The sequence below is a fragment of the Pseudomonas koreensis genome (genome assembly GCF_025447595.1).
Classification (GTDB): domain Bacteria; phylum Pseudomonadota; class Gammaproteobacteria; order Pseudomonadales; family Pseudomonadaceae; genus Aquipseudomonas; species Aquipseudomonas koreensis_H.
Map to the genome: position 1 here is coordinate 57672 of NZ_JAOEJU010000005.1, position 114556 is coordinate 172227.

Genomic DNA, 114556 nt, shown 5'->3' on the forward strand with positions numbered 1-114556 from the left:
GTTGCGTCTGAAAGTCGAGCATCTGGCGCTGGCCATCGGCGTGATCTGCACCCTGATCGCCCTGCTCGCGCCGTTGGCGCAGTACCAGAACTTCCTGCTGTTGATCGGCTCGGTATTTGCGCCGCTATTCGGCGTGGTGCTGGTGGATCACTTCATCCTGCGCAAGCGCAGTGCCCAGGTGGCGTCGGCCGCGTTGCGCTGGCCGGCACTCTTGGCCTGGCTGGGTGGCATCAGCACCTATCACTTGCTGGCCAATCTGTATCCGGATGTCGGCGCGACCCTGCCGGCGCTGGTGCTGGCAGGGCTGCTGCAACTCGTGCTCGGCCGGGCTTTCAGTTACGGCCGGGAAACAGCTCGGGCTTGAGAATGCCGTTCAGGCGCGGGTAAGGGATTTTCAGTTCGACGTGGCCCAACGCGTAAGGCGCGATGGTGGTCACGTCGTACTTGAGGATCACGCCACCGTAGGTCAGCGCCACGTTCGGGGTTTTGACGAACGGCCAGCTCTTCACGAATTCCGGTTCCTGATCGAGCTTGGTGCTGATCAGCCAGCTGTTGTGCGCCACTTGCGCGGCTTTCCAGAACGCCTCTTCCTGACCCGGCAGCAACATGTCCGCCAGGGTCAGCACCTTGTGCTGCTGACGCGAATAGTTGATGAAACCGCGTCCCGGCGTACCGTGGGCGCCGCCGGTGTCCAGGTAGCTCGACGTTTCGATGATCACCAGACCGTCATGCTGCTCGCGTACTTTCGCCTGCAAATAGCTGCTGTTGCGCGGGCCGGCGTTGGCCAGGAATTGCTCGCGATACGCTGCCAGCGTTGGTGCTACCGGCGCGTTCGGTGCGGTGCGGGTCATTTGCAGCAGGCGTTTTTCGATGATGCCGTCCAAGGCAGGCTCTGCCGGGAAGCGCAAGGTATCGATATTGACCAATGGGCAATCCGGGTTGGAACAACCGGGTTTCAGCGTTTCCGAGGCGTCGCGGGTGGTTTCCAGCGGCGTGCGGTAGTTGGGCTGGAACAGGCTGGCGCAAGCGCCCAGGGTCAGGGCGATGGCGGCCACGGAGGCAATTTTGAAAAGCGACATGGGCGTCCTTTCTGAAGCAGGGGAAGGCAAAAAGTTACCGCTTCGACTCTCAACGAAGCGGTCAGTTCGCCACTAAGCTAATTAGAGTGGGTTTCGCCTTCACCGTCCATCCCGGCGACGGTAAAGGGGCTGCATCAAACGGCGCGGGCGCGTTAGGATGGCGCGAAGTCGAGGTTGCAGGTAGCAGAAATGAACCTCGTATTGGATTTGCAGTAAACGAGGATGCTCATGACCGATTTCCCCAAAGCCATTCCGTCCGCCATCGACATCGTACGACGCGAGCAATGCTACAAGGGCTTCTACAAGCTCGACCGTGTGCATTTGCGCCACGAACTGTTCGCCGGTGGAATGAGCCGCGAGATCAATCGTGAAGTGTTCGTGCGCCACGACGCCGTGTGCCTGTTGCCCTACGATCCGCAACGCGACGAAGTGGTGCTGATCGAGCAGTTTCGCGTCGGCGCCATGGGCAAGACCGCCAACCCGTGGCTGGTGGAACTGGTCGCCGGTCTGATCGACAAGGAAGAAGTGCCGGAAGAAGTTGCTCGCCGCGAAGCGCAGGAGGAAGCTGGTCTGGACATCAAGGCCCTGTGGCCAATGATGCAATATTTCCCGTCGCCGGGCGGCAGCAACGAATTCGTGCATTTGTACCTGGGGCGTTGCAGCACCGAAGGCGCGGGCGGCCTGCATGGGCTGGAGGAAGAGGCTGAAGATATTCGCGTCACGGTCTGGGCGTTCGAAGATGCCCTGCAGGCCGTACGCGACGGACGGATTGCCAACGCGGCGAGCATCATCGCCTTGCAGTGGCTGGCGCTCAATCGCGCCGAAGTGAGGGGGCTATGGTCGTAAACAAGTTGCGCGATCGCTACCGCGTCGACCTCGTGGGCCTGCAAGCCGCCTGCGAGGCCAATTACGCGCGCCTCATGCGACTGTTGCCGGACATGCGCAGCGACCCTGAGGCACGGCGCATTGCCGTGACCCAGGGCGACCAGATGCTCGGTGTGCTGGCTCTGGAAGTGCTGCAGACCTGTCCGTACACCACGACTCTGCAAGTACGTCAGGAACACAGTCTGCCGTGGCTGCCGGTGCCGCAACTGGAAGTGCAGGTCTATCACGATGCGCGCATGGCCGAGGTGATCAGCGCCGAGCATGCGCGACGTTTTCGCGGTGTCTATCCTTACCCGAATGCGGCCATGCATCAGCCGGACGAAAAAGCCCAGCTCAATCTGTTCCTGGGCGAATGGCTGAGTCACTGCCTGGCGTGCGGACACGAATACGCGGCGGTCCGATAAGCACTGCAAGTTGTGAACTGCGTCTGGTTCGCCGGTTTCTCTTTGCGTTGTCCCCCCGCATAATTGCCGCACCTATCCAGTCCCGCGATCCCGGGGGAGAACGCATTGCCGAGCGTATCGACTTTGACCACCGCCGACACGGCGTTGCTGGTGCAACTCTCTGACAGTCATCTGTTCGCCGAGGCGGAAGGAACGCTGCTGGGCATGAACACCCGCGAGAGTCTGCAAAAAGTCATCGAGCTGGTGCTCGAACAGCAACCGCGGATCGACCTGATCGTTGCCAGCGGCGACCTGTCCCAGGACGGCACGCTGGAGTCCTATCAGCAATTCCGGCAGATGACGGCGCAGATCGATGCGCCGGCCCGCTGGATTCCCGGCAACCATGACGAACCGCAGATCATGGCTCAGGCGACTGTGCAGAGTGCGCTGCTGGAGTCGGTGGTGGATGTCGGCAACTGGCGCGTGACCCTGCTCGATTCGGCGGTGCCCGGATCGGTGCCGGGGTATTTGCAGGATGACCAGCTGCAATTGCTCGCCCGCTCCTTGAGCGAAGCGCCGGATCGCCATCATCTGGTGTGCTTTCACCATCATCCGGTGTCGATCGGTTGCGCATGGATGGAGCCGATCGGCTTGCGCAATCCGGAAGCGTTTTTCGACGTGCTCGACCGTTTCCCGCAGGCCCGAGCCGTGCTGTGGGGGCATGTGCATCAGGAAATCGACCGCGAACGCAACGGCGTAAGGCTGATCGCCTCGCCATCGACCTGCATTCAGTTCGAGCCGGGCAGTGTCGACTTCAAGGTCGGCGAGCAGGCGCCGGGATATCGCTGGTTGCGGTTGCTGCCGGACGGGCGGATCGAGACCGGTGTGGAGCGTGTCACCGATTTCCGGTTCACCGTTGATTACGGCTCCGACGGTTACTGAAAACCGGGTCTCGCCCTCGCGAGCAAGCTCGCTCCCACAATGTATTTGCGAACGGCACAGATCCCTTGTGGGAGCGAGCTTGCTCGCGAAGGCGTCCTTACAAACACCCACGATCCCCCTGACTCCCTGTAAACTCCGCTTTCTTCAGCCGACGCCCAGGGAGCTCAAATGTCCGGTTCGATTCTCTATATCCATGGTTTCAACAGTGCGCCGGCCTCGAAGAAGGCCTGTCAGCTGGTCGAGGTGATGAAACGGCTGGGTTTGAGCGATCAACTGCGTGTCCCGGCGCTGCATCACCACCCGCGCGAAGCCATCGGTCAGCTGGAGCAGGCAATCGCTGAACTCGGCCAGCCGTTGCTGGTGGGAAGCTCGCTCGGCGGCTACTATGCGACTCACCTGGCCGAGCGCCATGGCCTGAAAGCCTTGCTGGTCAACCCGGCCGTCAGTCCGCACCGGATGTTCGACGGATACCTGGGGACGCAGAAAAACCTGTACACCGACGAAACCTGGGAGCTGACCCACGACCACGTGACGGCCCTGGCCGAGCTGGAAGTGCTGGCGCCGCAGGATCCACAGCGTTATCAGGTATGGTTGCAGACCGGGGATGAAACGCTGGATTATCGCCTTGCCCAGCAGTATTACCGGGCCTGTGCCTTGCGCATTCAGGCCGGCGGCGACCACAGTTTCCAAGGATTTGTTACACAATTGCCGGCATTGCTCAGCTTTGCCGGGATTGGCGCCGATACCTATCAGGCAATCGATTTCACCGCACTGTGAAATCTTGCCCCATTTTCATTGAATCACTGACGACGAGACCCTATGGCCACTCCCAGCGCTAGCTCCTATAACGCCGACGCCATCGAAGTCCTCTCGGGCCTCGACCCGGTGCGCAAGCGCCCCGGCATGTACACCGACACCAGTCGGCCGAACCATCTTGCCCAGGAAGTCATCGACAACAGTGTCGACGAAGCCCTGGCCGGCCACGCCAAATCGATCCAGGTCATCCTCCACGCCGACCACTCGCTGGAAGTCTGCGACGACGGCCGTGGCATGCCGGTCGACATCCACCCGGAAGAGGGTGTTTCGGGCGTTGAACTGATCCTCACCAAGCTCCATGCGGGCGGCAAGTTTTCCAACAAGAACTACCAGTTCTCCGGCGGTCTGCACGGGGTGGGTATTTCCGTGGTCAACGCCTTGTCGACTCAGGTTCGGGTGCGGGTCAAGCGTGACGGCAACGAATATGAAATGACCTTCGCCGACGGCTTCAAGGCCACCGATCTGCAAGTGATCGGCACCGTCGGCAAACGCAATACCGGGACCAGCGTGTATTTTGCGCCGGACCCGAAATACTTCGATTCGCCAAAATTCTCCATCAGCCGCCTCAAACACGTGCTCAAGGCCAAGGCCGTTCTGTGCCCGGGGCTGCTGATCAGCTTCGAAGACAAAGGCACCGGCGAAAAGGTCGAGTGGCATTACGAGGATGGCCTGCGCTCCTATCTGGTAGACGCGGTCAGCGAATTCGAGCGTCTGCCGGACGCGCCGTTCTGCGGCAACCTGGCGGGCACCAAGGAAGCGGTCGAGTGGGCCCTGCTGTGGCTGCCTGAGGGCGGCACCTCGGTCACTGAAAGCTACGTCAACCTGATCCCGACGGAGCAGGGCGGCACCCACGTCAACGGCCTGCGTCAGGGCCTGCTCGATGCGATGCGCGAGTTCTGCGAATTCCGCAGCCTGCTGCCGCGCGGCGTGAAGCTGGCGCCGGAAGACGTCTGGGAGCGCATCGCTTTCGTCCTGTCGATGAAGATGCAGGAACCGCAATTCTCCGGCCAGACCAAGGAGCGCCTGTCTTCCCGTGAAGCAGCGGCGTTTGTCTCCGGCGTGGTCAAGGACGCGTTCAGCCTGTGGCTCAACGCCAACCCGGAAACCGGTCTGGCGCTGGCGGAACTGGCGATCAGCAACGCCGGTCGTCGCCTGAAGGCCAGCAAGAAAGTCGAGCGCAAGCGCATCACCCAGGGGCCGGCATTGCCGGGCAAACTGGCCGATTGCGCCGGGCAGGACCCGATGCGTTCCGAGCTGTTCCTGGTGGAAGGTGATTCCGCCGGCGGTTCGGCCAAGCAGGCACGGGACAAGGAGTTCCAGGCGATCCTGCCGTTGCGCGGCAAGATCCTCAACACCTGGGAAGTCGACGGCAGTGAAGTGCTGGCCAGTCAGGAAGTGCACAACATCGCGGTGGCCATCGGTGTCGATCCGGGCGCCGAGGACATGAGCCAGCTGCGCTACGGCAAGATCTGTATCCTCGCCGACGCCGACTCCGATGGTCTGCACATTGCGACCTTGTTATGCGCCCTGTTCGTCCAGCATTTCCGCCCGCTGGTGGATGCCGGTCACGTCTACGTGGCGATGCCGCCGCTGTACCGCATCGACCTGGGCAAAGAGATCTACTACGCGCTCGACGAAGCCGAGCGCGACGGGATCCTCGACCGTCTGGTGGCCGAGAAGAAACGCGGCAAGCCGCAGGTCACCCGATTCAAAGGTCTGGGTGAAATGAACCCGCCGCAACTGCGTGAAACCACCATGGACCCTAACACCCGGCGACTGGTGCAGTTGACCCTCGGGGAAGACTTCGCCCAGACCTCGGAAATGATGGACATGCTGCTGGCGAAGAAACGCGCCGGCGACCGCAAGAGCTGGCTCGAATCCAAGGGCAACCTTGCCGAGGTTCTGGCCTGATGCGGTTTGGCTGGGCCTTGGCGGGTGCGTTGTTGCTGGGTTCGATGACGGTTTCGGCAGAGCCTGTGCAGGAGCTGCGGGTGCTCGCCGAACACCCGGTCGAAGGCATGCGCGGCGGCAACCTGTCGGGGCTGGCCTTGTGCGGCAATGATCTGTGGACCGTTTCGGATCGCGACGATGATCAGATCTACCGTCTCGATACCCGCGACCCGGTGTGGCAGGCCACGGCCGTGCGCATCGATCCGCCGAAAGTGCCGGACAGCGGTTTGCCGTGGGGCATCAGTTCGCGCACTTGGGCGGCGTCCTTCGTTCGTGGTGGGGATCTGGATTTCGAGGGCATCACCTGCGATAGCGCCGGCAACCGCTACATTGTCAGCGAAGCGCACGCGGCCGTGCTGCAAGTGCCGCCGCAAGGACCGTCGTCGTGGCTGAAAATCTCGCCGATGATGGTTCGCGAAGCGCGGGCCAGCGGGATGTTGCTGCAATTCAACGCGATCTTCGAAGGTCTGGCGATCAACCCGGCGGGCGATCAGATGTGGCTGGCTGCCGAGCGGCAAAGCCGTGGTCTGTTGCTGATCAAGCGTCAGCAGACGGTGTGGGATTGTGACGGTCGCTGCGTGCTGCTCAGCGAGGGCGGGATGGAAATGCAACCGCCGCAGTTTCCCAAAGCCCGTCCGGTCAACCGGGATTTTTCCGACGTGTCCCTGTTTAACGGCAAGCTGTTTACCCTTGAACGCAACGCATATCAGATCTGTCGCCGTGATGCGCAGACGGCCAAGGTCGAGCTCTGCTGGTCGTATGCGGCCGAGTTGTTGCAGGCCAATCGTCGTTACGAGCAGAACTTCGGACTGGAAGAGGCGCTGGTGGTCGATGCTCAGGGTGCCTGGATCGGCGTCGACAACAATTTCGGCCCGCGCGCCGATGGCGAGGTCCGCCCGATCATCTGGCGCTTCGCCGCGCCTGAGGGCGGCTGGAGCGCCAAGCCATGAGCCAGCAACCGCCGGGCAAACGTGCCGGTCGGGTGCTGATGATTCTGGCCTGGTGCGCAGCGCTGTTTCTGGCCACACGTTTTTTCGGCCAGTGGGAAGAGCGCCAGCAGAACCCGAATGTGGTGGTCAGCTCGGAGCAGGGCGATGGTTTTATTGAAGTGAAACTGGCAAGTAATGCCCAAGGGCATTTTGTCGTCAGTGGCCAGATCAACGGACAGCCGGTGGAGTTCATGCTCGACACCGGCGCGACCGACGTGGCAATCCCGGCCGAGGTGGCGAAAAACCTCCGGCTGGAAGAAGGTTTCGGTGTGACCCTGAGCACGGCCAATGGCCTGAGCCAGGGCTATCGCACCCGTATCGACCGCCTGCAACTGGGCGACATCGTGCTGCGGGACGTCCGCGCACTGGTGGCGCCGGGGCTGCATGGCGATCAGGTGCTGCTCGGCATGAGCGCCCTGAACAAACTTGAATTTACTCAGCGCGGCGGCACCATGCTGCTGCGCCAGACAACGAACCGATGAGGCCCGCATGAGCGATAACCTTGCAGACAGCTTAGATGGCGTAGAACGCCGGTCGCTGGCTGACTTCACCGAAAATGCCTACCTCAACTACTCCATGTACGTGATCATGGACCGTGCCCTGCCGCATATCGGCGACGGTCTGAAACCGGTACAGCGGCGTATCGTCTACGCCATGAGCGAGCTGGGGCTGGATGCCGATTCCAAACACAAGAAGTCGGCGCGTACCGTCGGCGACGTGCTCGGCAAGTTCCACCCGCACGGCGACTCGGCGTGCTACGAAGCGATGGTGCTGATGGCCCAGCCGTTCAGCTATCGCTACACGCTGGTGGACGGCCAGGGCAACTGGGGGGCGCCGGACGATCCCAAGTCCTTCGCCGCCATGCGTTACACCGAAGCGCGGCTGTCGCGTTATTCCGAAGTGCTGCTCAGCGAACTGGGCCAGGGCACCGCAGACTGGGGCCCGAACTTCGACGGTACGCTGCAGGAACCTTTGGTGTTGCCGGCACGTTTGCCGAACATCCTGCTCAACGGCACCACCGGTATCGCCGTGGGTATGGCCACCGACGTGCCGCCGCACAACCTGCGCGAAGTCGCCACCGCCTGCGTGCGCCTGCTCGATGAGCCGAAAGCCACGGTCGAACAGCTCTGCGAACATATTCAGGGCCCGGATTACCCGACCGAAGCGGAAATCATCACGCCGCGCGCCGACCTGCTGAAAATGTACGAAACCGGCAAGGGCTCGGTGCGCATGCGCGCCGTGTACCACGTCGAGGACGGCGACATCATCGTCACCGCGTTGCCGCACCAGGTCTCCGGGGCCAAGGTGCTGGAACAGATCGCCGCCCTGATGCAGGCCAAACCGTCGAAAGCGCCACAGATCGCCGATCTTCGCGACGAATCCGACCACGAAAACCCGTGCCGCATCGTGATCATTCCGGTCAACAGCCGTGTCGATCACGAAGCGCTGATGCAGCATCTGTTCGCCAGCACCGAGCTGGAGTCGACCTACCGGGTCAACGTCAACATCATCGGTCTGGACGGCAAGCCGCAGCTGAAAAACCTGCGAGCGTTGCTGGTGGAGTGGCTGGAGTTCCGCGTGCTGACCGTGCGTCGCCGCCTGCAATTCCGTCTCGACAAAGTCGAGCGTCGCCTGCACCTGTTGGACGGTTTGCTGATTGCCTACCTCAACCTGGATGAAGTGATTCATATCATCCGTACGGAGGAGCATCCGAAGGCCAAGCTGATCGAGCGTTTTGCTCTGAGCGAAATCCAGGCCGACTACATCCTCGACACCCGTCTGCGTCAGTTGGCGCGACTGGAAGAGATGAAGTTGCGCGACGAGCAGGACGAACTGCTCAAGGAGCAGGCCAAGCTGCAAGCCCTGCTGGGCAGCGAAGCCAAGCTGAAGAAGCTGGTGCGCAGCGAACTGCTGAAAGATGCCGAAACCTATGGCGATGACCGTCGGTCGCCAATCGTCGAGCGTGCTGAAGCCAAGGCTTTGACCGAACACGATCTGCTGCCGAACGAGAAAGTGACAGTCGTGCTGTCGGAAAAAGGCTGGATCCGTTCGGCCAAGGGCCACGAGATCGACGCCACCGGTCTGTCGTACAAGGCTGGCGATGGCTTCAAGACGTCGGCGGCGGGGCGTTCGAACCAGTCCGCCGTGGTCATCGACTCCACAGGCCGCAGTTACTCGCTGGCCACCCACACCCTGCCATCGGCACGGGGCCAGGGCGAGCCGTTGACCGGCCGTCTGACGCCGCCACCGGGTGCAACGTTTGAATGTGTGCTGATGCCGGAAGATGACGGGTTGTACGTGATCGCTTCCGACGCCGGTTACGGTTTCGTGGTAAAGGGTGAGGACCTGCAAGCCAAGAACAAGGCCGGCAAGGCCCTGCTGAGTCTGCCGAACAACGCCAAGGTGATTGCGCCACGTCCGGTGGCCGACCGTGAACAGAACTGGCTGGCATCGGTGACGACCGAGGGTCGCCTGCTGATCTTCAAGATCAGCGATCTGCCACAATTAGGTAAGGGCAAAGGCAACAAGATCATCGGTATTTCCGGTGAGCGTGTGGCCAGTCGCGAAGAATATGTCACGGACATCGCGGTTCTACCGGAAGGCGCGACCTTGGTGCTGCAGGCCGGAAAACGAACCTTGTCGCTCAAGGCTGACGACCTCGAACACTACAAGGGTGAACGTGGTCGTCGTGGCAATAAACTGCCACGGGGCTTCCAGCGAGTGGATGCGCTGCTCGTCGAAAACCTCAATTAAGCGGCCAATGGGGGATTCGCACTCCTTTCTCTGGTGGAGAAAATGAGTGAGAACGCCTCTCTAGAGCGTCCGATCTACGATTTAACCCGTAGATCGACGCTTTGGCGCTGGAGTCGGAACGCATATTCACGGATGATATGGCCTTTCCAAGCGCCGGCGTGGCCGAGCGTTCTTCATATTTATTGAGTATTTTCACTGTGGTCAGCCTTGTGGCGACCACCTGGACGGGATGATGACTTCTCTGCGCCCCCTTATTTTCCTGCTCGCCGGCGTTCTTGGCCTGGCGGGTTGCAGCGTTCACCAGCCGGTGTCGCTGTATCAGCTGGACAGCGGAAGTCCGGCTCAGCCTGCGCAAAGCTCAGGCATGGCAGTTTTGCTGGGACCTGTGGTAGTTGCCGACTATCTGCAACGTGAAACCCTGTTGCAGCGCCAACCGGACGGTAGTCTGCAAGCCTCGATCGATGGTCGCTGGGCCGGCAGTCTGTCGTCGGACATCGATCAGTTGCTGTTGCGTCAGGTTGCCGGGCATCTGGACAGTCAGCGGGTCGTTCTGTCACCGGCCACCACGGGGTTCACCCCGGATGTGCAAGTGCTGTTGACCATCACCCGCCTCGATTCGGGTGAAAAACAGCCGGCAATTCTCGATGCACAATGGCGTCTGATCGACCGTCGTGGCCAGGTGCGGGACAACCGGATCGTCCATCTGCAAGAATTGCACAGTGGCGGGACGGCTTCGCAGGTTCAGGCCCAGGGCATCTTGCTGCAACGCCTGGCCGAACAACTCTCGGTCGCGCTCAAACCGCTGGCCAACCAGCCACCGGTCGCCGAGGCACCGCGCAAACCGGCACCGAAACCAGCCGCGCCGGCGGCTGAAGCCGAGAAGCAGCCGAAGATCCCGATGGCTTCACCGATTCGTACGGATATGGAAGTGTTTCGCTTCTGAGTCTGGCTTGAGTCAAGACAAAGCCCGCCTTGTGCGGGCTTTGTTGTGTCTGGTGGCGGGATCTCTACGGTATGGCAGCTGGCCTCTTCGCGAGCAGGCTCGCTCCCACAGGAAGTGTGGGAGCTGGCCTGCTCGCGAAGGGGCTGGCACAGGCAACAAAAAGCCCGCAGACAATCGCGTGTCTGCGGGCTTCATCGTTTCTGGGCTAACGCTTATACCCGGCGTTCATGCATACGCGCCAGTTGCCGCTCGAGCATCGACGGATAAGGCTCCATCAACCGCTCCACACAGCAGGCACCCTCAGGGCTGGCGATCGGACGGATCCGCGCGCGCTGGCGGATCAGCGTGTCGTCACCGATCTTGCGCTCGACCAGCAGCAGGTTGCGGCTGTGTTGCGACAGCGCCAGGGCATCCTGGGCGGAGTCGGTCAGCAGCAGATCTATCTGGCTCAGGCCGAACAGCTCGTCGCCGAGGGTCAGGCCCAGCTGCAATTGCAGGGTGATGCCGCTGTCGGCGACTTCGATCTGCAACTGGTGGCCCAGCGCCCGCAACAGCTCGCCGCAGCAGATGGCATTGGTCAGGTAATCGTCGCCGCTGTCTTCGGTGTGGAACAACATCAGCGTGCTGCCGTCGTTCAGGGTCTCGATTTCGCCCTGATACAGCGACGCGGCCTGCTCCAGGCAGTCGCGATAGCGATCCTGCAACTCTTCCAGACGTGCACGCGGCAAACGGCGCAGTTGTTCTTGCGAGCCCAGTTGTACCGCCAGCACCGCCGTGTGTTGCGGCACGCTTGGAGTTGGTCGGCGCACCGCCGGTTGTGCGGTTTCGTCCAGCGACTCGTCACGCAGATCGGCGAACGGGTCTTCGTCATCGTCGTCTTCAACGGTGCTGACCACATGGCGTGGCGCAGGCTTCTGCGCGGCCATCGGGCGGCTTTCGTCGAAACTCGGATCACGCAGGTTACGCACTTCGAATTCCGGCTCGTCGTCTTCGAACTCGGGTTCTGGCTCGGGCTCCGGTTCGGCCGGCTCCGGGGCGTAGTTGGCGTGCAACTGGCGGGCAAGATCGCCGATCTCGTCCTGACGCTCGATCCCCGGCGTGTATTCGTCGATCCGGCGCAGCCACACGCGCAGTTGCAGCAGCGGCGTGGAAATGTGCCGGCCCAGACGCAGGCTCAGGGCCAGGGACAGTGCCAGCAGGATCGCACTCAGAATGCCCATGCTTTGCAGGCTGATGGTCATCGGCTGCTGGAACTGATCCATGTCCAGGCTGATGCGCAGTTGCCCGGCGGTCACGTCCTGGAAGGTGATCTTGCTCTCGTACATGCCCTCGGCTTCGCCCAGCAGGCCGTGCTTGGGCCGCTGACCGGACTCGGCGAGGATGCGGTTGTCCACGCTGTAGATGGCGGCGTGAGCCACCAGCTTGTTCTTGGTCAGGTTATTGAGCAGCACGTTGAGGCTGAGGATGTCGTTGGACACCAGCAACTCGGTGGCGGAGGTGGCTGTCTGCGTGGTCAGGCTTTCGCCCAGCGCATCGGCCTGCTCGTGCATGGCCTGCTTGAACTGCAGGCCCATCACGCAGGCATAGATCACCAGGGCCAGGGCGACCAGGATCACGTTATGGCTGGCAATGCGCAATGCAATCGGTACACGGCGGTGGCGCAGTGCACGGAAGATCAGCAGAAAGAAGTTATCGGTTTTAACTGGCGTGGGCCGGTTCACTGAGCTCGGCTCTTTTGTCCGTGAAGTTGACGCGCAGTATAGCGACAGGCCCTAGACCGGCAAAGCGCTGGCGGTGCCCGATGGTCACTGAAAGTGGGTAGAATGCGGTTTTTTTCCAGTTGCGGGGGTGCGCGTTGCGCGAAATCGTCCTGATTAACATCACGGGAGTCGACCGTCCGGGTCTGACGGCAGCCATTACCGGTGTTCTGGCCCAGGGTGGTGTGAATATCCTCGACATCGGTCAGGCGGTGATTCACGACATGCTGTCGTTCGGCATCCTCGTGGAAATTCCCGACTCCGAGCAAGGCAAGTCGGTGCTCAAGGACATCCTGTTCAAGGGCTATGAGCTCGACCAGCAGGTGCGCTTCACCCCGGTGTCCGAAGAGGATTACCAGCAATGGGTGGGCAATCAGGGCAAGAAACGCCACATCGTTACCCTGCTGACCCGCAAGGTCACCGCCGGCCAGTTGCAGGCTGTGAGCTCGATCACCGCCAAATACGGCCTGAACATCGACCACATCGACCGTCTGTCGGGTCGTATGCCACTGGACACGCCGGCCGACAAGGGCAAGGGCTGCATCGAATTCTCCGTGCGTGGCGAAGCCGACGATCCGCAGGCCTTGCGCGCCGAATTCCTCAGCGTTGCTCAGGAACTGAACGTCGACATCGCTTTTCAGGAAGATTCGCTGTTCCGTCGCAACCGTCGTCTGGCCGTGTTCGACATGGACTCGACCCTGATCGAAGCCGAAGTCATCGATGAACTGGCCAAAGCCGCAGGTGTCGGCGACCAGGTTTCGCAAATCACCGAGCGGGCAATGGCCGGCGAGCTGGACTTTCGCGCCAGCTTCAAGGAGCGTCTGGCGCTGCTCAAGGGCCTCGATGTCAGCGTACTTGATTCGATCGGCGCCTCGCTGCGCCTGACCGAAGGCGCTGAAACCCTGTTCGCCGAACTCAAGCGCCTGGGCTACAAGACCGCGATCCTGTCGGGCGGCTTCACCTACTTCGCCAAGCAGTTGCAGGCCAAACTCGGCATCGATTACGTGTTCGCCAACGAACTGGAAGTGGTCGACGGCAAATGCACCGGCGTGGCGATCGAGCCGATCGTCGATGCCCAGCGCAAGGCCGATCTGCTGAAGCAGCTGGCTGAAAAAGAAGGTTTGCGTCTGGAACAGACCATCGCCGTGGGCGATGGCGCCAACGACCTGCCGATGCTGGCGATTGCCGGTCTGGGCGTGGCGTTCCGCGCCAAGCCGTTGGTCAAGCAGTCGGCGAAACAAGCGATTTCCACCCTCGGGCTGGATGGCGTGCTTTATCTGCTGGGCTTCCGGGATCGCGACGGGCAGCTCTGAAAGCTCTGCCGCCAGAGCTGCCCCCTTCGCGAGCAAGCTCGCTCCCACATTGGAATGCATTTCAAATGTGGGAGCGAGCTTGCTCGCGAAGGGGGCGCCCCGGATTATCCGACTCCACTCAAAGTGATTTCCACAACGAGTCGAAATCCTCCTCGCTTCCGCCATTTTGTGCGGCTTCCAGCGAACGATAGGCAAACTGATTGAAACTGTGTGTGCTTGCCACCCGCCGATCCAGCCCGGCGCGGTGTTCTTCGCCCTGGGTGTTGATCAGCACTTTATTGCCTTCCTGAAACGGCAGTCGTGGCGCCAATAGCGTCGCGGGCAAGTCGATGGCGCTGATCTCCGGCAACAGCAAGCCTCGCAAGTAATGACTGTGATCATCCCGCGTGCGCACCAGTTGCAAGCCGCAGGGCTGGGCGTGTGGCGCCACCAGCTCGATGCCCATTTGGGTCCCGGCACCACGCACTTGGCGGATCCAGCGCACCACGGCAATGCTCCAGCCCTGGTTGAGGCTGTCCTGAATCCCGACCATTTCCCCCGCCTGCAATTCGGCCGGCACGTCCTTTGGCCAGGCCAGGCAATAACCGCCGGGGCTGTGGTTAATCACCGGCAAGGCATAGGTCGGGTAATGCGGCGGGCTGTCGGCGTCGCCTTCATCGTCGATCAGCGGTTCGTAACGAATTTCCTCGTAGGGCAAAAGCTCATCGGATGTGCTCTGCGGTGCGGCGTCAAATGCCTGGCTCCAGCTGTCCTTTTCGCCCTGAACCACCGCGCGGCTAAAATTCGCCGCACGGGCGCCGGGGTGCTTGAGCAGTTCGCTGAAGGTGCGTTCGCCACCGAGGTAAAAGTGCAGGGCGCTCATGCCGACGCACACGGTCAGGTTGCCCTGGCCGACGGTGCGCTGGAAGCTGCGTTCGGCGGCTTCGCCCCAGGTGGCGTGCAGGTGTTGCAGGGTGTCGAGGGTCAGGCCGGACGGCACGGGCAGCGGGGTAGTCGCATCCTGATGCAGCAGGTGGGCCTCGATGGCATTCACCAGCGGTTGTGGATCGAAACCGAGCAGGCTGGCCTGTTGCTCGCTGCGAAATTGGGAGCGATAGCGCGGGCCGGCGTCGATGTCTGCCGAGACCGCGAACAACCCCTCGCCCGGGTTGGCGGGATGCAGCTTCAGCCATGCGCTCCAGGGCTCCACCACTTGGGTCAGACGCGCGATCTGATTTTGCCGCAACTGATTGCAGCGGGCGCTGCCCAGCAGCAGGGCGGCGAGGTAGGTCTGTTCGACGCTCAACTCGCCGGTCAGGCTGGCAAGGTCGTCGCGCAGCCGGCGATGTTGCAGTTGCAGCTCGCAGGCGCAGCGAAACAACTGATGCAATTCAAACCACAGGTGTTCCGGTGCAGGGCTGTAGAGCTGAGTGGCGCGAACCAGTTGCCCGTTCATGGCGTGAGTTGCCCGTTGCAACGCTTCGCTCACCAGTGATGCGCGATCCTTGCTGTACTTCGGCACTATGCGCAGGACGATCTGTTTGTAACCGAAAGCCAGATGGCTTTGCAGTGCCTGGCACAGGTTGCTGATCTTGCGTGAACGCTCATCGAGCATGATCGCCTGATGCAGAAAATGTCGTTCCAGGTGTTGGCAGACGAAGTAAACCTCCGGGCGCAGCAGCTCCAGCAGATGCAGGCGGTTGTCGCTAGGGGTCAGCAGTTGATTGAGTTCACCGAGGCCTTGATACAGCAGGCGCGCGGTTTCGCCGATGTTGGCCTTGGGCAGGCCGGCGATCCAGCGCTTGAGGTCGCGCGGGGTGGCTTCACAGAAGGATAGGCGCAACTGCGTAGGTGTCGGGGCGCTCAGTTTCGGTCGGGATCGTGGCTCACTCATGCCGTGACAAGCTCCGGCGGCGAATAGGGCAATGCCAAAAACTCTAGCAGTTGTGGTCTTTTTCGCAGGCGATTGTCAGGCTTTTTTACCGTTGGTCTGCTGGCCTGGTGCCATTTCGGCAGGCGCTACTAGGCTCTCAGGCGTGCCATCGGAAACGCACGGTTGCACGGCCTGCCGCAACGTCGGGCAGGTCTCTGAAAAACTTCAAGGAGATGAGGTTCATGTCTAAATACGCAGTGGCAAATCAATGGGGCGGTAGTTCGGCACCTTGGCATCCGGGTGGAACCTGGGTGCTGGGCGCGCGGGACAACCAGAACGTCGTCGCGATCGAGATCAAGTCCGGCGACGGTGGCAAAAGCTTCACCGGCACCATGACTTACGCCGGCGAAGGCTCTATTGGCTTCAAGGCTCAGCGCACTGGCCAGAACCAGTACAACGTCGAAAACCAGTGGGGTGGCAACGATGCCCCTTGGCATCCAGGTGGCAAATGGGTGATCGGCGGGCGGGATAACCAGAACGTTATCGCGCTGAGCGTCACGTCCAATGACGGAGGGAAAAACCTCAGCGGCACCAATACCTACGCCAACGAAGGGCCGATCGGCTTCCGTGGGCAGATAGAGTAACGGCGCCACTCAGGTCGTGTCCGCCCCTTCGCAGACGTGCGAAAGGGCGGATCAACAGGTTCAGGCGTTCGACTGTGCGAGGGCTTGCCCCATCTGTACCGGCGAGCCGGCTTTCAGTTCTTCAACCCACTTCACCTGATCCGGCCCGAACAGCACGATCGCGGTCGAACCCAGCTTGAAGCGACCCAGTTCCGCACCTTTTTCCAGGTGAATCGGGGCACGGGCGGCTTCGTCGTAACGGAAGGTTTTCAGCTCACGCTTCGGTGGCGTGACCAGACCGGCCCACACGGTTTCGATCGATGCCACGATCATCGCGCCCACCAGTACCACGGCCATCGGACCGCGCTCGGTGTCGAAGATGCACGCCACGCGCTCGTTGCGGGCGAACAGTTCCGGAACGTTTTCCGCAGTGGTCTGGTTGACCGAGAAGATCCGGCCCGGGATGTAGACCATTTCGCGCAAGGTGCCGGCCAGCGGCATGTGTACGCGGTGGTAATCCTTCGGCGACAGGTAAACAGTCGCGAATTCACCGCCCATGAACGGCGCCGCATTGGCCGCATCGCCGCCCAGCAGTTCCAGCACGCTGAAGCTGTGGCCCTTGGCCTGGAAGATACGGCCGTGCTCGATCGGGCCGAGCTGGCTGATCGCACCGTCGGCCGGGCTGAGGATCGCGCCCGGGGTCTGGTCCAGCGGACGTGCGCCGTCTTTCAGTGCGCGGGTGAAGAAGGCGTTGAAGTGCTCGTAGGCGGTGACGTCTTCAACCAGTGCCTGCGACATGTCCACTTGATAACGCTTGGCGAACCAGGTGGTGAAGGCATTCTTGAACCAGCGCACGCGGCATTCGGCGACGCAGCCGGCAAGGCGCGACAGCAAGTGATGCGGCAGCAGGTATTGGCTGATGATAAACAAACGCTCTTTCATGACTGTCCTTAAAAATCCTTAAAGCTCGACGGGGGTGTCGGGGTGGTTGCCCCATTCGCCCCAGGAACCGGCGTAGCCCTTGACCCGCGGATAACCGAGAGCCTTGGCCACCAGATAAGTGAAACCGGACCGGTGATGGGTCTGGCAGTGGGTAATGATTTCTTTGTCCTGGGTGATCCCGAGGTTTTCGAGGATCTGCGGCATGTCGGTGCGGATGCGCAGCTGACGCGCCTGATCCATGCCTGCCGTCCATTCGAAATTGACCGCGCCGGGGATGTGCCCGCCCTTGGCCGCCAGGACTTTCTCGCCGGAATACTCCAGTGGCCCGCGAGCGTCCCAGATCGCCAGGTCAGCGGCGCCGAGACGGCTTTGCAGGTATTCACGGGTGGCGGTCGGTTCCTCGTGCAGGGTCAGGGCAACCGGGCCGCCCATCGCCGGAGGAATCTGGATCGACATCGGCGAACCTTCCGCCAGCCACGCCGGCAGACCGCCGTCGAGGTAGTGGTATTTGTCGTGACCGATCACGTCGAGCAGCCAGATGAAACGCCCGGCCCAGCCACCGCCTTCGTCGTCATAGACCACGTAGACCGCGTCCTTGCGGTGGCCCAGTTCACCGAACAGTTCTTCGAGTTTTTCTTTGCTCGGCAACAGGCCCGGAGCCGGCGCCTGACCCAGCTGGGTGCGTTTCGGATCGACAAAACGTGCGCCGGGAATGTGTCCCTCGGCGTAGCGGGCGGCACTGGTCAGATCCACCAGAATCAGATCGCGGGATTCGAGGCGCGGCAGCAGGTCGCTCGGCTCGATCACCAGGGCCAGGCCAGAGAAATCAGACATGTGAGGTCTCCAGAGCACAAAGGGGAAGGATTGTAGCTGTCATTGGTCGCGCTGGCTAAAACTGTGCAGGGCTTTCTCGATGCACTGCGCGGTTTTGCCGAACGCTTGCACGGTGATGTCGGCGAACGGCCCTCCACCCTGGTCGGCGACCACGATCATGATCACCCGGCCGTTGTTCACCAGCGAGCGCAGGAACAGGTGTTCGCCACGAAACAGCGTGCGCAGCGAGGGCGGCAGCAGGGCGGAAAACTGAGCATTGTTGTCCGGGGTGATCCGCACCTGCGCCTGCTGCGCGAGCAAGCGTTGCAGCACCGAACTCTGGCTGACGACGAAATTGAGCGCGGCGGCCTCCTTCGGCAACCCCGAGGTTTGATGGACGCGCAGATTGGCGTGGCTGCGGTCGGCCATCAGGATCATCACCCGGCGCATGCCGCTGGCGATCAGCGCGTCGCGGGCAGCGACGGTCAGGCTCATGGCATTGGTAAAGCGGCTTGGCACGGCCAGCAGCTCGGCACATTGCCGGCGCCACTGGGTCAGATCTTCAGCAGACGGCGCCGCAGCCGGCAGCATTCCGGCGGGCAGGCGACGGGTGCCCCACGGCCACAGCAGCGAAACCGCCGGGTGCCACAGGTCCGGCATGGAATGATGGCGAGCGCTGACGGCGGCCTGTTGGTGCAACTGCTGTTGCACCTCCTCCATCGAGATCTGCAGGTAGAGGCTGGTCAGGTATTGCCAGCGCTCGCTGTGTGGACTGTCCCAGGCCTGTTGCGCCGAGAGTGCCAGGCCGTTGGCCAGCAACACGGTGTTGGCCGGTTGATTGAGCCAGCGGCGCAGGGTCGGATCGTCATCGAGGCGATTCTGCTGGCGCAGCGGATGATCGACGTCGCGGGCAATGCGCAGGACTTTGACCAGTTCGCGCTGCTCGGTCAGCAGCAGCCGGTAACCTTGTTGCACCCAGATCGGCAGACGCCAGGCTTCCACCAGCGCTTCGCCGATTTTCAGCAGGCGCACGCCGAACAGTTGCTTCTCCACGTCGCGAGCCGATTCGCCCTTGTGGATAACCCGCACTTCCCACTCTTCAAGCAGTTTGGGAAAGGTCAGCGCCAACGGCCATAGCGGCGACAGAAACAGCAGGCTGCCCCAGTGAATGTCCTGCCACAGGCGCGCGAGGCGGCTGGCAAAGAAACCGTTGGCCTGTTGCGTTGCGTGCTGGCTGATCATCTGCAACTGGCGAAGGGCCTGGGGGATCTGTGCGGCGGGTTCGGCAGGCAGGCGAGCGAGCAGCTCTTCAGTGCGGGCAAGGCCGAGGCGATTGATCGCCACTTCGAGGTTTTCCGCCGGCGCGGTCATGTTGCCGTGGGTGTGGCGGTTGGCTTCGCGGATGATGCTCAGGGCCAGCGCCGGGCTGTCCTGCATCAGGTCGGCGATGTCGCGCAGCGAGCTGCGGTCATCGCGAATCGCCCGGCAGACCCGGTCATGGGCGTCTTGCGGCACCGGCAGGCGAACGCTGTCGAGCAGCTTCACCCAGCCATCGAGTGTGGTCGGTTTTACGTGTGGGACGTTCGTTTCATTAGCCATGTCTGGACGAGATCTTCACTGACGGTAGACGCGCCCGGCATGGGCTAAATTGGCTTTTCGCCTGAACTGGCTATAGTCTGGCGCAGTTTTGCCGATAAGTAGAAGAAGAGATTTTTTAACTTCCGAATATGACCTTGAACCCGACTTAAATAAGTACTTTCTACCTATGGCTAAAATTATCGGCATCATCGTCGTATTCGCGAGCGTGCTCGGCGGATACGTGCTCTCCCACGGCAAGATTGCCGCCCTGATCCAGCCCTTCGAGGTGATGATCATCGGTGGTGCTGCACTCGGTGCATTCCTGCAGGCCAACCCCGGCTACATGACGATGCACGTGCTCAAGAAATCCCTGAGCATGTTCAGTTCGCGTTTCAGCCACACGTTCTATCTGGAAGTGCTGGGCCTGATCTACGAGATCCTCAACAAGAGCCGCCGCGAAGGCATGATGGCCATCGAAGGCGACATCGAAGATGCCGCTGCGAGCCCGATCTTCGCCAAGTACCCGGCGGTACTGAAAGACGAGCGCATGACTGCGTTCATCTGTGACTACCTGCGCATCATGTCGTCCGGCAACATGGCTCCCCACGAGCTGGAAGGCCTGTTCGACATGGAGCTGTATAGCCTGAAGGAAGAACTGGAACATCCTTCGCACGCCGTCAACGGCATTGCCGACGGCATGCCCGGCTTCGGTATCGTCGCGGCGGTACTGGGTATCGTGGTGACCATGGCTTCGCTGGGTGACGGTGATCAGAAGTCCATCGGCCTGCACGTGGGTGCGGCACTGGTAGGTACCTTCTTCGGTATTCTCGCGGCATACGGTTTCTTCGGCCCGCTGGCGCACTCCCTGGCGCACGATGCCAAGGAAGAGCTGAACGTCTACGAAGCCATCAAGGCCTCGCTGGTGGCTTCGGCTTCCGGCATGCCGCCGTCGCTGGCTGTCGAGTTCGGTCGCAAGGTTCTGTACCCGGCTCACCGTCCAAGCTTTGCCGAGCTGGAACAAGCCGTTCGCGGTCGTTAAGTCATGGAAAATAACCAGCCAATAATCGTCAAGCGCGTCAAACGCATTGCCGGCGGGCATCACGGCGGGGCGTGGAAGATCGCCTTCGCCGACTTCGCGACGGCGATGATGGCGTTCTTCCTGGTGTTGTGGCTGCTGTCCACCGCGACCCCGGAGCAGAAGATCGCCATCGCCGGTTACTTCAAGGACCCGGTCGGTTTCTCCGAGAGCGGCACGCCGTACATCATTGACCTGGGCGGCACGCCGACCCTGGCGCCGGAAAACACCCTCAATCCTGAAGTGAAGTCGCAGCCGCAACCGGACAAGGTCACGGTCGACACCGAGCAGGTTGAAGGCATGGCCGAGCAGGTCGAGAAGGAACGTCTGGAACTGTTGCTGCAGGAACTGCAGAACAAGGTCGACGAGAACCCGCAACTGCAGAAATTCAAGGACCAGATCCTGTTCGAGATCACGCCGAACGGCTTGCGCATCCAGATCATGGACGCCGAGAACCGGCCGATGTTCGACTCCGGTTCTGCACGCCTGAAGCCGTACTTCGAAGACATCCTGCTGGCCATGGCCGACACCATCAAAGCGGTGCCGAACAAGATCAGCATCAGCGGTCACACCGATGCCAAGCCTTACGTGGGCAACGGCGACTTCGGCAACTGGGAGCTTTCGGCCAACCGTGCCAACGCCGCCCGGCGTGCGCTGGTGGCAGGCAGTTATCCGGACGCTCAAGTGGCTCGCGTGGTGGGTTACGCCTCGTCGGCACTGTTCGACAAGGAGAACCCGTTCAACCCGGTCAACCGTCGTATCGACATCGTGGTGCTGACCAAGAAGGCCCAGGCGGCCATCGAAGGTGCGCAAGGTGCCGACCCGTCGAAACCGGCGGATCAAGGCCAGAACGGTGCGGCACCGGCCACACCGGTCGACCCGAACGCCTTGCCGGCGGATCAGCAGCCAGTGCCTGCGCACGAACTGCGCGAGCGGTTGAACCTGTTCGACGACCCGCTGCCGAAACCAACCGAGCCGGGCGCAGCGGCACCAGCCCCAGCGCCTGCTGCACCAGCCACTGCTCCGGCTCCCGCGCCGAAACAGTGACCTACAAAAAAGCCGACAGTGATGTCGGCTTTTTTGTGTCTGGCTACTTAAAGGTTTAGTAACCGTTTTCCGGCAAGCTGGCGATGATCGAGCGGTAGCTGTTCATTCGCTGCTGCTGCACGCGGCCGTCTTCCAGGGCCTTGAGCAGTGCGCATCCCGGTTCGCGATCGTGCTTGCAGTCGCGGAAGCGGCAGGTGCCGAGCAGGTCGTTGAACTCGATGAAGCCGGCTTCGACGTCGGCGCGGCTGACGTGGCCGAGGCCGAATTCACGGATGCCCGGGGAGTCGATCAGTTCACCGCCACCCGGGAAGTGGAACAGTCGTGCGGTGGTCGTCGTATGCTGACCCTGACCGGACCACTCGGACAACGGGCCGACGCGGGTTTCGACGTCCGGCAACAGGCTGTTGACCAGCGACGATTTGCCCACACCTGACTGGCCGACGAACACGCTGATGCGTCCGTCGAGCTGTTTCTGCAATTGCTCCATGCCGTTGCCGTGGTGCGCCGAGACTTCCAGTACCGGATAACCCAGCGTGCGATAGACCGCGAGCAAAGCATTGAGCGCCGGAGCGTTCTGCTCGTCGATAAGGTCGAACTTGTTCAGCAGCAGCAACGGGCGGATGCCGGCGTGCTCGGCGGCGACCAGATAACGGTCGATCAGGTTCGCATGGGGCTCGGGCAGCGGGGCGAAAACGATGACGATCATGTCGACGTTGGCGGCCACCGGTTTGAGCTGGCCACGGCTGTCCGGACGGCACAGTTCGGTGGTGCGCGGCAGTTGCGCAACGATCACGCCGATGCCCTGGTTGCCGGCGCGCCAGACCACCTGGTCGCCCGTCACCAGCGCCGGCAGGTTGGCGCGCAAGTGGCAGCGGAAGACCTGGCCGGCCAGTTCGCCGTCAACGGCCTCGACCTCGACCTGCACACCGAAGTGGGCGATCACCAGGCCGTGCTGTTCCGGGCCCAGATCGCCGCCTTCGAGCGCCTCGACAGCCGAGGACTCGCGTTTGGCGGCGCGGGCGGCGCGTTCGCCCTGAATCTTTTCGATGCGCCAGTTTTGACGACGATTGAGTTGGCGTTTGGCCATGGGTGTTCCGTCTGAAGAATGCAGCGATTAGGTAAAACGGCCGCGAGTTTAGCACGCCCGGCAGGCTGCCTAGGCTAAACTGCGCAGCATTGCTCAGGAGCCGAAATATGCAAAACCCGCAGAATCTGATCTGGATCGACCTCGAAATGACCGGTCTGGATCCGGAAAACGACGTCATCATCGAAATGGCCACCATCGTCACCGACAGTGACCTGAACACCTTGGCCGAAGGCCCGGTGATCGCCATCCACCACAGCGACGAAGTCCTCGCCCGCATGGACGAGTGGAACACCCGCACTCACGGCAATTCGGGCCTGACCCAGCGCGTGCGCGACAGCCGCGTGAGCATGGCCGAGGCTGAAGCCGAAACCATCGCCTTCCTCGAAAAGTGGGTGCCGAAGGGCAAGTCGCCGATTTGTGGCAACAGCATCTGCCAGGATCGCCGCTTCCTTTATACCCACATGAAGTCGCTGGAAAGCTACTTCCACTACCGCAACCTCGACGTTTCCACGCTCAAGGAACTGGCCGCGCGCTGGGCGCCGGATGTGCGTGACAGCTTCAAGAAGGGCAGCACTCACCTGGCGCTGGACGACATCCGTGAGTCCATCGCCGAGCTGCAGCACTACCGCAAGCATTTCATCAAGTTCTGAGATCGGCACCCGCGCCGGGGTGCCCTCTTTTGGTGCCTCTGCGAAGTGAGTAGACTGCGCGCCTTCCTGCCAGGATCGCCACCATGTTGCTGATGCTCTACCTCGTCGCCATTACTGCCGAAGCCATGACCGGCGCCCTGTCTGCGGGCCGTCGTGGCATGGACTGGTTCGGCGTGGTGCTGATCGCCTGTGTTACGGCATTGGGCGGCGGTTCGGTGCGCGACGTGCTGCTCGGGCATTACCCGCTGACCTGGGTCAAACACCCGGAATACCTGGTGCTGACGACCATTGCGGCGATGATCACCGTGTTCACCGCACGCTGGATGCGTCATCTGCGCTCGCTGTTTCTGGTGCTCGACGCGGTCGGTCTGGTGGCGTTCACCCTGATCGGCTGCATGACCGCCCTGGAAATGGGGCACGGCATGCTGGTGGCTTCGGTCAGCGGCGTGATCACCGGGGTATTCGGGGGCATCCTGCGCGACATCTTCTGCAACGACATTCCCCTGATCTTCCGTCGCGAACTCTACGCCAGCGTTTCGTTCGCTGCGGCGTGGTGCTACATGCTCTGTCTGTTCCTGAATGTGCCGAGCGAGCAGGCGATTCTGATCACGTTGTTCGGTGGCTTTCTACTGCGGTTGTTGGCGATTCGCTTCCACTGGGAAATGCCGAAGTTCGTCTATAACGACGCGCCCTGACGATTGACGTGCTGTTTCAGCGCCCATTCCACATGTTCACGTACCAGTTCTGACGGGTATTCGCGCCGTGCCTTGAGTGCTTCCAGCACTGGAATGCTTGACGGTGCATTTCCCAGTCCCACCGCCAGATTTCGCAGCCAACGCTCGTAACCCGCGCGGCGCAACGGCGAACCCTCGGTGCTGCTGAGGAATTTGTCTTCATCCCACAAGAACAGCTCGGCCAGCTCGGCGTTGTCCAGATTGTGCCGTGGCTTGAAATCGCTTTCGCCAGACGGGCGGGCGAAGCGGTTCCACGGGCAGCAGATCTGGCAATCGTCGCAGCCGAACACCCGGTTGCCGATCAGCGGTCGCAGGTCTTCGGGGATGGCGTTCTTCAGTTCGATGGTCAGGTAGGAAATGCAGCGTCGCGCGTCCAGCACATAGGGGCCGACGAAGGCGTTGGTCGGGCAGATGTCGAGGCACGCGGTGCAGCGCCCGCAATGTTCGGTGCTGTGGGGTTCATCCACTGGCAGCGGCAGGTCGACGAACAGTTCGCTGAGAAAGAAGTAACTGCCAGCCTTGCGGTTCAGCACCAGGGTGTTTTTGCCGATCCAGCCCAGCCCGGCCTGTTCGGCGATGGCTTTTTCCAGCACCGGTGCGCTGTCGACGAAGGCGCGAAAACCGAACGGGCCGATCTCGGATTGAATCTTGTCCGCCAGTTGTTGAACGCGTTTACGGATCAACTTGTGATAATCGCGGCCCAAGGCATAACGCGAGATGTAGGCTTTTTCCGGTTTGGCCAGCAATTGCGCCATTTGTGTGTCGCCCGGCAAGTAGTCCATGCGCAGCGACACCACGCGCAAGGTGCCCGGCACCAGCTCTTCGGGGTGCGAGCGTTTGCTGCCGTGAGCGCCCATGTACTCCATCTCGCCGTGGTAGCCGGCCTCGAGCCAGCGTTGCAGGTGCTGTTCGTGCTCGGCCAGGTCCAGACCGCTGATGCCGACTTGCTGGAAGCCCAGCTCGCGGCCCCAGTCCTTGATGGATTGGGCGAGGGCAGGCAGATCTGTGGTGATGGCGGACATGAGGCGAGAGAAACCGGAGCTGAGGTGCGTATAATTCTGCCAGACATCGGAGCCCGAAGACGCATGCCGCACACTAAAGATCAATTACCCGACGCGCTGTACCGAGCCGCGCAGGTGCGTGAACTCGACGCACGGCTGATCGCCGCCGGCACGCCGGGCTTCGAATTGATGCAGCGTGCCGCCCATGCCACGTGGCGCGCGCTGGTACGCCAATGGCCCGCCGCGAATGAAATGACGGTGCTGGCCGGACATGGCAACAACGCCGGCGATGGTTATCTGGTGGCGGCGCTGGCCCACCGGGCGGGTTGGCAGGTTCAGGTGCTGGCTGTCGGCGACCCGCAGCGCTTGAAGGGCGATGCCGCCGTGGCGCACGCCGAAGCCGTGGCCGATGGCGTCTCGATTGCAGCATGGGACTTGTCCTGCGAGTTGCGCGGTATCGTGGTTGACGCGTTGCTCGGTACTGGTCTGAGCGGCGAGGTGCGTGAGCTCTATGTCGCTGCGATCGCTGCGATCAACGCCAGCGGATTGCCGGTGGTGGCGGTCGATATCCCTTCCGGGTTGTGCGCTGACACTGGTCATGCGCTGGGTGATGCAGTGCACGCTGATCTCACCGTGACCTTCATCGGCTTGAAGCTCGGACTGTTCACGGGCGCGGCAGCGGATCATGTCGGCGAACTGCTGTTTAACGATCTGCAGGCCTCGGCCGAAAACTTCAGTGACATTCCTGCCGCCGCTCAACGTCTCAACGCGGTTAACCTGCCGCGTCTGGCGGCCCGCGCGCCGGCGGCGCACAAGGGGCGTTTCGGCCATGTGCTGCTGATCGGCGGCGATCACGGCTTTGGCGGGGCGATCCTGCTGAGCACCGAAAGCGCGTTGCGCAGCGGGGCCGGGATGGTGTCGCTGGCGACCCGCCCGGAACATGTGCCAGCGGCGTTGAGCCGGGTGCCGGAAGCCATGGCGCTGGGCACTTCTTCGGCCAATCAATTGATGGGGCTGCTGGAAAAGGTGTCCGTGCTGGTGGTCGGGCCGGGGCTTGGGCAGGCCGGTTGGGGCAGGGCGCTGTTGTCGGCCGCCGCCAATGCCTCGCTGCCGCAGGTGTGGGATGCCGATGCGCTGAACCTGCTGGCCTGCGGTTTTGTCAGTCTGCCCAAGGATTGCGTGATCACGCCGCATCCGGGTGAGGCGGCGCGGCTGCTGGGGATCAGCGCCGCCGACGTGCAGGCCGATCGTCCGGCGGCGGCGCTGGCGTTGAGCAAAAAATATACAGCGGTGGTGGTGCTCAAGGGCGCGGGCAGTTTGATTGCTCATCCCGATGGTCGTCTGGCGCTGTGTCATCAAGGCCATCCGGCCATGGCCACGGCCGGGCTCGGCGATGTGCTGGCCGGTCTGATCGGCGCGCTGCTGGCCCAGGGCATGAATGCGTTCGACGCGGCTTGTCTGGCAGTCTGGCTGCACGCCAACGCCGGGGCGCAACAAGGTAAATTCGGCCGTGGGCTGGCGGCCAGTGATCTGATTCCAGCCATTCGTCAGTTGTTGGAGGAGCATGCACCGTGTCTGAAGTAACCCTGTACCTGGCCGATGAGCAGGCCATGAGCGACTTTGGCGCACGCATCGCCCGTATCACCCAGGGCCATGGCCTGATCTTTCTCGAAGGCAATCTCGGGATGGGTAAAACCACGCTGTCGCGGGGCATCATTCGCGGTCTGGGGCACGTGGGGGCGGTGAAAAGTCCGACCTTCACGTTGGTCGAGCCCTACGAGATCGGTGACGTCCGGGCCTTTCACTTCGACCTGTATCGCCTTGTCGATCCGGAGGAACTGGAGTTTCTCGGGATTCGCGACTATTTCGAAGACGACGCCCTGTGCCTGATCGAATGGCCCGATAAAGGTGCAGGCTTTTTGCCAAAGCCTGACCTGACCATTACCATTAGCCCGCAAGACAGCGGACGTTCGCTGACCATTTTGTCCCAGGGCTCGCGCGGCGAGGCCTGGTGTGCCGCTTTGGCATTGGAAACCAATTGAATGATGGGGTTAGGTATGCGCTTTCGCGCGTTGGTGGCTGCCGCTGGACTGATGTTGATGGCAGTAACCGTCAACGCTGTGGCCGAGACGAAGGTCAACAGCGTGCGCCTGTGGCGGGCGCCGGACAACACGCGACTGGTGTTCGACCTGACAGGCCCGGTGCAGCACAGCGTCTTCACGCTGACCGCGCCGGATCGTCTGGTGATCGACATCAACGGCGCCACCCTCGGCGCGCCGCTGAATGTGCAGACCGCCAACACGCCGATCACCGCCATGCGTTCGGCTCAGCGCACACCGACCGACCTGCGGGTGGTCATCGACCTGAAGAAAGCCGTCACCCCGAAAAGCTTCTCGCTGGCGCCGAATGCGCAATATGGCAACCGTCTGGTGGTCGACCTGTTCGACAACCCGGCTGACGCCGCACCAGCGCCTACGCCTGCGCCGACCCCAACGGTTGCGACCGTTCCTGCGGTACCGGTCACCCCTGCCGAACCTGCGATCAAGTTGCCACCGGCCCCGGCCGGCAAGCGCGACATCATCGTGGTGATCGACGCCGGTCACGGTGGCGAAGACCCGGGTGCATCGGGCTCGCGCGGTCAGCGCGAGAAAGATGTGGTACTGCAGATCGCCCGTGAATTGCAGCGTCAGGTCAACGGCATGAAAGGCTTCCGCGCTGAACTGACCCGTACCGGCGACTACTTCATCCCGCTGCGCGGCCGTACCGAGATTGCCCGCAAGAAGGGCGCGGACCTTTTCGTCTCGATCCACGCCGACGCCGCGCCGTCTGCGGCGGCGCTCGGCGCGTCGGTGTTTGCCCTGTCCGACCGTGGCGCCACTTCGGAAACTGCCCGTTGGCTGGCCGACAGCGAAAACCGTTCCGACCTGATCGGCGGTGCCGGCAACGTCAGCCTCGACGACAAGGACCGCATGCTGGCCGGCGTTCTGCTCGACCTGTCGATGACCGCCTCGCTGACCTCCAGCCTCAACGTCGGCCAGAAAGTCCTGACCAACATTGGTCGGGTCACTCCACTGCACAAACAGCGGGTGGAACAGGCCGGGTTCATGGTGCTGAAGTCGCCGGACATTCCGTCGATCCTGGTGGAAACCGGCTTCATCTCCAACGCCAACGAGGCGAACAAGCTTTCGGCAGCGAGCCATCAGCAGGCGCTGGCGCGCTCGATCAGCAGCGGCGTACGCCAGTTCTTCCAGCAGAATCCGCCACCGGGCACTTACATCGCCTGGCTGCGTGATTCGGGCAAGATCGCTCAGGGGCCACGTGATCACCGGGTAGGCCCGGGTGAAACCGTGGCGATGATTGCCGTGCGGTATCAGATCTCGCCGGCCACGCTGCGCAGTGCCAACAATTTGAAAAGCGATGATCTGAAAGTCGGTCAGCACCTGACCATTCCCGGCACCGAACTGGCGTCCAAAGAATGAACCAGGTCCTGAACGCTGCCCGCATCGAACTGCTCAGCCCGCGGTTGGCGAACCAGATCGCCGCCGGTGAGGTGGTCGAACGCCCGGCCTCGGTGATCAAGGAGTTGCTGGAAAACAGCCTCGACTCCGGCGCCAAACGTATCGACGTCGATGTCGAGCAGGGCGGCGTCAAGTTGCTGAGGGTCCGCGACGATGGCAGCGGCATTTCCGCCGATGACCTGCCGCTGGCCCTGGCCCGTCATGCCACCAGCAAGATCCGCAACCTGGAGGACCTCGAGCAGGTGATGAGCCTGGGTTTTCGGGGCGAGGCGCTGGCGTCGATCAGCTCCGTGGCACGCCTGACCCTGACCTCGCGCACCCGCGATGCCGACCAGGCCTGGCAGGTCGAGACCGAAGGCCGCGACATGGCGCCCCGCGTGCAGCCGGCGGCGCACCCGGTCGGCACCTCGGTGGAAGTCCGTGACCTGTTCTTCAACACCCCGGCGCGACGCAAATTCCTCAAGACCGAAAAAACCGAATTCGATCACCTGCAAGAAGTGATTAAGCGTCTGGCGCTGGCGCGTTTCGACGTGGCCTTCCATTTGCGCCACAACGGCAAGACCATCCTCAGCCTGCACGAAGCCCACGATGATGCAGCTCGCGCCCGGCGTGTGGCGGCGATCTGCGGTTCGGGTTTCCTCGAGCAGGCATTGCCGATTGAAATCGAGCGCAATGGCCTGCATTTGTGGGGATGGGTCGGTCTGCCGACCTTCAACCGCAGTCAGGCGGACTTGCAGTATTTCTTCGTCAACGGCCGTGCCGTGCGGGACAAACTGGTGGCTCACGCAGTGCGTCAGGCTTATCGCGATGTGCTGTTCAATGGCCGGCATCCGACGTTCGCACTGTTTTTCGAGGTCGATCCGGCAGCGGTCGACGTCAACGTGCACCCGACCAAGCACGAAGTGCGCTTCCGCGACGGGCGCATGGTGCATGACTTCCTGTATGGCACCTTGCACCGTGCCCTTGGCGACGTGCGGCCGGAAGATCAGCTTACCGGTTCGGTCACCACCGCAATCGTCCGGCCAACCGGCCTTGAAGCCGGTGAGTTCGGACCGCAGGGCGAAATGCGTCTGGCGGCCAATGCGTTGCTGGAACAGCCGCAGGCGCAACCGGCGTTCAATACCTCGTCGGGCGCCAGCGCTGGCGGCGCTTATCAGTATCAATACACGCCGCGCCCGCAATCGACCGTGCCGGTTGCCGAGGCGCAGGCCGCGTACCGCGAGTTTTTTGCGCCGCTGCCCGAGGCGAATGCCAACGCGCTGCCAGCCGGTCAGGAAGACATTCCGCCACTTGGCTATGCGCTGGCCCAGCTCAAGGGCATTTATATTCTGTCCGAGAACGCCCAGGGCCTGGTTTTGGTGGACATGCACGCCGCTCACGAGCGGATCATGTACGAGCGTCTGAAAATTGCCATGGCCAGCGAGGGCCTGAGCGGCCAGCCGCTGCTGGTGCCGGAATCGCTGGCGGTCAGTCAGCGCGAGGCCGATTGCGCTGAAGAGCATGCGGCATGGTTCCAGCGCCTCGGTTTTGAATTGCAGCGCCTTGGCCCGGAAACCCTGGCCATCCGGCAGATCCCGGCCTTGCTCAAGCAGGCCGAAGCCAACCGACTGGTGGGCGATGTCCTGTCGGACTTGATGGAATACGGCACAAGTGACCGGATCCAGGCGCATCTGAATGAACTGCTCGGCACCATGGCCTGCCACGGCGCAATCCGCGCCAACCGCCGCCTGGCCCTGCCGGAAATGAACGGACTGCTGCGTGACATGGAAAACACCGAGCGCAGCGGTCAATGCAACCATGGCCGACCGACCTGGACCCAACTGGGCCTGGACGATCTGGACAAACTGTTCCTGCGCGGTCGTTGATGAGCCAGCTTCCTCCAGCGATTTTCCTGATGGGCCCGACCGCTGCGGGCAAGACCGACCTGGCCATCGAGCTGACCAAGGTGCTGCCGTGCGAGCTGATCAGCGTCGATTCGGCGCTGGTCTATCGCGACATGGACATCGGCACCGCCAAGCCTTCCAAAGAGCTGTTGGCCGAATTTCCCCACCGACTGATCGACATTCTCGACCCGGCCGAAGCCTATTCGGCAGCTGATTTCCGTCGCGATGCGCTGGAGGCCATGGCCGAGATCACCGCACGTGGAAAAATTCCACTGCTGGTGGGCGGCACGATGCTCTATTACAAGGCTTTGGTCGAAGGTCTGGCGGATATGCCGGCGGCCGATCCCGAAGTCCGCGCGCAGATCGAAGAAGAGGCTGCACGCCTTGGCTGGCAAGCCCTGCACGATCAACTGGCGGTCATCGATCCGGAGTCTGCGGCACGCATCCATCCGAACGATCCGCAACGGCTGAGTCGTGCGCTGGAAGTTTACCGGGTCAGCGGTCAGAGCATGACTGAACTGCGCTTGAAACAATCTGTACAAAGTACCGAAGCCGCCGCATCGGGACTGCAACAATTGCCCTATACTGTCGCGAACCTGGCGATTGCTCCAACTAATCGCCAGGTACTGCACGAGCGCATTAAACAAAGATTCACAAATATGCTGGAACAGGGATTCATCGACGAGGTCGTAGCCCTGCGTAATAGAAGTGACCTGCATGCCGGGTTGCCGTCTATACGTGCGGTGGGCTATCGCCAAGTCTGGGATTATCTGGATGGCAAGCTGACGCAGGCTGAAATGCAGGAGCGTGGAATCATCGCCACGCGCCAATTGGCCAAACGCCAGTTCACCTGGCTGCGCAGCTGGAAAGATTTACACTGGCTCGACAGTCTGGATTGCGACAATCTGCCACGCGCCTTGAAATACCTTGGGACGATCTCCATATTGAGCTGAGTCCTTGCAATTGCCGTCTATCCTTGGGGGTGTGGCGGCAAAAGCCATCTGTTTACCTATTTTTTATATTGAATCCTTAAAGGAGTGCGGCACATGTCAAAAGGGCATTCGCTACAAGACCCTTACTTGAATACTTTACGTAAAGAGAAAGTGGGGGTTTCCATCTACCTGGTCAACGGGATCAAGCTGCAAGGCACGATCGAGTCGTTTGACCAGTTCGTTATCCTGCTGAAGAACACCGTCAGCCAGATGGTTTACAAACACGCTATCTCTACAGTCGTGCCGGTTCGTCCAATTCGTCTGCCAAGTGCAACCGAATCCGAAGCAGGTGACGCTGAGCCAGGTAACGCCTGATAGGAGTCTCCTTTGTTCTTTGAGCGCCACGGTGGTGGTGAGCGAGTCATCCTCGTTCACTTGGATGGACAGGACCCTGAGGCGCGCGAAGATCCGCAGGAGTTTCAGGAACTGGCAAATTCGGCTGGCGCCGAGACCGTTGCGTTTTTTAACGTGCCGCGTCATCGGCCAACCGCCAAATACCTGATTGGCAGCGGCAAGGTCGAGGAACTGCGCGACCTGGTCAAGGCTGAAGAAGCCGATCTTGTGATCTTCAATCACGTCCTCACGCCCAGTCAGGAACGTAACCTCGAACGTGTTTTCGAGTGTCGCGTGATCGACCGTACCGGTCTGATTCTCGATATTTTCGCCCAACGCGCCCGTACCCATGAGGGCAAGCTCCAGGTAGAACTGGCCCAGCTTGACCATATGAGCACCCGGCTGGTTCGCGGCTGGACTCACCTTGAGCGTCAAGGTGGTGGTATCGGCATGCGTGGCCCGGGTGAAACCCAGCTCGAAACCGACCGGCGACTGCTGCGGGTTCGCCTGCGCCAGATCAAGGGCCGGCTGGAAAAAGTGCGCAGCCAGCGCGAACAGTCCCGTCGTGGCCGCTCGCGTGCGGATATCCCGACCGTGTCTCTGGTGGGATACACCAACGCCGGCAAGTCCACGCTGTTCAATAACGTGACCAAGTCCGAGGTGTACGCGGCTGACCAGTTGTTCGCCACGCTCGACCCGACCCTGCGCCGTCTGGATCTGGACGACCTGGGGCCGATTGTCCTGGCCGACACGGTGGGATTCATCCGGCACTTGCCACACAAACTGGTCGAGGCATTTCGGTCTACGCTCGAAGAGTCGAGCAACTCCGACCTGCTGTTGCACGTGATCGATGCGGCCGAACCGGATCGCATGTTGCAGATCGAGCAGGTGATGGTGGTGCTGGGCGAGATCGGTGCCCAGGACTTGCCGATCCTCGAGGTCTATAACAAACTCGATTTGCTTGAAGGCGTTGAGCCACAAATCCAGCGCGATGAAAACGGCAAGCCCCAGCGGGTCTGGCTGTCGGCGCGTGATGGCACCGGTCTGGAATTGCTCGAGCAGGCGATTGCCGAGTTGTTGGGCAGTGACCTGTTCGTGGGAACCTTGCGCCTGCCTCAGCGGTTCGCGCGCCTGCGTGCGCAGTTCTTTGAGCTGGGCGCGGTACAGAAAGAAGAACACGACGAAGAAGGGGTCAGCTTGCTGGCCGTTCGATTGCCACGCTCGGAGCTCAATCGACTGGTCAGTCGTGAAGGCGTTGTGCCGACGGAGTTCATCGAGCAACACACTTTGCAATAAAAGCCTGGCAAAGCGGTTGTGCCGCAACGGCAGGCATTCTGTAGCATTGGTCGGCGCGCCGTGGGTGCGTCTTTGCTTTATCAGATGGAGAGCGCTATGGCTTGGAATGAGCCGGGTGGCAACTCGAACAATCAGGATCCTTGGGGTGGCAAGCGTCGCAACAACGGCGACCGCAAGGGGCCGCCGGATCTCGACGAGGCCTTCCGAAAGCTGCAGGAAAGCCTGAACGGGTTGTTCGGTGGTGGAAAAAAACGCGGTGATGACGGTGGTGGTTCGGGCAAGAGCGGCGGCTTCGGCGGCCTGCTCGGCATCGGCCTTGTCGTGCTGGCGGCCGTCTGGCTGTACAGTGCGGTGTACGTCGTGGACGAGCAGGAGCAGGCCGTGGTGCTGCGCTTCGGCAAGTACTACGAGACTGTCGGTCCCGGCCTGAACATCTACTTCCCGCCGATCGACAAGAAGTACATGGAGAACGTCACGCGTGAGCGTGCCTACACCAAGCAGGGCCAGATGCTGACCGAAGACGAGAACATCGTCGAAGTGCCGCTGACCGTGCAGTACAAGATCAGCAACCTGCAGGACTTCGTGCTGAACGTCGACCAGCCGGAAATCAGCCTGCAACATGCGACCGACAGTGCGCTGCGCCATGTGGTGGGTTCCACCGCGATGGACCAGGTGCTGACCGAAGGTCGTGAACTGATGGCCAGCGAGATCAAGGAGCGTCTGCAACGTTTCCTCGATACCTATCGCACCGGTATCACCGTCACCCAGGTCAACGTACAGAGCGCAGCGGCACCGCGTGAAGTGCAGGAAGCCTTCGATGACGTGATCCGCGCCCGTGAAGACGAGCAGCGTTCGCGCAACCAGGCTGAAACCTACGCCAATGGCGTGGTGCCGGAAGCCCGTGGTCAAGCCCAGCGTATCCTTGAAGATGCCAACGGTTACCGTGATGAAACGGTCTCGCGCGCCAAGGGTGAGGCAGATCGCTTCACCAAACTGGTCGCCGAGTATCGCAAGGCGCCCGAGGTCACTCGTCAGCGTCTATATCTGGACACCATGCAGGAAGTCTTCAGCAGCACCAGCAAGGTACTCGTGACCGGCAACAAGAACGGCCAGAGCAACCTGCTTTACCTGCCGTTGGACAAAATGATTCAGAACAGTTCGGGCAGCAATGCACCGGTCACCGGTTCGGCTGCCGCCAGCAACAACACGGACGTCACGCCGCATGTCACTGACGTGCCGCAGTCGCGCACAAGGGAGACCCGCTGATGAGCAATAAATCGCTGATCGCCCTGATCGTTGGCGTTGTTGTGGTACTGGTTGGCTGGAACTGCTTCTACATCGTCGCTCAGACCGAGCGCGCGGTGTTGCTGCAATTCGGTCGCGTGGTTCAGGCTGACGTTCAGCCGGGTCTGCATGTGAAGGTTCCTTACGTTAACCAGGTGCGTAAATTCGACGCACGTCTGATGACGCTGGATGCACCGACACAACGCTTCCTGACGCTGGAAAAGAAAGCCGTGATGGTCGATGCCTACGCCAAGTGGCGCGTGAAAGATGCCGAGCGCTTCTACACCGCAACGTCCGGCCTCAAGCAGATTGCCGACGAGCGTCTGTCCCGTCGTCTGGAATCGGGCCTGCGTGACCAGTTCGGTAAGCGCACCCTGCACGAGGTAGTGTCCGGTGAGCGTGATGCGCTGATGGCTGACATCACCGCGTCGCTGAACAAGATGGCGGAAAAAGAGCTGGGTATCGAAGTGGTCGATGTCCGGGTCAAGGCCATCGATCTGCCGAAAGAAGTGAACCGCAGTGTGTTCGAACGTATGAGCACCGAGCGTGAGCGTGAAGCTCGCGAGCACCGCGCCAAGGGTAACGAGCTGGCCGAAGGCATCCGTGCCGACGCTGATCGTCAACGCCGCGTGCTGCTGGCTGAAGCCTATCGTGAATCCGAAGAGGTTCGCGGTGATGGCGATGCCCAGGCCGCTGCGATCTACTCCAAGGCCTACGGCCAGGATCAGGATTTCTACGCGTTCTACCGTAGCCTGCGTGCCTACCGTGAAAGCTTCGCGAACAAATCCGACGTCATGGTCCTCGACCCAAGCAGCGACTTCTTCAAGTATCTGGAGAAGGCCAAGCCTTGATACGACGTTGACCTGAATCAGTCCGCCCGGCGGCTAAAACCTCGGGCGGGGTGATCCTTTGGGAAAACGTGTGTATGATGCGGCAGCCGGGAAATTCCCGGCTTTTTTGCGTCTGCACGTTTGATTGCTGTTTTTGTTGCAGAAGATCGGGTTGAATGGCCCGACAGTTTTTCGAGGAAAGTGATGGGCGAAGCCGGTAACAGGCCTTTCGCCGCGTCGTTCATGCGCGTGCGTTTTGAACGGGCCGGTCATTTTCTGCTTCACTCAAGGCTCGCCCTCGGGCTGGCCGCCCGGATCTAAGGGGAATGGCGTAATGGCAACGGTAGACCGCTGGCTGCTGCCAGATGGCATCGAAGAAGTACTGCCACCGGAAGCGGCGCGCATTGAAGTCGCGCGTCGTCAGGTGTTGGATCTGTTCCAGAGCTGGGGTTACGAGTTTGTCGTGACTCCCCATATCGAGTACCTGGAATCCCTGCTGACCGGCGCGGGCCAGGACCTGGATCTGCGTACCTTCAAGGTCATCGACCCGCAATCGGGCCGGCAGATGGGTTTCCGTGCCGACATCACGCCGCAAGTGGCGCGCATCGATGCGCACACCCTGCGTCGCGAAGGCCCGAGCCGTCTGTGCTACGCCGGCAGCGTGCTGCATGCCCAGCCGCGTGCCTTGTCGTCCTCGCGCAGCCCGATCCAGTTGGGCGCCGAGTTGTACGGCGATGCCAGCCCGAGCAGCGACGTCGAAGTCATCAGCCTGATGTTGGCCATGCTGCAACTGGCCGATGTGCCGGATGTGCACATGGACCTCGGTCATGTCGGCATCTACCGCGGTCTGGCCCAGGCGGCCGGTCTGTCGGGTGAGGTTGAGCAACAACTGTTCGATGCGTTGCAACGCAAAGCCATCGATGAGGTCATTACCTTGACCGAAGGCCTGCCGGCCGATCTGTCTGGCATGTTGCGCGCGCTGGTCGGCCTGTGCGGCGGCCGTGAAGTACTGACCGCTGCCCGCGAGCGTCTGGCCAATGCGCCGGCGCCGGTACTGGCGGCGCTGGAAGATTTGCTGGCGATCGCCGAGCGTCTGTCGGTGCGCTTCCCGGAGCTGCCGCTGTACTTCGATCTAGGCGAGTTGCGCGGCTACCACTACCACACCGGTGTGGTGTTCGCGGTGTTCGTGCCGGGTGTTGGCCAGTCCATTGCCCAGGGCGGTCGCTACGACGACATCGGCGCCGACTTCGGTCGCGCCCGTCCGGCCACCGGCTTCTCCACCGATTTGAAAACCCTGGTGACCCTGGGGCGTGCTGAGATCGAGCTACCGTCTGGCGGTATCTGGATGCCTGACAGTACGGATGCGGCACTCTGGCAGCAGGTTTGCCAGTTGCGCAGTGAGGGTCAGCGTGTCGTTCAGGCATTGCCTGGACAACCTTTGGCCGCCGCCCGTGATGCGGACTGCGACCGGCAATTGATCCAGCAGAACGGGCTTTGGCAAGTATCGCCACTGGCTTCTTGAGTTTTCCTGCCGGCTGACGCCGGCACCAAGTTTGCGCGAATGAGGACAAGTGTTATGGGTAAGAATGTCGTAGTCCTGGGCACCCAATGGGGTGATGAGGGCAAAGGCAAGATCGTTGATCTGCTGACCGAACATGCTGCCGCCGTAGTGCGCTACCAGGGTGGCCACAACGCCGGTCACACTCTGGTGATCGACGGTGAAAAAACCGTCTTGCACCTGATCCCGTCGGGCGTGCTGCGCGAAGGCGTGCAGTGCCTGATCGGCAACGGCGTGGTGGTTGCACCTGACGCCCTGCTGCGCGAGATCACCAAGCTGGAAGAGAAAGGCGTACCGGTGCGCGAGCGCCTGCGCATCAGCCCTTCCTGCCCGCTGATCCTGTCCTTCCACGTGGCGCTGGACCAGGCCCGTGAAAAGGCCCGCGGCGAGCTGAAGATCGGTACGACCGGTCGCGGCATCGGCCCGGCTTACGAAGACAAAGTTGCACGTCGCGGTCTGCGTGTTGGCGATCTGCTCAACATGCCGCGCTTTGAAGACAAGCTGCGTGAACTGGTGGACTACCACAACTTCATGCTGGTCGGTTACTACAAAGAGCCTGCCATCGAGTTCGAAAAGACTCTGGCCGAGTGCAAGGAATACGCCGAGCTGCTCAAGCCGCTGATGCTGGATGTGACTGCCGAGCTGCACGACCTGCGTCGCGCCGGCAAAGACATCATGTTTGAAGGCGCCCAGGGTTCGTTGCTCGACATCGACCACGGCACCTACCCGTACGTGACCAGCTCCAACACCACTGCTGGTGGCGTGGCGACCGGTTCGGGCGTTGGCCCGATGTTCCTGGACTACATCCTGGGCATCACCAAGGCTTACACCACTCGCGTAGGTTCGGGTCCATTCCCGACCGAGCTGTTCGACGAAGTCGGTGCGCACCTGGCCAAGCAAGGTCACGAGTTCGGTGCTACCACCGGCCGTGCCCGTCGTTGCGGCTGGTTCGACGCCGTTATCCTGCGTCGCGCTATCGATGTGAACAGCATCTCCGGCATCTGCCTGACCAAGCTGGACGTACTCGACGGCCTGGAAACCATCAACATCTGCGTCGGCTACAAAGATGCGCAAGGCAACGCCGTTGCTCCAACTGACGCTGACAGCTACGTGGGCCTTCAGCCTGTGTACGAAGAAGTGCCGGGCTGGACCGAATCGACCGTGGGCGCCAAAACCCTGGAAGAGCTGCCGGCCAACGCTCGTGCCTACATCAAACGCGTTGAAGAGTTGATCGGCGCGCCGATCGACATTATTTCGACGGGTCCGGATCGCAACGAAACCATCGTTCTGCGTCATCCGTTCGCTTGATAAGTCGTTGATGTAAAAACACAAAGGCCCCTTCATCGGGGCCTTTGTCGTTTATGCCTGTTGGACGGCATGACCTTTGCTGTGATTCTGTCTACAAGAGTGCCATCAAATTAATGGCGTCAGAAGTAGAGGGATTCAAAGTGTCAGCCGTTCTCTCACTGTTACAAAGCCGTTTGTTGCGGCCTGTGTTCGTTACCCTTGGTATCGCCCTTTTGGTGCAAGTGCTGGTGGCCGTCGCCCTGACGCGGAGCACCGTCACTGCGCTGGAAGCCGATCTCGGCACTCGCCTGGGCGCCGACAGCCAGAAGTTGTCCGGTGAGCTGGGGCAGGCCGGGCGTGAAGTCACGTCGAGCCTCGACAATCTCTCCTCAAGTACCCGTCAGCGTCTTACCGCCGGTCTTTCCTCGCGTCTGAAGGAAGAGCAGGCGCAGCTGCGTGCGACTCTGGAAAAAGACCTGAAGGATTCGGCCAATGACATGGCCCAGTTGCTGGCCTCGGTGGCGCCTCGCGCCATGTGGGACAGCGACGTGCCGACCCTGTCCGAATTCGCCCGCCGGGCCCAGCGCAATCCCAACGTGCTGTTCGTGGTGTATGACGACGCCACAGGCCAGCATCTGACCCGCTACCTCAATCGCGAAAACCCGATCAATAAGGCCCTTTTGGAAAAAGGCCAGGGCGAGCGGGCGCTGGATAAAGTGCTGGATGCGGCGAAGAACGATCCGTCGGTCTACTACCTCGAAGCCTCGATCAATCCCAATGGCGTGGAAATCGGCAAGGTGCTGATGGGCGTTTCCACCGCTTCGGTTGAAACCGATCTCGCGGCGCTCGATCAGCGCTTCGCGGCGTTGATTGCCAGCAGTGATCAATTGGTCGGCGACAGCCTCAAGGGTGCCGCTGCCGACAGCGCCACCGCCATGCGTGCGCGCCTGCAATCGGCGCAGTCCACGGCTGCCGAGATGAAGGCCAACACCACCAGTACCGTGCAGGACGCTGCCGCAACCCTGCGTTGGCGCATCGGCATGGGCCTTGCGTTGGTAGGTGCCGGGGTGCTGTTGCTGCTGGCGGTGGTGCTCGGTCATCGAGTGGTCAATCGCCTGAAAATGCTCAACGCCGCCATGGATGATCTGGCAGCAGGCGAGGGCGATCTGACCAAGCGCGTGCAGATCAACAGCAAGGACGAAATCGGCGACATGGCTTCGGCGGTCAACCGTTTTGTGGACAAGTTGCAACCGATCGTGCGCGAGGCCGGGGATGTGGCTCAGCGTACCGGTGTGGAAATCGGTGCGATGACCCTGCGTAATGCCGGTGCCGATGCGGCGGCTGGAATGCAGCGTGATGAAGTCGCCGAAAGTTTGCGGGCGCTTTCGCAAATGGCCGACGAAGCGCAATCGGAAAGCCATGCGATGCAGGCGGCGCTGAAGCAGGTGGTGGATATTCGCCAGGCCACCGACGAGAACACTCGCACCTCGGCCAAGGTCGGCAGCCTGATCGAGGCGCTGGCGGGGCAAGTCGACACAGGGGCGAAAGTCATCGAACGGCTGGCGCAGCAGAGCGAGCAGATTGAAGTGGTGCTGACCGTGATTCACGGCATCGCCGAGCAGACCAACCTGCTGGCGCTCAACGCCGCCATCGAAGCGGCCCGAGCCGGCGAGACCGGTCGCGGGTTTGCGGTGGTGGCGGATGAAGTGCGGGCGCTGGCAAGCAAGACCCAAAGCTCCACCGGCGATATTCAGGCGCACATCGTGGCCTTGCAGCAGGGCGCCCGTGAGGCGGTGGAGGCGATCGGTCAGGCCGGGCGTCAGGCCAGCGAAGGTTTGCTGGTGCTGCGTGACAGCGCGCGGTTGCAGCAGTCGGTGCAGGCATCGGTCGAGCAGGTGCATGCGGCGATTGGTCTGGCGACTCAGGCAGCGGCGCATCAGGCGCAGGGCGCGCAGGCTGTGCGTGGGCGCGTCGAGACGATTCATGCCCAGGCCGAGAAAGCTGCTCAGGCGGTGGTCGAGACCACGGCCAGCGGGAAGGTTCTGGATGGTCTGGCGGCGCAGCTCAAGGCCAGTCTCGGGCAGTTCCGGGCTTGATGTGACAGGCAAAAAAAATCGCAGCCTCGGCTGCGATTTTTTTTATCGGCTCAGATACATCCGGGTTGTCAGCAGATACACCGGCAATCCCGACACCACAATCAACAACGCCGCATAAGGCGCAGCGGCTGCGAACTCGACATTCGCGGTGTGCGCCCAGACTTCGGTCGCTAATGTGTTGAGCCCGGTCGGGCTCAGCAGCAACGTCGCCGTCAGTTCCTTCATGGCATCCAGAAACACCAGCGCAAACGCCGCGCCAAGTGCCGGGAAGATGATCGGCAGGGTCACTCGGCAGAATGCCGTGAACGAAGATGCTCCCAGAGTGCGGGCGGCTTCTTCGAGTTGCGGTGCGGCCTTGTTCAGCGCCGTGCGGATCGGCGCCTGAGCCAGCGGCAGAAACAGCAGCGCGTAGGCGATCAGCAACAGCGCGGAGGTCTGGTACAGCGCCGGCACGTAATGCAGGGCGAAATACACCAGCGTCAGCGCGATCACCAATCCCGGCAGGGCGTGCAGCAGATAGGGCAGGCGCTCGGCCCAGATCGCCAGTTGGCCTTTGTAGCGCACCACCAGCAACCCGACCGGCACTGCCAGCACCAGACACAATCCCGCACCACCCAGCGATAGCGCCAGCGACGACAGCAATGCTTCGGTGATTGCTGCCACCGGGAAGGCTGCTGACGATCCCACGGCAAGCCAGTAAGCCAGCATGCCCAGCGGAATCCCGCTGCCGACAATCGCCAGCATCAGGCAGTACAACTGACCGGCGATCGCCCAAGGCCCGAGTCGCACTTGTTCAGCCCGACGCGCCGCGCCCTGGCCGGTGCGCACATGACGGCCCTTGCCGCGAACGCGCAGCTCCAGCCACAACAGCATCAAGCACAGCGCCAGCAATACCGCCGACAGCATCGCCGCATTGGCATTGCTGAATTCCAGTTCGAATTGCTGATAGATCGCGGTGGTGAAAGTTTGCAGACCAATGATCGACAGTGCGCCGAACTCCACGAGCATGTGCAATGCGATCAGCAACGAGCCGGCCAGCAGCGAAGGCCAGAGCAGGGGCAGGGTGACGCGGAAAAACACGCCCCAGCGATTCTGGCCCAGCGTGCGAGCCGATTCCTCAAGAGAGGGATCGAGATTGCGCAGGGTTGCCGCGACCGGCAGAAAGATCAGTGGGTACTTCGACAGGCTCATTACCAGAATCGCCCCGCCGAGTCCTTCGAACTGCGCGCTGAGCGAAACCCAGGTAAAGCTGCTGACGAATGCCGGTACAGCGAACGGCAAACACAGAATCACGCCCCACAGCCGTCGGCCCGGAAGATTGCTGCGCTCCAGCAGCCACGCCAGTGACAGGCCGATCACGCCACAGGTCACGGTCACGCCAACCATCAGCGCCAGCGTGTTGCGCAGCAGGCCGAACACATACGGGCGCCACAGCAAGTGAAGCGCCTCGGACCAGCCGGCCTGCCAGGCTTTGAGCCCGACATAGGCCAGCGGCAACAGGCTCATGACCACCAGCAACAACACCGGCAGCACCAGCCAGATCGACGGCCGCTTGCGCCGTGGCACGTAACCCCCGCGTGTAGCGGGGGCGGATAACGATGCGGTCATCAGTTCAGGCCAACTTCGCGTTCCAGCTCCAGCGCTTCTTCGGCATTGCCGAGATCGGCTGGCGTGACGTCCGGTGCTTCCAGTTCGCTGAACGGCTTGAGGCCGCGATCCGATTCCATGCCTTTATGCAGCGGGTATTCGGCGGTGGTCTGGGTGATCACGCGCTGGCCTTCTTCGCTGGCCATGTAGGCGAGGAATTGCTGGGCTTCTTTTGGATGTTTGCTCGATTTCAGCACGGCTGCACTGGATACGGTGATCAGGCCGCCCACATCGCCGCCGGTGAAGTAATGCAGTTTCGAATCAAGCTGGCCTTTTTCCCGTTGCAGGGCGAACCAGTAGTAGTTGTTCACCAGCACGGTGGCGACTTCGCCGTTTTCCACAGCCTTGAGGGCGACCATGTTATTGCTGTAGGTCTTGCCGAAGGCGCGCAGACCAGTTAGCCATTCTTCGGCGGCGTCGCGACCGTGTTTCTTGATGATGGCTACGGCTTGTTCCTGGAAAGCCCCGCTGGTCGGTACGAAACCGACCTTGCCTTGCCACTGCGGGTCGGCGAAATCCAGCACCGATTTCGGCAGGTCTTTTTCATCGACCAGTTTCGGGTTGAACGCGACCACACGAACCCGGGCGGTGACACCGATCCAGGTGCCGTTGCCGGCGACGTATTCTTTCGGCAGAACGGCCAGGGTCGCGTCGTCGGCCTTGGCCAACAGGCCTTGCTCGCCGAGGTTGTTCAGCGGCGGGGATTCTTCGGTATAGATGACGTCGGCAGGGGAGCGGTCGCCTTCTTCGATGATCTGGCTGGCCAGCTGATTGCTGCTGCCCTTGCGCACGTTGACGTGAATGCCGGTCTTGGCTTCGAAGGCTTTGGCGATCGCGTCGCCGACTTCCTTGTGTTGACCGTTGTAGAGAGTCAGGGAAACCGCATCGGCAGCCTGGGTGAGGGGAGTGGCGAGTGCCAGGCCGAGCAGGGTGAAGGTCAAGCCGCGGCGCAGGGTATTTCGAAACATCATTCGCAGGGTTCCTCACTGTCGCATTGCAAAAACTTGCAACAATGATAAACGATATTGTTTCTCAAGTGCGCCTTGCGGGGAGGAGGTGGGTCTGGTAGGCGTTGGGTTTCAGGATTTTCCAGATCCCGGAAACGCAAAAACCCGCTTTCGCGGGTTTTTGTGAGATTCAAGATCGTGACCTTGAATTTGAATTGGTGCCCAGAAGAAGACTCGAACTTCCACGACCGTAAGGTCACCAGCACCTGAAGCTGGCGTGTCTACCAATTTCACCATCTGGGCTTCATCTTCAGCGTTGCCGCTGTTGATGTGGCGCACTATACGGAGCGCCTTTTGATCTGTAAACCCCTGATTTGATTTTAATAAATCATTTTCAGAAAAAGGCGGGGCGCAGAATGCAAAAAACCCGCTTTCGCGGGTTTTGGTGTGAGTCTTGAAACTGATCTAGTCTCAAACTCGAAATTGGTGCCCAGGAGAAGACTCGAACTTCCACGACCGTAAGGTCACCAGCACCTGAAGCTGGCGTGTCTACCAATTTCACCACCTGGGCATCTCGTCAACGTGTGTACGTCGTCGATGGCGCGCACTATACGGAGCGCCTTTTTAACTGTAAACCCCTGCCAGCGAAAAAAATGATTTTTTTTACCAGCGGTGTTCAAAACGCCCTCCAGGCGTCGATACAAGGCTCCAGGCGCGTCTTATATAGTCGGAAATTTCCCGTTTGATGGCGCCTATGCCAAACTAACCCGCATATAGACAAGGTGAAAACTCTCTAATGGCCGATTGGCAGTCCCTCGATCCCGAGGCCGCTCGTGAAGCGGAAAAATATGAAAACCCTATTCCCAGCCGCGAACTGATCCTTCAGCACCTTGCTGATCGGGGTTCGCCTGCTGCCCGCGAGCAACTGGTCGAAGAGTTTGGTCTGACCACAGAAGACCAGATCGAAGCCCTGCGCCGCCGCCTGCGTGCCATGGAGCGCGACGCTCAACTGATCTACACCCGCCGTGGCACGTATGCGCCGGTGGACAAGCTTGACCTGATCCTCGGTCGTATCAGCGGTCACCGTGACGGCTTCGGCTTCCTGGTGCCCGATGACGGCTCCGATGACCTGTTCATGAGCCCGGCGCAAATGCGTCTGGTGTTCGATGGCGACCGTGCCCTGGCCCGTGTTTCCGGCCTCGACCGTCGCGGTCGTCGCGAAGGCGTGATCGTTGAAGTGGTGTCCCGTGCCCACGAAAGCATCGTCGGCCGCTACTTCGAAGAAGGCGGTATCGGCTTCGTCGTCGCGGACAACCCGAAGATCCAGCAAGAAGTACTGGTGACGCCGGGCCGTAACGCCAACGCTCAGATCGGCCAGTTCGTCGAGGTGAAAATCACCCACTGGCCGACGCCGCGCTTCCAGCCGCAAGGCGATGTAATCGAAGTCGTCGGCAACTACATGGCGCCGGGCATGGAAATCGATGTTGCCCTGCGCACCTACGACATTCCGCACGTCTGGCCTGAGGCCGTTCTGAAGGAAGCGGGCAAGCTCAAGCCGGAAGTCGAAGAGAAAGACAAAGAGAAGCGCGTCGACCTGCGCCATCTTCCGTTCGTCACCATCGACGGCGAAGATGCCCGCGACTTCGACGATGCGGTCTACTGCGAAGCCAAACCCGGCAAGCTGCGTCTGTTCTCCGGCGGCTGGAAGCTGTACGTGGCGATTGCCGACGTTTCCAGCTACGTGAAGATCGGTTCGGCCCTGGACAACGAAGCCCAGGTGCGCGGCAACTCGGTGTACTTCCCCGAGCGTGTGGTGCCGATGCTGCCGGAGCAGCTCTCCAACGGGTTGTGCTCGCTGAACCCGCACGTCGATCGTCTGGCGATGGTTTGCGAGATGACCATCTCCAAGTCCGGCGAAATGACCGACTACTGCTTCTATGAAGCGGTGATCCATTCCCACGCTCGTCTGACCTACAACAAGGTCAGCGCGATGCTGGAAACGCCTAAAGCGACTGAAGGTCGCAAGCTGCGCGGTGAATACACCGACGTCCTGCCGCATCTGAAGCAGCTCTACGCTCTGTACAAGGTATTGCTGGCCGCCCGTCACGTACGTGGCGCGATCGATTTCGAAACGCAGGAAACCCGGATCATCTTCGGTTCCGAGCGCAAGATTGCCGAAATCCGTCCGACCACCCGTAACGATGCACACAAGCTGATCGAGGAGTGCATGCTGGCGGCCAACGTGGCCACTGCCGAATTCCTGAAAAAACACGAAATCCCTGCGCTGTACCGCGTTCACGACGGTCCGCCGCCGGAGCGTCTGGAAAAGCTGCGCGCGTTCCTCGGTGAGCTTGGTCTGTCCCTGCACAAAGGCAAGGATGGCCCGTCGCCGAAGGACTATCAGGCCCTGTTGGCCAGCATCAAGGATCGTCCGGATTTCCACCTGATCCAGACCGTGATGCTGCGCTCCCTGAGCCAGGCGGTGTACAGCGCTCAGAACGAAGGCCACTTCGGCCTGAATTACGAAGCCTATACCCACTTCACCTCGCCGATCCGTCGTTACCCGGACCTGCTTACGCACCGGGCGATTCGCAGCGTGATCCATTCGAAACAGGACACCCCGCACGTTCGCCGTGCCGGTGCGATGACCATTCCGAAAGCGCGCATCTATCCGTACGACGAAGCAGCGCTGGAGCAACTCGGCGAGCAGTGCTCGATGAGCGAGCGCCGTGCCGACGAAGCGACCCGCGACGTGGTGAACTGGCTCAAATGCGAGTTCATGAAAGACCGCGTGGGCGAATCGTTCCCGGGCGTGATCACTGCGGTGACCGGTTTCGGCCTGTTCGTCGAACTGACCGATATTTACGTCGAAGGTCTGGTGCACGTTACGGCGTTGCCGGGCGACTACTACCATTTCGACCCTGTGCACCACCGCCTGGCGGGCGAGCGCACCGGTCGCAGCTTCCGTCTTGGCGATACCGTTGAAGTGCGGGTCATGCGCGTCGATCTCGACGAGCGCAAGATCGACTTCGAGATGGCGGAAAAAACCATCAGTGCGCCGATCGGCCGCAAGAAGCGTGGCACCGAGACAACCGCTCCAGCCGCCAAGGTTGTGGAAGAGAAGGCTCCGGCAAAATCCGCCAGCCGTCGCCCGGCCAAGGAAAAAGCCGTTGAGGCTTATCGTCCGAGCGATGCCGTGGCGAAAAACGCCGAGCTGCGCAAAAGCCGTGAAATGAAGAAGGCCTTGCTGGCCGATGCCAAAAACGGTGGTAAAGCGGCGTCCGGGGGAAAGACCGGGCGGTCGGCGCCTGACAAGGCCTCCGGCGGCAAGCCAGCCAAACCGAGCAAGCACCGCAAGGGCCCGCCAAAAGCGGGTTCCGCTCCAGCCAAAAGCGGCGGGGCACGTAAACCGAAGGCGAAGTCATGAGTCAGTTGGAAAAAATCTACGGCGTTCACGCGGTAGAAGCGTTGCTGCGTCATCACCCTAAACGCGTCAAGCAGATCTGGCTGGCCGAAAGCCGCAACGATCCGCGCGTGCAGACGCTGATCGAACTGGCCAACGAAAACCGGGTTCAGATCGGTCAGGCCGAGCGCCGCGAAATGGACGCCTGGGTCGAAGGCGTGCACCAGGGCGTGGTGGCGGACGTCAGTCCGAGCCAGGTCTGGGGTGAAGCGATGCTCGACGAGCTGCTTGATCGCACCGAAGGCGCGCCGCTGTTGCTGGTGCTCGACGGCGTGACCGATCCGCACAACCTCGGCGCCTGCCTGCGTTCGGCGGATGCTGCCGGTGCGCTGGCGGTTATCGTGCCGAAGGACAAGTCGGCCACTCTGACCCCTGTGGTGCGTAAAGTGGCTTGCGGCGCGGCGGAGGTGATTCCGCTGGTGGCCGTGACCAACCTTGCGCGCACCCTGGAAAAACTCCAGCAGCGTGGGTTGTGGATTGTCGGTACGGCGGGTGAGGCTGAGGTCAGCATCTATGACCAGGACCTGACCGGCCCGACCATCCTGATCATGGGCGCCGAAGGCAAAGGCATGCGTCGCCTGACCCGCGAACATTGCGATTACCTGGTGCACTTGCCGATGGCGGGTAGTGTCAGCAGTCTCAACGTTTCCGTGGCAACTGGCGTGTGCCTGTTCGAAGCCCAGCGCCAGCGCGGTGCCAAGGCCAAGGCAACTGCCAAAAAGGCTTAAGCCTTACGCCGATTCAAATGTGGGAGCGAGCTTGCTCGCGAAAGCGGAGTGTCAGTCGACAAAAATGTTGCCTGATGTATCCCCTTCGCGAGCAAGCTCGCTCCCACAGCGTTTTATGGCGGGGCAAAATTTCGGTGACTGTTCAAATAATCACCAATTGCCTTGCACCTCTTCAGTCCCTTCTCTACAATTGCGCCCCTTGCTGTGGCGGCAGGCATGCATGTGCCCCGAGCCAGCAAGTCCATAAGTGTCATTCACTCCTTGTCTGACCGTTTTTGAGCGGCAGGCTACAACCCGTAAGGAGCATTCATGCGTCATTACGAAATCATCTTTCTGGTCCACCCTGACCAGAGCGAGCAAGTCGGCGGCATGGTTGAGCGTTACACCAAGCTGATCGAAGAAGACGGCGGCAAAATCCACCGTCTGGAAGACTGGGGCCGTCGTCAACTGGCCTACGCAATCAACAATGTTCACAAGGCTCACTACGTGATGCTGAACGTTGAGTGCACCGGCAAGGCCCTGGCCGAGCTGGAAGACAACTTCCGCTACAACGATGCTGTGATCCGTAACCTGGTCATCCGTCGTGACGAAGCCGTTACCGGCCAGTCCGAGATGCTCAAGGCTGAAGAAAACCGCAGTGAGCGCCGTGAGCGTCGCGAACGTCCTGAAAACGATGGCAGCGCCGATGGCGATGACAGCGATGACAGCGACAACAGCGATAACGCTGACGAGTAATCCACGGACCTTTTAAGGAGCCTATCAAATGGCACGTTTCTTCCGTCGTCGTAAATTCTGCCGCTTCACCGCTGAAGACGTGAAAGAGATCGATTACAAAGATCTCAACACTCTGAAAGCCTACGTATCCGAGACCGGCAAAATCGTTCCAAGCCGCATCACCGGTACCAAAGCTCGTTATCAGCGTCAGCTGGCCACCGCTATCAAGCGCGCCCGCTTCCTGGCCCTGCTGGCCTACACCGACAGCCACGGCCGCTGAGACCGGGCAGTCGACAAGTAGCAAAGGATTGAATGCATGCGTGCCTTAGCTGAGTTCATCATGCGCGGCCGTATGCAGGCCACTCTTGTAGTGGCCGGGTGTGCAACATTGCCGTTGTTGTATTGGCTGGGTGCTGCCGCCGGAAGCCTGGTGCTTCTGCGGCGCGGATTGACCGACGCCTTGGGCGTCGTGTCGCTGGGACTGCTGCCGGCATTGATCTGGTGGTTGTATGCCGATGACCCACGGGCGCTTCTGGTGCTGCTGGGGTCTTCGGGGCTTGCGCTGGTGTTGCGCGCAAGCGAGTCCTGGGTTCGTACGCTGCTGGTCAGCGTAGCCATGGGGCTGGTGTTTTCAGTGGTGCTCGGGGCGGCATTTGCGCCCCAGATCGAGATGCTGGCGCAGGCCTTGATAAAGGTCATGCCCGCGCTTCTCGGTGATGCCTACCAACATTTGTCGGTAGACGAGCAGGCGCGTTTCGCGTCGCTGATCGCACCGGTCCTGACCGGCCTGATTGCGGCCTTGTTGCAGATCGTCAGCGTGCTGAGCCTGATTGTCGGGCGTTACTGGCAGGCGTTGTTGTACAACCCGGGTGGTTTTGGTCGCGAGTTTCGCGCCATCCGGATCCCGCTGGGGCTGGCAATGTTACTGCTGGCGTTGATGCTTCTGGGCCCGAATCTCGGTGCACAGATGGCCATGTTGACGCCGTTGTGCAGTGTACCGCTGGTGTTCGCCGGGCTGGCCCTGATTCACGGGCTGGTGGCGCAAAGGCGACTGGCCGGTTTCTGGCTGGTGGGGTTGTACGTGACGCTGTTGCTGTTCATGCAGCTGATCTATCCGTTGCTCGTGGTTCTGGCCATTGTCGACAGCCTGATTGATTTTCGCGGTCGGGTGTCGAAAGACACCGATAACGCGAACGGTGAAGGTTAAAAGTTAAGAGGATTTCCACATGCAACTGATCCTTCTGGAAAAAATCGCCAACCTGGGCAACCTGGGCGACAAAGTAAACGTTAAGGCCGGTTACGGCCGTAACTACCTGCTGCCTTTCGGCAAAGCCACCGCTGCGACCGCTGCCAACCTGGCTGCGTTCGAAGAGCGTCGCGCTGAGCTGGAAAAAGCCGCCGCAGACCGTAAAGCATCGGCTGAAAGCCGTGCTGCCCAACTGGCCGAGCTGGAAGTGACCATCACTGCCACCGCTGGCGACGAAGGCAAGCTGTTCGGTTCGATCGGTACTCACGACATCGCTGACGCACTGACCGCCTCCGGCGTTGAAGTTGCGAAAAGCGAAGTTCGTCTGCCGAACGGCACCATCCGCAACGTGGGTGAATTCGACGTGGCTGTGCACCTGCACGCCGAAGTTGAAGCCACCGTACGCGTTGTCGTGGTAGCAGCTTAAGCAACACCTGATCGGCTGGCGGCTTGTCCGTCAGACGGTTAACATCGGGCACGATCCTGTTTACAGGTCGTGCCCTTTGTCTTTCTGTAACTCCTGCATTTCCAAACAAAACAAGTGGCCATGAACGAAATCTCCGCTCCTGAGCAATACGATCTGCAAACCGCCGCGCTGAAGGTGCCGCCGCATTCCATCGAGGCCGAACAGGCCGTGCTCGGTGGTTTGATGCTGGACAACAACGCCTGGGAACGCGTGCTCGATCAAGTCTCCGACGGCGATTTTTACCGGCATGACCACCGACTGATTTTCCGTGCGATCGCCAAACTGGCCGATCAGAACTCGCCGATCGACGTCGTGACCCTTGCCGAACAACTGGACAAGGAAGGTCAGACCTCTCAAGTTGGCGGCCTCGGTTACCTCGGCGAACTGGCCAAAAACACACCGTCCGTCGCCAACATCAAGGCGTATGCGCAGATCGTCCGCCAGCGTGCGACGTTGCGCCAACTGATCGGCATCAGCACCGAAATCGCAGACAGCGCCTTCAACCCCGAAGGCCGCACCGCCGAGGAGATCCTAGACGAAGCCGAGCGGCAGATCTTCGCGATTGCCGAAGCCCGGCCTAAAACCGGCGGCCCGGTAGGCGTCAACGAACTGCTGACCAAGGCCATCGACCGCATCGACACCCTGTTCAACACCGCCGACGCGATCACGGGCCTATCCACTGGCTACACCGACCTCGACGAGAAAACCAGCGGCCTGCAACCGGCCGACCTGATCATCGTCGCCGGCCGTCCATCGATGGGTAAAACCACCTTCGCGATGAACCTGGTGGAAAACGCCGTACTGCGCAGCGAAAAAGCGGTGCTGGTGTACTCCCTCGAGATGCCAGGTGAATCGCTGATCATGCGTATGCTCTCGTCGCTCGGTCGCATCGACCAGACCAAGGTGCGTTCCGGCCAGCTCGAAGACGATGACTGGCCGCGCCTGACCTCGGCGGTCAACCTGCTCAACGATCGTAAGCTGTTCATCGATGACACCGCCGGTATCAGCCCGTCGGAAATGCGGGCCCGTACCCGGCGCCTGGTGCGTGAGCATGGCGATGTCGGCCTGATCATGATCGACTACCTTCAGTTGATGCAGATCCCTGGCTCCAGCGGTGACAACCGGACCAACGAGATTTCCGAGATCTCCCGATCCCTGAAAGCCCTGGCCAAGGAATTCAACTGCCCGGTGGTTGCCCTTTCCCAGCTCAACCGTTCCCTGGAGCAACGTCCCAACAAGCGCCCGGTGAACTCCGACTTGCGGGAATCCGGAGCGATCGAGCAGGACGCCGACGTGATCATGTTCGTGTACCGGGACGAGGTTTATCACCCGGAAACCGAACACAAGGGCATCGCCGAAATCATCATCGGCAAACAGCGGAACGGTCCGATCGGCTTCATCCGCCTGGCCTTCATCGGCAAGTACACACGTTTCGAAAACCTCGCGCCGGGCAGCTATAACTTCGACGACGACGAGTAAGTCCGTCGTCGTCTGAAAGCCCCTGATATTTCCGACCACAGCCGTCGGAATTGGTCATTTTTTGTGCTATATTCCGCGCCCGCGATTTTGCACCTCAACACCGGTCATCGACATGCAAGCAGCCAAGCCGTTATTTGACTATCCAAAATACTGGGCCGAATGTTTCGGGCCGGCGCCATTCCTGCCGATGAGCAGGGAGGAGATGGATCAGCTTGGCTGGGATTCCTGCGACATCATCATTGTTACGGGTGATGCCTACGTCGATCACCCGTCGTTCGGCATGGCGATCATCGGCCGGCTGCTGGAGTCGCAAGGCTTCCGCGTCGGGATCATCGCGCAGCCGAACTGGCAGTCCAAAGACGACTTCATGAAGCTCGGCGAGCCGAACCTGTTTTTCGGCGTCGCGGCCGGCAACATGGACTCGATGATCAACCGCTACACCGCGGACAAGAAAATCCGCTCCGACGACGCCTATACCCCCGGTGGCATGGCCGGCAAACGTCCGGATCGTGCGAGCCTGGTCTACAGCCAGCGCTGCAAGGAAGCCTACAAGCACGTGCCGATCGTGCTCGGCGGCATTGAGGCCTCCCTGCGTCGCATCGCCCATTACGACTACTGGCAGGATCGCGTGCGCAATTCGATCCTGATCGACGCCAGCGCCGACATTCTGCTGTACGGTAACGCCGAGCGTGCAATTGTCGAAGTCGCCCAGCGTCTGTCCTACGGTCACAAGATCGAAGACATCACCGATGTGCGCGGCACCGCGTTCATCCGTCGCGATACACCAGCGGGCTGGTACGAAGTCGACTCCACGCGCATCGACCGTCCGGGCAAGATCGACAAGATCATCAACCCGTACGTCAACACCCAGGACACTCAGGCTTGCGCAATCGAGCAGGAGAAGGGCCCGGTTGATGACCCGGAAGAAGCCAAGGTCGTGCAGATCCTGGCCAGCCCGAAAATGACCCGCGACAAGACCGTGATCCGCCTGCCGTCGATGGAAAAGGTGCGTAACGACCCGGTCCTGTACGCCCACGCCAACCGCGTGCTGCACCTGGAAACCAACCCGGGTAACGCCCGTGCGCTGGTGCAGAAGCATGGCGAGATCGACGTCTGGTTCAACCCGCCGCCGATTCCGATGACCACTGAAGAAATGGACTACGTGTTCGGTATGCCTTACGCACGTGTTCCGCATCCTGCGTACGGCAAGGAAAAGATCCCGGCCTACGACATGATCCGCTTCTCGGTGAACATCATGCGTGGCTGCTTCGGTGGCTGCACCTTTTGCTCGATCACCGAGCACGAAGGCCGGATCATCCAGAACCGCTCCGAAGAGTCGATCATTCGCGAAATCGAAGAGATCCGCGACAAGGTGCCGGGTTTCACCGGCGTCATTTCCGACCTCGGCGGCCCGACCGCGAACATGTACCGCATCGCCTGCAAGAGCCCGGAAATCGAATCCGCGTGCCGCAAGCCGTCCTGCGTGTTCCCGGGCATCTGCCCGAACCTGAACACCGACCACTCGTCGCTGATTCAGCTGTACCGCAGCGCCCGTGCGTTGCCGGGTGTGAAGAAGATCCTGATCGCCTCCGGCCTGCGTTACGACCTCGCGGTCGAGTCGCCGGAGTACGTCAAGGAGCTGGTGACCCACCACGTCGGTGGTTACCTGAAGATCGCCCCGGAACACACCGAGGAAGGTCCGCTCAACCAGATGATGAAACCGGGGATCGGCACCTACGATCGCTTCAAGCGCATGTTCGAGAAGTACACCAAGGAAGCCGGGAAAGAGCAGTACCTGATTCCGTACTTCATCGCCGCGCACCCGGGCACCACAGACGAAGACATGATGAACCTGGCGCTGTGGCTCAAGGGTAACGGCTTCCGCGCCGACCAGGTGCAGGCGTTCTATCCGTCGCCGATGGCCACCGCCACCGCGATGTACCACTCGGGCAAGAACCCGCTGCGCAAGGTCACCTACAAGAGCGACGGCGTGACCATCGTCAAGAGCGAGGAGCAGCGCCGTCTGCACAAGGCGTTCCTGCGTTATCACGATCCGAAAGGCTGGCCGATGCTGCGTGAAGCTCTGCAGCGCATGGGGCGTAGTGATCTGATTGGGCCGGGCAAGGATCAGTTGATCCCGCTGCATCAGCCGGCCACCGACAGCTACCAGAGTGCCCGTCGCAAGAACTCGACACCGGCCGGCAGCCACAAGGTCGCGAAAGAGAAGACCACCAAGATCCTCACCCAGCACACCGGTCTGCCACCGCGCGCCAGCGACGGCGGCAATCCGTGGGACAAACGTGAACAGGCCAAGGCCGCGGCATTCGCCCGCAACCAGCAGGCCGCCAAGGAGCGCAAGGAAGCGGCGAAAGGCAAAGGGCCGAAACCGGCACGCAAGCCGGTCGTTCCGCGCTAAAACGCACTAGAGTCAAAACAGAACGCCAACCTTCGGGTTGGCGTTTTGCGTTGTGCCTCGCAACATTTGCGTGCAACTGTGCCAAACCATTTCACCGCGTCGCCCGATTTTGGTGCTGTACTGCCCTAAGCATTCCGGGAAAGCGCCCAAGCCTCTGCATGGCATAAGTCTTGCGCGCTTTCGAATACGCTTGGGCTCGCAGGAGGCACGCCGTGTCGATTCATGTCGCATTGCATCACGTCACGCATTACCGCTACGACCGCGCTGTCGAACTCGGCCCGCAGATCGTGCGTCTGCGCCCGGCTGCCCACAGCCGCACGCGGATTCTGTCTTATTCACTGAAAGTCTCGCCCGAGCAGCACTTCATCAACTGGCAGCAGGACCCTCAGGGCAACTACCTCGCACGGCTGGTGTTCCCCGAGAAAACCGCCGAGTTGCGGATCGAGGTCGATCTGCTGGCCGAGATGGCGGTGTTCAACCCCTTCGACTTTTTCCTCGAACCCTACGCCGAGAAAATCCCCTTCGCCTACGCCGCCGATGAGCGAAAAGAACTGGCGCCGTACCTCGAAACCCTGCCGCTGACGCCGAAATTCAAGGCCTATCTGGACGCCATCGACCGCACGCCGCTGCCGGCCGTGGACTTCCTGGTGGCGCTCAACCAGCGTCTGAGCGAAGACATCAATTACCTGATTCGCATGGAGCCGGGCGTACAAACCCCGGAACACACGCTTGAACACGCCTCCGGCTCCTGCCGCGATTCGGCGTGGCTGTTGGTGCAACTGCTGCGCAATCTCGGGCTGGCGGCGCGTTTCGTCTCCGGTTACCTGATTCAACTGACCGCCGACGTGAAAAGCCTCGACGGCCCGTCCGGCACCGAAGTGGACTTCACCGACCTGCACGCGTGGTGCGAGGTGTATCTGCCCGGCGCCGGCTGGATCGGCCTCGATGCGACCTCCGGACTGTTCGCCGGGGAAGGACATATCCCGCTGGCCTGCAGTCCCGATCCGTCCTCGGCGGCGCCGATCAGTGGTCTGGTGGAGCCTTGCGAGTGCGAGTTTAGCCACGAAATGTCGGTCGAGCGGATCTGGGAAGCACCGCGGGTCACCAAGCCCTACACCGATGAACAGTGGCTGGCGATCCAGGCGCTGGGTCGGCAGATCGATGCCGATCTGCTGGAAGGCGATGTGCGCCTGACCATGGGCGGCGAACCGACCTTCGTGTCCATCGACGACCCCGATGGCGCCGAGTGGAACACCGCCGCACTGGGCCCGGACAAGCGCCGGCTCTCCGCCGAACTGTTCCAGCGCATGCGTAAGCACTACGCACCGAAGGGGCTGGTGCATTTTGGTCAGGGCAAGTGGTATCCGGGTGAGCAGCTGCCGCGCTGGTCGCTGAATTGCTACTGGCGCCGCGACGGCGTGCCGATCTGGCACAACAACGCGTTGATCGCCGACGAGCAGCAGGATTACGGCGCCACGGGTGAACTGGCCGGGCGCTTTCTGGCGAGTGTCGCCGAACGCCTGAAACTGCCGACACGCTTCGTCTTCCCGGCCTACGAAGACAATTTCTACTACCTCTGGCGCGAAGGCGCCTTGCCGAGCAACGTCAGCGCCGAAGACTCGCGTCTGGAGGAGCCACTGGAACGTGCACGGCTGCGCAAGGTATTCAGTCAGGAGCTGGACAAGGTCATCGGTCAGGTGCTGCCGCTGGCGCGCACCGCCAAGGGCGATCAATGGCAGAGCGGTCGCTGGTATCTGCGCGATGAGCATTGTCGCTTGGTGCCGGGAGATTCGCCGCTCGGCTATCGCCTGCCATTGGGCTCGCAGCCCTGGGTGAAGGCCGCGGAGTATCCGTTCATTCATCCAAACGATCCGAATCAGGATTTCCCCGAGCTGCCCGAAACATCGCAGCTCAACGAACACGGCGAGCCCGCTCCGGCGGACGAACGTGTGCCTGAGATCGACGAGTCCGCCGACTGGCTGACCCGCACCGCGTTCTGCGCCGAGGCCCGGGAAGGCCGGTTGTATCTGTTCATGCCGCCACTGGAGCGGGTCGAGGATTATCTGGAACTGGTGGCCGCCATCGAAGCCACCGCCGAGGAGCTGCATTGCCCGGTATTGCTGGAAGGCTACGAGCCGCCGAGCGATCCGCGCCTGAGCAATTTCCGCATCACCCCGGATCCCGGCGTGATCGAGGTCAACGTGCAGCCGTCGGCGACCTGGGACGAGTTGGTCGAACGCACCGAATTTCTGTACGAAGAAGCGCGCCAGACCCGACTGTCCACCGAGAAATTCATGGTCGACGGTCGACACACCGGCACCGGTGGCGGCAACCATTTCGTGCTCGGCGGCGCGACACCGGGTGATTCACCGTTTCTGCGTCGTCCGGATCTGCTGCGCAGCCTGATCAGCTACTGGCACAACCATCCTTCATTGTCTTACCTGTTTTCCGGCCTGTTCATCGGCCCGACCTCTCAGGCACCGAGAGTCGATGAAGCGCGCAACGATTCGCTGTACGAGCTGGAAATCGCCTTCGCACAAATGCCTGCGCCCGGAGAAGAGTGCGCGCCATGGTTGGTGGATCGCTTGCTGCGCAATCTGCTGATCGACGTCACCGGCAACACTCACCGCGCCGAGTTCTGCATCGACAAGCTGTATTCACCGGATGGCGCCACCGGGCGCCTCGGTCTGCTGGAGTTGCGTGCGTTCGAGATGCCGCCCCATGCGCGCATGAGCCTGGCTCAGCAGCTGTTGTTGCGGGCGCTGGTGGCGCGGTTCTGGCGCGAGCCTTATGCGCCGCCGAAACTGGTGCGCTGGGGCACGGAGCTGCACGATCGCTTCCTGCTGCCGCATTTTATCGAGCAGGACTTTGCCGACGTCATCGTCGAACTCAACAACGCCGGTTATCCCCTGCGCGCCGAATGGTTCGCGGCGCACCTTGAGTTTCGTTTTCCCAAGGTCGGTGATTACGCCGTCAACGGTATCGAGCTGGAATTGCGTCAGGCCCTTGAACCCTGGCATGTGCTGGGCGAGGAGGGTGCGGCGGGCGGTACGGTGCGCTACGTCGACTCATCGCTGGAGCGCTTGCAGGTCAAACTTACGGGGATGCCACCGCAGCGTTATCTGCTGACCTGCAATGGCATCCCGGTGCCGCTGCAACCGAGCGGGCGGGTGGGCGAGTTTGTCGCCGGCGTGCGTTTCCGCGCGTGGCAACCGGCCAACTGCCTGCAACCGACGATCCCGGTGCACGCACCGCTGGTGTTCGACCTGCTCGATACCTGGATGCAACGCTCTTTGGGCGGTTGCCAGTACCACGTCGCGCATCCGGGCGGACGCAATTACGAAACGCTGCCGGTCAACGCCAACGAAGCAGAGAGCCGGCGTATGGCGCGTTTCTTCCGCATCGGACATACGCCGGGGAAACTTACGATACCCAATGTCGAAACGAACGACGAACTACCGATGACACTCGATTTACGACGTTTCTGAATCAGGCACGACGCCCGGATTTTTCGTATATCCGGGCGTCATGTGCCTGCGTTAGTCTGACCGTTCCTTGCCGGCTGCCGAGCTTTCCATGCCTGACCTGCTTGACCGCTACCCGCTGACGGCGGGCACCTATCACGAACTGCTCGACGACAGCGGGGCGGTGCGCCCGCACTGGCGGCGACTGGTCGACCAATTGCAGCGCAGCACCCCGGCGCAACTGGTGCAGCGTCAGGCGTTGCTGACCCGGCAGATTCAGGAAAACGGCGTCACCTACAACGTCTATGCCGACCCCAAGGGCGCGGATCGTCCGTGGGAGCTGGATCTGCTGCCCCACGTGATCGCCGCTGACGAGTGGCAACAGCTGTCTGCCGGGATCGCCCAGCGCGCTCGGCTGCTCAATGCGGTGCTGGCGGACCTGTATGGCCCGCAGCAGTTGATTCGCGAAGGCTTACTGCCGGCGGAGCTGGTGTTCGGCCACAACAACTTTCTCTGGCCCTGTCAGGGCATTGCGCCGCCGGACGGGGCTTTTCTGCATCTGTATGCCGTGGATCTGGCACGCACACCGGACGGGCGCTGGTGGGTGACGGCGGATCGTACCCAGGCGCCATCGGGGGCCGGTTATGCGCTGGAAAACCGCACCATCGTGTCCCGCGCCTTTCCCGAGTTGTATCGGGATCTGAAAGTGCAGCACCTGGCCGGATTCTTCCGCACCTTGCAGGAAACCCTGGCCCGTCAGGCCCCCTGCGACGATGGCGCGCCGCTGGTGGTGTTGCTGACCCCAGGGCGTTTCAACGAGAGCTATTTCGAACATCTTTATCTGGCGCGCCAGCTCGGTTATCCGCTGGTGGAGGGCAGTGACCTGACGGTACGTGATGCCACGGTCTACCTGAAAACCCTCAGTGGCCTGCGCCGGGTGCACGCGATCATGCGCCGGCTCGACGATGACTTCTGCGATCCGCTGGAGCTGCGCACGGATTCGGCGCTCGGCGTTCCCGGATTGCTGGAGGCAGTGCGTCAGAGCCGGGTGCTGGTGGCCAATGCGCTGGGCAGTGGCGTGCTGGAGTCTCCGGGTCTGCTGGGTTTCCTGCCGAAGATCAATCAGTACCTGTTCGGCGAAGATCTGATCCTGCCGTCCATCGCCACGTGGTGGTGCGGCGAAGCGCCGGTGTTGGCCCAGGCCCTGGAAAAACTGCCGGAGCTGTTGATCAAACCGGCGTTCCCGTCGCAAAGCTTCACACCGGTGTTTGGTCGGGATCTGAGCGAAAAACAGCGTGAAAGTCTCGCCGCGCGCATGCAGGCCCGCCCTTATGCCTATGTCGCGCAAGAACTCGCCCAGTTGTCCCAGGCGCCGATCTGGCAGCCCGAGGACGGGCAACTGCAACCCCGGGCGATCGGCATGCGCATGTACGCGGTGGCCAGTCACGACGGTTATCGGGTGCTGCCCGGTGGCCTGACCCGGGTCGCGGCCGAAGCCGATGCCGAAGTGGTGTCGATGCAGCGCGGTGGTGCGAGCAAGGACACTTGGGTGCTTGGGGATCGACCGCCGAGCGGTGAGCAGTGGAAAGCCCAGCGCAACATCGGCGTGCCCGATCTGGTGCGCCGCGATCCGTACCTGCCGTCGCGGGTGGTGGAAAACCTGTTCTGGTTTGGCCGTTACTGCGAGCGCTGCGACGACAGCGCGCGGCTGTTGCGGATAATGCTCGCGCGTTACGTCGACGGCGATGACCCGCAAGCCCTGCAGGCCGCCGTGGAGCTCGGTGAGCGGTTGATGCTGCTGCCGGACGAAGGTGAACTGCCGGAGCGCTTGCTCGCGGCACTGCTCGGCGAGGACTGGTCGTTCAGCCTGCGTTCCAACCTGCAACGCTTGCAGTGGGCGGCATCGCAGGTACGCGGCAAGCTGTCCCGGGAAAACTGGCAGGCACTGGTGGAGCTGCAGCGCGAGGCTTCGGAGCTGGACACCGACGAGCCGGATTTCGGCGAGCTGCTGGATTTTCTCAACCGGTTGGTGATGTCGCTGGCGGCGCTGTCCGGGTTTGCCCTCGACGACATGACCCGTGACGAAGGCTGGCGCTTCCTGATGATCGGCCGGCGAATCGAGCGCCTGCAATTTCTCAGCAGCAGCCTCGCGGGTTTCCTGCGCGGCGCCGGGGCGTTCGATCAGGCCGGGCTTGAGTGGTTGCTGGAGCTGGGCAACAGCAGCATCACCTATCGCTCGCGTTATCTGGCGGTGGCGCAGTTGATTCCGGTGCTCGACCTGTTGCTGCTGGATGAGCAGAACCCCCATGCGGTGCTGTTCCAGTTGAAGCTGGTGACCCGCACTCTCAAGCGTCTGAATGATGACTTCGGTGTGCCGAGAGAGGCTGGGTTGTCGCCGCTGGTCGAGCGTCTGGCGCGCTTCGACCTGAGCTGTCTGGAGAATCCGCTGTTCGGTGAATCCAGCGTGCGCGCGGCCCTCGACGGTCTGGCGGATCTGTTGCAGGAGATCGCCGACGCCAGCAGTCAGGTGTCGGATCGTCTGGCCCTGCGCCATTTCGCCCATGTCGATGATGTCAGCCAGCGCACGGTGTCCGTCTGATGAGCGCCCATTACCAGATCTTTCACGACACGTGCTATCGCTACGACAGCCCGGTGTCCCTGGCCCAGCAACTGGCGCATTTGTGGCCGCGCGAATGCGAGTGGCAGCGCTGCACCGAACAGCAATTGCTGATCAGTCCTGAGCCGACCACCCGCCGGGACGAGCAGGATGTGTTCGGCAATCCGCTGACTCGCCTGGCCTTCGAGCGGCCCCACGATGAGTTGCAGGTCAACGCACGGTTGACGGTCGAAGTGCTGGCGCGTCCCGTGGTGGATTTCCACCAGTCGCCGGCCTGGGAACTGACGCGTAACGCGCTGAGCTACAGCAGCCAGCCGCTGTCCGCCTCGTTGCTGGAAGCCTGTCGCTATCGATTCCAGTCGCCCTACGTGCACCTGAAGCGCAGTTTCGTCGAGTTCTCGGAGAGCTGTTTCCCGGCTGGCAGGCCGTTGATGCTGGGCGTGCAGGCCCTGATGCAGAAGATCTTCAGCGAATTCACCTTCGACGCCGAAGCGACACAGGTCGCGACGCCGCTGGTGGAAGTGCTGGAGCGCCGGCGCGGGGTCTGTCAGGACTTCGCGCACCTGATGCTCGCCTGTGTGCGATCACGCGGGCTGGCGGCACGTTACGTCAGCGGCTACCTGCTGACCCAACCGCCACCGGGGCAGCCACGGTTGATCGGCGCCGATGCGTCCCATGCCTGGGTCTCGGTGTTTTGCCCGGTGCTGGGCTGGGTGGATTTCGATCCGACGAACAATGTTCAGCCGGGGCTGGAGCACATCACCCTGGCCTGGGGACGGGATTTTTGCGATGTCTCGCCGTTGCGCGGGGTGATTCTGGGGGGAGGGAGCCATGATCCGGAGGTGCGGGTCACGGTGATGCCACTGGAGGAATAGAAAACAAATGTGGGAGCGAGCCTGCTCGCGATGACAGTCGGTCAGTCACATCCATTTCAGATGTGCCGCCCTCATCGCGAGCAAGCTCGCTCCCACAGGGATTGTGTTCAGTGGTCTTTCGGTGCCTCAACATCATCATCGGTCGCCACTTCACCGTCAGGGTTCAGTGCCGCTTCTTCAGCCATCTGTTTCTTGCGCTGAAGCTTTTCCTCTTTCTTCTGTTCCTTGGCCAGGTCACGTTGACGTTTGGCGAAGGAGTAATTGGGTTTGGCCATGGGCGATCCTCTGGGGTCGAAGGTGAGGTTGAGCGGCGCGTATTCTGCCCTGTATCGGTGCCCGGCGGCTAACCGGGTTTCTGGTCGACCCATTTTGGGGTGACGGTGGGCTTCCAGTGGTCGAGGGCTTCGAGCAGCGTTTGCGGCGATTCACTCACTTGCAGCATGTCACGGTGCGGCGCACGAACGAAGCCTTCGCCGACGATGTGATCGAGAAATGCAGTGAGTTTGCTGTAGAAACCGTTCACTTCCAGCAGGCCCAGCGGCTTGCCGTGGTAGCCGAGTTGGCCCCAGGTCCAGACTTCGAACAGCTCCTCCAGGGTGCCAAGGCCACCGGGCAGGGCGATGAACGCATCGCTGAGTTCGGCCATCCGCGCTTTGCGCGCGTGCATGCCGTCGACCACTTCCAGACGCGTCAGGCTCTTGTGACCGATTTCCTTGTCCATCAGGCTCTGCGGGATGATGCCGATCACTTCGCCGCCGGCCGCCAGCGCGGCGTCCGCGACAATCCCCATCAGGCCGACGGCGCCACCGCCGTAGACCAGCGTCAGCTTACGCTCGGCGATAGCCGTGCCGAGGGCAATGGCGGCTTCGGTGTACGCCGGGGTGGTGCCGGCGTTGGCACCGCAAAATACACAAACGGATGTGAGAGACATGCCTTCCTCCTGGGTCAATCGGTCACAGGGTAATGGCTGGCACGCCTTGATCCAAGGGCTAGACTTCGCGTTTCGGGGTTTCATAGGTGCCGCTGGCACCACAGGCGTAGGCGGCGAGCAGACTGCACAACAGGCTGTTGAAGGACATGACGGATGCTCCAGATGAACGTTGAGCCCTGAAGATACGGCCCGGCCAATCGTCTGGCTGTTAGATTGTTTCGATGAGTGTCATAGCCTGAAAGTTGTATACAATTTTTGACTCAAGTCATAGGAACTTGCGAAGATTTCAGGCAGTCTTCCAACCATTCGTGTTTTTGTTAACCCTGCCTTGGAGATTCACCATGTTTTCCAAAGTTGTTGCGGTATCCCTGCTGGCGCTGGCCAGCAGCCAATTGATGGCTGCCGAGTGCAAAACCACCGTTGATTCCACCGACCAGATGTCCTTCAACACCAAGGCCATCGAAATCGACAAGAGCTGCAAGACCTTCACCGTCGAGCTGACCCACTCCGGCAGTCTGCCGAAGAACGTCATGGGCCATAACCTGGTGATCAGCAAAGAAGCCGACATGCAGCCGATCGCCACCGACGGCCTGGCCGCCGGCATCGACAAGAACTACCTGAAGGACGGTGACGAGCGCGTTATCGCTCACACCAAGATCATCGGCGCCAAGGAAACCGACTCGGTGACCTTCGACGTGTCCAAGCTCAAGGCTGACGAGAAGTACGGCTTCTTCTGCTCGTTCCCGGGCCACATCTCGATGATGAAAGGCACCGTGACCCTGAAGTAGTAAAGCGGCTTAGTCATTGAAGAACGCCGCGGCGAGCGATTGCTGCGGCGTTTTTGCGTCTGTGATATTCATTTTGCCCAAATGCGGCGTTCACCATTTGGCTTCGCTTGTTTAGCCCATTGGTCGGAAACGCACACTCACCTGTAAGTTCTGACAGTAGACGAAGATTTTGAGCGCAAGCCAAATGCTAATGCGTCAAGAGGGCTTGGCGGATATCTCACATTGGAGCTTTTCATGAACACTAAAGAGACATCAGGTTGGGGGACTTGGGCGAGGCCTGGGGGTGCGATTTCAACGAATAATGAACTTCGCATTGACAAGATTCTCAACAGCAAGGGTGAGCTAATCGAAAGCGGAGGTGTTACCGAAGCCGGCGATTTGACTGTTTCAGGCGTGACGCCGATAGGTCAAAGCGTATTTATCTACAATGCTCGAAACTTTGATGGCTTCGCTAGGGCTAAGGTCGATCCAACGGGGGTTTTCAGCGCCTTAGTGCCTGGACGCCCGCCTGAAACTTATGATTTCTTCGCTTTAAATCTCCCCGGTGGGGCTGAATCAGTAATCTATAGCATTACCTTGACCTAGGATCATGAATAAACTCCGAAATGGCAGGAGATGACGGAGGGGGTACAGCCCGCTGAGTAACGTTCAGCGGGCTTTTTCATTCACTCAGTGATCACGGCGCAAACGGCATTACGCGCTTGTGATGCGTCTTCTTGTAAGTGCTAACGATGATGTCAAACGCTTCCTGACGCACCGGCTCGCCGTGCAGGAAAGCGTCGATCTCGGCGTAGGTCACGCCGTGGGAGGCCTCGTCCGGCTTGCCCGGCGAGAGGTCTTCCAGATCCGCGGTCGGCACTTTTTCCACCAGCGATTCCGGTGCGCCGAAGCTGCGGGCGATGGCGCGGACCTGGTTTTTCACCAGGCCGCTCAGTGGCGCCAGGTCGCAGGCGCCGTCACCGAACTTGGTGAAGAAACCCATCACCGCTTCCGCCGCGTGATCGGTGCCGATCACCAGGCCGTGAGCCGCGCCGGCGATGGTGTACTGGGCAACCATGCGCATCCGCGCCTTGGTGTTGCCGAGCACGAAATCCACCGACACCGCGTGCTTGCCTTCGAAGGCTGCGACTTCGCTGGCCAGGGATTTCACCGCCGGGCCGATGTTGACGGTGTGGCGCTCGTCCGGGGCGATGAAGTCCACCGAGGCCTGGGCGTCGTGTTCATCGAACTGCACGTCGTACGGCAGGCGCACGGCGATGAACTTGTAGGCCTCGTCACCCGTGCGCTCGCGCAGTTCACGCATGGCGCGCTGGGCCAAAAGGCCTGCGGTCAGTGAATCGACACCGCCGCTGATGCCCAGCACCAGAGTCTTGAGTCCGGAATTGGTCAGGCAATCCTGGATGAAGGTGATGCGTCGGGCGACTTCCGCTTCGAGGGCCTGGTAATCGGCGAACGGCGGCTGAACGTTGAGCTGTTCAGCAATCTCACGCTGTACGGCTTGCATGAATTCACTCCTTGCTGGAAAGGCTGGAAACGGCAGGAACCTGGAAAACGTGTCGCAAATAGGCGACGAAATTCGGGTCTTTGCAGTGGGTCTTGCCCGGCTCGTCGGAGATCTTCGCCACCGGTTGGCCGTTGCAGGCGGTCATTTTAAGCACGATGCTCATCGGTTCGACACCCGGAATGTCACAGGTCAGGTTGGTGCCGATGCCAAAGCTGACATTGATCCGGCCGCGCAGCGCCCGGAAAATCTCCAGCGACTTGGGCAGCGTCAGGCTGTCGGAGAACACCAGGGTCTTGCTCATCGGGTCGATGCCGAGCTTGTGATAGTGGGCGATGCATTTTTCGCCCCACTGCACCGGATCCCCGGAATCGTGACGTAAACCGTCGAACAGCTTGGCGAAGAACAGATCGAAATCGCCGAGGAACGCGTCGGTGGTGATGCAGTCGGTCAAGGCGATCCCCAGCAGGCCGCGATACTCGCGGACCCAGCAATCGAGGGCGGCGATCTGGCTGTCGATCAGTCGTGGGCCGAGTTGCTGGTGGGCCATGATCCATTCATGGGCCATGGTGCCCAACGGTTTCATGTCCAGTTCGCGGGACAGGTGCACGTTGCTGGTGCCGACGAAGCGTCCGGGGAAATCATGCTTGAGCACGTTCACCACTTCTTCCTGAACACGGTAGGAAAACCGCCGGCGTGTGCCGAAATCGGCGACCTGCAACTGCGACAATTCTTCGGCCGAGGCGTTGGCCGTCAGCCAGTCGAACTTGCGGTAAAGCTGTTCGCGAGCCTGTTCCAGCACCGTTTCACGGTAGCGATAGCGGTTGCGCACTTCGCTGACGATCGCCAGCAGCGGCACTTCAAACAGGATCACATGCAGCCACGGCCCGCGCAGGCGGATGAACAGCTCGCCGTTCTCGATGCCGGTGTGCAGGTAGCGCAGGTTGAAACGGAACAGACCGAGGAAGCGCAGGAAATCCGGCTTGAGGAACGAGATGCGCTCGAGAAAGCTCAGCTGATCGGCGCTCAGGCTCAACTCGGCCAGACGCTCGACCTGGAAGCGGATCTCCGCCAGATACGGGCGCAGATCTTCACTGTTACGGCAACGGAACTCCCATTCGACTTCGACGTTGGGGTAGTTGTGCAGCACCGCCTGCATCATCGTCAGTTTGTAGAAGTCGGTGTCGAGCAGGTTCTGCACGATGCGATCGGCAAACACACTCTCGCTCATAACGGGGTCTCCAGACGGGCCGCGCTCTGGCGCGGTATCAATCAATGGCGCTAGTGGCGCATATCCGGGGTGGGGATTGCCAGCGATTTTTTGACCGCCACAGATCCCTGTGGGAGCGAGCCTGCTCCGGGCGGCGATCCGACGATAGCGTTCCTCCAGTCAACATCGATTGTGAATGTAGCGCCCTCTTCGCGAGCAGGCTCGCTCCCACATTTTCAAGCATCGGGACTGTCGATCTGCTCCAGCATCCACTTCACGAAATCCCGCACCTTGGGCACTTCCGCCGCGTGTTCCGGATAAGCCAGGTAATACGCATCGGTGCTGGGCATTGCATGCTGCCAGGGAATGACCAGTTTGCCGTCGGCCAATTCCTCTTCCACCAGAAACCTCGGCAACAGCGCAACGCCGCAGCCGACCTGCGCGGCGCGGATGCACATATAAAAGGTTTCGAAACGCGGGCCGTGGTAGCTGTGTTCGGTCTGGTAGCCCTGGCTGTCGAACCAGTCGTGCCACGCTTGCGGGCGCGAAGCATTCTGCAGCAGGACCAGATCGGTGAGTTGCGTTGGATCAGTTAACGGAGTGTCCGGCAGGCTGCTCGGCGCGCAGACCGGCACCAGTTCTTCGCCGAACAGCTTCAGGCATTCGGTGCCGGGACGTGAGCCCTGGCCGAAATAGAACGCCAGGTCGCTACGCCCTTGCAGCAGGTCATCGGCCTCCTGCTCGTTACACAGATCCAGATGAATCGATGGATGACGCAGGCGCCAGCCCTTGAGGCGCGGCACCAGCCAGCGGGCGCCGAAGGTCGAGGGCGTGGAGACGCGCAGGACTTCGGTTTCGCCGCCGTAGGAACGCAGGTAATGGGTCGACATCTCGACCTGGGTCAGGATTTTTCTGACTTCCACCAGGTACAGATCGCCGGCCGGGGTCATCTGCAAACGGCGGCGTACCCGACGAAACAACAAGTGCTGTAACAATTCTTCGAGCTGCGCCACCTGCTTGCTGACAGCGCTCTGGGTCAGGTTCAGTTCCTCGGCGGCCCGGGTGAAGCTCAGGTGCCGGGTCACGGCCTCGAAGCACTGCAACGCGGTGATCGACGGCAAGTGGCGTTTGTTCAGCATGGGCGATCCTTTTCTTGTCTTTCTGCGCAGCATGAATAAACGGAATGATATCTCGCGTAAAGGTCGTTTGTTGCACGGCCTTCCTGACGCTACAACTAAAGGTCTGCCCGGTCGTGAAATCGCGCCCGCACACATTCAGTTTTTTGCTTGAGGAGTGACCCATGGTTGCCGCATTGCTTGATCGTCTAGGTGTGAACCCGGCCCTGTACCAGAACGGCAAAGTGCCGGTGCATTCGCCCATCGACGGCAGCCGCATCGGCGCCGTGAACTGGGAAGGCCCGGCCGAAGTGGAGCAGCACATCAGTCGCGCAGATCATGCGTTCGAACAATGGCGCAAGGTGCCGGCCCCGCGTCGCGGCGAGCTGGTGCGTCAGTTCGGCGAAGTCCTGCGCGAGTACAAGAATGATCTTGGCGAACTGGTTTCCTGGGAGGCCGGCAAGATTACTCAGGAAGGCCTCGGTGAAGTGCAGGAGATGATCGACATCTGCGACTTCGCCGTCGGTCTGTCCCGCCAGTTGTACGGTTTGACCATCGCCTCCGAGCGTCCGGGCCACCACATGCGTGAAACCTGGCACCCGCTGGGCGTGGTCGGCGTGATCAGTGCATTCAACTTCCCGGTCGCGGTGTGGGCGTGGAACACCACGCTGGCGCTGGTCTGCGGCAACCCGGTGGTGTGGAAGCCGTCGGAGAAAACCCCGCTGACCGCGTTGGCCTGTCAGGCGCTGTTCGAACGCGTGCTGAAGAATTTCAGCGATGCCCCGGCGCACCTGAGCCAGGTGATCATCGGCGGTCGCGATGCCGGCGAAGCGCTCGTGGATGACCCGCGTGTCGCGCTGATCAGCGCCACCGGCAGCACCCGCATGGGCCGCGAAGTGGCGCCGAAAGTCGCCGCACGCTTTGCCCGCAGCATTCTCGAACTGGGCGGCAACAACGCGATGATCCTCGGCCCGAGCGCCGATCTGGACATGGCCGTGCGCGCCATTCTGTTCAGCGCCGTCGGCACTGCCGGCCAGCGTTGCACCACGTTGCGTCGACTGATCGCCCATGAATCGGTGAAAGAAGAAATCGTCACCCGCCTCAAAGCCGCGTACTCCAAGGTCCGTATCGGTCACCCGCTGGAAGGCAACCTGATCGGCCCGCTGATCGACAAGCACAGCTTCGAAAACATGCAGGATGCACTGGAGCAGGCGTTGAGCGAGGGCGGCCGGGTGTTCGGCGGCAAGCGCCAACTGGAAGATCAATTCCCGAATGCTTACTACGTGTCGCCGGCCATCGTTGAAATGCCGGAGCAGAGCGACGTGGTGTGCAGCGAGACTTTCGCACCGATCCTGTACGTGGTTGGCTACAGCGATTTCGAAGAGGCGCTGCGCCTGAACAACGCCGTGCCGCAGGGCCTGTCGTCGTGCATCTTCACCACCGATGTGCGCGAGGCCGAGAAATTCATGTCGGCGGTCGGCAGTGACTGCGGCATTGCCAACGTCAACATCGGCCCGAGCGGCGCGGAAATCGGCGGCGCGTTTGGCGGTGAAAAAGAAACGGGCGGCGGTCGTGAGTCGGGCTCGGATGCATGGCGCGCGTACATGCGCCGTCAGACCAACACCGTGAACTACTCGCTGGAGTTGCCGCTGGCGCAGGGCATTACTTTCGACTGACAGTTGGATATTCCCCCTGTGGGAGCGAGCTTGCTCGCGAATGCGGTGGTTCAGTCGACATCAAAGTTGGCTGAAACGCCGCTTTCGTTGGAGCGCCACCCGGAGCAGGCTCGCACCCACATTGTTGAACTGTGTGTTTGTTAGGTTTCTGTTGGAGTCTGGCAATGCCGTTACGCGAAGAATGTCTGTGGGAAAAACTCACGCCGCAACGACCGGATAACACGGCGCTCAGGGGCGAGGTCAAAGTCGATGTCTGCGTGATCGGCGCCGGGTTTACCGGGCTGTCGGCGGCGCTGCATCTGTTGGAAAAGGGCAAGAGCGTCTGCGTGCTCGAAGCCCATCGCGCCGGGCATGGCGGGTCCGGACGCAATGTCGGGTTGGTCAACGCCGGGATGTGGATCCCGCCGGACGAGATCGAGGCCGGTTTCGGCGAGGCGGTCGGCAGTCAGCTCAACCGCATGCTCGGTGCGGCGCCGGCGCTGGTGTTCAGCCTTGTGGATAAATACAACATCGATTGCCAGTTACGCCGCGAAGGCACCCTGCACATGGCGCACAACGCCAAGGGTGAGGCGGATCTGCGCAGTCGCGAAGAACAGTGGAAACGCCGCGGGGCGCCGGTCGAACTGTTGACCGGCAAGGCCTGTGAACAGGCGACTGGCACGCAGAAGATTGCCGCCGCGTTGCTCGACCGGCGCGCAGGTACGCTCAATCCGATGGCTTATGTCACCGGGCTGGCCAATGCAGTGATCAGCCTTGGCGGGCGGATGTTCGATCACTCCCCGGTCGCGCGTCTTGAGCGCCAAGGGCAGAAATGGTCGGTGCAGACCGAGCAGGGTTCGGTGCTCGCCGAACAAGTGGTGATCGCCTCCAACGCCTACACCGAAGGCGACTGGACCGAACTCAAGCGCAACTTCTTCCCCGGTTACTACTATCAGGTCGCTTCGGTGCCGCTCACCGAAGATGCCGCCCATGAAATTCTTCCGGGGGGGCAGGGCTCGTGGGATACCCGTCAGGTGCTGAGCAGCATCCGCCGCGACAAGGACGGACGTCTGCTGCTGGGCAGCCTCGGCAACGGCAATCAGAAACCGACCTGGTTCCTCAAAGCCTGGGCCGACCGGGTACAGCAGCATTACTTTCCCAACCTCAAACCCGTGGAGTGGGAATGCACCTGGACCGGGCGCATCGCCTTCACTCCCGATCACCTGATGCGCCTGTTCGAGCCAGCACCGGGACTGGTGGCCGTCACCGGTTACAACGGTCGTGGAGTGACCACCGGCACCGTGGTCGGCAAGGCCTTCGCCGATTACCTGTGTAACGGAAATCCTCAGGCGTTGCCGATTCCCTTCGCACCGATGCAGCCCCTGGCGGGTGTGGGCTTGCGCAGTTGTCTGTACGAGGCCGGGTTCTCGCTGTATCACGCGGGCCAGTGCCTGCGGATCGTCATTTGAGTGTTGAAATATGTTGCCGGAAGCGGCGCTTTTCGATGTAGCGACTAGCCTGTAATGGTGCGGGTTGTAGCAGTCCCGCACCAGCAGTGTGCAGTTCGGTGACGCGGGCTGTTACAGGCTGGTTGCACGTCGTTTGGCGCCGCGGTTGCAATGATGGCGCGTGCGGGTTGCGCCTGAAAAAATAATTGGTTTCACCTTCCGCGGTTTAGACGGTTGCACGCCCAATGAAAATGGGAACGAAACAGTCGAAATAACAAGAAAGCAGCGACTTTTTGAAGAATAAAAAACCGATGGCACGGCCCTTGCTCTGAGCATTCAAGTGAAGTCGCAGTGCCAACTAAAAAAAACCTTGGAGCACCACCTCATGTCCCAGACGTTTTACAAGAAAGGCTTTCTGGCCCTCGCAGTGGCTACTGCGCTGGGTGTTTCTGCGTTTGCACAAGCTGATGTGAAAATCGGTGTGGCGGGTCCGATGACGGGCGCCAACGCGGCATTTGGCGAGCAGTACATGAAAGGGGCACAAGCGGCGGCCGACGCGGTCAACGCGGCTGGCGGCGTAAACGGGGAGAAGATCGTCCTGGTCAAGGGCGACGACGCTTGCGAACCGAAACAGGCGGTGACGGTCGCCAAGGACCTCACCAACCAGAAAGTCGCCGGTGTGGTCGGTCACTTCTGCTCGTCTTCCACCATTCCCGCGTCCGAGATCTACGACGAAGCCGGCATCATCGCGATCACCCCGGGTTCCACCAACCCGCAAGTGACCGAGCGCGGCCTGAGCGCCATGTTCCGTATGTGCGGCCGTGACGACCAGCAAGGCATCGTTGCCGGCGATTACATCGTCGACGTGCTCAAGGGCAAGAAAGTCGCCGTGCTGCACGACAAGGACACCTACGGTCAGGGCCTGGCCGATGCGACCAAGGCTCAGCTGGAAAAACGCGGCGTGAAGCCGGTGCTGTACGAAGGCCTGACCCGTGGCGAGAAAGACTTCAGCGCCGTGGTTACCAAGATCCGTGCGGCCGGTGCCGACGTGGTCTACTTCGGCGGCCTGCACCCGGAAGCCGGTCCACTGGTCAAGCAACTGCGTACCGAAGGCCTGAAGGACGTGAAGTTCATGTCTGACGACGGCATCGTGACCGACGAACTGGTGACTACCGCTGGTGGCCCGCAATACGTCGACGGCGTGCTGATGACCTTCGGCGCCGACCCGCGTCTGCTGCCGGAAAGCAAGACTGTCGTGGATGCCTTCCGCAAGGCAGGCACCGAGCCTGAGGGCTACACCCTGTACGCCTACGCCTCTATTCAGGCGCTGGCTGCCGGCTTCAACGGCGCCAAGTCCAACAAGGGCGAAGACGCTGCCAAATGGCTGAAAGCCAACCCTGTGAAAACCGTGATGGGCGAGAAGACCTGGGACGCCAAGGGCGACCTGAAAGTCTCCGACTACGTGGTTTACCAGTGGGACAAGGACGGCAAATATCACCAGCTGGAAAAACAGAAGTAAGGGCTGACGCGATCAGTTGATCCCACTCATCCCATGTGGGAGCGAGCTTGCTCGCGAAGACGGAATCACAGGCAACATCCTTGTTGAATGTTTAACCGCTTTCGCGAGCAAGCTCGCTCCCACAGGATCCTGTGGTAATCGAGCTGAATGCGCTCTGACATTGCTCCGACGTAAATCTGTATTTTTCCTAGAAGAACCGCACGCCTCAGGGTGTGCAGGTTCTCACTGCGTGAGATTGCGTTATGGATGGTATTTTCCTGCAGCAACTGGTCAACGGCCTGACCCTCGGGTCGGTCTATGGCCTGATCGCCATCGGCTACACAATGGTCTACGGCATCATCGGCATGATCAACTTCGCCCACGGCGAGGTTTACATGATTTCCGCTTACCTCGCGGCAATCAGTCTGGCTCTGCTGGCTTACTTCGGTATCGAATCCTTCCCGCTGCTGATGCTCGGCACACTGGTCTTCACCATCGTCGTCACGGGCGTGTATGGCTGGGTCATCGAACGCATCGCCTACAAACCACTGCGCAACTCCACCCGACTGGCGCCGCTGATCAGCGCCATCGGTATCTCCCTGATCCTGCAAAACTATGCCCAGATCAGCCAGGGCGCCCGCCAACAGGGTGTTCCGACGCTGCTCACCGGTGCCTGGCGCATTGACGTCGGCTCGGGCTTCGTCCAGCTGACCTACACCAAGATCTTCATTCTCGTCGCGGCGTTCGTCGGGATGGGCCTGCTGACCTACGTGATCAAGTACACCAAGCTCGGCCGCATGTGCCGCGCGACCCAGCAAGACCGCAAGATGGCCTCGATCCTGGGAATCAACACCGACCGGGTGATTTCCTATGTGTTCATCATCGGTGCAGCGATGGCGGCCCTGGCCGGCGTGCTGATCACCATGAACTACGGCACGTTCGACTTCTACGCAGGCTTCGTCATCGGCATCAAGGCGTTCACCGCTGCGGTGCTCGGCGGGATCGGCTCGCTGCCTGGTGCCATGCTCGGCGGGATCATCCTCGGGATCTCCGAGTCGCTGTTCTCGGGCCTGGTCAACTCCGACTACAAAGACGTGTTCAGCTTCTCGCTGCTCGTACTTGTTCTGGTCTTCCGGCCTCAGGGCCTGCTGGGCCGTCCTCTTGTGTCGAAGGTGTAAGCGATGTCTTCAACCACTACAAAATCCATCGATGTCAAAAAAAGCCTGGTTGAGGCGATTCTCGCCGGTCTGATCGCCCTGATCGTGTTTGGGCCGATTGTCGGCGTGGTACTCGACGGCTACAGCTTCAACCTCGAGCCGACCCGCGTGGCGTGGATCATTGCCATCGTCATGGCCGGCCGGTTGGCTCTCAGCCTGTTCCTGCAAACGCCCAAGGGCCTGCGCATCCTCGAAGGATTCGAGAGCACCGGTTCCGGCGTGCATGTGTTGCCCGCCGATCACAAATCCCGCCTGCGCTGGATCATCCCGCTGCTGATCGTGCTGGCCGTGGCCGTGCCGTTCGTGTCCAACTCCTACCTGCTGGGCGTGGTCATCCTCGGACTGATCTACGTGCTGCTGGGGCTGGGCCTGAACATTGTGGTCGGTCTGGCCGGCCTGCTCGACCTGGGTTACGTGGCGTTCTACGCCATCGGTGCCTACGGTCTGGCGCTCGGTTATCAGTACCTCGGGCTGGGCTTCTGGACGGTGCTGCCGCTGGCGGCGATCACCGCTGGCCTTGCCGGTTGCATCCTCGGTTTCCCGGTGCTGCGCCTGCACGGCGACTACCTGGCGATCGTGACCCTGGGCTTCGGTGAAATCATTCGTCTGGTGCTCAACAACTGGCTGTCCCTGACCGGCGGCCCGAACGGTATGCCGGCGCCATTGCCGACCTTCTTCGGTCTGGAATTCGGCAAGCGGGCGAAGGATGGCGGGGTGCCGTTCCACGAGTTCTTCGGCATCGCCTACAACCCGGACGTGAAGTACTACTTCATCTATGCGGTGCTGTTCCTGGTGGTGCTGGCCGTGCTGTACATCAAACACCGTCTGGTGAAGATGCCGGTCGGTCGCGCCTGGGAAGCGCTGCGTGAAGACGAGATCGCCTGCCGCTCGATGGGCCTCAACCACGTGCTGGTCAAGCTCTCGGCGTTCACTATCGGTGCCTCCACGGCGGGTCTGGCGGGTGTGTTCTTCGCCACTTACCAAGGCTTCGTCAACCCGACCTCGTTCACCTTCTTCGAATCGGCACTGATCCTCGCCATCGTCGTGCTCGGCGGCATGGGCTCGACCATCGGTGTGGTGATCGCAGCGTTCGTGCTGACCGTCGCCCCGGAACTGCTGCGCGGCTTCGCCGAATACCGCGTGCTGCTGTTCGGGATCCTGATGGTGTTGATGATGATCTGGCGACCTCGCGGGCTGATCCGCATCAGCCGTACCGGGGTCACTCCACGCAAAGGTGCCATTCACTATGAGAGGACTGCGCCATGAGTGAAGTCGTACTCTCTGTTGAAAAACTGATGATGCATTTCGGTGGCATCAAAGCCTTGAGCGATGTCAGCCTGAAGGTCAAACGCAACTCGATCTTCGCCCTGATCGGTCCCAACGGCGCCGGAAAGACCACGGTGTTCAACTGCCTGACCGGGTTCTATAAGGCCTCCGGCGGCAAGATCGAACTCAACGTGCGCGGCCAGCAGACCAACGTCATCCAGCTGCTGGGCGAGTCGTTCAAGCCGACCGACTTCGTCTCGCCGAAAAACTTTGCCAGTCGCCTGTACTACAAGATGTTCGGCGGCACCCATCTGGTGAACCGCGCGGGCCTGGCCCGGACGTTCCAGAACATTCGTCTGTTCAAGGAAATGTCGGTGCTGGAAAACCTGCTGGTGGCCCAGCACATGTGGGTCAACCGCAACATGCTGGCCGGCATCCTCAACACCAAGGGTTACCGCAAGGCCGAAAGCGACGCGCTGGACTGCGCGTTCTACTGGCTGGAAGTGGTGGATCTGGTGGACTGCGCCAACCGTCTGGCCGGTGAACTGTCCTACGGTCAGCAACGCCGTCTGGAAATCGCCCGGGCCATGTGCACGCGGCCGCAGATCATCTGCCTCGACGAACCGGCCGCGGGCCTCAACCCTCAGGAAACCGAAGCGCTGAGCGCGATGATCCGGCTGCTGCGCGACGAGCACGATCTGACCGTGGTGCTGATCGAACACGACATGGGCATGGTAATGAGCATTTCCGATCACATCGTGGTGCTGGACCACGGCATCGTCATCGCCGAGGGCGGGCCGGATGCCATTCGTAACGATCCGAAAGTGATCGCTGCCTACCTGGGCGCCGACGAAGAGGAAGTCGTATGACGCAACCCATCCTCGAACTCAAGGAACTGGACGTGTTCTACGGCCCGATCCAGGCCCTCAAAGGCGTTTCGCTGCAGATCAACGAAGGAGAAACCGTCAGCCTGATCGGCTCCAACGGTGCTGGCAAATCCACGCTGTTGATGTCGATCTTCGGCCAGCCACGGGCGGCGGGAGGGCAGATCCTCTATCAGGGCGTGGACATTACCCACAAGTCATCGCACTACATCGCCTCCAACGGTATCGCGCAATCGCCGGAAGGGCGGCGGGTGTTCCCCGACATGACCGTCGAGGAAAACCTGCTGATGGGTACCATTCCGATCGGCGACAAGTACGCCAAGGAAGACATGCAGCGCATGTTCGAGCTGTTCCCTCGGCTCGAAGAGCGCCGGACTCAACGTGCGATGACCATGTCCGGCGGCGAGCAGCAGATGCTCGCCATCGCCCGGGCGCTGATGAGCCGGCCCAAGCTGTTGCTGCTGGACGAACCGAGCCTGGGCCTGGCGCCGATCGTGGTGAAACAGATCTTCGCCACCCTGCGGGAACTGGCGAAAACCGGCATGACCATCTTCCTCGTCGAGCAGAACGCCAACCATGCGTTGAAACTGTCCGACCGGGCGTACGTGATGGTCAACGGCGAGATCCGCCTGACGGGCACCGGCAAGGAACTGCTGGTTAACGAGGAGGTGCGTAACGCTTACCTCGGCGGTCACTGATCGGTTGAAGTTGTCCACAAGCCCCGATGCGTGAGTGTCGGGGCTTTTTTGCGTCTGCTTGTTCGCTGAAAACAAGGACTTTCGGGAAATTGTGGAAAACAAAATCGCCAACCTGCCAAAGCGCGACATAAAGCCGCTGCAAATGGCTGTTTTTCCACAGTTTTGACTTGTCCCCGTTTGCTGTGGAGCTGGCTGTGAATAACGTGGGTGTAGCTGGCTGAAGGCCTTTGAATTCGTGGCTTGTAGCGCTGTGGTTGTTTTTTGAACAGCGTGTTTTTGCTGAGGGTCAGGCCTGTTTGTCAACCTTTTTATGGGGGGGCAAAACAGCGCGGATGACTGTGGTCAATCCTGTGGATAAGTCTGTGATTAAACTCTGGAAAGACTCGGCTAAGGGCCGTAATTGCTGGCCTCGCGCAATCACGCACATGACCGGCCGGTCGTGCAAAATGCCCTGCCCGGCACAACTGGTTGATCAGGGTCAAGCAAAAAACTTTCCAGATCGCCCGCAAAGCCTTGTGTGGCGCGGCTTTGCGCTTTTCCACTTGCCCCCGGAAACTGTGGAAGGGCTTGTGGATAACGTGCGTGCACATGGCTACAGGCCACGGCGTGTCTGGTGTAGCGGCCATTGATCAATTAATGAGCAGGATTCGGTGGTTGCCGGTTAAAGCGGGGCCGGGCATGCTGCCCGCTGATTTTCTATTCCAATGGCTGCCCCGGCGGCCGAAGCAAGGAGAACACGATGTCCAACACCCTGTTTATCACCGGCGCGACCTCCGGTTTTGGTGAAGCCTGTGCCCGTCGTTTTGCCGAGGCCGGCTGGAAACTGGTGCTGACCGGTCGTCGTGAAGAACGCCTCAACGCGCTGTGCGCCGAGCTGTCGAAGCAGACCGAAGTGCATGGCCTGGTGCTGGACGTGCGTGATCGCAAAGCGATGGAAGAGGCGATTGCCAACCTGCCGCCATCGTTCGCCAAGCTGCGGGGCCTGATCAACAACGCCGGGCTGGCGCTGGGCGTGGATCCGGCACCGAAGTGCGACCTCGACGATTGGGACACCATGGTCGACACCAACGTCAAAGGCCTGATGTACAGCACTCGCCTGTTGCTGCCACGCCTGATTGCCCACGGTCGCGGCGCCGGCATCATCAACCTCGGTTCCATCGCCGGTAACTACCCGTACCCGGGCAGCCACGTCTACGGCGCGACCAAGGCGTTCGTCAAACAGTTCTCGCTGAACCTGCGTTGCGACCTGCAGGGCACTGGCGTGCGCGTCAGCAACATCGAGCCGGGCCTGTGCGAGAGCGAGTTCTCGCTGGTGCGTTTCGCCGGCGATCAGGCGCGTTACGACGCCACCTACGCCGGTGCCGAGCCGATCCAGCCGCAGGACATCGCCGAGACGATCTTCTGGGTGCTGAATGCGCCGGCGCACATCAACATCAACAGCCTTGAGCTGATGCCTGTGAGCCAGACCTGGGCCGGTTTTGCCATCGAGCGCAACAAGGCCTGACACCGCGTAACGGCTAATCGCTGGCAAGCCAGCTCCCACAAGATTATCGGTGTACCCAAGCCCTGGGATCGCCTTGAAACCTGTGGGAGCGGGCTTGCCCGCGATGGGGCCGGAACAGGCAAAATCCCCGCATGGGGTAGACTCCTCACTCAACAACCCCGCCGCACCCAGCGGTTTTCAAGGTTTTTCGAGGAGTCAAAGTGAGTAACCGAGGTGAGCAGTCGCTGCTCAAACAATCGACCATCCTGATGTTGGCCGTGTCGATCGCCGGGATCGTCACCGGTTTTGTTTCGGGTTCCCAGTCCATCCTGTTCGATGGCTTTTTTTCGTTGATTGCCACGTTCATCAAAGTTCTGATGCTGATCACCGCGAAGCTGATCGCCAAGCAAAGCAACCAGCGCTTCCAGTTCGGCTTCTGGCATCTGGAGCCGATGGTGCTGCTGATCGAGGGCAGTTTCCTGCTGCTGATCGCCATCTACGCGTTTCTCAACGGCGTGTTCGGCATCGTCAACGGCGGTCGTGAGATCGAACTGGGGCTGGTGATCATCTACGCGGCGGTGTTTACCGTTGTCGAGTTCGCCTACTTCTTCTACGTGCGCCACCGTAATCGCAAGCTCAAGTCGAGCCTGATCCAGTTCGACAACATCAGCTGGCTGGTGGACGCGATGCTGTCGGTGGGCCTGTTGATCAGTTTCCTCGCGGCGCTGCTGCTCAAGTCCCAGGGCTATGGCGAATGGGCGAAGTTCGTCGACCCGCTGATTCTCATCGTGCTGGCCCTGACCATGCTGCCGCCGGCTTTCAAGATCCTTGGCCCGGCGCTACGGGACGTGCTCGGCATCGCGCCGGACACGTTGGACGATCAAGTGCGCCAGGTGATGGATGCGGCCAAGGTCGAGCATGGTTTCGACGACTACGTGTCCTACGTGCAGAAGCACGGACGGGCGCGATTCATCGAAATTCATGTGGTGTTGCCGGCGGATTACCGGCTGCAGAGCGTTGGTCAGCTGGATGTGCTGCGTGAGGAGATTTCCGCGAAGCTCGGGAAACCGGACGCGGCGCGCTGGCTGACCATCAGCTTTACGGGCGACAAAAAGTGGATCGCCTAGCGACCGCGTAACGGCCTTCGCGAGCAGGCTCGCTCCCACGCTGGAATTGCGCCGAACAGACTATTTGTGAGCCGCCAATGACCTGTGGGAGCCAGCCTGCTGGCGATTGCGGAGGGTCAGTTAGCGTAGATATTCAGTCAGACCGGCATAGCAGGTCGCCAAGTGATACGGCGTGGTCGACGGCATGTCCTTGCGGCTGACCTCGCCCTGATCGTCGCGGCACTCGTGCCAGCCGCCGGCATGCAGGAAGCGCTGTTGCAGCGCCTGCAACTGACGCAACACCGCGCTTTCGCTGCCCGGACGCAACGTCAGGGCGCGCAGGTATTCGGCCTGGGCCCAGATGCGCTGGGTTGAATCCTTCCCGTGTCCTTGCGGATCAAGCATGGCCAGCACCGCACCGGTGTCGGCCTCGACGCCCTGCTGTTCGGTGAAGGCAAACGCACGATCCAGTGCCGCGTGCAGCTTCGACCCGCGCAACAGCGGCGAGGATTCGAGCAGGAAATACCACTCAAATTGATGCCCCGGCTCAAACCAGTTATCCACAGCCCCCAGCGGTTTTTCCATCAACACGCCCTGCTGCGGTTCGATGAAGCGCTTGTGCATGGCTGTGCATAACTCGCTCAGCGCCTGCCGGGTCTGGGGATCTTCGCGCACGGCCAACGTGGCCAGGAAGGCTTCGGCCAGGTGCATCAGCGGGTTTTGCAGCGGGCCGGTTTCCAGCGTGATCCAGTCGCGTTCGAGGCAGGCTTCGTAGAGGCCGTCGCCCGTTGCGAATCGCCGACCGATGACTTCCAGTGCAGCGTTCAGGGTCGATTCGACCAAGGGTTCGCGAGACTTTTCCCAGTAATGCGCACAGGCGAACAGGATAAAGGCGTGGGTATAGAGGTCCTTGCGCTGATCCAGCGGTTTGCCCTGCGGATCGATGCTGTAGAACCAGCCGCCGTGCTCGGCATCGTGGAAGTGCCGTTGCAGGGAACGGAACAGCGCGGCCGCGCGGGCTTCGGCATTATCCACAACCCCGATCAGGCTGGAAAACAGGTACAGCTGCCGTGCGCAGGCCATGGCCCGGTAGCGCTGCGGTGGCAGCGGCTGATGCGCGGCGTCCAGCGCCTCGTAAGGCAACGCCATGTCGGCGTTCCAGCCCGGTCCTTGCCAGAGGGGCACGATCACGTTCAGAAAGTGCTGTTGCACTTCACCGAACAGGGTGGTCAATTCAGGCAGGGAGGTGGAGCGGGAAGCGTGGGGCATGGGCGGACGTCGTCACGGCAGGGGCGATTGCGCGACATGGTAGCAGAGAGACCGGCCTTAGAGACGCGGTGTCTGTCAGGCTGCTATCGCCAGCAGGCTAGCTCCCACAATGGATTTGCAGCGTACACAATCCTGTGGGAGCCAGCCTGCTGGCGATGAGGCCGGATCAGGCGATAAAAATCAGCCAGCCAGCAACCACGCGCCCGTCACCGCCGAAGCAGCTCCGGCCAGCCGAACCAGCGGCGCGGCAGCCTGAGGCAGAAAACGCACGACGGCATAACCCGCCGCATGCAGGGCCGCCGTCGCGAGCACGAACCCTGCGGCATACGCCCACGGGCTCGACATGTCCGGCAACTCCAGGCCATGGGCCACGCCATGGAACAGCGCAAACAGCGCCGTCGCCGCCACCGCCATCACCAGCGGTGGACGCACGGCGAGCGCCACGGCCAGGCCCAGCGCCAGCACCGACGCGGCAATCCCGCTTTCCAGCGCCGGCAGCTCCAGCCCTTCGAAACCGAGCAGGCCGCCGATCAGCATGGTGCCGACGAAGGTGCACGGCAGCGCCCAGCGTGCGGCGCCTTGCTGCTGCGCGGCCCACAGACCGACGGCCACCATCGCCAGCAAATGGTCGAGACCGCCGATCGGGTGGCTGATGCCGGCCACCAGGCCAGAGTCGCCGTGGCCGGGGTGGGCGAAGGCCAGGGCTGGAGTCAGCAGCAGCGCGACGGCGCCGAGAATGCGTTTGAGTGTCATGGATAAGCTTCCTTGTTGATCAGTGAATCAGGCTGCGGTCAGCAGGCCCTGGCGTTCGATGAAGGCAATGATTTCTTCTAGGCCCTGACCGGTTTTCTGGTTGCTGAACACGAACGGCTTGCCGTTGCGCATGCGTTGGGTGTCGCTGTTCATCATCTCCAGCGAGGCGCCGACCAGCGGCGCGAGGTCGATCTTGTTGATCACCAGCAGGTCGGATTTGCAAATGCCGGGCCCGCCCTTGCGGGGCAGCTTGTCGCCGGCCGACACGTCGATCACGTAGATGGTCAGGTCGGACAGCTCCGGGCTGAAGGTCGCGGACAGGTTGTCGCCACCGGACTCCACCAGAATCAGGTCCAGCCCCGGAAAGCGCCGGTTCAGCTGATCCACCGCTTCTAGGTTGATCGAGGCGTCTTCGCGGATCGCGGTGTGCGGGCAGCCGCCGGTTTCCACGCCGATGATGCGTTCCGGCGCCAGGGCTTCGTTGCGCACCAGAAAGTCGGCGTCTTCGCGGGTGTAGATGTCGTTGGTCACCACCGCCAGGTTGTAGCGTTCGCGCAGGGCCAGGCACAGGGCCAGGGTCAACGCGGTTTTGCCGGAACCGACCGGGCCGCCGATGCCGACGCGCAGGGGTTGTGTGTTCATGTGATTCTCCAGATAAAAGGCCCTAGGAACGGAACAGGCGGCTGTACTGGCGCTCATGGGCCATGCACGCCAGGGACAGACCGAACGCGGCGCTGCCGAGGTGTTCGGGATTGATTCGGGTGGCGTCCTGCTGAGCCTGTTGCAGCAGTGGTAACAGTTCGCTGGTCAGGCGCTGGGCGGCTTGCTGGCCCAGCGGCAGGGTTTTCATCAACACCGCGAGCTGATTTTCCAGCCAGCTCCACAGCCACGCGGCGAGGGCGTCCTGCGGGCTGATCTGCCAGGCGCGCGCGGCCAGTGCCCAGCACAGGGCCAGGTGCGGTTCAGCGCAGTGTTCGAGAAAGGCCCGCGCGGGCTGATCGAGTTCGGGCAGGCCGTTGAGCAATTGCTGCAGCGAGTAGCCCATCTGCCGGCTCTCCAGGTGCAGCTCGCGGGTTTCGCGGCTGGCGCGATGGCTTTCGCAGAGCTTGCGCAATTCTTCCCAGTGTTCGTCCGCGGCGGCCTGGCAATGGGCGAGCAGCATGGGCGCCTCGAACCGCGCGAGGTTGAGCAGCAATTGATCGCTGATCCAGCGACGGGCGCTGTTCGGGCTGTCGACGCGGCCGTTATCCACAGCCATTTCCAGGCCCTGGGAATAGCTGTAGCCGCCAATCGGCAATTGCGGACTGGCCAGGCGCAGCAGCGCCCAGGCCGGGTTCACAAACGGACGCCGAACTGATGGAGTTTCGGCGCATAGTTGAAGTCCTCGTCACCGTGTCGCGAATGATGATGGCCGCCACCGTAGGCACCGTGTTCCGGCTGGAATGGCGCTTCGATCGATTCGACCTGCGCGCCCAGCTGTTCAAGCATCGCCTTGAGCACGTAGTCGTCGAGCAGCCGCAGCCAGCCGTCACCGACTTGCAGCGCGACGTGGCGATTGCCCAGGTGATAGGCCGCGCGGGTCAGTTCAAAGGCATTGGCGCAGGTGACGTGCAGCAGTTGTTCGGGGCGGGCGCAGACCCGGACGATCCGGCCATCTTCGGCTTGCAGGCATTCGCCGTCATACAGCGGCGGTTGACCGCGCTCCAGAAACAGTCCGACGTCCTCGCCTTCGGCACTGAAACAGCGCAGGCGGCTTTTGCTCCTGGCTTCGAAGGTCAGGTGCAACTCGGCGGCCCAGACGGGTTGGGGGTCGATTCTGCGGTGAATCACCAGCATCGGAAAGCTTCCAGCAGTGGACAATGCTCAGGCTAGAGCAAGGGGCTTGCCAATCGGACGAAGCGTAGGAAAACCCTGTCGGAGACTAGTGGATGTTTCAAGATGTTGCAGGATTGTGGGGTGTTTTGGTGCATGAAGTTTTTTACATGCACCAAACAAGAGCCGGTGTGGGAGCGAGCTTGCTCGCGATGGCGTCCGCCCAGTCATATAGAGTTGACTGACACACCGCTATCGCGAGCAAGCTCGCTCCCACAGGGTATTAGGGCTGGAGAGGAATTATTCGGTACTACCAAGCCCTTGCCAGTGCTTCAAACCGATAAAGATGAAGCGCAACTGCTGGGTGATCTTCGCCTGTGGCGTCAGATGCTCGGGCAGGGCTTCGGCGGGTGGGTCGATGATGTCCGGCAGGGTGGCGAACACCGATTTGACGATCAGGTCGGCCATAACGCTCAGGCCCTCGCGATTGAGGTGCTGGAGCTTGGGCATCAACGCCAGATCCGCCGCCAGGTCGGAGCTGATGTCTTCACGCAAACGGCCAATGGCCTGACGCACCGGCAACGATCCGCCGTACTGCTCGCGGGCCAGAAACAGGAATTGCGAACGGTTGGCGCTGACCACGTCGAGGAAGATTCGCACCGACGCATCGATGATCCCGCCCATGACGAATTCGTTGTGGCGGACCAGGCGGATGGTTTCGCGGAAGGTCTGGCCGACTTCACTGACCAGCACCAGGCCGAGTTCGTCCATGTCGGCGAAATGCCGGTAGAAACCGGTGGGCACGATGCCGGCGGTTTTCGTCACTTCACGCAGGCTCAGGCTGCCGAATCCTCGGCCGCTTTCCATCAAGTGGCGGGCAGCGTCCATCAGGGCGTTGCGGGTCTGTTGTTTCTGTTCGGCGCGGGGCAGCATCGCAAGGGTGTGTTCTTAAGCAAGACAAGCGCCGCACTCTAGCAAATCGGCTTTGTCGGCGTCGAACGGCAGCGGGGGAGATGGAGCAGGGAAATCGCGACTTCTTTATACAGGCTGCTGAAAAGTCAAAAGCCCAATCCGGGGATTGGGCTTTTTTTCCAGGCCGCCATGGGCTTAGCTCAAAGCGCTGTTGCGTTCGATCACACGGTCACCACCACCTTCGGCCAGGGTTTGACCTTGTGGGGTCTTGTCGTAGCCGTCAGCAGCCAGGGTTTGACCTTGTGGGGTACGGTCGCCGCCGTCAGAAGCCAAGGTTTGACCTTGTGGAGTGCGATCCGAGCCGTCTTGAACCAGACCTTTCTCTTCCAGACGATCACGGCCGCCTTCAGCTACGGTTTGACCTTGTGGGGTTTTGTCATAGCCATCTTGAACCAGACCTTTTTCTTCCAGACGGTTGCGACCGTTTTCAGCCAGGGTCTGACCTTGTGGAGTGCGGTCACCGCCATCAGCAGCAACGGTTTGGCTGAACACCGAGTGGCTGGTTTTGACTTGCGGAGTCGCTTGATCGGCAGCTGGCAGAGCGAAAGCGGTGCTGGCCAGCATCGAGAGGGTAAGGCTAAGCAGAAGTTGGCGTTTCATGATGGGTTGCTCCTTGGGAGGGCGATAAAGTGGGTACGAAGCTAATGCTACTCTCGATAAGTCGATATAAAAGTTCATAAACACAATGGTAATAATCAACAGAATTGATTGTTCGCTTGGGAGGCTCTAGCTCGGGCGTTTCAGGCGGACGGTTTTGCACTGCGGTGGGTATTTTCCACCCACTCGCGCCCCGCAAAAGTGCGGGTCCGGTAACGCCAACTCGACCGATCGGTCAGAATGGCGACCGTTTTTTCCCCTCGATGGGGCTTTGGATTAAACCTGCGGGCTGTTTGTCAGTCACAGATTTCATGAGGGCCATCACGGCCCGCCGTTTCAGCTGCGTCGTGCCAATGGATGCAGTCGTCTTCAGGAGCTTTGTGCAATGACGCGCACGCGTAAAATCTTCGTCTGGACCTTCGCCACCCTCGTGCTGCTTCTGGCGGTGCTGGTGCTGATCATCGTGTTCTTCGACTGGAACCGGATCAAACCGCCGCTCAACGCCAAAGTCTCGGAAGAATTGCATCGACCGTTCGCCATCAACGGCAACCTGTCGGTGGTCTGGCGGCGCGAACTCGACGAGGGCGGCTGGCGCGTCTGGGTGCCATGGCCGCATGTGGTGGCCGAAGACCTGACGCTGGGCAATCCGGATTGGTCGAAGCAACCGCAGATGGTCACCCTCAAAAAGGTCGAGCTGCGCATCTCGCCGCTGGCCTTGCTGGCGCAACGGGTGACGATTCCACGGATCGACCTGACCGAACCCAACGCGCAATTGCAGCGCCTGGCCGACGGCCGCGCCAACTGGACGTTCAAGTTCGACCCCAAGGATCCGAATGCCGAACCTTCGAACTGGGTGGTGGACATCGGTGCCATCAGTTTCGACAAGGGCCACGTCACCCTGGATGACCAGACCCTCAAGACCAATCTCGACCTGCTGATCGATCCGCTGGGCAAGCCGATTCCGTTCAGCGACATCGTCGGTGACAAAGCCGCGAAAACTGCGCAGGACAAGGGCGGCGCTCCGCAGGATTATGCCTTTGGCCTGAAAGTCACCGGCCAGTACCACGGCCAGAAACTCGCCGGCCAGGGCAAGATCGGCGGCTTGCTGGCCCTGCAGGACGCGAGCAAACCGTTCCCGTTGCAGGCCCAGGCGAAGATCGGCGACACCAGCATCGAACTCGCTGGCACCCTCACCGATCCGCTGAATCTCGGCGCCCTCGATCTGCGCCTGAAACTGGCGGGCGCCAGCCTCGGCAATCTGTATCCGTTGACCGGCGTGACCCTGCCGGACACCCCGCCTTATGCCACCGACGGCCATTTGATCGCCAAGCTGCATGAGCCGGGCGGCGCGCAGTTCCGCTATGAACAGTTCAACGGCAAGATCGGCAGCAGCGACATCCATGGTGATCTGGCTTACGTCGCCAGTCAGCCACGGCCCAAGCTGAGTGGCGCGCTGCTGTCCAATCAACTGCTTTTTGCCGACCTCGCGCCGCTGATCGGTGCTGACTCCAACGCCAAGCAGAAGGCCCGTGGCGGCGAGAGCAAGCAGCCGGCGGACAAGGTGCTGCCGGTTGAAGAGTTCAAGACCGAGCGCTGGCGCGACATGGATGCCGACGTCGAATTCACCGGCAAACGCATCGTCCACAGCGAAGAACTGCCGTTCACCGACCTCTATACCCACCTCAAACTCAACGACGGCGAACTGAGTCTGGAGCCACTGCGTTTCGGCGTGGCCGGCGGCAACCTTGATGCGCAGATCCGCCTCAATGGCCGCACTGAGCCGCTGGAAGGCCGGGCAAAATTGACCGCGCGCAAGTTCAAGCTCAAACAGCTCTTCCCGACCTTCGAACCGATGAAAACCAGTTTCGGCGAGCTTAACGGCGATGCCGATATCGCCGGTCGCGGCAACTCGGTGGCCAAACTGCTGGGTGGCGCCAACGGCAACCTGAAAATGCTGATCAACGACGGCGCGATCAGTCGCGAGTTGATGGAGCTGGCAGGGCTCAATGTCGGCAACTATGTGGTCGGCAAAATCTTTGGCGACAAGGAAGTGAAGATCAACTGCGCGGCGGCGGACTTCGACATCAAGACCGGCCTGGCGAGCACGCGGCTGTTTGTGTTCGACACCGAGAACGCAATCATCTACATCGACGGCACGGCGAACATGGCCACCGAGCAACTGGATCTGACGGTGACGCCGGAATCCAAGGGCTGGCGTCTGATTTCCCTGCGTTCGCCGTTGTACGTGCGTGGCAAGTTCATCAAGCCGGATGCCGGGGTGAAAGCGGTGCCGTTGATTCTGCGCGGCGCGGGGATGGTGGCGTTGGGCGTGATCGCTGCGCCGGCGGCGGGACTGCTGGCGCTGGTGGCGCCGAGTGGTGGCGAGCCTAACCAGTGCGCGCCATTGCTGGAGCAGATGAAGGCGGGCAAGGCGCCGGTGACTGTCAAACCTACTAAATGATCGGTGATTGACAGGGCCTCTTCGCGAGCAGGCTCGCTCCCACATTTGGAATGCATTTCAAGTGTGGGAGCGAGCCTGCTCGCGAAGAGATTTTCGCCAGAATTACAGGTCTTTCAGGATGTCGGCCATGTCATCCGCATGCTCTTCTTCCTGAGCCAGGATGTCTTCGAAGATCCGGCGGGTGGTCGGATCCTTTTCGCCGATGTACTGGATGATCTCGCGGTAGCTGTCGATGGCGATCCGCTCGGCCACCAGGTCTTCGTAGACCATTTCCTTCAAGGTGTTGCCGGCCACGTATTGCGCGTGGGACATCTTCGACAGCAGGTCAGGGTTGAATTCGGGCTCGCCGCCCAGTTGCACGATGCGCTCGGCGAGACGGTCGGCGTGTTCGGCTTCCTGAGTGGCGTGCTCGAGGAATTCGTCGGCGGCGACGTTGGCTTTCAGGCCGTTGGCCATGAAGTAGTGGCGCTTGTAGCGCAGGACGCAGACCAGTTCAGTGGCCAGCGATTCATTGAGCAGGCGCAGCACTTCTTCACGGTTGGCGCTGTAGCTTTCGGTCACCGCGCCATTTTCCACGTGCTGGCGTGCGCGCTCGCGCAGGGTTTGAACATCAGACAAATGCAGGTCACTCATTTCAGTCTCCTGGAGGCTAATCCGATTGGCGTCACGTTCTGCTGACGTGATCGTTACCAGGTTGTGAGTGATGAGCGCTGCAAAAAGTTTTGTCGGATTCAGCGCGGAGCATGCCCGGACAGTTCTGCTTCTTCGCGAAGCCAGGCAAAAAACGCCTTCACCGGTGGATGCCGCTCACGGCCCGGTACGCAAAGCGCGCTGTAACCGGCGCCGTCGACCTGTACCTCGCCCTTGTACGGCACCAGCAGACCGCTGGCGACGCTCTCCGACACCAGAATGTTGCTCGCCAGCACCAGCCCTTGTCCGGCAATGGCCGCTTGCAGCGCGTAATGCTCTTCGTCGTATTCACGGACTGCCGGGTGCTGATTGAGCCAGTTCTCGCCCGACTGCGCGCACCAGGCTTCCCAGCCGTGGGCGTACAGTTTGGAGTTGTGCCAGCGCACGCTGATCAACGCCGGTGTGCGACGGGCGGCCAGCGCCACTTGTTCCGGCGAGCCGTACACGCCGAACGATTCATCGAACAGACACAACCCGTAGAGGTTCGGGTAATCGTCGAGGCTGTAGCGCAACACCAGATCGACGCTGGCGTCCTGATGCAGATCGATCACTTCGCAATGGGTGTCGAGTCGCACATTGATGTTCGGATGCTTCGCGTAAAACCGCCCCAGTCGCGGCACCAGCCACAGCGCGGCAAAAGCAGCGGTGGTCGACAGCGTCAGGCTGCTGCCGCTGCGTTGCGGGCGCAGGGTGTCGACGCTTTGCGCCACTTCCAGAAACGCGCCGTGCAGGCTGCGAAACAGTCGCTCGCCACCCTCGGTCAGGCGCACCTGACGCGGCAGGCGTTCGAACAGCGCCACGCCGAGCCAGTCCTCCAGCGAGCGGATCTGATGGGAAATCGCCGTCGGCGTCACCGCCAGCTCTTCGGCGGCCGCCTTGAAACTCAGCAGACGTGAGGCGGATTCGAACGCGCGCAGGGCGGTCAGGGGCAAGGCAGCGAACATGAAAACTCCACGGATGAAATCAATTCATCCCGAATGATTTTTGCTCATTTGAGGCGATGAAGTGATGCCTGCAATCTGGCGCCACACAGTCACTCAAGTCTAGTCCCAAGGAGATTCAGATGAGCAAGATTCTTGCGATCCATGCCAGCCCTCGCGGTGAGCGTTCCCATTCGCGGCGCCTGGCCGAGAGTTTTCTCAGCGCCTGGCAAGTCCGTCACCCACAGGCTCAGGTCACCCGTCGTGAGGTGGGGAGGGCGTTGATTCCGGCGGTGAATGAAGCGTTTGTCGCGGCGGCGTTTTATCCGGAGCCCGAGGCTCGGCCGCTGACGATGCAGGCCGATCTGGCCCTCAGCGATCAACTGGTGGACGAGTTGTTCGATCACGACCTGCTGCTGATTTCCACGCCGATGTACAACTTCAACGTGCCCAGCGGCCTCAAGGCCTGGGTCGATCAGATCGTGCGTCTGGGCCTGACGTTCGACCATACGCTGGACAACGGCATCGCCCAGTACACGCCGTTGTTGCACGGCAAGAAGGCGCTGATCGTCACCAGTCGCGGCGGTTTCGGATTCGGCCCGGGCGGTGAGCTGGAGGCGCTGAACCACGCTGATCCATGGCTGCGCACGGCATTGGGTTTTATCGGCATCAACGACGTCACGGTGGTCGCGGCCGAGGGCGAGGAATCCGCCGAGCGCACCTTCGCGGTGTCGGTGGCCGAGGCCGAGCAGCGCTTGCTCGACCTGGCTCGGGAGTTCTAGGTGGCCTGGCTGTTTCTGCTGATCGCGGCCGGGTTCGAGGTCACCTTCGCCATGGGCATGAAGTACGCCGAGGGTTTCACCCGGCTGTGGCCGTCGCTGATCACCGTGGTTGCGGCGGTGGGCGGGGTGTACTTCCTGACCCTGGCGATGCGCGAGTTGCCGGTGAGCATCGCCTACCCGATCTGGACCGCTATCGGTTCGCTCGGCACGGTGTTTCTCGGTTTCGCGTTGCTGGGCGAGAGCCTGACGCTGGTGAAGTTGCTGTCGGTGGGGCTGATTGTGGCGGGGGTGGTGGGGCTGAAGTAGGCTGGTCGTGGAGTTGTCATCATCGAGGAGGATGCTTGGCGGGCATTTTGCACGCCCTGCATTCACTCACCGACCACAAGGATGTTTGCCCATGTCGCAAGATTCGGCCACACGTTATCCACTGGTGCTGGTGCCGGGAATGCTCGGATTCATCCGTCTGGTGCTGTACCCGTACTGGTACGGGATCATCAAAGCGTTGCGCCGGGGTGGTGCGACAGTGATTGCGGTGCAGGTGTCGCCTCTCAATTCCACCGAAGTGCGTGGGGAGCAGTTGCTGGCGCGCATCGATGAAATCCTGCGCGAGACTGGTGCGGCGAAGGTCAATCTGTTCGGCCATAGCCAGGGCTCGCTGACGGCGCGTTACGCGGCGGCCAAGCGTCCGGATCTGGTGGCGTCGGTCACGTCGGTGGCCGGGCCCAATCACGGTTCGGAACTGGCCGATTATCTGGAGAAACACTATCCGGCGGACAGCGCCAAGGGCCGCCTCCTCGAGGCGCTGTTGCGTTTTGTCGGCTGGCTGATGGCGCTTTTGGAGACCGGTTATCACGGGCCGAAACTTCCGGTGGATATCCACGCTTCGCACCATTCCCTGACCACCGAAGGCGTGGCGCTGTTCAATCAGCGTTATCCACAGGGCTTGCCTGATACCTGGGGCGGGCAGGGGCCGGAAGAGGTCAACGGCGTGCGTTATTACTCATGGTCCGGCACCTTGCAGCCGGGCAAGACCGATCGCGGTGGCAACCTGTTCGATGGCACCAATCGCAGTTGCCGGTTGTTCGCCAAAACCTTCGTGCGCGAGCCGGGGCAGTGCGACGGCATGGTCGGACGCTACAGCTCGCACCTGGGTACGGTCATCGGCGATGACTACCCGATGGATCACTTCGACATCGTCAACCAGTCGCTGGGACTGGTCGGCAAAGGCGCGGACCCGGTGCGGCTGTTCGTCGAGCATGCCGCGCGGTTGAAAGCTGCCGGGGTTTAACCGTTAAACCGAGGTATCGTTCTTCGCGAGCAAGCTCGCTCCCACAGGGGAACGCATTCCAAATGTGGGAGCGACGGTGCGACGATTCGACTTGCTCGCGAAGAGGCCAGATCAGGCGACGCTGAGTTTGCGGCCGAGGACGGTGGTCCAGCGTTCGGAAAGAATCACCCCGCCCAGCGTCAGCAAGCCACCGACCAGGTGATACATCGCCAGTTGTTCCTTCAATACCACCGCTGCAATCAGCGCGGTGATCAACGGCAGCAGGTTGAAGAACAGCGTGGTCCGGCTCGGGCCCAGACGCTGCACAGCCTGCATCCACGCCAGCGGCGCGAGCATCGAGGCCAGCAGGCACGCGTACAGCACCAGCGGAATGTTCTGCAGGGTCAGGCCGGTTTTCGGCGACATGGCGTACAGCGGAAACAGCACCACCACCGCAACCAGCACCTGCAAATACAACAACACTAACGGCGGCAGACGCAGCTGCCATTTTTTCAGCAGGGTGCTGTAGATCGCGTAGGCGAGGGTGGCGATCAGCATCATCGCGTCACCCAGGTTCACGCCGTGTTGCAGCAATGCGCCGAGGCTGCCGGACGACACCACCACCAGCACGCCGGCGAACGACAGCACCGCACCGACCAGCGCGCCGGCGGTCAGGCGCTGGCCGAGGCTGATGATTGCCATGGCCAGCGACATCAGCGGCATCAGCGACAGGATGATGCCCATGTTGGTGGCGCTGGTCATGGTTGCGGCGAAGTAGGCCAGGCTCTGATAGACCGCCATGCCGAGCACGCCAAGGATGAAGATCTTGCCCAGGTTCGGGCGGATCTGCGGCCAGTGTGCGATCACCTTCTTGAGCATGAACGGCGTGAACAGCAGACCGGCAAGCAGCCAGCGGTAGAAGCCGATCTCGGCGGGGAAGATCGCACCGACCGCAAGCTTGTTGATCACGGTGTTGCCGGCCCAGATGAAAATCGCCAGCAGGGGAAACGCGTATTGCATGGGAGGAGAAACCAGTACGTTGATGAACGGTGATTATCCCCTGTCTGGATGCAGGCCTATACTGCGAACCGGACAACCCGCCCCTGATTCCGGACAGCATGAACAGTAAACACATCGATCTGCTGGATTTCAGCGAACTGCCGTCGGCGGTGTATTTCCGCTATGCCGACTTCAACGCCCATGAATACGCCGCGCCGCACCGCCATCCGTGGGGCACGCTGGAGTACGCGGCCCACGGCGTGCTGCACATGGATGTCGACGGCAGCCGCTTCATGTCGCCGCCGCAATATGCGGTGTGGGTGCCGCCGCAGGTCGAGCACAGTTTCTACAGCCATCAGCCGGTCAATTACCGCGCGGTGTGTCTGGCGCCGGATGTCTGTTCCGATTTGCCGGCGCAGGCCTGCACCCTGGCGATCAGCGATATTCTCAAGGCGATCCTCAAGGACTTCGCCGCCCGCGATGTGAAGATCCCGGCGTTTGAAGCTGACCAGCGTCTGGCCCAGGTATTGGTGGATCAACTGCGCCAGGCGCCGGTTCACCAATGCTATTTGCCCTATGCCAGCAGCTCCGGATTGCTGACCATCCTCGAAACCCTGCAGGCCGAGCCCGGCAATAACGAGCCGCTGGCGCACTGGGCGGCGCAGGTGCATGTCAGCGAGCGCACCCTGGCCCGGCAATTTGTGCGGGAGTTGGGGATGAGTTTTGGCGAGTGGCGTCAGCGGTTGCGTTATCTCGCGGCGATCGAGGCGCTGGAGTCGGCGCGCAGTGTGCAGGAAATCGCTTTCGATCTCGGCTACAGCAGCGGCTCGGCCTTCATCGCCATGTTCGCCCGGCAGGCCGGGTGTACGCCGGAGCAATACCGGCGCAGCCATCTTGAGGGCAGGAAGGTGTAACAAGCTTTGACTACACTCAGCCAGAGGCCGCCTCCATCGAGGCGGCGACAAGGAGAAAACTCCATGAAGATGTTGCGTGTCCCTTTGTTGATGATCGGTCTGCTGCTGTGCTCCCAGGGGTTCGCCGCCACGGCGCAACAGAACAAGATGACCACCTGCAACGCCGACGCCACGGCCAAGAGCCTCAAGGGCGACGAGCGCAAAGCCTTCATGAGCACCTGCCTCAAGGCAGCCCCGGCGGCCAACGACGCCAAGGCCCTGACCCCGCAGCAACAGAAAATGAAAACCTGCAACGCCGATGCGGCCACCAAGGCGCTGACGGGTGATGCGCGCAAGACCTTCATGAGTGATTGCCTGAAGAAAAAATAAGCGCCGGAACTTTTGTGGTGAGTGTGCTGGCCCTTTCGCGAGCAAGCTCGCTCCCACACCGGATTCGTGAGCAACGCATTACAACTGTGGGAGCGAGCTTGCTCGCGAAGAGGCTGCTCGGGGCAGCGGCAATCTCAAACCCTGCATATCCCTAGTGCTCACCTCGGATCGCTGGCAGACTGCCAATCCTTTTACGCCGTTCGTTTTGAGGCTGTATGCCAACGTTTTCTGAGCGTCATGTAGTGTTCTGGGTCAGTTGCATCATCATTTTCGGCGGCCTGTTGCTGGTGTTGCCGTTGCGATTGTTGCCCAGTCTGTTGGCAGGATTGCTGGTATACGAGCTGGTCAACATGCTCACCCCGCAATTGCAACGGCTGATCGAACGCCGTCGGGCGCGCTGGCTGGCGGTGGCTCTGCTGGGCACGCTGGTGGTGAGTGTGCTGGCGCTGATCTTTGCCGGGGCCATCAGTTTCCTCTTGCACGAGGCGGAAAACCCCGGTGCGTCTCTCGATAAATTCATGGGCGTGGTCGACCGCGCGCGGGGGCAGTTGCCACCGTTTATCGACGCCTATCTGCCGGCCAGTGCCGCCGAATTCCGGGTGGCCATCGGCGAGTGGATGAGCAAGCACCTGGCCGACCTGCAACTGGTGGGCAAGGACGCGGCGCACATGTTCGTGACGCTGCTGATCGGTATGGTGCTGGGCGCGATCATCGCCTTGCAACGCGTGCCGGACGTCACCAAGCGCAAGCCGCTGGCGGCCGCACTGTTCGACCGTTTGCATCTGCTGGTCCAGGCGTTTCGCAACATTGTGTTCGCGCAGATCAAGATTTCCCTGCTCAACACTTTCTTCACCGGGATCTTCCTGGCGGTGATCCTGCCGCTGTTCGGCATCAAGCTGCCGCTGACCAAGACCCTGATCGTGCTGACCTTCCTGCTCGGTCTGTTGCCGGTGATCGGCAATCTGATGTCGAACACGCTGATCACCATCGTCGGCCTGTCGCTGTCGATCTGGGTGGCGATTGCAGCGCTGGGCTATCTGATCTTTATCCACAAGCTCGAATACTTTCTCAACGCGCGCATCGTCGGCGGGCAGATCAGTGCCAAGTCCTGGGAGTTGCTGCTGGCAATGCTGGTGTTCGAGGCCGCGTTCGGCCTGCCGGGAGTGGTGGCGGGGCCGATTTACTACGCGTATCTGAAGAGTGAGCTGAAACTGGGCGGGATGGTTTGATCCAGGCTTTGTAGCGTCTGAACCGGCCCTTTCGCGAGCAAGCTCGCTCCCACAGGTTCAATGTGATCCTGTGGGAGCGAGCTTGCTCGCGATTGGCAGCGCCGCAGAAACTGGATCAGTTTACTGAGCCGTAGCGTTTCATGGCTTCAATCGCCAGACCGCTACCAATGCTGCCGAAGATGTTGCCTTCAACATGCCGCGCGTTCGGCAGCATCGCCGAGACGCTGTTGCGCAGCGCCGGAATGCCGCTCGAACCACCGGTGAAGAACACCGTATCGACCTGACCCACCGCCACGTTGGCGTCCGCCAGCAACTGGGTGACGCTGGCGCGCACTCGTTCGAGCTGCGATTCGATGGCCGACTCGAACAACGCCCGGGTCAGTTCCACGCTCAGGCCCGACTCGATGCGGTCCAGCGGCACATGGCGGCTGTCGTTGTGGGTCAGCTGGATCTTGGTTTCTTCCACTTCCATCGCCAGCCAGTGCCCGGCGCGCTGTTCGATCAGCTTGAACAGACGGTCGATGCCGCCGGTGTCTTCGATGTCGTAGCGCATGCTGCCCAGGGCCAGGGTCGATTTCTGCGAGTACACCGAGTTGATGGTGTGCCAGGTCGCCAGGTTCATGTGGTGACTGGTCGGCATGAACGCGCCGCTCTTCATGCGGCTGCCGTAGCCGAACAGCGGCATCAGGCCTTGCAGGCTCAGCTGTTTGTCGAAGTCGGTCCCGCCGATGTGTACGCCGCCGGTGGCGAGGATGTCGTCGTGACGGTTATCCACACCGCGCCGCTCGGGCGACAGGCGTACCAGCGAGAAGTCCGACGTACCACCGCCGATGTCGACGATCAGGACCAGCTCTTCCTTTTCGATGGTCGACTCGTAGTCGAAGGCGGCGGCAATCGGCTCGTACTGGAACGAAACGTCCTTGAAGCCGAGCTTGCGCGCCACTTCCACCAGGGTGTCTTCGGCTTCCTGGTCAGCGAGCGGATCGTCGTCGACGAAGAACACCGGGCGGCCCAGCACCACTTGCTCGAACTCACGACCGGCGGCAGTTTCCGCGCGGCTCTTGAGCTGGCCGATGAACAGGCCGAGCAAGTCCTTGAACGGCATCGCGGTGCCGAGGACGCTGGTGTCGTGCTTGATCAGCTTGGAACCGAGCAGGCTCTTGAGCGAGCGCATCAGCCGGCCTTCGTAGCCTTCCAGGTATTCGTGCAGCGCCAGACGGCCGTAAACCGGACGGCGCTCTTCGATGTTGAAAAAGACCACCGACGGCAGGGTGATCTTGTCGTCTTCCAGCGCGATCATCGTTTCCACGCCGGGGCGCAGCCAGCCGACAGTGGAGTTGGACGTGCCGAAGTCGATGCCGCAGGCACGGGCTGGAGAGGCGTCTTTCATGGTCTTTCGGTTCCGGTCAAAAAAACGGCCGCGCAGTGTATGTCAGTGCGCAGCAGATTCGAAGGCCGGTCATCCGCTATTTCACGACTAAGCTTGCTTGAAAGTCGCCGCTTTGCCCCAAACTTGCTGGCATGGGCCGGCAGACATACCGGCGGTCGCAAGAACCGCCGTCCACTGCCGATAAACTTCTGCTGCGCCACCCGGTCACAACCTTGAGATCGGTCAACCGGCCTTGCGCGAATCGGCGCATGCTGGCAACGGCGCGAAATCGATAACGGATGGTGATTCCTTCGATGGACTTCAAAGACTATTACAAGATACTCGGCGTGGAGCCGACGGCTGACGACAAGGCGATCAAGGCTGCCTATCGCAAGCTGGCGCGCAAATACCACCCCGATGTCAGCAAGGAAAAGGACGCCGAGGCCAAGTTCAAGGACGCCTCGGAAGCCTATGAAGCGCTGAAAAGCGCCGACAAACGCGCCGAATATGACGACCTGCGCCGTTACGGCCAGCACGGTCAGCCGTTCCAGGGCCCGCCGGGCTGGCAGAGCCGTGGCGGCTTTGGCGGCGGCGGTGGCGATACGGGTGATTTCTCGGACTTCTTCAGTTCGATCTTCGGCAATCGCGGCCCCGGTTTCGGTGGCGGCGGTGGCCGGCAATCCCGCAGCGCCGGACGGCGAGGGCAAGACGTGGAACTGGAACTGCCGGTCTTTCTCGAAGAGACGCTTTCGAACGAATCAAAAAAGATCAGCTTCCAGGTGCCGCAATACAACGGTTCGGGCCAGCACGTCAGCAACACCAGCAAGAGCCTGAACGTGAAGATTCCGGCGGGCGTGACCGACGGCGAGCGCATTCGCCTCAAGGGCCAGGGCGCACCGGGCATCGGTGGCGGCGCCAATGGTGATCTGTACCTGACCATCCGTTTCGCGCCGCACCCGAAATTCGACGTTGAAGGTGAAAACCTGATCATCACCTTGCCGCTGGCACCGTGGGAGCTGGCGCTGGGCGCCGAAGTGGCCGTGCCGACCCTCACCGGCAAGATCAACCTCAAGGTCCCGGCCGGCAGCCAGAATGGCCAGCGCATGCGCGCCAAGGGCCATGGTCTGCAGAACAAGGCCGGCGAGCGCGGTTACCTGTTCGTCCAGCTCAAGGCTGTCATGCCGAAAGCCAACGGCGATGACGTCAAGGCGCTGTGGCAGGAGCTGGCAAAGAAGGCCGCCTTCAATCCGCGAGAGAACTTCTGATACTGACGACGGAGTAGCCCATCATGAGCAGCCCCCTGATCGTTCAACTGGACATGGCAGAATTCTGTGAGGCGGCCGACCTGTCGGACGTCTACGTGATCGAAATCGTCGAACACGGCATCCTCGAACCTCAGGGCGCGCAGCCCAGGGAGTGGCGCTTCACCGACTACGAACTGGCCCTGGCCAAACGCGCCGCCAAACTGCGGCGCGACCTTGACCTGGAATGGGAAGGCGTCGCCCTGGCGCTGGACCTGCTGGAAGAAGTGCAGGAACTGCGGGCCGAGAACCGGATGCTCCGTCAGCGTCTGGGGCGCCTGGTGGTCGAGTAGCGCTTCAAACCTGTCTGGGCAGCGTCACGCTGAACAGCGTTCCGTCGGCTTCGCTTGAACTGACTTCGATCGTCCCGCCGTGGGCGGTCACCACTTCCTTGACGATGAACAGACCCAGACCGAGGCTGGTCGACGGCTGGCCGAGCTCTTCGTCGGCACTGCGTACCAATGGATCGAAAATCGTGCCGATGGCCTCTTCGGGGATGGGGTTGCCGTAGTTTTGCACGCTCAGGTGAACGCTTCCCGAATCGCCCCGCAGCGTCACCAGAACCTCCCGCGGGTTTGAACCATGCTGCAAGGCATTGCCGATCAGGTTTTGCAGCAATTGATCGATCCGTCCGGCATCCCAGACGCCACGGGTGTCACCCTCGGTTTTCAGTGTTGGATCACATTCCGGATTGCCGGCGCAGGCTTCGGCGATCGCCGCTCGCGCCGCGTCGGCCAGGTCCATCGGTGCCGGTTCGATCGGCAGGCTTCTGCCCAGGCGGCTGCGTACCAGTTCCAGCAGGTCGCTGACCATCGCCGCCATGTGCCGCGCGCCTTGCTTGATGTTCAGCGCACAGGTCAGCGCATCGCCTTCAAGCGCCGTTTTGCGCATCAGCAATTCGGTGGACATGCTGACCGCTTGCAGCGGTGCGCGCAGGTCGTGACCGAGGATCGCGAGGAAAATGTCGCGCGAGCGGTTGACCTGCTCGGCGTAGGCAGCCGTCGATTCGGCGAGGGCTTCATCGATGGCTTCGTTGAAGCGGATCATGTCCTGAAAGTACGCCATGTCCGGCGATTCCAGACTGTTGACCCAGAGACGAATCACACAGGCACGCAAATGACGGAATTCGGACGTCATCTGCACCAGGTCGAAGCCTACCGTATGGCGTTGTTCTCCGTGGCTGGCACCGGCCAGATCCAGACTCGGGGTTTTGTCCGGGCCATCGCCCCTGGCCTTGGCACGTTGCTCGCTGGCAGTCTGCGCCGTGGTCATGTCCCGGGCGGTGGCCAGCAGAATGGCCTTTGCGTGATCGCGCAGTGCGGTACGGTCCAGATACTCGCTTGCCGGTGTGATGGTTCTGGCGAACTGCTCCCACTCTTCGACGATCCGGTCCATGTGCTGACGGATGAATTCGGGTAAACGCATGACAGGAGTCCTGAACAATCAGCAGGTGTCTGTCGATGGTAGACCCTTTGCGTCGCGACGCTAGTGCCGTTGGGACATGTAACTCATGTGGATAACTATCTACCACCGGCCGGGCAGTCAGCGGTGGTGTGCTGATGCTCCATTATTCTGGAGCGACGCCATGTCTGATAAACGCAACTTTCCACGGGAGCCCGCCCGATCCCCGAGTACCGAGGCCAGGTCCGTTGTGTCACGTAGTGTTCACGGCGATCTTCTGCAAAACACCATCCCTGGTTGGCTGACAGGCGCAACTGCGGAACGCCGGATGGCGCTCGGGCAGGCCAGGACACAGATTCCCGACTGGTATCGACAGGCTGGTGCTCAGCAGCGCAAGACGCTGGACGATGCGCACATTGCTTATTTCAGTGCCCAGTCACGCCTGGACAAGGCCATGTCCTGGCTGCAGGACATCGACACCTTCGCCACACCGTTGCTGAGGCAGGCATTGAAGGAGCGATTCAAGGTCGATCTGGATATCAACAAGACTTTTCTGGTGCTGAGGAAACCTCTCGAGATGGGTATTTTCGGCATCGATATCAGCAGCTTCGAAGTCTTGAGGCTACCGCTGTTGCAGGCGGCGCTGCACAACTTCGAGGCGTCGGAGTGTGTCAGCGGTGCTTTTCATGAATCTTCCGGTTTTCGGGCTGAAAGCGGAAACGGTGAGCTGGAAGTCGTTCATACCCTGCTCACCGTCGAACAGTTCACCGGTCTGTGCCGGTCGCTGGATATCGGCACCCAATATCAGAATTACCTGAAAGAGCACCTGCACCCACAGGATCCCGTGAGCGATGCAGTACTGCGGAACAGGTTTTCCACGGCGCAGAAAACCGCACTGCGCGCGGCCGCCGAACGGGCATTGTTGCAAAAGGATATCGAGCCAAAGGATTACCGCTCGATTCTGGAAATCATCAATGGAAATCTCGACCCTCGTCAGGGCCACAAACAGATCTGGTTCAGTGACCTGAGCCTGATGAAGCGCAGGATGACGGGTTGTGTCTGGTTCTCCATCTGCGAGAAGTATCGGTATACCGACGAGTGCCTGCTTTACATTCCCAACGACCCCGATCATCCGTTGAAACGTTACACGTCCAGGCAAGTGGATGAAGTGTTCAAGCAGCGTTTCACCGCACGGGAAACCTCTACATTACGAGGTGCCAGCCCGACGGCCTATCAGCGTTTTTTCAGCCAGTTCGTGGCTTATGCCGATTTGCCTTACTACTTCAGTCAGTTCACCAATGATGCGCCGGACACCTCGTTCGCTGAGAAAGTCGGGCCGTATGCAGCCTTGCTCAACGAGCTGGTCAAGGGCGGTAGTCCCTTCGCCGGCCTGTTCGGTATCAGGAAATTGCCACCTGGACCGGTACCCCGAAAAATGCCGAACGATGACCCCTATCTGGCGCCGAGGGGCATTCCGAGGAAAGGGCACGGCATTTGGGCAGCCAACATCGATCTGTGGGATCACTTGTTTGATCAGTATCGTGAAAAACTGATCGCTGATGCCCGCAGTCATGCAGTACCGACGGTGGATGTCGACGCCAGGGTCAGGTCGGAAAAACTCGCGTCGTTGCTGAACATAGGCATGCTGGTTTTGACCACGGTTTCGATGTTCGTACCCGTGCTGGGCGAGGTCATGATGGCGGTGATGGCCTATCCGCTGTTGCAAGAAGCATTTGCCGGGGTGATCGAGTGGAGTGAGGGGGATCGCAAGACTGCCAGGGCTCATCTGCTGGATGTGACACAGAATCTGGTGTTGCTTGCGATAACGGCCGGCGCGGGCAAGGGCCTGGCGAAGCTGGTAGCGGTGAAGGCTGACCCCATGATCGAAAACCTGCATCAGGTCACGCTGCCCGATGGCAACACCCGTTTATGGAAAGCCGATCTTACAGGTTACGACGCTGCCATTACCCTGGACCGCGACCTTGCCCCCAATATCCGCGGCCAATACGTTGTCGGTGGCAGGCACTACATCCGCATGAGCGGCAAGGTGTATGAGCAGTTCCATGATCCCGTCCTCGGACGCTGGCGTATCAGGCATCCCTTCGACGCCGAGGCCTATCAGCCAGAACTGACGCACAACGGTGCCGGTGCCTGGCGTTATGCCCAGGAGCGTCCGCTGGGGTGGGATCGATTGACGCTGTTGCGTCGGCTGGGGCCTGTTACCGAAGCCTGGAGCGACGAACAACTGCTGCAAATCGGCGACATCAGCGGCATCAGTGACGGCGCGTTGCGCAAGCTGCACATGGACAATTCCTTGCCACCACCGCAGTTGACCGAGGCCATGCGCCTGTTTGAAGCCGACCATGGTGTCGAGCAGGTGATCGGGCAACTGGAAACAGGTGGATCGATCGACCACCGCTACCTCTACAGCCTGCCTCTGATCACTGAAATGCCAGGGTGGCCGGCAGGACGTCTGCTTGAAGTGTTCGAAAAACCGGACCTGTCGGGAAGTCCGGTCAAGTACGGTTCAGAACGTCTGTCACCGGGAATGAAGGTCAGACCGTCGATTCGTATCAGTCGGTCCGATGTCCTGAGTGGTGAATTGCCGGCGCGCATCCTCGCTGTATTGGAGGAGTCCGAAATCACTCGTCTGCTGGGAGGCGAGCCCGCCCGATATCGTGACTTGCGCCCGCGCGAGTTCAGAAAGCAGATTGCCGACTTCGCCAAGGGTCGTCGACCCGCCCTGTTCGAAAGTTTGTACAAAGGCACCGCTCCGGTGAGCGCACGCGTCGCGCGATTACAGAGAGTGTGTCCGGGGCTCAGTGAACCGGCGGCGAACGCCGTACTTGCCCAGAGTGAGGCCGAATCCCTGACACGACTGGACAGCACGGGGCGCGTGCCCTTGCAAATGCAGGAGCTGGGCCGCTGGTATGCACAGGAGGGGCGGCTCACACGGGCTTTTGCCGGCCTCTATGGTGAAAACATGCTGATGGCGGACAGTGCGCGCCTGGCCTTGAATACACTCGCCAGACTGCCCGGCTGGCTGGGGGATGTGCGGCTGGAAATTCGCGAGCGTGGTATTGAAGGGCCGCTGATCGAGGGCATCGGCGACAAGTCGGCAACGATCCGCAAGTTCCTGGTCAAGAATGGTCCGACCTACCAGGCATTCGATGAGCGCGGTGAAAGTCTGAACTCGCTGCCCGTTCATGGTGACAACTTCTACAGTTCGATCCTGCATGCCTTGCCGGACAGCTCCCGTCAATCCTTGGGCATCGCCGAGGTGTGGCGCAGCCTGGATTTGCAGCAGGCCATCATTGACTACGCCGTCGGGCATCGCCGCACCGCTGAGTCACTGCTGCAACCGACCGGGACTGGCAGACGCTGGATCAAGCCACCGCAGCGAGTATCGGCGACGCTTCTGGGCTATCCGGCCAGTGGTGTGCCGGGAGAATTTGCACCGTCGTTGGTGGCTCGAACCCGGGACGTCTACCCCGCATTGACCGAACATCAAGCAAGGGATTTTGTTCTCGGCCAGTTGCGTATGGGTAAATCCGATCAGCAAATTCATCATCAGCTCAATAATCTGCTGCGCGAGTGGCAATCCCTGGAAAGTGCGCTGGATGAGTGGCTGACAACATTGCCGGCACAGCCTCATGCACCTCTGCTCGGGCCTCGATTCACCGCACAAAGCATCAAGACCTGCTGGCGTATGTCGCCGCTGGCCGAGCAGTACCCGCAATTTTCCCGACTCTCCATGGTTTGCGCACATCCCTTGCCGGCATTGACCGCCGACTTCGCGCATGTGCGCGAGTTGACCCTGATGGCGCCGGACTCGCTTCCTCTGCTGTCTCTTTTTCCAAATGTGGAAACACTGGCAATCTCGGCACCGGGTACGGGAATCGACAATCTGTTCGACGCGTTGAGTCCATTATCCAGCCTCAAGGACCTCAATCTGAATGCCGAGACGATGCACGGCTTGTCCTCTCGATTGAACGGTATGACGCAACTCGAGCATCTGGCGTTGCAGGTATTGCCCCGTGGCGGGACGCTGTCCGGTCCGAGCGTGCTGGATGTCAGTGGCATGGTTAATTTGCGGAGCCTGACAGTGAGCGACGATGCCATGCGCGAATGGCCCGTCGGCGTGCCGGATTTGCCATTGCTCGAGCGCCTGGATCTGCAGCGCACAAGGATCGCCACGCTGCCGACGCCCCTCTATCAAACGCATGAGCGACTGTTGTCCGGATTATCGCTGGACTGGTCGCAATTCTCGCGCGAAGCCTTCAAGCCGGTTTTTGCGTCTTTCAGACTACAACCCCTGCGTGCCGGTGACCTTGATGCGATGCTCAGGGATTACTGCCGGGGGCAATTCAGACGCTTCGCGGGTCTGCTGCCGAGTTTCTATGAAGACCTGATTGACCCGTTCACCGAAGAGTGGCCGGACGTTCAGGCGAGATTCGACGCGATGGAGGGTTTGAATGAGCAGTACGACAAGCTCGAGCGACTCGATGCATGGGTGGGTAATGCGTCGGATCTTTCCCATGGAGGTTACGTCCGGGCAGCGGTGTCCACCGCCCTGAAAACCAATTGGCGTGCAGGCCTTCTGGCGCGTTACGGAGCCGTGAGGGGGAGCCGGTACAACCTGTTTGTTGCAGGACAGGCGCCGTTACTCGAACTGACAGGGGCGTTAGTGTCCAGTTTGCCGGAACTGCCTGCCGAGGGGTTCACTCACGTAACGACACTGTGCATGAACAGCTTTCGGGCGCCGGATGCACAGATGGTCAGTTTCCTGCGCACGTTCAAGCATCTTCAGACGCTTGAGTTGATCGATTGCGGGTTACTCGAACCGGTTTTTTCGGGCCTTGACCTATCGGGACTCGAACACCTCAACCTGCGTAACAATCCGCTGCGGGCGCTCGATGTCAGTGGCATGCCGCATCTCAGATCGCTCGATCTGAAGGGGACGCAACTGACGCAATGGCCCGTGGGTGTCGAGCAGTTGGGTAAGCTGACATGGCTGGATCTGCGTGACAGCCGGATCCGTTCGATACCGTCTTCGGTGCTTGCGAACGAGGCGTTGCTGCTCAATACCAACCTTGTCGGAGCCCCCTTGGAGCCCACGGCACAAACACACCTGGCTGCACAGCGACAGCGCATTGAAATACGCAGGGGGCTTGAACCCGACACCCTGAGCCGGTTTTCCCAAATGGAAGTGCCGGCTGACTTTCCACCCGGAGAAAGCGGTTCATCGATCGCTCGTCGATTGTTGCCGCTCCCGCCACCGCCCGATGCGGGCCATGGCATGTCGTGGTTCGCCTCACGTCTGCAGCGTCTGGTCCCCGAGTTCTCTGAAGTGCAAGCCCGTCAGGCATTGGAGACCATGCGCGCCTCCGGTCCTGCTGATCTCCAGATCGGTGAACGAATTGCTGCCTGGGAACGCTCATTCGAAGTCCTGATCCGTCGGCTCAACAGTTGGCTGTTCATCCGCGAAACGAGTGGTGAGGGCTGGGTCGTTTCGGCGCAAACCCGTGGCAGTGCGGCTCAACGCATTCTGGGCTGCTGGCGTGACGGTCTGGTGGGCCGGGCCGGAGACGCCGGTCATCAGTTGAGCCTCGATGGCCTGCAACTGGGTGACTTGCCAGCCCTGCCTGCGGAGTTCGGGCATGTCAGCGATCTGAACCTGTCGGGTGTGCGGCTTGGTGCGCAAGGTTCCGATGATTTTCTGGGTGCCTTTCCCAACGTGACGTCGCTCAACCTCAGCGGCCAGGACTTGCCGTTCGTACCCAATGGCATTATGCAAATGACTCGCCTGGAACGTCTGGAGCTTTCGGGTATAGGACTCGCCGACCCTGACCCGTTGTATTTTTCCCTGGCGCCCCTTGAGCAATTGCAATGGCTGGATCTGAGCCACAACCTGCTGCCTGGCTTCAACACCGAACTGTTCGAACAGCTTGAAGGCCTGGATCTGCGCAACAATCTGTTGATGGACTGGCCCGAGGGTGTGCTGGGCAATCGCGCACTGCGAACCTTGAACCTGAGCGGCAACGATATCGATTCGATCCCGCTGCACATTCTGGATGGCTCCCATGAGCAACTGGTGGCGGGCACCGATATGTCCGATAACCACAGTCTGACGCTGGAGTCGTTGCGTCGGATGAGTCAGTACGCACAAGCCGGCCATCACGATCCGGTCATGAACATCTCTCGAACCGAGCTCCAACGGATGATCGATGCGGCCGAAAGCGGCTCCAGCAGCGAGGGCTGGTCGGAAACCGAATCCGAGGGGCTTGCCGAGGATGATCCTGGCGCAGGCCCCGTGTTGCCGGATGAGGTGGTCGATCACCCGGGAATACAGGCCATTGCCGAGCAGGCGCAACCCTGGCTCGAGAGCATGCCCGCTGAGGAAGTCGGTCGTTACCGGACTTTGTGGGAGGGGCTGGCGGGGGAGTCGGACAGCGGCGCGTTTTTTCACCTGCTTGAACAAATGAGGGGGACCGAAGAGTTCAGGCGTTATCGCGCCGACCTCACGCGCCGGATCTGGGGGGTTGTGGAGGTTGCCGAGCGCCATGCCGAACTTCGGCAGAGGCTGTTTGCGATGGCGCGCACGCACACCACCTGCGTGGATGGTCGCACGCTGGCGTTCAGTGAGATCGAAGTGGCGGTATTCGAATACTCCACGTTGCTTCATGCCGAGCCGGGTCTGGCACAGAAAGGTCGTGCCTTGTTGAATCTTTCACGCCAGCTGTTTCGTCTGGAACAGGCCGAAAAACTGGCTGATGCGACGATGGGGCCACTGGCTGATCCGGCGGAGGTCCGGCTGCAATATCGGATCGGGCTGACCGCCGGATGGCCGGACGGACTGCTCCTGCCCGGACAACCCAGAGCCATACGTTTCGCCAGGCCCATCAGTGGTGAAATGCTGGCGCGGGCGCGGGCGAAAATCATCGACGCCGAACTCAGCGCAAACTTTTATGAACAACTGATAAGTCGCCACTACTGGATTGATTATCTGCACGAGAAGTACCCGCAGGACTTCAACGAGCTTGAGCAGAAATCATCTGAAAAACTGGCGAGTATCGAAGACGAGCATGATGACCTGAACAGCAATGCCTACGCCGAAGCCTTGGGGAGGCTGGAGGTCGAACGCGCGACGGCGCTGAACAGGAAACTCATTGAGTTGTCGCGGGAAGAGGCCGGCGCAGACTCGCGACCGGCACAGGGGCCTGATCAGCCGGGCACCTCGAAAAACCTGATGAGGCCTCCCTCTTCGTAACATCTGTCGGCTGACGCTCTCTGGCGCCTGGTGTTGGCGTCAGAGAGCGTCGAAGGCATTCAGAACAGAAAGTACCGTTGGGCCATCGGCAAGGTTTCGGCCGGCTCGCACCACAACAGCACACCGTCGGCCTTGACCTGATAGGTCTGCGGATCGACATCGATCTGCGGCAGATAATCGTTGTGGATCAGGTCGGTTTTCTGCACATCACGGCAGCCTTTGACCACCGCGATTTTCTTCTTCAGGCCCAACGCTTCGGGCAGTCCGGATTCTTGCGCAGCCTGGCTGATGAACGTCAGGCTGGTGGCGTGCAACGAGCCACCGTAACTGGCGAACATCGGGCGGTAATGCACCGGTTGCGGGGTCGGAATCGAGGCGTTGGCGTCGCCCATCAGGCTCGCGGCGATGGCGCCGCCCTTGAGAATCAGCGTCGGTTTCACGCCGAAGAACGCCGGGCGCCACAGCACCAGATCGGCCCATTTGCCGACTTCTACCGAACCCACTTCATGGCTGATGCCGTGGGTGATCGCCGGGTTGATCGTGTACTTGGCGATGTAGCGTTTGGCGCGGAAGTTGTCGTTGCCTTCACCGTCCTGCGCGAGCGGGCCGCGCTGCTTTTTCATCTTGTCGGCGGTCTGCCAGGTGCGCGTGATGACTTCGCCGACGCGGCCCATGGCCTGGCTGTCGGAACTGATCATCGAGAACGCGCCGAGGTCGTGGAGGATGTCTTCGGCGGCAATGGTTTCGCGGCGGATGCGGCTTTCGGCGAACGCCACGTCCTCGGCGATGCTCGGGTCGAGGTGGTGGCAGACCATCAGCATGTCGAGGTGTTCGTCGATGGTGTTGCGGGTGAATGGCCGGGTCGGGTTGGTCGAACTCGGCAGCACGTTGGCGAAACCGCAGGCCTTGATGATGTCCGGCGCGTGGCCGCCACCGGCACCTTCGGTGTGATAGGTGTGGATGGTCCGGCCCTTGAATGCACCGAGGGTGGTTTCGACGAAACCGGACTCGTTGAGGGTGTCGGTGTGGATCGCCACCTGCACGTCGTACTGGTCGGCGACGCTCAGGCAGTTGTCGATGCTCGCCGGGGTGGTGCCCCAGTCTTCGTGCAGCTTGAGGCCGATGGCGCCGGCCTTGACCTGTTCGATCAGCGGCTCCGGCAGACTGGCGTTGCCCTTGCCGGTGAGGCCGATGTTCATCGGGAACGCGTCGGCGGCCTGGAGCATTCGCGCCAGGTGCCACGGCCCCGAGGTGCAGGTGGTGGCATTGGTGCCGGTGGCAGGTCCCGTGCCGCCGCCGATCATGGTAGTGACGCCGCTCATCAGCGCTTCTTCGATCTGCTGCGGGCAGATGAAGTGGATGTGGGTGTCGATGCCGCCGGCGGTAAGGATCATCCCTTCGCCGGCAATCACTTCGCTGCTGGCGCCGATGGCGATGGTCACGCCGGGCTGCACGTCCGGGTTGCCGGCCTTGCCGATGGCGGCGATGCGCCCGTCCTTGAGGCCGACGTCCGCTTTGACGATGCCCCAGTGGTCGATGATCAGCGCGTTGGTGATGACGGTGTCGACCACTTCAGCGGCCAGCAACTGGCTTTGGCCCTGGCCGTCGCGGATCACTTTGCCGCCGCCGAATTTCACTTCTTCGCCGTAGGTGGTGAAGTCCTGTTCGACCTCGATCCACAGCTCGGTGTCGGCCAGGCGCACCTTGTCGCCGACGGTGGGGCCGAACATGTCGGCGTAGGCTTGACGCGAGATCTTCATGTGTTCGCCTTGGAATTCAATTGGTTTTGAGACTGTTCGCTTCGCTCACAGATTCGCGAGCAAGCTCGCACCCACAGTGGGAATGCGATCACCTGTGGGAGCGAGCCTGCTCGCGATGGAGGCACCGCAAAATTCAGAGGTCACCCATGACCCGCCCGGCAAACCCGAACACCCGTCGGTGCCCGGCGTACTCCACCAGTTCCACCTCGCGGCTCTGGCCCGGTTCGAAGCGCACCGCCGTGCCCGCCGGAATGTTCAGGCGCATGCCACGGCTGGCCGCGCGGTCGAAGGTCAGGGCGTCGTTGGTTTCGAAGAAGTGGTAGTGCGAACCGACCTGGATCGGCCGGTCGCCGCTGTTCGCCACTTTCAGGCTGACGGTGCGGCGACCGACGTTGAGTTCGATGTCGCCGGGCTGGATCCGGTATTCGCCGGGAATCATCAGTTCGCTCCTTGCAGGACTTTGTAATAGAGGGCCGTCGGGCGATAGGTGCCGTTGGGGTCGCAGGCGTAGTCGGGGATTTCCCCGGCGCGGGTGTAACCCAGGGCCTTGTAGAAATCTTCGGCGGGGGAGCCGGCCTCGGTGTCGAGGTAAAGCATGCCGCGCTTGTATTGGCGGGCTGCCAGCTCAAGCGCTTCCATCAACTGTTGGCCAAGGCCGCGCCGCCGGGCGTGTTCGCGCACCAGCAGCTTCTGCACCTCGGCGCGGTTCAGGCCGTTGGCCTTCTGGCACAGGCTCAACTGGACGCTGGCCTGTACCTGTTCGTCCTTGACCACCACCCACAGCAAGACGTTGCCCTTGTTCAGGTTGTCCTGCACATCGTCGAAATAGGCGCGGGCCTGCGTGGCATCGAGGTCGGCCATGAAACCGACGCTGGCGCCATACCCTACGGCGTCGAGCAGCAGGTCGATCAGGCCCTGACGATAGTGCGCAAAACTTTCGGCATTGACGCGTCGCAGTTGGGCGGGGTTCATCGGTGTCACTCCTTGTTGGCGGGCGGCGGCTCCGCGCCAGGATTGAGGGTCAGTTGCATGAAGGTCAGGTCGAGCCAGCGGCCGAACTTGGTGCCGACTTGCGGCATCTGCCCGGTGGTGATGAAACCGGCGCGTTCGTGCAGGCGGATCGACGCGGCGTTGCCGCTCTCGATGGCGGCGACCATGACGTGCTTTTCGCAGGTCTTCGCGCGTTCGATCAGCGCGGTCATCAGTTGCGGGCCGAGGCCGTTGCCGCGCTGGTCGCTGCGCACGTAGACCGAGTGCTCGACGGTGTGGCGGAAACCGTCGAACGGCCGCCAGTCACCGAACGAAGCGTAGCCGAGGGTGGTGTTGTCGGCGTCGACGATCACCAGGATCGGGTAACCCTGGGCCTGACGCGCGCTGAACCACGCTTGACGGTTGCCGAGATCGACCGGGGATTCATTCCAGATCGCCGTGGTGTTGAGCACGGCGTCGTTGTAGATGTCGCGGATCGCCGGCAGGTCGGCGTGCAGTGCATCGCGGATGGTGTAAGTCATGGCGCGGCCTCAGACGATCGGTTGATGGACGGTGACCAGTTTGGTGCCGTCGGGAAACGTCGCTTCGACCTGGATCTCCGGGATCATTTCCGGGATGCCTTCCATCACTTGATCGCGGGTCAGCAGAGTGGTGCCGTAGTGCATCAGCTCGGCCACGGTCTGGCCGTCACGGGCGCCTTCGAGCAGCGCTGCCGAGATGAAGGCCATGGCTTCCGGGTAGTTGAGTTTCACGCCACGGGCCAGTCGCCGCTCGGCAACGAGGCCGGCGGTGAAGATCAGCAGCTTGTCTTTTTCGCGTGGGGTCAGGTCCATCGTAGAAATCCATTTGGGCAGATTGAAAAGGTCGGGACTGTTGGCACAGATCCCTGTGGGAGCGAGCTTGCTCGCGAAGACGGCGTCACACTCAGCATTTGAGGTGACTGATGCAACGCTTTCGCGAGCAAGCTCGCTCCCACAGAAAAGCATGTTTCATGTGTTCCAGATTCGGGGTGGCAGGGCTTCGCGGCCAAGAAGCGCAGGCCTGAGCAATCGCCACAGATCGATCATCCAGGCCCGCGCCAGCAACGCTTCACTGGCCAGGCAACGTGCGACCAAAAGACCGGGCAATTGCGTCAGATCCCCGCGCACGTCGTGCCCCAGCGAGCGGCAGCGCTCCAGCAGTTCGGCGTCGACTTCACCGGTCACCAACAACGTCGCAAACACCGGGTTGCCATCCAGCCCGATCGGCGAATCAAGCAAGCCGTCATCACCGACGATGCGCTGGCGCTCATGCCACAACAACCGTCCATCGCGACGAATATCCAGATGCGCCTGGAAATGCCCGAGGTCGAAACGTTCTCCGCTGGCCGGACGACCCAGCGCTACCACGTCCCAGTAAAACAGCCGCGCATCGCCTTCAAGATCAATCGAGGTCGAGAGTTCCGCCTGGGCGGCGCTGTAGACGATGGTCTCCTGAGGCAGCCATTCCAGTGTCGCGCCATCGGCGACATGCAGGTTCAGCGACTGATAAGCGGGCCCTGCCGCGCGATACCACTTGGCCGCGCCGGGGCTGGTGATCTGTGCCCAGGCGCCTTGTTCGACACGGGCGCTGATGTCGAGCCGGTCACCGCCGGCAATCCCGCCCGGCGGGTGGACGATGATGTGCTGGCAGACCTCGGGCCCTTCGGCGTACAGATGCTTTTGCACCCGCAACGGGCCGAGGTGCCGGCGTCGGGTCGGCCGCGTGCAATCGCCGAAGCGGGCGTAGGCCAGCTCCAGTTCGGCATGCCAGCTCGGGGTAAACAGGGCAGTCGCAACAGGTAAGTTCATGTTTTCTGATTATCGTTAGGACGCTACAGATTAGACCGTAACCTCAAATAGTCACCAGCCCGCGCACACCTTCGGCTTCCATATTTTCGCCACGGCCCTGCTGCACGATCTCGCCCCGGGACATCACCAGGTATTGATCGGCCAGTTCGGCGGCGAAATCGTAGAACTGCTCCACCAGCAGAATCGCCATGTCGCCACGGGCCGCGAGCTTCTTGATCACCGCGCCGATTTCCTTGATCACCGACGGCTGGATGCCCTCGGTTGGCTCGTCGAGGATCAGCAGCCGTGGACGACTGGCCAGTGCGCGGCCGATGGCGAGTTGTTGTTGCTGACCGCCGGACAGGTCACCACCGCGCCGCTGTTTCATTTGCAGCAGAACCGGGAACAGCTCGTAGATGAACGCCGGAACCTCCTTGGCTTCGCTGCCGGGAAAACGCGACAGGCCCATCAGCAGGTTCTCTTCCACGGTCAGCCGGCCGAAGATCTCCCGGCCCTGCGGCACGTAGGCGATCCCGGCGTGTACACGTTGATGCGGCTTGAACGTGGTGATCGGTTTGCCTTCCCAGTTCACCGCGCCTTCCTTGGCCGGCAGCAGGCCCATCAGGCATTTGAGCAGCGTGGTCTTGCCCACGCCGTTGCGCCCGAGCAGACAGGTCACTTCGCCGACCTTCACGTCAAAGCTCAGGCCGCGCAGGATGTGGCTTCCGCCGTAGTACTGGTGCAGCTTGTCGACTTGCAGCATGTTCAGTGTCCTTGAAATTCACACCAATCCCTGTGGGAGCGAGCTTGCTCGCGAAGCGATTGGCCTGTCACGGTGATGTCGGATGTGCCGCCGCTTTCGCGAGCAAGCTCGCTCCCACAATGATGTTGTGTCAGCGGCCGAGGTAAACCTCGATCACGCGCTCGTTGTCCTGCACCTGTTCCAGCGATCCCTCGGCCAGCACGCTGCCCTGGTGCAACACGGTGACGTGGTCGGCAATCGAGCCGACGAAGCCCATGTCGTGTTCCACTACCATCAGCGAATGCTTGCCCGCCAGCGACTTGAACAGCTCGGCGGTGAACTCGGTTTCGGCGTCGGTCATGCCCGCCACCGGTTCATCGAGCAGCAGCAATTGCGGGTCCTGCATCAGCAACATGCCGATTTCCAGAAACTGCTTCTGCCCGTGGGACAGCAACCCCGCCGGGCGATTGACCGAGGTGGTCAGGCGAATGGTGTCGAGCACTTCGCTGATCCGGTCTTTCTGCTCGCCGCTCAACTTAGCCCGCAGACTGGCCCACACCGACTTGTCGGTTTTCTGCGCTAGCTCCAGATTCTCGAACACGCTCAGCGCTTCGAACACCGTCGGTTTCTGGAACTTGCGCCCGATGCCGGCCTGGGCGATCTGCACTTCGCTCATCTGCGTCAGGTCGAGGGTTTCGCCGAACCAGGCCTTGCCGTGGCTCGGCCGGGTCTTGCCGGTGATCACGTCCATCAGCGTGGTCTTGCCCGCGCCGTTGGGGCCGATGATGCAGCGCAGTTCGCCGACGCCGATGTACAGGTTCAGATTGTTCAGCGCGCGGAAACCGTCGAAGCTGACGCTGATGTCTTCCAGGGTCAGGATCGTGCCGTGGCGGGTGTCGAGGCCCGGCCCGACGCGTTGCCCGAGGCCGATCGAGTCGCGGCTGGTGCCTTCGTCCTTGTTGGGCTCCACCGGGAAAAACGCCGGTTCCAGCATGAATTCAGCGCTCGCCGTGACTCTCATGATTCACCTCGTTTCTTCAGCAGACCGATCACGCCTTTGGGCAGGTACAACGTCACGACGATGAACAGCGCGCCGAGAAAGAACAGCCAGTATTCGGGGAAGGCCACGGTGAACCAGCTCTTCATGCCGTTGACCACGCCGGCGCCGAGCAGCGGGCCGATCAGCGTGCCGCGCCCGCCAAGGGCTACCCACACGGCGGCCTCGATCGAGTTGGTCGGCGACATTTCGCTCGGGTTGATGATCCCCACCTGCGGCACGTACAACGCACCGGCCAGACCACATAACACCGCGCTCAACACCCAGACGAACAGCTTGAAACCGCGCGGATCGTAGCCACAGAACATCAGGCGATTCTCCGCATCGCGCAACGCGGTCAGCACCCGGCCGAACTTGCTGCGGGCCAGGCGCCAGCCGATGAACAGGCTCGCCACCAGCAGCAACACCGTCGCCAGAAACAGCACCGCACGGGTGCCGGGTTCGGTGATGCCGAAACCGAGGATCGTGCGGAAATTGGTGAAGCCGTTGTTGCCGCCGAAGCCGGTCTCGTTGCGGAAAAACAGCAGCATCCCGGCGAAGGTCAGGGCCTGGGTCATGATCGAGAAATACACGCCTTTGATCCGCGAACGGAAGGCGAAGAAACCAAACACCAACGCCAGCAACCCCGGCGCCAACACCACCAGGCACATCGCCCAAAGGAAATTGCCGGTGCCGCTCCAGTACCAGGGCAATTCGGTCCACGACAGGAAGGTCATGAACGCCGGCAGACCATCACCGGCAGCCTGGCGCATCAGGTACATGCCCATCGCATAACCGCCGAGGGCGAAGAACAGACCATGACCCAGCGACAAAAGACCTGCGTAACCCCAGACCAGATCCAGCGCCAGGGCGACGATGGCGTAGCAGAGAATCTTGCCCACCAGCGTCAGGGTGTAAGCCGAAACGTGCAGCGCACTGTCCGCCGGCAACAACGACAGCAGCGGCAGGGCGATCAGCAACGCGAGAACCACCGCGCCGACAGCGAGCGTGACTTTCGGGCCGGCCTTTTGTGTGGCCGTGACAAGTAGAGGCTGGTTCATCAGTCGATCACCCGTCCTTTCAGTGCGAAGAGGCCTTGCGGACGTTTCTGGATGAACAGAATGATCAGCGCGAGGATCAGGATCTTGCCGAGCACCGCACCGATCTGCGGTTCGAGAATCTTGTTGGCGATGCCCAGGCCGAAGGCGGCGAACACGCTGCCGGCCAATTGCCCGACACCGCCGAGCACCACCACCAGGAACGAGTCGATGATGTAGCTCTGGCCGAGGTCCGGACCGACGTTGCCGATCTGGCTCAGCGCCACGCCACCGAGCCCGGCGATGCCCGAGCCGAGGCCGAAGGCGAGCATGTCGACACGCCCGGTTGGCACGCCGCAGCAGGCGGCCATGTTGCGGTTCTGGGTGACGGCGCGCACGTTCAGACCCAGGCGGGTCTTGTTCAGCAGCAGCCAGGTCAGCACCACCACAAACAGCGCGAAGGCGATGATCACGATGCGGTTGTACGGCAGCACCAGATTCGGCAACACCTGAATCCCGCCGGACAGCCACGCCGGGTTCGCCACTTCAACGTTCTGCGCACCGAACACCAGACGCACCAGCTGAATCAGCATCAGGCTGATGCCCCAGGTGGCGAGCAGGGTTTCCAGCGGGCGGCCGTAGAGGTGACGGATCACCGTGCGCTCCAGTGCCATGCCGATGGCGGCGGTGACGAAGAACGCCACCGGCAGCGCGATCAGCGGATAGAACTCGATGGCATTCGGCGCATAGCGCTGGAACATCAACTGCACGACGTAGGTCGAGTAGGCGCCGAGCATCAGCATCTCGCCGTGGGCCATGTTGATCACGCCGAGCAGGCCGAAAGTGATCGCCAGGCCGAGTGCGGCGAGCAGCAGAATCGAACCGAGAGACATGCCGCTGAAGGCCTGTCCGAGCAGTTCGCCGACCAGCAGTTTGCGCTTGACCTGGGCAAGGCTGGTTTCGGCGGCGGTGCGCACGTTGGCATCGGTTTCGACGCCGGGTTCAAGCAGGCCTTCGAGGCGGGTGCGGGCCAGCGGGTCGCCGGTTTCACCGAGCAGACGCACGGCCGCGAGGCGCACCGCCGGGTCGGTGTCGACCAGTTGCAGATTGGCCAGCGCCAGGCTCAGGGCGGCGTGGACGCTTTCGTCTTGTTCGCCAGCCAGTTGCTGGTCGAGGAATTTCAGCTGCGCCGGTTTGGCGCTTTTCTGCAATTGCTGCGCGGCGGTCAGACGGGTTTTGGCGTCGGCAGCGAGCAATTGGTGGCTGGCCAGTGCGGTGTCGATCAGACCCCGCAGGCGGTTGTTCAGGCGCAGGGTCTTGGGTTGGCCGTCGACGGTCAGTTCGCCTTGTTGCAGGGCGTTGATCAGTTCGACACGCGCCGGATCGGGCTGCGCGGCCCAGGTTTCCAGCAGTTTGGCCTGTTGCGTGGGGTTGGCGGCGACGAAGTCTTCGGTATCCCCGGCATGGGCGGCCATCGGCAGTAAAAGTGCGACGGCCAGGAGCAAACGGTATAGGGCAGTGGGCATAGTCAGTCGCCTTGACGCGGACATTGTGGGAGCGAGCTTGCTCGCGAAAACGGTCTGACATTCACCATCGATGTCGACTGTCAGGGCCCTTTCGCGAGCAAGTCGAAGCGTCGAACCGTCGCTCCCCCAGGGATTTGTACCCGCCTCAAGTATCGAGGCGGGCATCCAATGGCTCAGTTGCTCTTCACCGCATACTCCGGCTTCTTGTCGTTACCCGGAATGAACGGACTCCACGGCTGCGCCCGAATCGGCCCCTCGGTCTGCCACACCACGTTGAACTGACCGTCGCTCTGGATCTCGCCGATCATCACCGGTTTGTGCAGGTGGTGATTGGTCTTGTCCATGGTCAGGGTGTAGCCGGACGGCGCGGCGAAAGTCTGGCCGCCGAGGGCTTCGCGGACCTTGTCGACGTCGGTCGATTTGGCTTTCTCCGCCGCCTGCGCCCACATGTGGATGCCGACGTAAGTGGCTTCCATCGGGTCGTTGGTCACCGCTTTGTCGGCGCCCGGCAGGTTGTGTTTCTTCGCGTAGGCTTTCCAGTCGGCGACGAATTTCTTGTTCGCCGGGTTATCCACCGACTCGAAGTAGTTCCACGCTGCGAGGTTGCCCACCAGCGGCTTGGTGTCGATGCCGCGCAGTTCTTCTTCGCCCACCGAGAACGCCACCACCGGTACGTCAGTGGCCTTCAGGCCCTGGTTGGCCAGCTCTTTGTAGAACGGCACGTTGGAGTCGCCATTCACGGTCGAGATCACAGCGGTCTTGCCGCCGGCCGAGAATTTTTTGATGTTGGCGACGATGGTTTGATAGTCGCTATGACCGAACGGGGTGTAGACCTCTTCGATGTCTTTATCCGCTACCCCTTTGGAGTGGAGGAACGAACGCAGGATCTTGTTGGTGGTGCGCGGGTAGACGTAGTCGGTGCCGAGCAGGAAGTAGCGCTTGGCGCTGCCGCCTTCTTCGCTCATCAGGTATTCAACCGCCGGGATCGCTTGCTGGTTCGGCGCGGCGCCGGTGTAGAACACGTTCGGCGACATCTCTTCACCTTCGTATTGCACCGGGTAGAACAGCAGGCCGTTGAGTTCTTCGAACACCGGCAGCACCGATTTGCGCGACACCGACGTCCAGCAACCGAACACCACCGCGACCTTGTCCTGGGTCAGCAACTGCCGGCCCTTTTCCGCGAACAGCGGCCAGTTCGACGCCGGGTCGACCACCACCGGTTCAAGCATCTTGCCGTTCACCCCGCCCTTGGCGTTGATCTCGTCGATCGTCATCAACGCCATGTCCTTGAGCGACGTTTCGGAGATCGCCATGGTGCCGGACAACGAATGCAGAATCCCGACCTTGATGGTCTCGGCGGCCTGTACGGTCCAGGTCATGCCCATCGCGGCAATGGATGCCGTGAGTGTGAAAGCCTTGATCAAACTGCGACGCTTCATTGTGCGATCTCCATGAACGTTAAAGTTTTTTATGGTTGGCAGATGCGAACGACTGAAGGGTGTTTTGCAAGGGCTGTGCCCGGTCGGGATCAGGCAGGGAAATGTCGGTTTAGAGCGGTCGCGCGCGCAGGCGACGCACCATGAGAGGACGTGTTGCATGCAAAGGTGCAGCGGGGTGCGCCAGATTGGGGCGCACCCGGAGGATTCAGCGGCGGCGCATCAGACCGATGAAGAACAGGCCGCCGAGGGCAGCGGTGGCGACGCCGATGGGCAGGTCTTCGGGGGCGATCAACGTGCGGGCGGCGACGTCCACCCAGACGAGGAAAACGCTGCCGAGCAACACGCACACCGGCAGTAGACGCCGATGCTCGGCACCGATCAGGCGCCGGGCAATGTGCGGCACCATCAGCCCGACAAAACCGATGGAACCGCTGATCGACACCAGCACCCCGGTCATCAGCGAGGCAATCACGAACACCCGCAGACGCACCGCCCGGGCATTCAGGCCGAGGGTGACGGCGGTCTGTTCGCCGGCCATCAAGGCGTTCAGCGGACGGGCCATGCCGATCAGCAGAATCAACCCGAGCAGAACACTGAGCGCCGGCACCGCCAACAACTCCCAGCGCGCCAGACCGAGGCCACCGAGCATCCAGAACATCACCGCCGAACTGGCGCGGTGATCGCCCATGAA

At 61.3% G+C, this 114556-nt stretch carries 99 protein-coding genes and 2 tRNA genes (2 of these 101 only partly in view); 60 read left to right on the top strand and 41 right to left on the bottom strand.

Annotated features, from left to right (window positions below):
* Window positions 1-364, top strand: partial view of a putative hydroxymethylpyrimidine transporter CytX gene (gene cytX / locus N8H71_RS09030; RefSeq protein ID WP_262193707.1) — the 3' end only. The gene continues 929 nt to the left of window position 1, outside the view; the window shows 364 of its 1293 coding nt (coding positions 930-1293); the start codon falls outside the window, past its left edge; it ends in the stop codon at window positions 362-364.
* Here the strand turns inward: cytX and N8H71_RS09035 are convergent.
* On the bottom strand, window positions 333-1079 hold the full coding sequence (locus N8H71_RS09035) for an RsiV family protein (protein ID WP_085701039.1): 747 nt from the start codon (window positions 1077-1079) through the stop codon (window positions 333-335). The genes cytX and N8H71_RS09035 overlap by 32 nt on opposite strands.
* Window positions 1080-1307: 228 nt before the next feature.
* Between N8H71_RS09035 and N8H71_RS09040 the strand changes: the two genes are divergently transcribed.
* The 9 genes from N8H71_RS09040 to N8H71_RS09080 all read left to right on the top strand — a co-directional run bounded on the left by N8H71_RS09040 (window position 1308) and on the right by N8H71_RS09080 (window position 10741).
* A complete protein-coding gene (locus N8H71_RS09040) occupies window positions 1308-1925 on the top strand; it encodes an NUDIX domain-containing protein (protein ID WP_262193709.1) in 618 nt (205 codons plus the stop codon).
* Complete coding sequence (locus N8H71_RS09045) at window positions 1916-2368, top strand: DUF1249 domain-containing protein (protein ID WP_129972323.1); 453 nt, start codon at window positions 1916-1918, stop codon at window positions 2366-2368. The genes N8H71_RS09040 and N8H71_RS09045 overlap by 10 nt, the downstream gene beginning before the upstream one ends.
* Window positions 2369-2473: 105 nt before the next feature.
* Window positions 2474-3289: a 3',5'-cyclic-AMP phosphodiesterase gene (cpdA, locus tag N8H71_RS09050; protein ID WP_262193710.1), complete on the top strand. Its 816-nt coding sequence runs from the start codon at window positions 2474-2476 to the stop codon at window positions 3287-3289.
* Between the two features lie 168 nt (window positions 3290-3457).
* Window positions 3458-4066, top strand: coding sequence for a YqiA/YcfP family alpha/beta fold hydrolase (locus N8H71_RS09055; protein WP_262193711.1), 609 nt, complete (start codon window positions 3458-3460; stop codon window positions 4064-4066).
* A gap of 42 nt (window positions 4067-4108) precedes the next feature.
* A complete protein-coding gene (parE, locus tag N8H71_RS09060) occupies window positions 4109-6016 on the top strand; it encodes a DNA topoisomerase IV subunit B (protein WP_085711139.1) in 1908 nt (635 codons plus the stop codon).
* Window positions 6016-7005: an esterase-like activity of phytase family protein gene (locus tag N8H71_RS09065; protein ID WP_262193712.1), complete on the top strand. Its 990-nt coding sequence runs from the start codon at window positions 6016-6018 to the stop codon at window positions 7003-7005. The genes parE and N8H71_RS09065 overlap by 1 nt, the downstream gene beginning before the upstream one ends.
* On the top strand, window positions 7002-7526 hold the full coding sequence (locus N8H71_RS09070; protein WP_262193714.1) for a retropepsin-like aspartic protease family protein: 525 nt from the start codon (window positions 7002-7004) through the stop codon (window positions 7524-7526). Before N8H71_RS09065 ends, N8H71_RS09070 begins: the two co-directional genes overlap by 4 nt.
* A gap of 7 nt (window positions 7527-7533) precedes the next feature.
* Window positions 7534-9798 (top strand): DNA topoisomerase IV subunit A, encoded by a 2265-nt coding sequence (gene parC / locus N8H71_RS09075; RefSeq protein ID WP_262193715.1) that lies wholly within the window; start codon window positions 7534-7536, stop codon window positions 9796-9798.
* A 232-nt stretch (window positions 9799-10030) separates the two neighbouring features.
* On the top strand, window positions 10031-10741 hold the full coding sequence (locus tag N8H71_RS09080) for a PqiC family protein (RefSeq protein ID WP_262193716.1): 711 nt from the start codon (window positions 10031-10033) through the stop codon (window positions 10739-10741).
* A gap of 212 nt (window positions 10742-10953) precedes the next feature.
* Here the strand turns inward: N8H71_RS09080 and N8H71_RS09085 are convergent, their stop codons facing one another.
* Entirely contained in the window at window positions 10954-12462 is a 1509-nt protein-coding gene (locus N8H71_RS09085; protein ID WP_262193717.1) for an AhpA/YtjB family protein, read from the bottom strand.
* Between the two features lie 134 nt (window positions 12463-12596).
* Here N8H71_RS09085 and serB point away from each other — a divergent pair, with 134 nt between their 5' ends.
* Window positions 12597-13811, top strand: a complete 1215-nt coding sequence (gene serB / locus N8H71_RS09090) for a phosphoserine phosphatase SerB (protein ID WP_262193719.1) — start codon at window positions 12597-12599, stop codon at window positions 13809-13811.
* 118 nt (window positions 13812-13929) lie between these two features.
* On the opposite strand, the gene N8H71_RS09095 is transcribed toward serB, so the two are convergent.
* Entirely contained in the window at window positions 13930-15684 is a 1755-nt protein-coding gene (locus tag N8H71_RS09095) for a molecular chaperone (protein WP_262193720.1), read from the bottom strand.
* Between the two features lie 221 nt (window positions 15685-15905).
* Between N8H71_RS09095 and N8H71_RS09100 the strand changes: the two genes are divergently transcribed.
* On the top strand, window positions 15906-16307 hold the full coding sequence (locus N8H71_RS09100; RefSeq protein WP_262193721.1) for a lectin OAA family protein: 402 nt from the start codon (window positions 15906-15908) through the stop codon (window positions 16305-16307).
* A 60-nt stretch (window positions 16308-16367) separates the two neighbouring features.
* Here the strand turns inward: N8H71_RS09100 and asd are convergent, their stop codons facing one another.
* Genes asd through N8H71_RS09115 form a run of 3 tightly spaced genes read right to left on the bottom strand, consistent with a single transcriptional unit; the run spans window position 16368 to window position 19640 of the window.
* On the bottom strand, window positions 16368-17228 hold the full coding sequence (gene asd / locus N8H71_RS09105) for an archaetidylserine decarboxylase (protein WP_064379081.1): 861 nt from the start codon (window positions 17226-17228) through the stop codon (window positions 16368-16370).
* Window positions 17229-17246: 18 nt separating this feature from the next.
* On the bottom strand, window positions 17247-18062 hold the full coding sequence (locus N8H71_RS09110) for a rhodanese-like domain-containing protein (protein ID WP_262193722.1): 816 nt from the start codon (window positions 18060-18062) through the stop codon (window positions 17247-17249).
* A gap of 39 nt (window positions 18063-18101) precedes the next feature.
* Window positions 18102-19640 carry an HDOD domain-containing protein gene (locus N8H71_RS09115; RefSeq protein WP_262193723.1) on the bottom strand — a complete coding sequence of 513 codons (1539 nt, stop codon included), beginning with the start codon at window positions 19638-19640 and terminating at the stop codon, window positions 18102-18104.
* A 166-nt stretch (window positions 19641-19806) separates the two neighbouring features.
* Here N8H71_RS09115 and motA point away from each other — a divergent pair, with 166 nt between their 5' ends.
* Both motA and motB read left to right on the top strand, forming a co-directional pair.
* The gene (gene motA, locus N8H71_RS09120) at window positions 19807-20658 is read left to right on the top strand and encodes a flagellar motor stator protein MotA (protein ID WP_085685206.1); all 852 of its coding nucleotides are present in this window, start codon (window positions 19807-19809) and stop codon (window positions 20656-20658) included.
* A 3-nt stretch (window positions 20659-20661) separates the two neighbouring features.
* Window positions 20662-21741: a flagellar motor protein MotB gene (motB, locus tag N8H71_RS09125; RefSeq protein WP_262193724.1), complete on the top strand. Its 1080-nt coding sequence runs from the start codon at window positions 20662-20664 to the stop codon at window positions 21739-21741.
* A 55-nt stretch (window positions 21742-21796) separates the two neighbouring features.
* On the opposite strand, the gene rsgA is transcribed toward motB, so the two are convergent.
* A complete protein-coding gene (gene rsgA / locus N8H71_RS09130) occupies window positions 21797-22828 on the bottom strand; it encodes a small ribosomal subunit biogenesis GTPase RsgA (RefSeq protein WP_262193726.1) in 1032 nt (343 codons plus the stop codon).
* A gap of 107 nt (window positions 22829-22935) precedes the next feature.
* Here rsgA and orn point away from each other — a divergent pair, with 107 nt between their 5' ends.
* Window positions 22936-23478 (top strand): oligoribonuclease, encoded by a 543-nt coding sequence (gene orn / locus N8H71_RS09135; RefSeq protein ID WP_007950739.1) that lies wholly within the window; start codon window positions 22936-22938, stop codon window positions 23476-23478.
* An 83-nt stretch (window positions 23479-23561) separates the two neighbouring features.
* On the top strand, window positions 23562-24173 hold the full coding sequence (locus N8H71_RS09140) for a trimeric intracellular cation channel family protein (RefSeq protein WP_039766632.1): 612 nt from the start codon (window positions 23562-23564) through the stop codon (window positions 24171-24173).
* Here the strand turns inward: N8H71_RS09140 and queG are convergent.
* A complete protein-coding gene (queG, locus tag N8H71_RS09145) occupies window positions 24155-25234 on the bottom strand; it encodes a tRNA epoxyqueuosine(34) reductase QueG (RefSeq protein ID WP_262193727.1) in 1080 nt (359 codons plus the stop codon). The genes N8H71_RS09140 and queG overlap by 19 nt on opposite strands.
* A gap of 63 nt (window positions 25235-25297) precedes the next feature.
* Between queG and N8H71_RS09150 the strand changes: the two genes are divergently transcribed.
* From N8H71_RS09150 to N8H71_RS09205, 12 genes are all read left to right on the top strand, one after another.
* On the top strand, window positions 25298-26797 hold the full coding sequence (locus N8H71_RS09150; protein ID WP_262193728.1) for an NAD(P)H-hydrate dehydratase: 1500 nt from the start codon (window positions 25298-25300) through the stop codon (window positions 26795-26797).
* Window positions 26785-27255: a tRNA (adenosine(37)-N6)-threonylcarbamoyltransferase complex ATPase subunit type 1 TsaE gene (tsaE, locus tag N8H71_RS09155; protein ID WP_007950729.1), complete on the top strand. Its 471-nt coding sequence runs from the start codon at window positions 26785-26787 to the stop codon at window positions 27253-27255. Before N8H71_RS09150 ends, tsaE begins: the two co-directional genes overlap by 13 nt.
* Before the next feature lie 51 nt (window positions 27256-27306).
* Window positions 27307-28692 carry an N-acetylmuramoyl-L-alanine amidase gene (locus tag N8H71_RS09160; RefSeq protein ID WP_431768305.1) on the top strand — a complete coding sequence of 462 codons (1386 nt, stop codon included), beginning with the start codon at window positions 27307-27309 and terminating at the stop codon, window positions 28690-28692.
* Complete coding sequence (mutL, locus tag N8H71_RS09165; RefSeq protein WP_179692857.1) at window positions 28689-30596, top strand: DNA mismatch repair endonuclease MutL; 1908 nt, start codon at window positions 28689-28691, stop codon at window positions 30594-30596. The genes N8H71_RS09160 and mutL overlap by 4 nt, the downstream gene beginning before the upstream one ends.
* The gene (gene miaA, locus N8H71_RS09170) at window positions 30596-31567 is read left to right on the top strand and encodes a tRNA (adenosine(37)-N6)-dimethylallyltransferase MiaA (protein WP_262193729.1); all 972 of its coding nucleotides are present in this window, start codon (window positions 30596-30598) and stop codon (window positions 31565-31567) included. The genes mutL and miaA overlap by 1 nt, the downstream gene beginning before the upstream one ends.
* Window positions 31568-31660: 93 nt before the next feature.
* Window positions 31661-31921, top strand: a complete 261-nt coding sequence (hfq, locus tag N8H71_RS09175; RefSeq protein WP_007902656.1) for an RNA chaperone Hfq — start codon at window positions 31661-31663, stop codon at window positions 31919-31921.
* Between the two features lie 12 nt (window positions 31922-31933).
* Window positions 31934-33235: a ribosome rescue GTPase HflX gene (gene hflX / locus N8H71_RS09180; RefSeq protein WP_262193730.1), complete on the top strand. Its 1302-nt coding sequence runs from the start codon at window positions 31934-31936 to the stop codon at window positions 33233-33235.
* 96 nt (window positions 33236-33331) lie between these two features.
* A complete protein-coding gene (hflK, locus tag N8H71_RS09185) occupies window positions 33332-34501 on the top strand; it encodes an FtsH protease activity modulator HflK (RefSeq protein ID WP_039766653.1) in 1170 nt (389 codons plus the stop codon).
* Entirely contained in the window at window positions 34501-35370 is an 870-nt protein-coding gene (gene hflC, locus N8H71_RS09190; protein WP_262193731.1) for a protease modulator HflC, read from the top strand. Before hflK ends, hflC begins: the two co-directional genes overlap by 1 nt.
* 313 nt (window positions 35371-35683) lie before the next feature.
* Window positions 35684-36871 carry an ATP phosphoribosyltransferase regulatory subunit gene (locus tag N8H71_RS09195; RefSeq protein WP_262193732.1) on the top strand — a complete coding sequence of 396 codons (1188 nt, stop codon included), beginning with the start codon at window positions 35684-35686 and terminating at the stop codon, window positions 36869-36871.
* Between the two features lie 54 nt (window positions 36872-36925).
* Window positions 36926-38215: an adenylosuccinate synthase gene (locus tag N8H71_RS09200; RefSeq protein ID WP_027921980.1), complete on the top strand. Its 1290-nt coding sequence runs from the start codon at window positions 36926-36928 to the stop codon at window positions 38213-38215.
* 140 nt (window positions 38216-38355) lie between these two features.
* A complete protein-coding gene (locus N8H71_RS09205; RefSeq protein ID WP_262193734.1) occupies window positions 38356-40290 on the top strand; it encodes a methyl-accepting chemotaxis protein in 1935 nt (644 codons plus the stop codon).
* Between the two features lie 42 nt (window positions 40291-40332).
* Here N8H71_RS09205 and N8H71_RS09210 read toward each other — a convergent pair whose 3' ends face one another.
* The 4 genes from N8H71_RS09210 to N8H71_RS09225 all read right to left on the bottom strand — a co-directional run bounded on the left by N8H71_RS09210 (window position 40333) and on the right by N8H71_RS09225 (window position 43455).
* On the bottom strand, window positions 40333-41898 hold the full coding sequence (locus N8H71_RS09210; RefSeq protein WP_262193735.1) for an ABC transporter permease: 1566 nt from the start codon (window positions 41896-41898) through the stop codon (window positions 40333-40335).
* On the bottom strand, window positions 41898-42908 hold the full coding sequence (locus N8H71_RS09215; RefSeq protein ID WP_262193736.1) for an extracellular solute-binding protein: 1011 nt from the start codon (window positions 42906-42908) through the stop codon (window positions 41898-41900). The genes N8H71_RS09210 and N8H71_RS09215 overlap by 1 nt, the downstream gene beginning before the upstream one ends.
* Before the next feature lie 192 nt (window positions 42909-43100).
* Window positions 43101-43187 (bottom strand) — tRNA-Leu (locus tag N8H71_RS09220).
* A 181-nt stretch (window positions 43188-43368) separates the two neighbouring features.
* Window positions 43369-43455, bottom strand: a tRNA-Leu gene (locus N8H71_RS09225).
* 225 nt (window positions 43456-43680) lie between these two features.
* Between N8H71_RS09225 and rnr the strand changes: the two genes are divergently transcribed.
* The 11 genes from rnr (at window position 43681) to N8H71_RS09280 (ending at window position 60352) form a co-directional block, all read left to right on the top strand.
* Window positions 43681-46311, top strand: a complete 2631-nt coding sequence (rnr, locus tag N8H71_RS09230) for a ribonuclease R (RefSeq protein WP_262193737.1) — start codon at window positions 43681-43683, stop codon at window positions 46309-46311.
* A complete protein-coding gene (gene rlmB, locus N8H71_RS09235) occupies window positions 46308-47075 on the top strand; it encodes a 23S rRNA (guanosine(2251)-2'-O)-methyltransferase RlmB (RefSeq protein ID WP_207984862.1) in 768 nt (255 codons plus the stop codon). Before rnr ends, rlmB begins: the two co-directional genes overlap by 4 nt.
* Before the next feature lie 309 nt (window positions 47076-47384).
* Window positions 47385-47810: a 30S ribosomal protein S6 gene (rpsF, locus tag N8H71_RS09240; protein ID WP_085685143.1), complete on the top strand. Its 426-nt coding sequence runs from the start codon at window positions 47385-47387 to the stop codon at window positions 47808-47810.
* 28 nt (window positions 47811-47838) lie between these two features.
* The gene (gene rpsR, locus N8H71_RS09245; protein WP_002551829.1) at window positions 47839-48069 is read left to right on the top strand and encodes a 30S ribosomal protein S18; all 231 of its coding nucleotides are present in this window, start codon (window positions 47839-47841) and stop codon (window positions 48067-48069) included.
* Between the two features lie 36 nt (window positions 48070-48105).
* The gene (locus tag N8H71_RS09250; RefSeq protein ID WP_262193738.1) at window positions 48106-48996 is read left to right on the top strand and encodes a hypothetical protein; all 891 of its coding nucleotides are present in this window, start codon (window positions 48106-48108) and stop codon (window positions 48994-48996) included.
* Window positions 48997-49015: 19 nt separating this feature from the next.
* Window positions 49016-49462 (top strand): 50S ribosomal protein L9, encoded by a 447-nt coding sequence (rplI, locus tag N8H71_RS09255; protein WP_003186385.1) that lies wholly within the window; start codon window positions 49016-49018, stop codon window positions 49460-49462.
* Between the two features lie 120 nt (window positions 49463-49582).
* Complete coding sequence (gene dnaB / locus N8H71_RS09260) at window positions 49583-50980, top strand: replicative DNA helicase (RefSeq protein WP_262193739.1); 1398 nt, start codon at window positions 49583-49585, stop codon at window positions 50978-50980.
* Window positions 50981-51092: 112 nt separating this feature from the next.
* Window positions 51093-53396, top strand: coding sequence for a YgiQ family radical SAM protein (locus N8H71_RS09265; protein ID WP_262193740.1), 2304 nt, complete (start codon window positions 51093-51095; stop codon window positions 53394-53396).
* Between the two features lie 212 nt (window positions 53397-53608).
* Window positions 53609-56884: a DUF2126 domain-containing protein gene (locus N8H71_RS09270; protein WP_262193741.1), complete on the top strand. Its 3276-nt coding sequence runs from the start codon at window positions 53609-53611 to the stop codon at window positions 56882-56884.
* An 88-nt stretch (window positions 56885-56972) separates the two neighbouring features.
* On the top strand, window positions 56973-59459 hold the full coding sequence (locus N8H71_RS09275; RefSeq protein ID WP_262193742.1) for a circularly permuted type 2 ATP-grasp protein: 2487 nt from the start codon (window positions 56973-56975) through the stop codon (window positions 59457-59459).
* Window positions 59459-60352 (top strand): transglutaminase family protein, encoded by an 894-nt coding sequence (locus N8H71_RS09280; protein WP_262193743.1) that lies wholly within the window; start codon window positions 59459-59461, stop codon window positions 60350-60352. Before N8H71_RS09275 ends, N8H71_RS09280 begins: the two co-directional genes overlap by 1 nt.
* Before the next feature lie 107 nt (window positions 60353-60459).
* Here the strand turns inward: N8H71_RS09280 and N8H71_RS09285 are convergent, their stop codons facing one another.
* Complete coding sequence (locus tag N8H71_RS09285) at window positions 60460-60627, bottom strand: hypothetical protein (protein WP_262193744.1); 168 nt, start codon at window positions 60625-60627, stop codon at window positions 60460-60462.
* Window positions 60628-60695: 68 nt separating this feature from the next.
* Window positions 60696-61283 (bottom strand): TIGR00730 family Rossman fold protein, encoded by a 588-nt coding sequence (locus tag N8H71_RS09290; RefSeq protein WP_115076357.1) that lies wholly within the window; start codon window positions 61281-61283, stop codon window positions 60696-60698.
* A 341-nt stretch (window positions 61284-61624) separates the two neighbouring features.
* Between N8H71_RS09290 and azu the strand changes: the two genes are divergently transcribed.
* Both azu and N8H71_RS09300 read left to right on the top strand, forming a co-directional pair.
* Window positions 61625-62071, top strand: coding sequence for an azurin (gene azu / locus N8H71_RS09295; protein WP_064593127.1), 447 nt, complete (start codon window positions 61625-61627; stop codon window positions 62069-62071).
* Between the two features lie 234 nt (window positions 62072-62305).
* Window positions 62306-62656 (top strand): hypothetical protein, encoded by a 351-nt coding sequence (locus N8H71_RS09300; RefSeq protein WP_262193745.1) that lies wholly within the window; start codon window positions 62306-62308, stop codon window positions 62654-62656.
* 91 nt (window positions 62657-62747) lie between these two features.
* Here N8H71_RS09300 and nadE read toward each other — a convergent pair whose 3' ends face one another.
* The 3 genes from nadE to N8H71_RS09315 form a co-directional block, all read right to left on the bottom strand.
* Window positions 62748-63575 carry an ammonia-dependent NAD(+) synthetase gene (nadE, locus tag N8H71_RS09305; RefSeq protein ID WP_262193746.1) on the bottom strand — a complete coding sequence of 276 codons (828 nt, stop codon included), beginning with the start codon at window positions 63573-63575 and terminating at the stop codon, window positions 62748-62750.
* Between the two features lie 4 nt (window positions 63576-63579).
* Window positions 63580-64803 carry a nicotinate phosphoribosyltransferase gene (gene pncB / locus N8H71_RS09310; RefSeq protein WP_085685119.1) on the bottom strand — a complete coding sequence of 408 codons (1224 nt, stop codon included), beginning with the start codon at window positions 64801-64803 and terminating at the stop codon, window positions 63580-63582.
* A gap of 215 nt (window positions 64804-65018) precedes the next feature.
* Entirely contained in the window at window positions 65019-65921 is a 903-nt protein-coding gene (locus tag N8H71_RS09315) for a LysR family transcriptional regulator (protein ID WP_262193747.1), read from the bottom strand.
* A 161-nt stretch (window positions 65922-66082) separates the two neighbouring features.
* Between N8H71_RS09315 and amaB the strand changes: the two genes are divergently transcribed.
* The 9 genes from amaB (at window position 66083) to N8H71_RS09360 (ending at window position 77173) form a co-directional block, all read left to right on the top strand.
* The gene (gene amaB, locus N8H71_RS09320; RefSeq protein WP_262193748.1) at window positions 66083-67573 is read left to right on the top strand and encodes an L-piperidine-6-carboxylate dehydrogenase; all 1491 of its coding nucleotides are present in this window, start codon (window positions 66083-66085) and stop codon (window positions 67571-67573) included.
* Between the two features lie 164 nt (window positions 67574-67737).
* Window positions 67738-69021, top strand: a complete 1284-nt coding sequence (gene amaA / locus N8H71_RS09325; RefSeq protein ID WP_262193749.1) for an L-pipecolate oxidase — start codon at window positions 67738-67740, stop codon at window positions 69019-69021.
* 364 nt (window positions 69022-69385) lie between these two features.
* A complete protein-coding gene (locus N8H71_RS09330; RefSeq protein WP_262193750.1) occupies window positions 69386-70519 on the top strand; it encodes an ABC transporter substrate-binding protein in 1134 nt (377 codons plus the stop codon).
* A 242-nt stretch (window positions 70520-70761) separates the two neighbouring features.
* On the top strand, window positions 70762-71676 hold the full coding sequence (locus N8H71_RS09335; protein ID WP_007950661.1) for an ABC transporter permease subunit: 915 nt from the start codon (window positions 70762-70764) through the stop codon (window positions 71674-71676).
* A 3-nt stretch (window positions 71677-71679) separates the two neighbouring features.
* Window positions 71680-72981 carry a high-affinity branched-chain amino acid ABC transporter permease LivM gene (gene livM, locus N8H71_RS09340; RefSeq protein WP_262193752.1) on the top strand — a complete coding sequence of 434 codons (1302 nt, stop codon included), beginning with the start codon at window positions 71680-71682 and terminating at the stop codon, window positions 72979-72981.
* Window positions 72978-73850: an ATP-binding cassette domain-containing protein gene (locus N8H71_RS09345; RefSeq protein ID WP_007950657.1), complete on the top strand. Its 873-nt coding sequence runs from the start codon at window positions 72978-72980 to the stop codon at window positions 73848-73850. The genes livM and N8H71_RS09345 overlap by 4 nt, the downstream gene beginning before the upstream one ends.
* Complete coding sequence (locus tag N8H71_RS09350) at window positions 73847-74563, top strand: ABC transporter ATP-binding protein (protein WP_262193753.1); 717 nt, start codon at window positions 73847-73849, stop codon at window positions 74561-74563. The genes N8H71_RS09345 and N8H71_RS09350 overlap by 4 nt, the downstream gene beginning before the upstream one ends.
* Before the next feature lie 739 nt (window positions 74564-75302).
* Entirely contained in the window at window positions 75303-76067 is a 765-nt protein-coding gene (locus N8H71_RS09355; protein ID WP_011332209.1) for an SDR family oxidoreductase, read from the top strand.
* 200 nt (window positions 76068-76267) lie between these two features.
* On the top strand, window positions 76268-77173 hold the full coding sequence (locus N8H71_RS09360; RefSeq protein WP_262193755.1) for a cation diffusion facilitator family transporter: 906 nt from the start codon (window positions 76268-76270) through the stop codon (window positions 77171-77173).
* A 120-nt stretch (window positions 77174-77293) separates the two neighbouring features.
* Here the strand turns inward: N8H71_RS09360 and N8H71_RS09365 are convergent, their stop codons facing one another.
* From N8H71_RS09365 to N8H71_RS09395, 7 genes are all read right to left on the bottom strand, one after another.
* The gene (locus tag N8H71_RS09365) at window positions 77294-78421 is read right to left on the bottom strand and encodes an AGE family epimerase/isomerase (protein WP_262193756.1); all 1128 of its coding nucleotides are present in this window, start codon (window positions 78419-78421) and stop codon (window positions 77294-77296) included.
* A gap of 180 nt (window positions 78422-78601) precedes the next feature.
* On the bottom strand, window positions 78602-79174 hold the full coding sequence (locus N8H71_RS09370) for a HupE/UreJ family protein (protein ID WP_262193758.1): 573 nt from the start codon (window positions 79172-79174) through the stop codon (window positions 78602-78604).
* Between the two features lie 27 nt (window positions 79175-79201).
* On the bottom strand, window positions 79202-79816 hold the full coding sequence (gene ureG / locus N8H71_RS09375; protein WP_008001031.1) for an urease accessory protein UreG: 615 nt from the start codon (window positions 79814-79816) through the stop codon (window positions 79202-79204).
* A 22-nt stretch (window positions 79817-79838) separates the two neighbouring features.
* Window positions 79839-80513, bottom strand: a complete 675-nt coding sequence (locus tag N8H71_RS09380) for an urease accessory protein UreF (RefSeq protein ID WP_262193760.1) — start codon at window positions 80511-80513, stop codon at window positions 79839-79841.
* Window positions 80510-81010, bottom strand: coding sequence for an urease accessory protein UreE (gene ureE / locus N8H71_RS09385; protein WP_011332214.1), 501 nt, complete (start codon window positions 81008-81010; stop codon window positions 80510-80512). The genes N8H71_RS09380 and ureE overlap by 4 nt, the downstream gene beginning before the upstream one ends.
* Before the next feature lie 276 nt (window positions 81011-81286).
* Window positions 81287-81919 carry a TetR family transcriptional regulator gene (locus tag N8H71_RS09390; RefSeq protein ID WP_007950628.1) on the bottom strand — a complete coding sequence of 211 codons (633 nt, stop codon included), beginning with the start codon at window positions 81917-81919 and terminating at the stop codon, window positions 81287-81289.
* A 174-nt stretch (window positions 81920-82093) separates the two neighbouring features.
* Window positions 82094-82558 carry a hypothetical protein gene (locus N8H71_RS09395; RefSeq protein ID WP_262193761.1) on the bottom strand — a complete coding sequence of 155 codons (465 nt, stop codon included), beginning with the start codon at window positions 82556-82558 and terminating at the stop codon, window positions 82094-82096.
* Between the two features lie 382 nt (window positions 82559-82940).
* On the opposite strand from N8H71_RS09395, the gene N8H71_RS09400 reads away from it, so the two are divergent.
* Entirely contained in the window at window positions 82941-85016 is a 2076-nt protein-coding gene (locus N8H71_RS09400) for an AsmA family protein (RefSeq protein ID WP_262193763.1), read from the top strand.
* Window positions 85017-85118: 102 nt separating this feature from the next.
* Here N8H71_RS09400 and N8H71_RS09405 read toward each other — a convergent pair whose 3' ends face one another.
* Both N8H71_RS09405 and N8H71_RS09410 read right to left on the bottom strand, forming a co-directional pair.
* Entirely contained in the window at window positions 85119-85649 is a 531-nt protein-coding gene (locus N8H71_RS09405) for a ferritin-like domain-containing protein (RefSeq protein WP_064379129.1), read from the bottom strand.
* Between the two features lie 98 nt (window positions 85650-85747).
* Window positions 85748-86650 carry a LysR substrate-binding domain-containing protein gene (locus tag N8H71_RS09410; RefSeq protein ID WP_262193764.1) on the bottom strand — a complete coding sequence of 301 codons (903 nt, stop codon included), beginning with the start codon at window positions 86648-86650 and terminating at the stop codon, window positions 85748-85750.
* A 119-nt stretch (window positions 86651-86769) separates the two neighbouring features.
* Here N8H71_RS09410 and N8H71_RS09415 point away from each other — a divergent pair, with 119 nt between their 5' ends.
* The 3 genes from N8H71_RS09415 to N8H71_RS09425 all read left to right on the top strand — a co-directional run bounded on the left by N8H71_RS09415 (window position 86770) and on the right by N8H71_RS09425 (window position 88696).
* Window positions 86770-87408 carry an FMN-dependent NADH-azoreductase gene (locus N8H71_RS09415; RefSeq protein ID WP_262193765.1) on the top strand — a complete coding sequence of 213 codons (639 nt, stop codon included), beginning with the start codon at window positions 86770-86772 and terminating at the stop codon, window positions 87406-87408.
* Window positions 87409-87714 (top strand): DMT family transporter, encoded by a 306-nt coding sequence (locus N8H71_RS09420; RefSeq protein ID WP_011332220.1) that lies wholly within the window; start codon window positions 87409-87411, stop codon window positions 87712-87714.
* Window positions 87715-87805: 91 nt separating this feature from the next.
* Window positions 87806-88696 carry an esterase/lipase family protein gene (locus N8H71_RS09425; protein ID WP_262193766.1) on the top strand — a complete coding sequence of 297 codons (891 nt, stop codon included), beginning with the start codon at window positions 87806-87808 and terminating at the stop codon, window positions 88694-88696.
* Between the two features lie 111 nt (window positions 88697-88807).
* On the opposite strand, the gene N8H71_RS09430 is transcribed toward N8H71_RS09425, so the two are convergent.
* Complete coding sequence (locus N8H71_RS09430) at window positions 88808-89695, bottom strand: DMT family transporter (RefSeq protein ID WP_262193767.1); 888 nt, start codon at window positions 89693-89695, stop codon at window positions 88808-88810.
* 98 nt (window positions 89696-89793) lie between these two features.
* Here N8H71_RS09430 and N8H71_RS09435 point away from each other — a divergent pair, with 98 nt between their 5' ends.
* From N8H71_RS09435 to N8H71_RS09445, 3 genes are all read left to right on the top strand, one after another.
* Window positions 89794-90588, top strand: a complete 795-nt coding sequence (locus N8H71_RS09435) for an AraC family transcriptional regulator (RefSeq protein WP_262193768.1) — start codon at window positions 89794-89796, stop codon at window positions 90586-90588.
* Between the two features lie 63 nt (window positions 90589-90651).
* Window positions 90652-90957, top strand: coding sequence for a PsiF family protein (locus tag N8H71_RS09440; RefSeq protein ID WP_011332224.1), 306 nt, complete (start codon window positions 90652-90654; stop codon window positions 90955-90957).
* 215 nt (window positions 90958-91172) lie between these two features.
* Window positions 91173-92186 (top strand): AI-2E family transporter, encoded by a 1014-nt coding sequence (locus N8H71_RS09445; RefSeq protein WP_262193769.1) that lies wholly within the window; start codon window positions 91173-91175, stop codon window positions 92184-92186.
* Window positions 92187-92301: 115 nt separating this feature from the next.
* Here N8H71_RS09445 and N8H71_RS09450 read toward each other — a convergent pair whose 3' ends face one another.
* Complete coding sequence (locus tag N8H71_RS09450) at window positions 92302-93576, bottom strand: Hsp70 family protein (protein ID WP_262193770.1); 1275 nt, start codon at window positions 93574-93576, stop codon at window positions 92302-92304.
* Window positions 93577-93869: 293 nt separating this feature from the next.
* On the opposite strand from N8H71_RS09450, the gene N8H71_RS09455 reads away from it, so the two are divergent.
* Window positions 93870-94820, top strand: a complete 951-nt coding sequence (locus tag N8H71_RS09455) for a DnaJ C-terminal domain-containing protein (protein ID WP_262193772.1) — start codon at window positions 93870-93872, stop codon at window positions 94818-94820.
* A 23-nt stretch (window positions 94821-94843) separates the two neighbouring features.
* A complete protein-coding gene (locus N8H71_RS09460; protein ID WP_115076375.1) occupies window positions 94844-95149 on the top strand; it encodes a chaperone modulator CbpM in 306 nt (101 codons plus the stop codon).
* Window positions 95150-95153: 4 nt separating this feature from the next.
* Here N8H71_RS09460 and N8H71_RS09465 read toward each other — a convergent pair whose 3' ends face one another.
* Entirely contained in the window at window positions 95154-96281 is a 1128-nt protein-coding gene (locus N8H71_RS09465; protein WP_262193773.1) for a sensor histidine kinase, read from the bottom strand.
* Window positions 96282-96441: 160 nt separating this feature from the next.
* Between N8H71_RS09465 and N8H71_RS09470 the strand changes: the two genes are divergently transcribed.
* Window positions 96442-103527 (top strand): NEL-type E3 ubiquitin ligase domain-containing protein, encoded by a 7086-nt coding sequence (locus N8H71_RS09470; protein ID WP_262193774.1) that lies wholly within the window; start codon window positions 96442-96444, stop codon window positions 103525-103527.
* 59 nt (window positions 103528-103586) lie between these two features.
* On the opposite strand, the gene ureC is transcribed toward N8H71_RS09470, so the two are convergent.
* The 12 genes from ureC to N8H71_RS09530 all read right to left on the bottom strand — a co-directional run.
* A complete protein-coding gene (gene ureC / locus N8H71_RS09475; protein WP_262193775.1) occupies window positions 103587-105287 on the bottom strand; it encodes an urease subunit alpha in 1701 nt (566 codons plus the stop codon).
* A gap of 133 nt (window positions 105288-105420) precedes the next feature.
* On the bottom strand, window positions 105421-105726 hold the full coding sequence (locus N8H71_RS09480; RefSeq protein ID WP_085701013.1) for an urease subunit beta: 306 nt from the start codon (window positions 105724-105726) through the stop codon (window positions 105421-105423).
* Window positions 105726-106259: a GNAT family N-acetyltransferase gene (locus N8H71_RS09485; protein ID WP_262159149.1), complete on the bottom strand. Its 534-nt coding sequence runs from the start codon at window positions 106257-106259 to the stop codon at window positions 105726-105728. The genes N8H71_RS09480 and N8H71_RS09485 overlap by 1 nt, the downstream gene beginning before the upstream one ends.
* 5 nt (window positions 106260-106264) lie before the next feature.
* Window positions 106265-106798, bottom strand: a complete 534-nt coding sequence (locus N8H71_RS09490) for a GNAT family N-acetyltransferase (protein WP_262193776.1) — start codon at window positions 106796-106798, stop codon at window positions 106265-106267.
* A gap of 9 nt (window positions 106799-106807) precedes the next feature.
* Entirely contained in the window at window positions 106808-107110 is a 303-nt protein-coding gene (ureA, locus tag N8H71_RS09495; protein WP_007950602.1) for an urease subunit gamma, read from the bottom strand.
* Window positions 107111-107266: 156 nt separating this feature from the next.
* A complete protein-coding gene (locus tag N8H71_RS09500; protein ID WP_262193777.1) occupies window positions 107267-108106 on the bottom strand; it encodes an urease accessory protein UreD in 840 nt (279 codons plus the stop codon).
* Window positions 108107-108149: 43 nt separating this feature from the next.
* Complete coding sequence (gene urtE / locus N8H71_RS09505; protein ID WP_007950600.1) at window positions 108150-108848, bottom strand: urea ABC transporter ATP-binding subunit UrtE; 699 nt, start codon at window positions 108846-108848, stop codon at window positions 108150-108152.
* Between the two features lie 130 nt (window positions 108849-108978).
* Window positions 108979-109848, bottom strand: coding sequence for an urea ABC transporter ATP-binding protein UrtD (gene urtD / locus N8H71_RS09510; protein WP_007950599.1), 870 nt, complete (start codon window positions 109846-109848; stop codon window positions 108979-108981).
* On the bottom strand, window positions 109845-110924 hold the full coding sequence (gene urtC / locus N8H71_RS09515; RefSeq protein WP_007950598.1) for an urea ABC transporter permease subunit UrtC: 1080 nt from the start codon (window positions 110922-110924) through the stop codon (window positions 109845-109847). The genes urtD and urtC overlap by 4 nt, the downstream gene beginning before the upstream one ends.
* Complete coding sequence (gene urtB / locus N8H71_RS09520; RefSeq protein ID WP_262193778.1) at window positions 110924-112426, bottom strand: urea ABC transporter permease subunit UrtB; 1503 nt, start codon at window positions 112424-112426, stop codon at window positions 110924-110926. Before urtB ends, urtC begins: the two co-directional genes overlap by 1 nt.
* A gap of 173 nt (window positions 112427-112599) precedes the next feature.
* On the bottom strand, window positions 112600-113865 hold the full coding sequence (urtA, locus tag N8H71_RS09525) for an urea ABC transporter substrate-binding protein (protein ID WP_007950596.1): 1266 nt from the start codon (window positions 113863-113865) through the stop codon (window positions 112600-112602).
* Between the two features lie 205 nt (window positions 113866-114070).
* A protein-coding gene (locus N8H71_RS09530) for a FecCD family ABC transporter permease (RefSeq protein ID WP_262193779.1) crosses the window boundary here: on the bottom strand, window positions 114071-114556 show its final stretch. Its footprint extends 525 nt past the window's final position; 486 of the gene's 1011 nt are visible here — the last part of the coding sequence; its start codon lies beyond the right edge, outside the window; its stop codon occupies window positions 114071-114073.

Excerpts from the sequence above, each read along its gene's own strand:
- N8H71_RS09035 (WP_085701039.1), bottom strand. The coding sequence starts at position 1,079 with ATGTCGCTTTTCAAAATTGCCTCCGTGGCCGCCATCGCCCTGACCCTG.
- N8H71_RS09040 (WP_262193709.1), top strand. The coding sequence starts at position 1,308 with ATGACCGATTTCCCCAAAGCCATTCCGTCCGCCATCGACATCGTACGA.
- N8H71_RS09045 (WP_129972323.1), top strand. The coding sequence starts at position 1,916 with ATGGTCGTAAACAAGTTGCGCGATCGCTACCGCGTCGACCTCGTGGGC.
- N8H71_RS09055 (WP_262193711.1), top strand. The coding sequence starts at position 3,458 with ATGTCCGGTTCGATTCTCTATATCCATGGTTTCAACAGTGCGCCGGCC.
- parE (WP_085711139.1), top strand. The coding sequence starts at position 4,109 with ATGGCCACTCCCAGCGCTAGCTCCTATAACGCCGACGCCATCGAAGTC.
- N8H71_RS09065 (WP_262193712.1), top strand. The coding sequence starts at position 6,016 with ATGCGGTTTGGCTGGGCCTTGGCGGGTGCGTTGTTGCTGGGTTCGATG.
- N8H71_RS09070 (WP_262193714.1), top strand. The coding sequence starts at position 7,002 with ATGAGCCAGCAACCGCCGGGCAAACGTGCCGGTCGGGTGCTGATGATT.
- parC (WP_262193715.1), top strand. The coding sequence starts at position 7,534 with ATGAGCGATAACCTTGCAGACAGCTTAGATGGCGTAGAACGCCGGTCG.
- N8H71_RS09080 (WP_262193716.1), top strand. The coding sequence starts at position 10,031 with ATGACTTCTCTGCGCCCCCTTATTTTCCTGCTCGCCGGCGTTCTTGGC.
- N8H71_RS09095 (WP_262193720.1), bottom strand. The coding sequence starts at position 15,684 with ATGAGTGAGCCACGATCCCGACCGAAACTGAGCGCCCCGACACCTACG.
- N8H71_RS09100 (WP_262193721.1), top strand. The coding sequence starts at position 15,906 with ATGTCTAAATACGCAGTGGCAAATCAATGGGGCGGTAGTTCGGCACCT.
- asd (WP_064379081.1), bottom strand. The coding sequence starts at position 17,228 with ATGAAAGAGCGTTTGTTTATCATCAGCCAATACCTGCTGCCGCATCAC.
- N8H71_RS09110 (WP_262193722.1), bottom strand. The coding sequence starts at position 18,062 with ATGTCTGATTTCTCTGGCCTGGCCCTGGTGATCGAGCCGAGCGACCTG.
- N8H71_RS09115 (WP_262193723.1), bottom strand. The coding sequence starts at position 19,640 with ATGGCTAATGAAACGAACGTCCCACACGTAAAACCGACCACACTCGAT.
- motA (WP_085685206.1), top strand. The coding sequence starts at position 19,807 with ATGGCTAAAATTATCGGCATCATCGTCGTATTCGCGAGCGTGCTCGGC.
- motB (WP_262193724.1), top strand. The coding sequence starts at position 20,662 with ATGGAAAATAACCAGCCAATAATCGTCAAGCGCGTCAAACGCATTGCC.
- rsgA (WP_262193726.1), bottom strand. The coding sequence starts at position 22,828 with ATGGCCAAACGCCAACTCAATCGTCGTCAAAACTGGCGCATCGAAAAG.
- orn (WP_007950739.1), top strand. The coding sequence starts at position 22,936 with ATGCAAAACCCGCAGAATCTGATCTGGATCGACCTCGAAATGACCGGT.
- N8H71_RS09140 (WP_039766632.1), top strand. The coding sequence starts at position 23,562 with ATGTTGCTGATGCTCTACCTCGTCGCCATTACTGCCGAAGCCATGACC.
- queG (WP_262193727.1), bottom strand. The coding sequence starts at position 25,234 with ATGTCCGCCATCACCACAGATCTGCCTGCCCTCGCCCAATCCATCAAG.
- N8H71_RS09150 (WP_262193728.1), top strand. The coding sequence starts at position 25,298 with ATGCCGCACACTAAAGATCAATTACCCGACGCGCTGTACCGAGCCGCG.
- N8H71_RS09160 (WP_431768305.1), top strand. The coding sequence starts at position 27,307 with ATGTTGATGGCAGTAACCGTCAACGCTGTGGCCGAGACGAAGGTCAAC.
- mutL (WP_179692857.1), top strand. The coding sequence starts at position 28,689 with ATGAACCAGGTCCTGAACGCTGCCCGCATCGAACTGCTCAGCCCGCGG.
- miaA (WP_262193729.1), top strand. The coding sequence starts at position 30,596 with ATGAGCCAGCTTCCTCCAGCGATTTTCCTGATGGGCCCGACCGCTGCG.
- hfq (WP_007902656.1), top strand. The coding sequence starts at position 31,661 with ATGTCAAAAGGGCATTCGCTACAAGACCCTTACTTGAATACTTTACGT.
- hflK (WP_039766653.1), top strand. The coding sequence starts at position 33,332 with ATGGCTTGGAATGAGCCGGGTGGCAACTCGAACAATCAGGATCCTTGG.
- hflC (WP_262193731.1), top strand. The coding sequence starts at position 34,501 with ATGAGCAATAAATCGCTGATCGCCCTGATCGTTGGCGTTGTTGTGGTA.
- N8H71_RS09195 (WP_262193732.1), top strand. The coding sequence starts at position 35,684 with ATGGCAACGGTAGACCGCTGGCTGCTGCCAGATGGCATCGAAGAAGTA.
- N8H71_RS09200 (WP_027921980.1), top strand. The coding sequence starts at position 36,926 with ATGGGTAAGAATGTCGTAGTCCTGGGCACCCAATGGGGTGATGAGGGC.
- N8H71_RS09210 (WP_262193735.1), bottom strand. The coding sequence starts at position 41,898 with ATGACCGCATCGTTATCCGCCCCCGCTACACGCGGGGGTTACGTGCCA.
- N8H71_RS09215 (WP_262193736.1), bottom strand. The coding sequence starts at position 42,908 with ATGATGTTTCGAAATACCCTGCGCCGCGGCTTGACCTTCACCCTGCTC.
- rnr (WP_262193737.1), top strand. The coding sequence starts at position 43,681 with ATGGCCGATTGGCAGTCCCTCGATCCCGAGGCCGCTCGTGAAGCGGAA.
- rlmB (WP_207984862.1), top strand. The coding sequence starts at position 46,308 with ATGAGTCAGTTGGAAAAAATCTACGGCGTTCACGCGGTAGAAGCGTTG.
- rpsF (WP_085685143.1), top strand. The coding sequence starts at position 47,385 with ATGCGTCATTACGAAATCATCTTTCTGGTCCACCCTGACCAGAGCGAG.
- rpsR (WP_002551829.1), top strand. The coding sequence starts at position 47,839 with ATGGCACGTTTCTTCCGTCGTCGTAAATTCTGCCGCTTCACCGCTGAA.
- N8H71_RS09250 (WP_262193738.1), top strand. The coding sequence starts at position 48,106 with ATGCGTGCCTTAGCTGAGTTCATCATGCGCGGCCGTATGCAGGCCACT.
- rplI (WP_003186385.1), top strand. The coding sequence starts at position 49,016 with ATGCAACTGATCCTTCTGGAAAAAATCGCCAACCTGGGCAACCTGGGC.
- dnaB (WP_262193739.1), top strand. The coding sequence starts at position 49,583 with ATGAACGAAATCTCCGCTCCTGAGCAATACGATCTGCAAACCGCCGCG.
- N8H71_RS09265 (WP_262193740.1), top strand. The coding sequence starts at position 51,093 with ATGCAAGCAGCCAAGCCGTTATTTGACTATCCAAAATACTGGGCCGAA.
- N8H71_RS09275 (WP_262193742.1), top strand. The coding sequence starts at position 56,973 with ATGCCTGACCTGCTTGACCGCTACCCGCTGACGGCGGGCACCTATCAC.
- N8H71_RS09280 (WP_262193743.1), top strand. The coding sequence starts at position 59,459 with ATGAGCGCCCATTACCAGATCTTTCACGACACGTGCTATCGCTACGAC.
- N8H71_RS09285 (WP_262193744.1), bottom strand. The coding sequence starts at position 60,627 with ATGGCCAAACCCAATTACTCCTTCGCCAAACGTCAACGTGACCTGGCC.
- N8H71_RS09290 (WP_115076357.1), bottom strand. The coding sequence starts at position 61,283 with ATGTCTCTCACATCCGTTTGTGTATTTTGCGGTGCCAACGCCGGCACC.
- azu (WP_064593127.1), top strand. The coding sequence starts at position 61,625 with ATGTTTTCCAAAGTTGTTGCGGTATCCCTGCTGGCGCTGGCCAGCAGC.
- N8H71_RS09300 (WP_262193745.1), top strand. The coding sequence starts at position 62,306 with ATGAACACTAAAGAGACATCAGGTTGGGGGACTTGGGCGAGGCCTGGG.
- nadE (WP_262193746.1), bottom strand. The coding sequence starts at position 63,575 with ATGCAAGCCGTACAGCGTGAGATTGCTGAACAGCTCAACGTTCAGCCG.
- pncB (WP_085685119.1), bottom strand. The coding sequence starts at position 64,803 with ATGAGCGAGAGTGTGTTTGCCGATCGCATCGTGCAGAACCTGCTCGAC.
- N8H71_RS09315 (WP_262193747.1), bottom strand. The coding sequence starts at position 65,921 with ATGCTGAACAAACGCCACTTGCCGTCGATCACCGCGTTGCAGTGCTTC.
- amaB (WP_262193748.1), top strand. The coding sequence starts at position 66,083 with ATGGTTGCCGCATTGCTTGATCGTCTAGGTGTGAACCCGGCCCTGTAC.
- amaA (WP_262193749.1), top strand. The coding sequence starts at position 67,738 with ATGCCGTTACGCGAAGAATGTCTGTGGGAAAAACTCACGCCGCAACGA.
- N8H71_RS09330 (WP_262193750.1), top strand. The coding sequence starts at position 69,386 with ATGTCCCAGACGTTTTACAAGAAAGGCTTTCTGGCCCTCGCAGTGGCT.
- N8H71_RS09335 (WP_007950661.1), top strand. The coding sequence starts at position 70,762 with ATGGATGGTATTTTCCTGCAGCAACTGGTCAACGGCCTGACCCTCGGG.
- livM (WP_262193752.1), top strand. The coding sequence starts at position 71,680 with ATGTCTTCAACCACTACAAAATCCATCGATGTCAAAAAAAGCCTGGTT.
- N8H71_RS09345 (WP_007950657.1), top strand. The coding sequence starts at position 72,978 with ATGAGTGAAGTCGTACTCTCTGTTGAAAAACTGATGATGCATTTCGGT.
- N8H71_RS09350 (WP_262193753.1), top strand. The coding sequence starts at position 73,847 with ATGACGCAACCCATCCTCGAACTCAAGGAACTGGACGTGTTCTACGGC.
- N8H71_RS09355 (WP_011332209.1), top strand. The coding sequence starts at position 75,303 with ATGTCCAACACCCTGTTTATCACCGGCGCGACCTCCGGTTTTGGTGAA.
- N8H71_RS09365 (WP_262193756.1), bottom strand. The coding sequence starts at position 78,421 with ATGCCCCACGCTTCCCGCTCCACCTCCCTGCCTGAATTGACCACCCTG.
- N8H71_RS09370 (WP_262193758.1), bottom strand. The coding sequence starts at position 79,174 with ATGACACTCAAACGCATTCTCGGCGCCGTCGCGCTGCTGCTGACTCCA.
- ureG (WP_008001031.1), bottom strand. The coding sequence starts at position 79,816 with ATGAACACACAACCCCTGCGCGTCGGCATCGGCGGCCCGGTCGGTTCC.
- ureE (WP_011332214.1), bottom strand. The coding sequence starts at position 81,010 with ATGCTGGTGATTCACCGCAGAATCGACCCCCAACCCGTCTGGGCCGCC.
- N8H71_RS09390 (WP_007950628.1), bottom strand. The coding sequence starts at position 81,919 with ATGCTGCCCCGCGCCGAACAGAAACAACAGACCCGCAACGCCCTGATG.
- N8H71_RS09395 (WP_262193761.1), bottom strand. The coding sequence starts at position 82,558 with ATGAAACGCCAACTTCTGCTTAGCCTTACCCTCTCGATGCTGGCCAGC.
- N8H71_RS09400 (WP_262193763.1), top strand. The coding sequence starts at position 82,941 with ATGACGCGCACGCGTAAAATCTTCGTCTGGACCTTCGCCACCCTCGTG.
- N8H71_RS09405 (WP_064379129.1), bottom strand. The coding sequence starts at position 85,649 with ATGAGTGACCTGCATTTGTCTGATGTTCAAACCCTGCGCGAGCGCGCA.
- N8H71_RS09410 (WP_262193764.1), bottom strand. The coding sequence starts at position 86,650 with ATGTTCGCTGCCTTGCCCCTGACCGCCCTGCGCGCGTTCGAATCCGCC.
- N8H71_RS09415 (WP_262193765.1), top strand. The coding sequence starts at position 86,770 with ATGAGCAAGATTCTTGCGATCCATGCCAGCCCTCGCGGTGAGCGTTCC.
- N8H71_RS09425 (WP_262193766.1), top strand. The coding sequence starts at position 87,806 with ATGTCGCAAGATTCGGCCACACGTTATCCACTGGTGCTGGTGCCGGGA.
- N8H71_RS09430 (WP_262193767.1), bottom strand. The coding sequence starts at position 89,695 with ATGCAATACGCGTTTCCCCTGCTGGCGATTTTCATCTGGGCCGGCAAC.
- N8H71_RS09435 (WP_262193768.1), top strand. The coding sequence starts at position 89,794 with ATGAACAGTAAACACATCGATCTGCTGGATTTCAGCGAACTGCCGTCG.
- N8H71_RS09440 (WP_011332224.1), top strand. The coding sequence starts at position 90,652 with ATGAAGATGTTGCGTGTCCCTTTGTTGATGATCGGTCTGCTGCTGTGC.
- N8H71_RS09445 (WP_262193769.1), top strand. The coding sequence starts at position 91,173 with ATGCCAACGTTTTCTGAGCGTCATGTAGTGTTCTGGGTCAGTTGCATC.
- N8H71_RS09450 (WP_262193770.1), bottom strand. The coding sequence starts at position 93,576 with ATGAAAGACGCCTCTCCAGCCCGTGCCTGCGGCATCGACTTCGGCACG.
- N8H71_RS09455 (WP_262193772.1), top strand. The coding sequence starts at position 93,870 with ATGGACTTCAAAGACTATTACAAGATACTCGGCGTGGAGCCGACGGCT.
- N8H71_RS09460 (WP_115076375.1), top strand. The coding sequence starts at position 94,844 with ATGAGCAGCCCCCTGATCGTTCAACTGGACATGGCAGAATTCTGTGAG.
- N8H71_RS09465 (WP_262193773.1), bottom strand. The coding sequence starts at position 96,281 with ATGCGTTTACCCGAATTCATCCGTCAGCACATGGACCGGATCGTCGAA.
- N8H71_RS09470 (WP_262193774.1), top strand. The coding sequence starts at position 96,442 with ATGTCTGATAAACGCAACTTTCCACGGGAGCCCGCCCGATCCCCGAGT.
- ureC (WP_262193775.1), bottom strand. The coding sequence starts at position 105,287 with ATGAAGATCTCGCGTCAAGCCTACGCCGACATGTTCGGCCCCACCGTC.
- N8H71_RS09480 (WP_085701013.1), bottom strand. The coding sequence starts at position 105,726 with ATGATTCCCGGCGAATACCGGATCCAGCCCGGCGACATCGAACTCAAC.
- N8H71_RS09485 (WP_262159149.1), bottom strand. The coding sequence starts at position 106,259 with ATGAACCCCGCCCAACTGCGACGCGTCAATGCCGAAAGTTTTGCGCAC.
- N8H71_RS09490 (WP_262193776.1), bottom strand. The coding sequence starts at position 106,798 with ATGACTTACACCATCCGCGATGCACTGCACGCCGACCTGCCGGCGATC.
- ureA (WP_007950602.1), bottom strand. The coding sequence starts at position 107,110 with ATGGACCTGACCCCACGCGAAAAAGACAAGCTGCTGATCTTCACCGCC.
- N8H71_RS09500 (WP_262193777.1), bottom strand. The coding sequence starts at position 108,106 with ATGAACTTACCTGTTGCGACTGCCCTGTTTACCCCGAGCTGGCATGCC.
- urtE (WP_007950600.1), bottom strand. The coding sequence starts at position 108,848 with ATGCTGCAAGTCGACAAGCTGCACCAGTACTACGGCGGAAGCCACATC.
- urtD (WP_007950599.1), bottom strand. The coding sequence starts at position 109,848 with ATGAGAGTCACGGCGAGCGCTGAATTCATGCTGGAACCGGCGTTTTTC.
- urtC (WP_007950598.1), bottom strand. The coding sequence starts at position 110,924 with ATGAACCAGCCTCTACTTGTCACGGCCACACAAAAGGCCGGCCCGAAA.
- urtB (WP_262193778.1), bottom strand. The coding sequence starts at position 112,426 with ATGCCCACTGCCCTATACCGTTTGCTCCTGGCCGTCGCACTTTTACTG.
- urtA (WP_007950596.1), bottom strand. The coding sequence starts at position 113,865 with ATGAAGCGTCGCAGTTTGATCAAGGCTTTCACACTCACGGCATCCATT.